This is a genomic window from Humidesulfovibrio sp., from assembly GCF_031082295.1.
Classification (GTDB): Bacteria; Desulfobacterota; Desulfovibrionia; order Desulfovibrionales; family Desulfovibrionaceae; genus Humidesulfovibrio.
Window position 1 is genome coordinate 1 of the sequence record NZ_JAVHLD010000006.1, and the last position, 113667, is coordinate 113667.

101 protein-coding genes and 3 tRNA genes (1 of these 104 only partly in view) are annotated in these 113667 nt (G+C 66.4%); 44 read left to right on the top strand and 60 right to left on the bottom strand.

The window, feature by feature from the left end:
* Positions 1 to 2: 2 nt before the first annotated feature.
* The 7 genes from RDU24_RS05080 to RDU24_RS05110 form a co-directional block, all read right to left on the bottom strand.
* Positions 3 to 1436: a cobyrinate a,c-diamide synthase gene (locus RDU24_RS05080; RefSeq protein WP_308734658.1), complete on the bottom strand. Its 1434-nt coding sequence runs from the start codon at positions 1434 to 1436 to the stop codon at positions 3 to 5.
* A 6-nt stretch (positions 1437 to 1442) separates the two neighbouring features.
* The gene (locus RDU24_RS05085) at positions 1443 to 2198 is read right to left on the bottom strand and encodes a tetratricopeptide repeat protein (RefSeq protein WP_308734659.1); all 756 of its coding nucleotides are present in this window, start codon (positions 2196 to 2198) and stop codon (positions 1443 to 1445) included.
* 52 nt (positions 2199 to 2250) lie between these two features.
* Entirely contained in the window at positions 2251 to 3012 is a 762-nt protein-coding gene (locus tag RDU24_RS05090) for a tetratricopeptide repeat protein (RefSeq protein ID WP_308734660.1), read from the bottom strand.
* Between the two features lie 89 nt (positions 3013 to 3101).
* Positions 3102 to 3362, bottom strand: coding sequence for a hypothetical protein (locus RDU24_RS05095; protein WP_308734661.1), 261 nt, complete (start codon positions 3360 to 3362; stop codon positions 3102 to 3104).
* 89 nt (positions 3363 to 3451) lie between these two features.
* Positions 3452 to 6460, bottom strand: a complete 3009-nt coding sequence (locus RDU24_RS05100; protein WP_308734662.1) for an EAL domain-containing protein — start codon at positions 6458 to 6460, stop codon at positions 3452 to 3454.
* A complete protein-coding gene (locus RDU24_RS05105) occupies positions 6457 to 7776 on the bottom strand; it encodes an ABC transporter substrate-binding protein (protein WP_308734663.1) in 1320 nt (439 codons plus the stop codon). Before RDU24_RS05105 ends, RDU24_RS05100 begins: the two co-directional genes overlap by 4 nt.
* A 62-nt stretch (positions 7777 to 7838) precedes the next feature.
* Positions 7839 to 8648, bottom strand: a complete 810-nt coding sequence (locus RDU24_RS05110; RefSeq protein WP_308734664.1) for an RNA methyltransferase — start codon at positions 8646 to 8648, stop codon at positions 7839 to 7841.
* Positions 8649 to 8774: 126 nt separating this feature from the next.
* Between RDU24_RS05110 and RDU24_RS05115 the strand changes: the two genes are divergently transcribed.
* Both RDU24_RS05115 and RDU24_RS05120 read left to right on the top strand, forming a co-directional pair.
* Positions 8775 to 10091 (top strand): malic enzyme-like NAD(P)-binding protein, encoded by a 1317-nt coding sequence (locus tag RDU24_RS05115; RefSeq protein WP_308734665.1) that lies wholly within the window; start codon positions 8775 to 8777, stop codon positions 10089 to 10091.
* A gap of 76 nt (positions 10092 to 10167) precedes the next feature.
* Positions 10168 to 10671, top strand: a complete 504-nt coding sequence (locus RDU24_RS05120; protein ID WP_308734666.1) for a GNAT family N-acetyltransferase — start codon at positions 10168 to 10170, stop codon at positions 10669 to 10671.
* A 75-nt stretch (positions 10672 to 10746) separates the two neighbouring features.
* On the opposite strand, the gene RDU24_RS05125 is transcribed toward RDU24_RS05120, so the two are convergent.
* From RDU24_RS05125 to RDU24_RS05140, 4 genes are all read right to left on the bottom strand, one after another.
* Positions 10747 to 11616: a prohibitin family protein gene (locus RDU24_RS05125; RefSeq protein WP_308734667.1), complete on the bottom strand. Its 870-nt coding sequence runs from the start codon at positions 11614 to 11616 to the stop codon at positions 10747 to 10749.
* A 376-nt stretch (positions 11617 to 11992) separates the two neighbouring features.
* Complete coding sequence (locus RDU24_RS05130; protein WP_308734668.1) at positions 11993 to 12472, bottom strand: EVE domain-containing protein; 480 nt, start codon at positions 12470 to 12472, stop codon at positions 11993 to 11995.
* A 159-nt stretch (positions 12473 to 12631) separates the two neighbouring features.
* Positions 12632 to 12708 (bottom strand) — tRNA-Pro (locus tag RDU24_RS05135).
* A gap of 42 nt (positions 12709 to 12750) precedes the next feature.
* On the bottom strand, positions 12751 to 12963 hold the full coding sequence (locus tag RDU24_RS05140; RefSeq protein WP_308734669.1) for a Trm112 family protein: 213 nt from the start codon (positions 12961 to 12963) through the stop codon (positions 12751 to 12753).
* Between the two features lie 174 nt (positions 12964 to 13137).
* On the opposite strand from RDU24_RS05140, the gene RDU24_RS05145 reads away from it, so the two are divergent.
* Complete coding sequence (locus RDU24_RS05145) at positions 13138 to 13986, top strand: PHP domain-containing protein (RefSeq protein ID WP_308734670.1); 849 nt, start codon at positions 13138 to 13140, stop codon at positions 13984 to 13986.
* Between the two features lie 79 nt (positions 13987 to 14065).
* Positions 14066 to 14806 carry a flagellar brake protein gene (locus tag RDU24_RS05150; protein WP_308734671.1) on the top strand — a complete coding sequence of 247 codons (741 nt, stop codon included), beginning with the start codon at positions 14066 to 14068 and terminating at the stop codon, positions 14804 to 14806.
* Between the two features lie 76 nt (positions 14807 to 14882).
* Here RDU24_RS05150 and RDU24_RS05155 read toward each other — a convergent pair whose 3' ends face one another.
* Together RDU24_RS05155 and RDU24_RS05160 are read right to left on the bottom strand one after the other, a co-directional pair.
* Positions 14883 to 15407 carry a YeeE/YedE thiosulfate transporter family protein gene (locus tag RDU24_RS05155; protein ID WP_308734672.1) on the bottom strand — a complete coding sequence of 175 codons (525 nt, stop codon included), beginning with the start codon at positions 15405 to 15407 and terminating at the stop codon, positions 14883 to 14885.
* 3 nt (positions 15408 to 15410) lie between these two features.
* The gene (locus RDU24_RS05160; protein ID WP_308734673.1) at positions 15411 to 15950 is read right to left on the bottom strand and encodes a YeeE/YedE thiosulfate transporter family protein; all 540 of its coding nucleotides are present in this window, start codon (positions 15948 to 15950) and stop codon (positions 15411 to 15413) included.
* 207 nt (positions 15951 to 16157) lie between these two features.
* On the opposite strand from RDU24_RS05160, the gene RDU24_RS05165 reads away from it, so the two are divergent.
* Positions 16158 to 18674 (top strand): glycogen/starch/alpha-glucan phosphorylase, encoded by a 2517-nt coding sequence (locus tag RDU24_RS05165; RefSeq protein WP_308734674.1) that lies wholly within the window; start codon positions 16158 to 16160, stop codon positions 18672 to 18674.
* Positions 18675 to 18859: 185 nt separating this feature from the next.
* Positions 18860 to 20875, top strand: coding sequence for a sensor histidine kinase (locus tag RDU24_RS05170; RefSeq protein ID WP_308734675.1), 2016 nt, complete (start codon positions 18860 to 18862; stop codon positions 20873 to 20875).
* A gap of 307 nt (positions 20876 to 21182) precedes the next feature.
* On the opposite strand, the gene RDU24_RS05175 is transcribed toward RDU24_RS05170, so the two are convergent.
* Complete coding sequence (locus RDU24_RS05175; protein ID WP_308734676.1) at positions 21183 to 22376, bottom strand: pyridoxal phosphate-dependent aminotransferase; 1194 nt, start codon at positions 22374 to 22376, stop codon at positions 21183 to 21185.
* Between the two features lie 114 nt (positions 22377 to 22490).
* On the bottom strand, positions 22491 to 22859 hold the full coding sequence (locus RDU24_RS05180; RefSeq protein WP_308734677.1) for a hypothetical protein: 369 nt from the start codon (positions 22857 to 22859) through the stop codon (positions 22491 to 22493).
* Between the two features lie 183 nt (positions 22860 to 23042).
* Here RDU24_RS05180 and RDU24_RS05185 point away from each other — a divergent pair, with 183 nt between their 5' ends.
* Genes RDU24_RS05185 through RDU24_RS05200 form a run of 4 tightly spaced genes read left to right on the top strand, consistent with a single transcriptional unit; the run spans position 23043 to position 27320 of the window.
* Positions 23043 to 24053 (top strand): NAD-dependent 4,6-dehydratase LegB, encoded by a 1011-nt coding sequence (locus RDU24_RS05185; RefSeq protein ID WP_308734678.1) that lies wholly within the window; start codon positions 23043 to 23045, stop codon positions 24051 to 24053.
* A gap of 9 nt (positions 24054 to 24062) precedes the next feature.
* Positions 24063 to 25040: an NAD-dependent epimerase/dehydratase family protein gene (locus RDU24_RS05190; RefSeq protein WP_308734679.1), complete on the top strand. Its 978-nt coding sequence runs from the start codon at positions 24063 to 24065 to the stop codon at positions 25038 to 25040.
* A 1-nt stretch (position 25041) separates the two neighbouring features.
* Positions 25042 to 26232, top strand: a complete 1191-nt coding sequence (gene neuC / locus RDU24_RS05195; RefSeq protein ID WP_308734680.1) for a UDP-N-acetylglucosamine 2-epimerase — start codon at positions 25042 to 25044, stop codon at positions 26230 to 26232.
* Between the two features lie 41 nt (positions 26233 to 26273).
* Complete coding sequence (locus RDU24_RS05200; RefSeq protein ID WP_308734681.1) at positions 26274 to 27320, top strand: nucleotidyltransferase family protein; 1047 nt, start codon at positions 26274 to 26276, stop codon at positions 27318 to 27320.
* A gap of 56 nt (positions 27321 to 27376) precedes the next feature.
* On the opposite strand, the gene RDU24_RS05205 is transcribed toward RDU24_RS05200, so the two are convergent.
* From RDU24_RS05205 to RDU24_RS05245, 9 genes are all read right to left on the bottom strand, one after another.
* Entirely contained in the window at positions 27377 to 28636 is a 1260-nt protein-coding gene (locus RDU24_RS05205) for a hypothetical protein (protein WP_308734682.1), read from the bottom strand.
* A 72-nt stretch (positions 28637 to 28708) separates the two neighbouring features.
* The gene (locus RDU24_RS05210) at positions 28709 to 29821 is read right to left on the bottom strand and encodes an SGNH/GDSL hydrolase family protein (protein ID WP_308734683.1); all 1113 of its coding nucleotides are present in this window, start codon (positions 29819 to 29821) and stop codon (positions 28709 to 28711) included.
* 211 nt (positions 29822 to 30032) lie between these two features.
* Entirely contained in the window at positions 30033 to 31274 is a 1242-nt protein-coding gene (locus RDU24_RS05215) for an alpha/beta hydrolase (RefSeq protein ID WP_308734684.1), read from the bottom strand.
* 86 nt (positions 31275 to 31360) lie between these two features.
* Entirely contained in the window at positions 31361 to 33556 is a 2196-nt protein-coding gene (locus tag RDU24_RS05220; RefSeq protein WP_308734685.1) for a M99 family carboxypeptidase catalytic domain-containing protein, read from the bottom strand.
* Positions 33528 to 34211, bottom strand: a complete 684-nt coding sequence (locus RDU24_RS05225) for a hypothetical protein (protein WP_308734686.1) — start codon at positions 34209 to 34211, stop codon at positions 33528 to 33530. The genes RDU24_RS05220 and RDU24_RS05225 overlap by 29 nt, the downstream gene beginning before the upstream one ends.
* Positions 34208 to 35503 carry a L,D-transpeptidase family protein gene (locus RDU24_RS05230; protein WP_308734687.1) on the bottom strand — a complete coding sequence of 432 codons (1296 nt, stop codon included), beginning with the start codon at positions 35501 to 35503 and terminating at the stop codon, positions 34208 to 34210. Before RDU24_RS05230 ends, RDU24_RS05225 begins: the two co-directional genes overlap by 4 nt.
* A 72-nt stretch (positions 35504 to 35575) precedes the next feature.
* A complete protein-coding gene (gene pyrE / locus RDU24_RS05235) occupies positions 35576 to 36136 on the bottom strand; it encodes an orotate phosphoribosyltransferase (RefSeq protein ID WP_308734688.1) in 561 nt (186 codons plus the stop codon).
* 14 nt (positions 36137 to 36150) lie between these two features.
* Complete coding sequence (purB, locus tag RDU24_RS05240) at positions 36151 to 37443, bottom strand: adenylosuccinate lyase (RefSeq protein ID WP_308734689.1); 1293 nt, start codon at positions 37441 to 37443, stop codon at positions 36151 to 36153.
* 82 nt (positions 37444 to 37525) lie between these two features.
* Entirely contained in the window at positions 37526 to 37834 is a 309-nt protein-coding gene (locus RDU24_RS05245; RefSeq protein ID WP_308734690.1) for an FmdB family zinc ribbon protein, read from the bottom strand.
* A gap of 389 nt (positions 37835 to 38223) precedes the next feature.
* On the opposite strand from RDU24_RS05245, the gene RDU24_RS05250 reads away from it, so the two are divergent.
* Complete coding sequence (locus RDU24_RS05250) at positions 38224 to 38724, top strand: hypothetical protein (RefSeq protein ID WP_308734691.1); 501 nt, start codon at positions 38224 to 38226, stop codon at positions 38722 to 38724.
* A gap of 108 nt (positions 38725 to 38832) precedes the next feature.
* Positions 38833 to 39708, top strand: coding sequence for a hypothetical protein (locus tag RDU24_RS05255; RefSeq protein WP_308734692.1), 876 nt, complete (start codon positions 38833 to 38835; stop codon positions 39706 to 39708).
* Between the two features lie 30 nt (positions 39709 to 39738).
* Here the strand turns inward: RDU24_RS05255 and RDU24_RS05260 are convergent, their stop codons facing one another.
* A complete protein-coding gene (locus RDU24_RS05260) occupies positions 39739 to 40152 on the bottom strand; it encodes a hypothetical protein (RefSeq protein WP_308734693.1) in 414 nt (137 codons plus the stop codon).
* A gap of 136 nt (positions 40153 to 40288) precedes the next feature.
* Between RDU24_RS05260 and purM the strand changes: the two genes are divergently transcribed.
* Positions 40289 to 41350: a phosphoribosylformylglycinamidine cyclo-ligase gene (gene purM / locus RDU24_RS05265; protein ID WP_308734694.1), complete on the top strand. Its 1062-nt coding sequence runs from the start codon at positions 40289 to 40291 to the stop codon at positions 41348 to 41350.
* Positions 41351 to 41424: 74 nt separating this feature from the next.
* Here purM and RDU24_RS05270 read toward each other — a convergent pair whose 3' ends face one another.
* Positions 41425 to 42081, bottom strand: coding sequence for a lactate utilization protein (locus RDU24_RS05270; RefSeq protein WP_308734695.1), 657 nt, complete (start codon positions 42079 to 42081; stop codon positions 41425 to 41427).
* A 165-nt stretch (positions 42082 to 42246) separates the two neighbouring features.
* Positions 42247 to 43509, bottom strand: coding sequence for an ammonium transporter (locus tag RDU24_RS05275; protein ID WP_308734774.1), 1263 nt, complete (start codon positions 43507 to 43509; stop codon positions 42247 to 42249).
* Positions 43510 to 43914: 405 nt separating this feature from the next.
* On the opposite strand from RDU24_RS05275, the gene RDU24_RS05280 reads away from it, so the two are divergent.
* The 6 genes from RDU24_RS05280 (at position 43915) to RDU24_RS05305 (ending at position 49907) form a co-directional block, all read left to right on the top strand.
* Positions 43915 to 45324, top strand: coding sequence for an ATP-binding protein (locus tag RDU24_RS05280; RefSeq protein ID WP_308734696.1), 1410 nt, complete (start codon positions 43915 to 43917; stop codon positions 45322 to 45324).
* Complete coding sequence (gene hisC / locus RDU24_RS05285) at positions 45305 to 46432, top strand: histidinol-phosphate transaminase (RefSeq protein ID WP_308734697.1); 1128 nt, start codon at positions 45305 to 45307, stop codon at positions 46430 to 46432. The genes RDU24_RS05280 and hisC overlap by 20 nt, the downstream gene beginning before the upstream one ends.
* Complete coding sequence (locus RDU24_RS05290; RefSeq protein ID WP_308734698.1) at positions 46429 to 47673, top strand: MFS transporter; 1245 nt, start codon at positions 46429 to 46431, stop codon at positions 47671 to 47673. The genes hisC and RDU24_RS05290 overlap by 4 nt, the downstream gene beginning before the upstream one ends.
* A gap of 66 nt (positions 47674 to 47739) precedes the next feature.
* Positions 47740 to 48597, top strand: coding sequence for an RHS repeat domain-containing protein (locus RDU24_RS05295; RefSeq protein WP_308734699.1), 858 nt, complete (start codon positions 47740 to 47742; stop codon positions 48595 to 48597).
* Between the two features lie 388 nt (positions 48598 to 48985).
* A complete protein-coding gene (locus RDU24_RS05300) occupies positions 48986 to 49384 on the top strand; it encodes a hypothetical protein (RefSeq protein WP_308734700.1) in 399 nt (132 codons plus the stop codon).
* A gap of 367 nt (positions 49385 to 49751) precedes the next feature.
* Positions 49752 to 49907: a hypothetical protein gene (locus tag RDU24_RS05305; protein ID WP_308734701.1), complete on the top strand. Its 156-nt coding sequence runs from the start codon at positions 49752 to 49754 to the stop codon at positions 49905 to 49907.
* A 21-nt stretch (positions 49908 to 49928) separates the two neighbouring features.
* Here RDU24_RS05305 and RDU24_RS05310 read toward each other — a convergent pair whose 3' ends face one another.
* Positions 49929 to 50132 (bottom strand): 4-oxalocrotonate tautomerase family protein, encoded by a 204-nt coding sequence (locus tag RDU24_RS05310; protein WP_308734702.1) that lies wholly within the window; start codon positions 50130 to 50132, stop codon positions 49929 to 49931.
* Between the two features lie 100 nt (positions 50133 to 50232).
* Between RDU24_RS05310 and hisS the strand changes: the two genes are divergently transcribed.
* The 6 genes from hisS to RDU24_RS05340 all read left to right on the top strand — a co-directional run bounded on the left by hisS (position 50233) and on the right by RDU24_RS05340 (position 56304).
* On the top strand, positions 50233 to 51474 hold the full coding sequence (gene hisS / locus RDU24_RS05315; RefSeq protein ID WP_308734703.1) for a histidine--tRNA ligase: 1242 nt from the start codon (positions 50233 to 50235) through the stop codon (positions 51472 to 51474).
* A 54-nt stretch (positions 51475 to 51528) separates the two neighbouring features.
* Positions 51529 to 53397, top strand: a complete 1869-nt coding sequence (gene aspS, locus RDU24_RS05320) for an aspartate--tRNA ligase (RefSeq protein ID WP_308734704.1) — start codon at positions 51529 to 51531, stop codon at positions 53395 to 53397.
* A gap of 5 nt (positions 53398 to 53402) precedes the next feature.
* The gene (gene def, locus RDU24_RS05325) at positions 53403 to 53906 is read left to right on the top strand and encodes a peptide deformylase (RefSeq protein WP_308734705.1); all 504 of its coding nucleotides are present in this window, start codon (positions 53403 to 53405) and stop codon (positions 53904 to 53906) included.
* Positions 53891 to 54907 carry a methionyl-tRNA formyltransferase gene (gene fmt, locus RDU24_RS05330; protein WP_308734706.1) on the top strand — a complete coding sequence of 339 codons (1017 nt, stop codon included), beginning with the start codon at positions 53891 to 53893 and terminating at the stop codon, positions 54905 to 54907. The genes def and fmt overlap by 16 nt, the downstream gene beginning before the upstream one ends.
* A gap of 4 nt (positions 54908 to 54911) precedes the next feature.
* Positions 54912 to 55679, top strand: coding sequence for a DUF116 domain-containing protein (locus RDU24_RS05335; RefSeq protein WP_308734707.1), 768 nt, complete (start codon positions 54912 to 54914; stop codon positions 55677 to 55679).
* 187 nt (positions 55680 to 55866) lie between these two features.
* Positions 55867 to 56304: a PAS domain-containing protein gene (locus RDU24_RS05340; protein WP_308734708.1), complete on the top strand. Its 438-nt coding sequence runs from the start codon at positions 55867 to 55869 to the stop codon at positions 56302 to 56304.
* A gap of 98 nt (positions 56305 to 56402) precedes the next feature.
* On the opposite strand, the gene RDU24_RS05345 is transcribed toward RDU24_RS05340, so the two are convergent.
* The 4 genes from RDU24_RS05345 to RDU24_RS05360 all read right to left on the bottom strand — a co-directional run bounded on the left by RDU24_RS05345 (position 56403) and on the right by RDU24_RS05360 (position 59182).
* Positions 56403 to 56479, bottom strand: a tRNA-Asp gene (locus tag RDU24_RS05345).
* A gap of 17 nt (positions 56480 to 56496) precedes the next feature.
* A tRNA-Val gene (locus RDU24_RS05350) sits at positions 56497 to 56572 on the bottom strand.
* Between the two features lie 143 nt (positions 56573 to 56715).
* Complete coding sequence (locus RDU24_RS05355; protein WP_308734709.1) at positions 56716 to 57984, bottom strand: ABC transporter permease; 1269 nt, start codon at positions 57982 to 57984, stop codon at positions 56716 to 56718.
* A 10-nt stretch (positions 57985 to 57994) separates the two neighbouring features.
* Positions 57995 to 59182, bottom strand: a complete 1188-nt coding sequence (locus tag RDU24_RS05360) for an aminotransferase-like domain-containing protein (protein WP_308734710.1) — start codon at positions 59180 to 59182, stop codon at positions 57995 to 57997.
* A gap of 156 nt (positions 59183 to 59338) precedes the next feature.
* On the opposite strand from RDU24_RS05360, the gene thiM reads away from it, so the two are divergent.
* The 4 genes from thiM (at position 59339) to RDU24_RS05380 (ending at position 63434) form a co-directional block, all read left to right on the top strand.
* A complete protein-coding gene (gene thiM, locus RDU24_RS05365) occupies positions 59339 to 60151 on the top strand; it encodes a hydroxyethylthiazole kinase (protein WP_308734711.1) in 813 nt (270 codons plus the stop codon).
* A gap of 2 nt (positions 60152 to 60153) precedes the next feature.
* Positions 60154 to 60819, top strand: coding sequence for a thiamine phosphate synthase (thiE, locus tag RDU24_RS05370; protein ID WP_308734712.1), 666 nt, complete (start codon positions 60154 to 60156; stop codon positions 60817 to 60819).
* Between the two features lie 31 nt (positions 60820 to 60850).
* Positions 60851 to 62464 carry a hypothetical protein gene (locus RDU24_RS05375; RefSeq protein ID WP_308734713.1) on the top strand — a complete coding sequence of 538 codons (1614 nt, stop codon included), beginning with the start codon at positions 60851 to 60853 and terminating at the stop codon, positions 62462 to 62464.
* A gap of 82 nt (positions 62465 to 62546) precedes the next feature.
* Positions 62547 to 63434, top strand: coding sequence for a GNAT family N-acetyltransferase (locus RDU24_RS05380; RefSeq protein ID WP_308734714.1), 888 nt, complete (start codon positions 62547 to 62549; stop codon positions 63432 to 63434).
* Between the two features lie 85 nt (positions 63435 to 63519).
* On the opposite strand, the gene RDU24_RS05385 is transcribed toward RDU24_RS05380, so the two are convergent.
* The 4 genes from RDU24_RS05385 to RDU24_RS05400 all read right to left on the bottom strand — a co-directional run bounded on the left by RDU24_RS05385 (position 63520) and on the right by RDU24_RS05400 (position 68805).
* Entirely contained in the window at positions 63520 to 64035 is a 516-nt protein-coding gene (locus tag RDU24_RS05385; RefSeq protein WP_308734715.1) for a hypothetical protein, read from the bottom strand.
* 172 nt (positions 64036 to 64207) lie between these two features.
* Positions 64208 to 65539, bottom strand: a complete 1332-nt coding sequence (locus RDU24_RS05390) for a histone deacetylase family protein (protein WP_308734716.1) — start codon at positions 65537 to 65539, stop codon at positions 64208 to 64210.
* Positions 65540 to 65542: 3 nt separating this feature from the next.
* Complete coding sequence (locus RDU24_RS05395; RefSeq protein ID WP_308734717.1) at positions 65543 to 67336, bottom strand: hydantoinase/oxoprolinase family protein; 1794 nt, start codon at positions 67334 to 67336, stop codon at positions 65543 to 65545.
* Positions 67337 to 67560: 224 nt separating this feature from the next.
* The gene (locus RDU24_RS05400) at positions 67561 to 68805 is read right to left on the bottom strand and encodes an EAL domain-containing protein (protein ID WP_308734718.1); all 1245 of its coding nucleotides are present in this window, start codon (positions 68803 to 68805) and stop codon (positions 67561 to 67563) included.
* A 199-nt stretch (positions 68806 to 69004) separates the two neighbouring features.
* Between RDU24_RS05400 and RDU24_RS05405 the strand changes: the two genes are divergently transcribed.
* The 7 genes from RDU24_RS05405 (at position 69005) to RDU24_RS05435 (ending at position 80432) form a co-directional block, all read left to right on the top strand.
* Positions 69005 to 71170 (top strand): two-component system response regulator, encoded by a 2166-nt coding sequence (locus RDU24_RS05405; RefSeq protein ID WP_308734719.1) that lies wholly within the window; start codon positions 69005 to 69007, stop codon positions 71168 to 71170.
* 150 nt (positions 71171 to 71320) lie between these two features.
* A complete protein-coding gene (locus RDU24_RS05410; protein ID WP_308734720.1) occupies positions 71321 to 73666 on the top strand; it encodes an ATP-binding protein in 2346 nt (781 codons plus the stop codon).
* 111 nt (positions 73667 to 73777) lie between these two features.
* A complete protein-coding gene (locus RDU24_RS05415) occupies positions 73778 to 76456 on the top strand; it encodes a hypothetical protein (RefSeq protein ID WP_308734721.1) in 2679 nt (892 codons plus the stop codon).
* 71 nt (positions 76457 to 76527) lie between these two features.
* Positions 76528 to 77190, top strand: coding sequence for a cyclase family protein (locus tag RDU24_RS05420; RefSeq protein WP_308734722.1), 663 nt, complete (start codon positions 76528 to 76530; stop codon positions 77188 to 77190).
* Positions 77187 to 78143: a DMT family transporter gene (locus tag RDU24_RS05425; protein ID WP_308734723.1), complete on the top strand. Its 957-nt coding sequence runs from the start codon at positions 77187 to 77189 to the stop codon at positions 78141 to 78143. Before RDU24_RS05420 ends, RDU24_RS05425 begins: the two co-directional genes overlap by 4 nt.
* A gap of 78 nt (positions 78144 to 78221) precedes the next feature.
* Positions 78222 to 78686, top strand: coding sequence for a DUF3795 domain-containing protein (locus tag RDU24_RS05430; RefSeq protein ID WP_308734724.1), 465 nt, complete (start codon positions 78222 to 78224; stop codon positions 78684 to 78686).
* A gap of 72 nt (positions 78687 to 78758) precedes the next feature.
* Complete coding sequence (locus RDU24_RS05435; protein WP_308734725.1) at positions 78759 to 80432, top strand: caspase family protein; 1674 nt, start codon at positions 78759 to 78761, stop codon at positions 80430 to 80432.
* A 184-nt stretch (positions 80433 to 80616) separates the two neighbouring features.
* Here RDU24_RS05435 and RDU24_RS05440 read toward each other — a convergent pair whose 3' ends face one another.
* On the bottom strand, positions 80617 to 83172 hold the full coding sequence (locus tag RDU24_RS05440; protein ID WP_308734726.1) for a hypothetical protein: 2556 nt from the start codon (positions 83170 to 83172) through the stop codon (positions 80617 to 80619).
* A gap of 289 nt (positions 83173 to 83461) precedes the next feature.
* On the opposite strand from RDU24_RS05440, the gene rfbG reads away from it, so the two are divergent.
* The 3 genes from rfbG to RDU24_RS05455 are packed head-to-tail and all read left to right on the top strand — an operon-like array spanning position 83462 to position 86375.
* The gene (gene rfbG, locus RDU24_RS05445) at positions 83462 to 84568 is read left to right on the top strand and encodes a CDP-glucose 4,6-dehydratase (RefSeq protein WP_308734727.1); all 1107 of its coding nucleotides are present in this window, start codon (positions 83462 to 83464) and stop codon (positions 84566 to 84568) included.
* Positions 84569 to 84577: 9 nt separating this feature from the next.
* A complete protein-coding gene (rfbC, locus tag RDU24_RS05450; protein WP_308734728.1) occupies positions 84578 to 85138 on the top strand; it encodes a dTDP-4-dehydrorhamnose 3,5-epimerase in 561 nt (186 codons plus the stop codon).
* A 10-nt stretch (positions 85139 to 85148) separates the two neighbouring features.
* On the top strand, positions 85149 to 86375 hold the full coding sequence (locus RDU24_RS05455) for a class I SAM-dependent methyltransferase (RefSeq protein ID WP_308734729.1): 1227 nt from the start codon (positions 85149 to 85151) through the stop codon (positions 86373 to 86375).
* Positions 86376 to 86551: 176 nt separating this feature from the next.
* On the opposite strand, the gene RDU24_RS05460 is transcribed toward RDU24_RS05455, so the two are convergent.
* The 4 genes from RDU24_RS05460 to RDU24_RS05475 are packed head-to-tail and all read right to left on the bottom strand — an operon-like array spanning position 86552 to position 91673.
* Positions 86552 to 87715, bottom strand: coding sequence for a lysylphosphatidylglycerol synthase domain-containing protein (locus RDU24_RS05460; RefSeq protein ID WP_308734730.1), 1164 nt, complete (start codon positions 87713 to 87715; stop codon positions 86552 to 86554).
* A 9-nt stretch (positions 87716 to 87724) separates the two neighbouring features.
* Entirely contained in the window at positions 87725 to 88813 is a 1089-nt protein-coding gene (locus RDU24_RS05465; RefSeq protein WP_308734731.1) for a DegT/DnrJ/EryC1/StrS family aminotransferase, read from the bottom strand.
* A gap of 8 nt (positions 88814 to 88821) precedes the next feature.
* Positions 88822 to 90675 (bottom strand): B12-binding domain-containing radical SAM protein, encoded by a 1854-nt coding sequence (locus RDU24_RS05470; protein ID WP_308734732.1) that lies wholly within the window; start codon positions 90673 to 90675, stop codon positions 88822 to 88824.
* 20 nt (positions 90676 to 90695) lie between these two features.
* The gene (locus RDU24_RS05475) at positions 90696 to 91673 is read right to left on the bottom strand and encodes a radical SAM/SPASM domain-containing protein (protein WP_308734733.1); all 978 of its coding nucleotides are present in this window, start codon (positions 91671 to 91673) and stop codon (positions 90696 to 90698) included.
* A 228-nt stretch (positions 91674 to 91901) separates the two neighbouring features.
* On the opposite strand from RDU24_RS05475, the gene RDU24_RS05480 reads away from it, so the two are divergent.
* Positions 91902 to 92441 carry a hypothetical protein gene (locus tag RDU24_RS05480; RefSeq protein WP_308734734.1) on the top strand — a complete coding sequence of 180 codons (540 nt, stop codon included), beginning with the start codon at positions 91902 to 91904 and terminating at the stop codon, positions 92439 to 92441.
* Positions 92438 to 92944, top strand: coding sequence for a hypothetical protein (locus RDU24_RS05485; RefSeq protein ID WP_308734735.1), 507 nt, complete (start codon positions 92438 to 92440; stop codon positions 92942 to 92944). Before RDU24_RS05480 ends, RDU24_RS05485 begins: the two co-directional genes overlap by 4 nt.
* Here RDU24_RS05485 and RDU24_RS05490 read toward each other — a convergent pair.
* The 19 genes from RDU24_RS05490 to RDU24_RS05580 form a co-directional block, all read right to left on the bottom strand.
* Positions 92909 to 93625, bottom strand: coding sequence for a glycosyltransferase family 2 protein (locus RDU24_RS05490; RefSeq protein ID WP_308734736.1), 717 nt, complete (start codon positions 93623 to 93625; stop codon positions 92909 to 92911). The two genes, RDU24_RS05485 and RDU24_RS05490, sit on opposite strands and share 36 nt — an antisense overlap.
* Positions 93622 to 94833, bottom strand: a complete 1212-nt coding sequence (locus tag RDU24_RS05495; RefSeq protein ID WP_308734737.1) for an SAM-dependent methyltransferase — start codon at positions 94831 to 94833, stop codon at positions 93622 to 93624. The genes RDU24_RS05490 and RDU24_RS05495 overlap by 4 nt, the downstream gene beginning before the upstream one ends.
* The gene (locus tag RDU24_RS05500) at positions 94834 to 95370 is read right to left on the bottom strand and encodes a WbuC family cupin fold metalloprotein (RefSeq protein WP_308734738.1); all 537 of its coding nucleotides are present in this window, start codon (positions 95368 to 95370) and stop codon (positions 94834 to 94836) included. It lies immediately after the preceding gene.
* Positions 95371 to 95381: 11 nt separating this feature from the next.
* On the bottom strand, positions 95382 to 96344 hold the full coding sequence (locus RDU24_RS05505; RefSeq protein ID WP_308734739.1) for a hypothetical protein: 963 nt from the start codon (positions 96342 to 96344) through the stop codon (positions 95382 to 95384).
* Between the two features lie 14 nt (positions 96345 to 96358).
* Complete coding sequence (locus RDU24_RS05510) at positions 96359 to 97882, bottom strand: PfkB family carbohydrate kinase (RefSeq protein ID WP_308734740.1); 1524 nt, start codon at positions 97880 to 97882, stop codon at positions 96359 to 96361.
* Between the two features lie 51 nt (positions 97883 to 97933).
* Positions 97934 to 99001 carry a radical SAM protein gene (locus RDU24_RS05515; protein WP_308734741.1) on the bottom strand — a complete coding sequence of 356 codons (1068 nt, stop codon included), beginning with the start codon at positions 98999 to 99001 and terminating at the stop codon, positions 97934 to 97936.
* 11 nt (positions 99002 to 99012) lie between these two features.
* Complete coding sequence (locus tag RDU24_RS05520; protein ID WP_308734742.1) at positions 99013 to 99675, bottom strand: class I SAM-dependent methyltransferase; 663 nt, start codon at positions 99673 to 99675, stop codon at positions 99013 to 99015.
* A gap of 2 nt (positions 99676 to 99677) precedes the next feature.
* Positions 99678 to 100610 carry a transketolase family protein gene (locus RDU24_RS05525; RefSeq protein ID WP_308734743.1) on the bottom strand — a complete coding sequence of 311 codons (933 nt, stop codon included), beginning with the start codon at positions 100608 to 100610 and terminating at the stop codon, positions 99678 to 99680.
* Positions 100611 to 101462 (bottom strand): transketolase, encoded by an 852-nt coding sequence (locus RDU24_RS05530; RefSeq protein ID WP_308734744.1) that lies wholly within the window; start codon positions 101460 to 101462, stop codon positions 100611 to 100613.
* 1 nt (position 101463) lies between these two features.
* The gene (locus tag RDU24_RS05535) at positions 101464 to 102591 is read right to left on the bottom strand and encodes a phosphotransferase (protein WP_308734745.1); all 1128 of its coding nucleotides are present in this window, start codon (positions 102589 to 102591) and stop codon (positions 101464 to 101466) included.
* The gene (locus RDU24_RS05540; RefSeq protein ID WP_308734746.1) at positions 102572 to 103231 is read right to left on the bottom strand and encodes a hypothetical protein; all 660 of its coding nucleotides are present in this window, start codon (positions 103229 to 103231) and stop codon (positions 102572 to 102574) included. Before RDU24_RS05540 ends, RDU24_RS05535 begins: the two co-directional genes overlap by 20 nt.
* A 43-nt stretch (positions 103232 to 103274) precedes the next feature.
* The gene (locus RDU24_RS05545) at positions 103275 to 104339 is read right to left on the bottom strand and encodes a radical SAM protein (protein ID WP_308734747.1); all 1065 of its coding nucleotides are present in this window, start codon (positions 104337 to 104339) and stop codon (positions 103275 to 103277) included.
* Between the two features lie 21 nt (positions 104340 to 104360).
* Positions 104361 to 104942, bottom strand: coding sequence for an SIS domain-containing protein (locus RDU24_RS05550; protein ID WP_308734748.1), 582 nt, complete (start codon positions 104940 to 104942; stop codon positions 104361 to 104363).
* A gap of 13 nt (positions 104943 to 104955) precedes the next feature.
* Positions 104956 to 105675 carry a cephalosporin hydroxylase family protein gene (locus RDU24_RS05555; protein ID WP_308734749.1) on the bottom strand — a complete coding sequence of 240 codons (720 nt, stop codon included), beginning with the start codon at positions 105673 to 105675 and terminating at the stop codon, positions 104956 to 104958.
* A gap of 28 nt (positions 105676 to 105703) precedes the next feature.
* Positions 105704 to 105958, bottom strand: coding sequence for an acyl carrier protein (locus RDU24_RS05560; protein WP_308734750.1), 255 nt, complete (start codon positions 105956 to 105958; stop codon positions 105704 to 105706).
* On the bottom strand, positions 105955 to 106926 hold the full coding sequence (locus tag RDU24_RS05565) for a ketoacyl-ACP synthase III (RefSeq protein ID WP_308734751.1): 972 nt from the start codon (positions 106924 to 106926) through the stop codon (positions 105955 to 105957). The genes RDU24_RS05560 and RDU24_RS05565 overlap by 4 nt, the downstream gene beginning before the upstream one ends.
* 22 nt (positions 106927 to 106948) lie before the next feature.
* Complete coding sequence (locus RDU24_RS05570; RefSeq protein ID WP_308734752.1) at positions 106949 to 107671, bottom strand: GNAT family N-acetyltransferase; 723 nt, start codon at positions 107669 to 107671, stop codon at positions 106949 to 106951.
* Positions 107668 to 108324, bottom strand: a complete 657-nt coding sequence (locus RDU24_RS05575; RefSeq protein WP_308734753.1) for a hypothetical protein — start codon at positions 108322 to 108324, stop codon at positions 107668 to 107670. Before RDU24_RS05575 ends, RDU24_RS05570 begins: the two co-directional genes overlap by 4 nt.
* A 61-nt stretch (positions 108325 to 108385) precedes the next feature.
* Entirely contained in the window at positions 108386 to 109429 is a 1044-nt protein-coding gene (locus tag RDU24_RS05580; RefSeq protein ID WP_308734754.1) for a TIGR00180 family glycosyltransferase, read from the bottom strand.
* Between the two features lie 165 nt (positions 109430 to 109594).
* Between RDU24_RS05580 and RDU24_RS05585 the strand changes: the two genes are divergently transcribed.
* The 3 genes in view from RDU24_RS05585 to rfbF are tightly spaced (at most 35 nt apart) and all read left to right on the top strand, a layout consistent with a single transcriptional unit that may run on beyond the window.
* Positions 109595 to 112186, top strand: a complete 2592-nt coding sequence (locus RDU24_RS05585) for a hypothetical protein (RefSeq protein WP_308734755.1) — start codon at positions 109595 to 109597, stop codon at positions 112184 to 112186.
* A gap of 35 nt (positions 112187 to 112221) precedes the next feature.
* Complete coding sequence (locus tag RDU24_RS05590) at positions 112222 to 113373, top strand: DegT/DnrJ/EryC1/StrS family aminotransferase (RefSeq protein WP_308734756.1); 1152 nt, start codon at positions 112222 to 112224, stop codon at positions 113371 to 113373.
* A gap of 22 nt (positions 113374 to 113395) precedes the next feature.
* Positions 113396 to 113667 carry the 5' portion of a glucose-1-phosphate cytidylyltransferase gene (gene rfbF / locus RDU24_RS05595; protein ID WP_308734757.1) on the top strand. 508 nt of this gene lie beyond the right edge of the window, so the window shows 272 of its 780 coding nt (coding positions 1-272); it begins with the start codon at positions 113396 to 113398; its stop codon lies beyond the right edge, outside the window.

The window sequence follows — 113667 nt, forward strand, 5'->3', positions numbered from 1 at the left end:
CCTCAGGCCCTTTGGCGGGGGTCCAGGGGGCGGCGCCCCCTGGCTCCCGAGGCGCACGCCTCCACGAAGGCCCTTGCAGCGTCGGGGTTGGAGGAGAGGTGCGCGTGGAAGTACCCGCCGATGACGTTGTGCGTGGCCGCGCCGTCGCGGGTGGTGTTGCCGTCGGAGGCCGTGAGCGTGAAGGCGGCGTTGTCGGCGTGGGGTTGTTCCAGTTCGGAGTAGTGGAACTCGTGCCCGCGCAGGGTGGTTCCGGCGGGGCCGAGCGGCCCCGGCGCGAGGGTCTGCGCCTGCCGGTAGCCCAGTGCGGCGCGGCGCGCGCGCATCACGGCCCGGCCGGGGAGCACGCCGCAGAGCGCATGCTCCCTGCCCTCGGCGTCGACGAGCGCGCGCTGGAGGTACATGAACCCGCCGCATTCGGCCCACACGGGCTGGCCGGAGTCGCAGAAGGCGCGCACGGAGGCCAGCATGGTGGTGTTGGCGGCGAGGGCGCTCGCGGCGAGTTCCGGGTAGCCGCCGGGCAGGTACAGCCCGTGGAGGCCGTCCGGCAGGGCGGCGTCGGCCAGGGGCGAGAAGGGCACGATCTCCGCCCCGGCCTGTTCGAGCAGGCGCAGGTTTTCGGCGTAGGTGAAGCAGAAGGCGCGGTCCCGCGCCAGGCCAATGCGCACCGTGCCACATCGCTTGCCGCTGGCGACCTGTTCGGCGGCAGGCGGGGCGAGCCGCGCCGCGTCCAGCTCCGGCAGCGCGGAGAGAAGCGCCGGGACGTCCACGCCCTGCTCCACCCAGTCGGCCAGGGCCTCCAGGCGGGCGTCGAGTTCGGTGATGTCGTCGGCGGTGACGAGCCCCAGGTGCCGCGAGGCCAGCCCCAGGCCCTCGGCCCGGGGCAGGCAGCCCAGCAGCGGAACGTCGGCCAGGGGGGCCAGGGTCGCCAGGGCCTGGCGCAGCAGCGTTTCATGGCGCGGGCTGGCGATGCGGTTCAGCAGCACCCCGGCCAAGGGCAATTGCGGGTCGAAACTGGCGAAGCCCAGGGCCACGGCGGCGGCGGACCGCGCCTGGGACGAGGCGTCCAGCACTAGCGCCACGGGCAAGCCCAGGAGCTTGGCCAGGTGCGCGGTGGAGCCTTCCTCGTCATCCCCGGTGCGGCCGCCCCCCCTGCCATCGAACAGGCCCATGACGCCCTCGACGAGGACCACGTCCGCGCCCGCGGCAGCGCGGGCGAAGCACGAACGCAGGGCGTCCGGCGGCATCATCCAGGTGTCGAGGTTGTGGCTGTCGCGCCCGGCGGCGGCGGCATGCAGGCCGGGGTCGATGAAGTCCGGCCCGGCCTTGAAGGGCTGCACGCGAAGCCCCCGGCGCGCGAGCGCGCGCATGAGCCCCAGCGCCACGGAGGTCTTGCCGCAGCCGCTTCTGGTCCCGGCCAGCACAAGGGCTTTGGGCATGGCGGGCTAGCCTCCGGCCGGTTTTTTACGCTTCAGGAAGTCCTGAAACTGCTTGGCCTCGGCGTGGTCCGGGTTAAGCGTGAGGCAGTAGGCCAGGCGCAGCGAGGCCACCTCGGTGTCGCCCATGGCGTGGGAGGCCCGGGCCATGTTGTAGTGCAGGTTCTCATCATTGGGGCAGAGCTCCACGGCCCTGCCGTAGTAGGCCAGCGCCTCGGCATGCATGCCGCTTCTGCGCAGGGAGATGCCGAACTCGTTGAACAGGTGCTTGTGCTGGGCCTCGAAGGCCGCCTCCAGCCGCAACAGCCGCTCCAGCACCGCGCGGGCCTTGTCCTGCTCGCCTCGGAGGATGTAGCACTGGCCGATGCCGAAGGTGGCCCGGACGCACTCCTCATCCAGGCTCAGGGCCTTGCCGTACTCAAACTCGGCGGAAAAGGTCTTGCCATTCTTCAGGAACTTGTCGCCTCTGGCCACGGCATGCAGGACATCCCTCTGGCGGTCCGCGTCTTCTCTCGCGCGGCGCAGCGACAGTTCGGGCTCCGACTGGTACGTCTTCAGGAACTCGTCGAGACTGACCCTCTCGACCGGGCCAAAAACCACCTCTTCCCCCAGGTGCTGGACATCAATAATGCCGTCCTCATTCTCCCGGGCAAAGAAGTAGAGCACTGTCTCCATCTTCCGCGCCGTGGCCCCGGAGCCGATGACAGTGGTCTTGGTTTGGGAGAAAATGCCGCGGATGGGCGGTCGATTATGCTTGGAGTCCATTGGTTTGGCTGCCTGGAGTCGATTTGTGAGGAGAATAGCGAATTCCGCTGGTTCAGGCGCCCACGACCATCTTCCGCTTCAGAAAGTCCACGAACAGGAGGGCCTCCTCATGCTGTGGGTTTATCCCCAGGCAGGACTTGAGGTAGACCATGGCCATGCCGGGGTCGCCCTTGTCGTAGGAGGCGCGCGCCATGTTGTAGTGCAGGTTCTCGTCTTCCGGGGAGAGGTCGAGCGCCCGGCGGTAGTAGTCCATGGCCTCGGCATGCATGCCGCTCTTGCGCAGGGAGATGCCGAACTCGTTGAACAGGTGCTTGTGCTCGTCCTCGAAGGCGGCGTCGATCTTGACCACGCGCTCGAAGACTTCCTTGGCCTTTTCGCCCTCGCCCCGGGAGATGTAGCACAGGCCGATGCCGAAATTGGCGCGCACGTTGCGCTCGTCCATGGCCAGGGCCTTGTTGTACTCGTACTCGGCGGTGAAGCTCTCGCCGCGCTTGCGGAACTTGTCGCCCCGGGCCACGGCCTTCTGGACCTCCATCTCCTGCGGGGTCATGGCCGCGCGGGATATGGCCAGGGTCTTCTGGGGCTCGGGCAGGTAGTTTTCCAGCAGCTCCTCACGCGTGATCTCGGTCTTGGGGCCGAAGGGTACGTCGCTGGCGGTGAGGGCCTGCACCTCCATGACGCCGTCCTCGCGCTCGCGCACGAAATAATAGGATACGATCTCCGGCCTGCGGGCGGTGGTTCCAGTGCCGATCTTGGCCGTTTTCTTTTGGGAAAAGACGCCGCTTAAGCGCTCAGGAGCGGAATTCTGACTCATTTTCTGGCCTGCCTGGATGTGGGTGCCTGAAACTTCAGGACACCTACATCATTTCCAGGCGGCAGGAAAGGGGGCGGCGGGCGGCGGACCTAGCCGCGCTCCTGCTCGTGGAGCACCAGCAGGCACTCCGCGCACACATAGCCGCCGTATTCCCCGGCCTGGGTGATCATTCCAGCCTTGCTCAGGCACATGCAGCCCTCGACCCCGGTGGTGACCGCCGTGTTGGCCGGCTGGCACAGGGACTTGGGCAGGCAGATGCAGCCCTTGCCAGCGCCTGGCTTGGCCTCGAAAATGTGCGATTCCACCAGCTTGCTGTCCTTCTTGGGCATGCGCAACGTGTAGAGGGGCATGGGCTTGCTTCTCCGAACGGGTTTGGTGCGTCCAGGCGGCGGGAGTGCCGCCCGGAGGGGAAAAGGACACGGGGCAAGAGCCTGGGGCGCTAGCCCTTGCCGCGGCCGGGGAAGTCCGGCCAGGACTCGGCGGCGCCGGATTGGATGAGCCTGAGCGCCTCGGACTCGGGCAGGGCCGGGGCGAAGAGGTAGCCCTGGGCGTAGCGGCAGCCCAAGCTGGAGAGATAATTCAGCTGCTCGACCGTTTCCACGCCCTCCGCCACCACCTTGAGGCGCAGGCCCGAGCCCAGGGTCACCAGGGTGTTGATGATGGCCTCGCTGCCGCCCTCTTCCCCCGCCCGGCCGATGCCGGCCACGAAGTCCCTGTCGATCTTGATGGCGTCCACGCTGAAGCGCTGGATATAGTTGAGCGAGGAATAGCCGGTGCCGAAGTCGTCGATGCACAGGCCCAGGCCCAGCTCGCGGATCTTGGCCGCCACCTCTGTCGCGCTGCCCACGTTGTCCAGCAGCACGCTCTCGGTGATCTCCAGGGCGATGCTTTGCGGCTTGACCCCGCAGTTGCGCACCGTCTGCTCCAGATGGCCCACCAGCATGGGGCTGCGGAAATGCTTGGCCGAGATGTTGATGTTTGTGGCGAAGCCCTGGTGGCCGAAGGGCGAGCGGGCCTCGAGCGCCTTGTCGAACTCGCGGATGGCGCAACAGGCCTGGGCGAAGACCCAGTAGTCCAGCGGGTAGATGATGCCCGTTTCCTCGGCCAGGGGGATGAACTCCCCGGGCAGCATCTCGCGCCCGCCCTCGCGCCGCCAGCGCAGCAGCACCTCGAACCCGGCCAGGCGGCCCTGCTTGATGTCGAGGATGGGCTGGTAGAGCAGGGTCAGCTCGTCCAGCTCGTGGTTCAGGTCGAGCGCCCGGCGCAGGGCGATCTCGGTCTCCATGGTCTCCAGGGCCTTGGTGTGCATCTTCTTGTTGAAGACCTTGAAGCGGCTCTTGCCCATGGCCTTGGCGTGGTACATGGCGGTGTCCGCGTCGCGCAGGAGCGCCTCGGGCCTCTCGTAGGCCTCGGTGCGCAGCACGATGCCCAGGCTGCCGGAGGTGACGACCTCGCGCCCGTCCAGGTCCATGGGCTGGGCGATGTCCTCCAGCACGCGGCGGCAGAAGAGAATGGCGTCGCGGTGGGCGGTGATGTCTTCAAGCAGGATGGCGAACTCGTCGCCGCCGAAGCGGGCCACGGTGTCCGTGCTGCGCGCGCAGGCCATGAGCGCCTGGGCGACGTGGCGCAGCAGCTGGTCGCCGATGTCGTGGCCAAGGCTGTCGTTGATGACCTTGAAGCGGTCCAGGTCCATGTACAGGACGGCGAAGCGGAAGTTCGGGCGGCGGCGCGCGCGCTCCATGGCCATGCGCAGGTGGTCCATGAACAGCAGGCGGTTGGGCAGGCCGGTGAGAGAGTCGTGGAAGGCCTGGTGCATCAGCTTGTTTTCGGCCTGCTTGCGCAGGGTGATGTCGCTGACGAAACCTTCATAGAAAAGGACGCGGCCCGTGTTGTCCACGACCTTGCGCGCATTCTCGGATATCCACAACACCGAGCCGTCGCGCGTGCGCACCTGGGACTCGAAGTTCTGCACCCGGCCCGACTCCTCCATGAGGGCCAGGAACTCCTGGCGCCTGTTGGGCTCCACGTACGGGCTCTTGACCGAGAGCTCGGCGATGAGATCCTCCGGGGTATCGTAGCCGAGGATGTGGGCCATGGCCGGGTTTGCGGAAAGGTAGCGGAACTCCGGCGTGATCTGGAAGATGCCTTCGGCGGCGTTCTCGAAGATGCCGCGGAACTTTGCCTCGGCCCGGCGCAGGGCGTCGCCCACCACCTTGCGCTCGGCCACCTCGATCTTCAGCTGGGTGTTGGTGCGCGAGAGGTCGCGGGTGCGCTCGGCCACCATGCGCTCCAGCAGCACGCGCGACTGCTCGCGCTCCTGCTCGATCTTCTTGGCCACGGAGATGTCTCGCAGGATGCAGACCTGCACCGGGCCGTCGGTGAGCGCCACGCGAGAGACGGTGATCTCCGCCGGGAACTGCGAGCCGTCGGGCCTGGTGGCCAGCACCTCGTGCAGCACCGCCGCGGAGCCCATGGATTCCTCCCGCGAGCGGGTCACCACCTCTCCAGTCTGTGCGCCGAACACCTCCGCACAGTTGCGCCCGGCGATGTCCTGGCCCTCCATGCCGTACATGCGCAACAGCGCCGGGTTGTGCCGCACGATGACCCCGTCTGCGTCCACCACGAGCAGGCCGTCGGCGATGTTGCCAACGATGGCCGAGAGCGCGCCCAGGGCGTCCTGAAGCTCGCAGGTCGCCTCGGCCACGCTGCGCTCAAGCTGGGTCACGTGGCCCGAAATCTGTCCGGCCATGGTGCGCATGGCCTCCGCCAGGGAGCCGATCTCGTCGCCGGAGCGCACGTCGCAGGTGGCGGTGAAGTCGTGGTTGGCCACGCGCTGGGCATAGGCCGCGAGCTGGCGCAACGGGCCGGTGATGCCCCGGATGAAGAAGAAGGCAACGGCCACGAAGGCCAGAAACACGCCCAGGGTCAGCATCTGCTGGCGGAAGATGGCCTTGCGGATGGCCTTGCGGATGGGCTCTTTGTCGAGCCCGATGTGCACGCAGCCGCCCTTGCCGCCCAGGATGGGCTGGGCCACGTGGATGACCTCCACGTCCCCGGGCAGGATCAGGGTGCGGGTCTCGTGCCCGGCGCCGAAGTGGGCCTTGCCCGGAGCCTCCCGCACGATGGCCATGACCTCCTCGGGCACCACCGGGGCGAAGGTGTGCGCCACCACGTCGCCGTGGGGATCCAGCACAAGGATGTAGGACAGCCCGCCCATCTCCTGGTGCAGGTCGATGGCCGCCTGGATGGCCCCGGCGTTCCTGCTGAGCAGGATCTCCGTGTTGCCGTCGGCGATGGAGCGGGCCAGGGCCACTGCCCGGCCCTCGTACTCGCGCACCATGGACTCGTTCAGCTCCCGGCCGGACAAAAGCGACGTGGCCAGGGCCATGACGCCGAAGGCCGCCACCACGAACAGCAGCAGGCGCGCGAACAGTCCCCTGAACCTCATGGCCGCACCCCGTGCCGGGGCTTCAGCGTCTGGAAGCCCCCGTCGCGGTAGACCATGAGATAGGTCTGGTGCAGCCCCTGGTTGTGGTCCGCCTCGAAGTTGATGTTCTCGCCAAGGCCGATGTCCAGGTTCTTCTGGTTCAGCAGCACTCTCGCCAGACCCGCGCGCGTGGGCGCGCCGCCCAGGCGCTTCACGGCCTCGACCAGGACCTGCCCGGCCAGGAAGCCCTCGAAGCTCAGGCGGTTGGGCACGTACTCCTCACGCATCAGGTGGGCGGGCAGGGCCGCGTGCGACTGGGACATGGCCTGGCGGTAGAGCTTCGCAGCGGGCAGGGACGGGTCGTCGTAGCTGGGCACCACCTCGGAAAAGATGAGCTCCGTGGTGTAGTCGCGCCCGGTGACGCGCCCCTGGGCCAGCAGGAACTTCACCAGGTTGTCGGCGTCGGCGAAGGAAAGGGTGGCTATGGGCGCGGCCAAGCCCGCGTTGCGGGCGTCGCGGATGAAGCCCGCGCAGGCCGGGGCCGTGCCCACGGTGACGATGGCGTCGGGCTGGGCCGCCATGAGCAGGCCGACCTCCTGGCGAAAGTCCTGGGTGTAGGGCGCGCCCCGGCGGTAGGTGACGTCGGCGACGATGGACAGGCCGAAGCCCTTGAGCGCCCGGCGCACGCCGTCCCAGCCGTTGCGGCCGTAAATGTCGCCCTGGTGGAACACCGCGATGCGCCGCTTGCCGGAGGCGACCAGGGCCTCCACCACGCCGCGCGTCTCGTCGAAATAGGAGGCCCGCAGGTTGAACACGTAGGAGTTGTAGGGAGGCTCGCGCAGGAGGTCCGCGCCGGTGAAGGGAAAGAGCAGGATCATGCCCTCGGCCTCGTAGTGCTTGAGCAGCGGCAGCACGCGGGCCGTGGTGGGCGTGCCCACGTAGCCGAGAAGCGCGAACACGCGCTCCTGCTCCACGAAGCCGATGGTGTTGGCCAGCGCGGGCAGAGGGTCGTAGCCGTCGTCGCGCAGGGAGAGCACCAGCCGCAAGCCTCCGGCTCCGCCCTGGGCGTTGGCGTGCTCGAAGCTGGCCATGAGGCCCCGGTAGTACTCCATGCCCAGGCCGCGCGCCGGGCCGGTGAAGGCCGCCGACATGCCGAACACCAGCTCACGCTCCGCCGCCCGCGCAGGGCTCAGCCCGGCCAGGACAAGGCACAGCGCCAGACAGAGCACCGGGCGCAACGCCACCCGCCAGGCCGGACGGGATGTCAGGCTCAGGGCCGCTCGACGGGCGCGGCAGGCGGCACTCGCAAGGCTGACCGGTTTGCCGTGACGAAACATGCTTCTCCAGAGCCGCGGGCGTAACAACCCGCAACGGTAACAATCAATTCTAAACTTTCGCCCTATTCGCAAGAAAAATCAACACCCGGCGCAACGCCCTTGCCATGGCACTCCCCGGCCGGGGGCTTGCGCTCCCCGGCTTGCGACGCCACCCAGCGCACCTGCCTGCACACGCCCATGAGCAGGTTGAACTCGTTGCGCCGCAGGCGAAACCGCCCGAAAAAGCGGCGCACCGGGAGCATCCAGTAGTCCTGGTTCTGGTCCTTCAGGTAGCCGATGTCGGAAAGCGCGCCCTGGAGGCTGGTGAAGAGCGCCTCGCGCTCCTCAAAGGAGGCGTCTCGCTCCCCGGGGGGACCCTTGGGCTCGAACGGCGCGTCCAGCGACCTTTGAAAACACTCGTAGAGCAGGATCAGCACCGCCTGGGAGAGATTGAGCGAGGTGCAGTCCGGGTGCGCCGGGATCATCACCAGCCGGTCGCACAGGCTGGTCTCGGCGTTGGTCAGGCCGCGGTCCTCCGGCCCGAAGACCAGGGCCACGCGGCCGCCTTCGGCCAGGCGCGGGAGCACGTCGTCCTGCGCCGCGAGCGCCGGGGTGAGCAGCCCCTTGCGCCAGCCCCCGGTGCGCGCCGTGGTGCCGATGCATAGCGCCGTTCCGGCCAGCGCCTCGCGCAGGGTGGGCAGGACGCGCGCGCCCTCGAGGATGTGCCGGGCGTGGAAGGTGGCCAGGGGCTCGGCCTTGGCCAGGTCGAAGTCCGCGGGATCGACCAGGACAAGGTCCTTCACGCCCATGTTGAGCATGGCCCGGGCCACGGAGCCGATGTTCTCCGGGTACTTGGGCCGAAACAGGACGACGCTTAGGTTGGACAAGGGCATTGCGCTCTCCGGCGGTTCGTTTCCTTCCCGGCGCCGCTCTTGACGGGGGCTTGCGGGCCAACTAATGTTCTGACCCGTGCCGTATGGCGCAACCCCGGAATCCACCCTAAAACAGGAGAACCCCACATGGCGCTGATCACCAAGGAAGAATCCCTCAAGTACCATTCGATGAAGCGCAAGGGCAAGCTTGAGGTCGTGTCCATAAAACCCTGCGAGACGCAGCGGCACCTCTCCATGGCCTACACCCCCGGCGTGGCCGATGCCTGCAGGGCCATCCACGCCGACGTGGAAAAGGTCTATGAATACACCAACAAGGGCAACCTCGTGGCCGTGGTGAGCAACGGCACGGCAGTGCTCGGCCTGGGCAACATCGGGCCTGAGGCCGGCAAGCCGGTCATGGAAGGCAAGGGCGTGCTCTTCAAAATTTTCGCCGACATCGACGTCTACGACCTGAACATCCGCCAGCTCGACCCGGACAAGGTCATCGAGTTCTGCAAGATGCTGGAGCCCACCTTCGGCGGCATCAACCTTGAGGACATCAAGGCCCCGGAATGCTTCAAGATCGAGCAGACGCTCATCAAGGAAATGGGCATCCCCGTCTTCCACGACGACCAGCACGGCACGGCCATCATCTCCGGCGCGGGCCTCATGAACGTGCTTGAGATCAGCGGCAAGAACATCAAGGACCTCAAGGTCGTGGTCTCCGGAGCCGGGGCCGCCGCCATCTCCTGCTCGCGCTTCTACGAGGCCATGGGCATGGACAAGAGCCAGATCCACATGTTCGACTCCAAGGGGCTGCTGCACACCGGCCGCACCGACCTGAACCCCGAGAAGGCCTACTACGCCCAGCCCAAGGCCGGCACCATGGACGACGCCATGAACGGCGCCGACCTGTTCCTCGGCCTCTCCGGCAAGGACGTCATCAACGCCGCCCAGGTCAAGACCATGGCCAAGAACCCGGCCATCTTCGCCTGCGCCAACCCCGACCCGGAGATCGCCTACCCCGTGGCCAAGGAAGCGAGAGCCGACCTCATCATGGCCACCGGCCGCTCGGACTTCCCCAACCAGATCAACAACGTGCTGGGCTTCCCCTACATCTTCCGCGGCGCGCTCGACGTGCGCTCCAAGGTCATCAACGAGGCCATGAAGCTCGCCGCCGCCCAGGCCCTGGCCGCCCTGGCCAAGGAGCCGGTGTCGCCCGAGGTCTGCGCCATCTACGGCGTCAAGGAGCTCAAGTTCGGCATGGATTACATCATCCCCAAGCCGCTGGACCCGCGCGTGCTCGAATGGGTGGCCCCGGCCGTGGCCAAGGCCGCCATGGACTCCGGCGTGGCCACCATCCAGCTCGACATCGACCAGTACAGGAAGGACCTGAACGAGCGCATGACCGCCTCCCAGGCCCGCACCAAGATGATGGTCGACTCCTTCGGCTACGACATGTAGCCCGGACCGCGACATCGCTGAAACACATGGCCCGGGGGAGACTCCGGGCCTTTTTTGTAGACTGGGGGAGGGACGCATGAAGAAGGCCAGCACCATTCCGGCCAAGAGCACCTCGGCGCAGATCATTCCGGCCGATCCGGCCGATGCCCCGGCCATCCTGGCCCTGCAGCGCCTGGCCTATCAGGCCGAGGCCAGACTGTACGACGAATGGAGCATCCCGCCGCTGACCCAGACCCTGGAAGAGCTGCGCGCGGAGTTCGCCACGCTCGCCGTGCTCAAGGCCATGTGCGGCGGGGAGCTTGTGGGCTCTGTGCGGGCAGGCCTGGGCACAGGCCCGGAGGCGGACCTCTGCTTCATCGGGCGGCTCATCGTGCACCCGGAGCGCCAACGCCAGGGCATAGGCACGGCCCTTCTGCGCGCTGCCGAGGCCTCCTGCCCGTCCGCCAGGCGCTTCCAGCTCTTCACAGGGCACAGGAGCGCGGGCCCCCTGCGCCTCTATGAACGCATGGGGTACAGGCCCGTGCGCGACGAGGCAGTAAGCCCGAGGCTGACCCTCGTCTTCCTGGAGCGCGCGGCCTGACCCACCGCACAAGATAAGGCCGGAAGGGGAAACCCTCCCGGCCTTTTTCTTTGCGCAGCCGGCGGGGGCCGCAGGCTAATTGGCAGAGGCGGGACGCTGCAGGTTGCCCAGGCCGATGAGCGGCATGGCCCCCGAGCCCGTCACCTGGGGCATCACGCCGTCCCACTTGTCGATGGCCTTCATGTTGGCCTCGATGCGCCGCAGCTCCAGCAGGTCCGGGGAGATGTTGGCCTTCTGCAAACGCAGGGACTCGGCCTCGGCCTTGGCCGCGGTGATCTTCTGCTCGGCCTCGATCTTGATGCGGTCAAGGTCGCGCCTTGCCTTCAGGGCCAGCTGCTCCGCCGTCTGCTTGGCCTCGATGGCCTCGGTGAAGACCTTGGAGAAGCTGAAGATCACGATGGAGAAGGCGTCCACGGCGATGTTGTTGTGTCCCAGGCGCTCCATCAGGGTCACGCGCATGGCCTCGCTCACCGCCGGGCGCTTGGTGATGAGCTCCTCCGCCGTGTACTTGGCCGTGACGGCCTTGACGACCTCCAGGATGGCCGGGTCGATGATGCGCTCCCGGAAGTTGATGCCGATCTTCTGGAAGACCACGTTGGCCTTGTCGGGAATGATGTGGTAGTTCAGGGCCACGCGCGAGCTGACGTCCTGCAGGTCGGCCGAGGCCGCGGCCGCGTCGGTTTCGACCTTCTGGACCTTCACGTCCATGAGCACGATCTCCTGCATGATCGGAATGCGCGGGTGCAGGCCTTCGTCCAGCACCTTGTCCTGCACGGCGCCGAAGTTCAGCACGATGCCCCTCTGCCCCGCCCCCACCTGCACCCACGGGGTGAAGAACACAAGCAGGATCACGGCCCCCACGACCAGCGCGATGACGCCGGAGGGCACCTTCCTCAGTAGGGAGTCGAAAAATTCCTTGGGCCTTTCCTGGTACACTTCGTTCATGTGCTGCTCCTTCTGGTTCAGGGCGCCCGCGCAAGTCAGGCGACCAATGTTTGTGGAGGAAACTGAGGGACGCGGCTGTCCTTCGTCCGCAGGCTGAAGGGGGCGACTTGCTTGTGTCTCGGCTTGGCCGCGGGCCGGAGCGAAGCCGGTGCGCTCGTGCCGTTTTCGGGGGGAAAGCCAGGACGGGTCGCCATGCCCGGAGGCCTGGACGACGTGCAGCCGGACGCCTTGGACGCCTGGCCTGACCGCAGCAAATCGATCAGGCCAAGTCTCACCATCGCCTATGCGGAGCAAAGTGTCCAGCCGTAGCGCCGGATTCGCCGTTTCCGGCGCGAAATCGTGCTCAGCCGCCCCAGGGGGCGGAAAAGGCAGGGGGCTAGCCGGGGGTCTCGGCCTCGCCCATGGCGCAGAGGGTGTCGAACTCGCCCTTGGTGATGGGCAGCACCGAGAGCCGGGAGCCCTTGCGCAAGAGCTCCATGCCCGACAGCGACGGGACCACGCGCATGGCCGCCAGCGGCACCGGGGTGGCGAACTTGCGCTTGAGGCGGACATCCACCGCGAACCAGAGGGGCGCCTCGGGCGTGGAGCGGGGGTCGAAATGGCTGTCGTCCGGGTCGAAGGCGGTTTCGTCGGCATGGCCCGCCCGCACCACGCGCATGACGCCCACGGCCGAGGGGGCGGTCACGCTGTGGTAGAAGATGGCGAGGTCGCCCACGGACATCTGGTCGCGCAGGAAGTTCCGGGCCTGGAAGTTCCGCACGCCGGTCCAACTGGTGGTCTGGTCCGGCTCGCCCGCCAGGTCGTCGATGGAGTAGCAGCCCGGCTCCGACTTGAGCAGCCAATAGTTCGTTCCCATGTGCGCCCCCTGATGCGGCGTGGTTGTGGCCCGGCAGCCCGGCCGCGGCCTTTCCCGACTACCAGGATGCGCGGCGCATTGGAAGCCGTGGGCCGTGTCCTGGCGCGGCCGCGCAAAAGAAAAGGGCCGGAGAGAATACTCTCCAGCCCTGCTGTTTTCTGGTCGGGGCGACATGATTTGAACATGCGACATCCTGCTCCCAAAGCAGGCGCGCTACCGAGCTGCGCTACGCCCCGATTGTCTTGAGCGCTCTTCCCTACGGGAATTCCCCGCCACTATCAAGGCTGAAGCGTCGAGGCGGGCGGCTGGCTGCCGGTCCACTTTCCGAGCTCGCAGGCCTCGTCCACCAGCATCACCGGGATGCCCCCGCGCACGGCGTAGACCACCGCGCAGGCCGCGCAGTAAAGTCCGTCCTGCGCGGGCAGCACAACCAGCCCGCCCAGGCACTTGGGGCAGGCCAAAAGCTGCGCCAGTTCCGTGTTCAATGTCATGGCATCCTCCCGCTAAGTTGACGCACAGCATACCCGAGGCCCGCCCCGGGCACAAGTTCGGAAATCCCCCCGCAGAGCGGCCTTGACGCGCCGACGGGAAAAGTGTCTATCCTGGGGGCGTTGGCCTCCTGCGCCAGCGAGCCACGTAACGACAAGCAACCGGAGCAAGCTCTAGTGCAGCCGCGCATCGACCTCCACACCCACTCCACCGCCTCGGACGGGACGCTCCCGCCCGCGGAGCTCATGCGCGCAGCCAAGGAGGCCGGCCTCTCCGCCATCGCCCTCACCGACCACGACACGCTGGAGGGCCTGCCCGAAGCCCGCGCCGAGGCCGAGAGGCTCGGCCTGGAGCTGGTGCCCGGCTGCGAGCTGTCGCTGGATTACGCCGGGCTGCCCACGCACATGCTGGCCCTGTTCGTGGACTCGCCCGCCGGGGCCGTGGCCGGGGAGCTTGCCCGCGTCAAGCAGGCGCGCGTCAGCCGCAACGAGCAAATGGTCGAGAAGCTACGCACGGTGGGCGTGCACCTGGACATGGACGACGTGGTCCGCCGCGCCGGCGGGGTGGTGGGCCGCCCGCACATTGCCCAGGCCATGCTGGCGGCGGGCGTGGTGAGGTCCTTCGACGAGGCCTTCGGGCGCTTCCTGGGCACGGGCGGCCTGGCGCACATCCCCAAGGAGAAGCTCACGCCCAGGCAGGCCATCGACGCCGTGCACGCCGACGGCGGCCTGGCCATCCTGGCCCATCCCTGCCTCATGTCCATGCACGCGCGCCACCTGGAGACCATCCTGACGGACCTGAAGAGCCAGGGGCTGGACGGGGTCGAGGTCTACTACACCGAGCATTCCGAGCGCTTCACCGTGGAGGTGGCGCGCCTGGCCGACGCCCTGGGGCTGCTCAAGAGCGGCGGCTCGGACTTCCACGGGGCCGTGAAGCCCGGCGTGCGCCTGGGCCGCGGCCGGGGCGGCCTCTTTGTACCGGGCGGCGTGCTGGACGCCATGAAGACGGCCCTCGACAGGGCATAAGCCCGGCCCGGCTTGCCAGCAAAGCGCGCCGGGTGGTATCCACACGGCATACCCCACACCCAAAACCGGGACGCGACGCATGACAGATCAGCCAGACGCACCAGCCAACGCGGCAGAAACCCGACCGGCCATGGACATTCCCGCGCCGGAACCCCCGCGCGAGGAGCCCCGCCGCGTGGAGCGCCTGCCCGGCGTCCACCTGGACGTGAAGGTCGGCGGCTCTATCGTCGTGCACTTCCCCATGCTCGGCAAAAAGTACGAGGGCAAGGTGGTGGGCTTCGAGCCCTTCTCCTTCCTCATCGTGCTGGCCAGGCTGCCGCAGGACGTGCTGGCCCAGGCCTCCTCCGGCACCAGCATGGTGGCCCAGCACCACTCGGGCGGCGTGGTCTTCGGCTTCCGCACCGAGCTGCTGAAGCACATCACCAGCCCCGCCGCGCTCCTGTTCCTGGGCTTCCCGGACAGCGTGGACCGCATCGTGCTGCGCAAGGACGAACGCGTGAGCGTCAACCTGCCCGGCACGCTGAGCGGCAAGTACGGCGACCAGAAGGTCATGGTGCAGGACCTGACCCCCACGGGCTGCCAGCTCACGGCCAAGATCGACCTCAAGAACCCGCTGCGCGAGGCCCAGAACGGCGACCGGCTCGTGCTGAACCTGGAGATGGCCTGCCAGTTGCCCATCGTCTCCCCCATCGAGCTGCGCCGCGTGGTGGCCGAAAAAGGGCTGCTGCAAATGGGCGCGCAGTTCGTGGAGATGTCTCCCGAGACGAGGGAACAGCTGCACAGCTACATCGGCGGCCTGCTGGAGTTCATGGACCACTAGCCCGCGCGCCGACAAGATGAAACGCCGCCAGAGGCTTCCCCTCCGGCGGCGTTTTCTCGTTAAGCCGGGCGGTCCGTCACAGCCCGCGCTTGTGCAGCCAGCGCAACAGCGCGTAGCCCAGCAGGCAGAACCAGGGAATGAGCACCCAGTGGTGCCGGTCCATGAGCTGGGGCAGCGTCACCTTGCCGTAAACGCCCCAGGTCAGCACCGAAGTCTTGAGCATGGGATAGGCCTCGGCGAACAGGCCCGCGCCCACCAGCATCCCGGCGATGCCCGCCAGGGCGTCCAGGCGTCCCTCGCCCAGCGCCCCGCCGGAGGTGCCCGGACAGTATCCCAGAAGCCCCCAGCCCGCGCCGAAGAGCAGCCCGCCAAGCACAGTGCCGCCCAGTATCAGCGGCTTGATGGACAGCTTGGCCAGCCCCAGGTCCACCAGGATATGCACACCCACCATGCCCACCAGCACTGTGGTCAACATGAACTTGACGATGGTCATGTCCTTGAGAAGCAGCGCGCCCAGCTGGCGGTCATAGCGGATGACCTCCGAGCGCTGCAGGAGCACGCCGAAAAGCACGCCGGTGACGATTCCGTAGATGAGGTCCATGCGCTACCTCCCTTCCGTCTTGCCGACGGCCTTGCCATAAAGCAGCCGGGCCACCACGACCCCGCCGATGAAGAAACACACCAATGCCACATACCCGCTCGCAGCCAGCTGAAGCGACCCGCTCAGCCCATGACCGCTGGGTCAGCCATCCGCCAGGCGCGCGCCGAACATGGCCACCACGCCGCCCACGAAGGCCACGCCGAAGCGCCTGCCGACGCCCGGACCGAAGCGCGCGGCGAAACGGTCCGGCACGGCCTGGACCTTGAAGGTGCCGCTCAAGAGCGACGCCGCGCACGAGCCGAGCACGATGCCGACCACGAACATCCACTGCCAGTCGACCTTGGGCGTCTCCTTCATGAAGTAGGGCATGGTCGCCACGCGCTCCGCGGCGACGGTCTGCTCCACCATGCCCGCGGCGCGCACGAAGGTTGTCGAGGCGCCGAAATACTTGCCGGCGACCCACACGGACAGCACCAGCAGAAGTCCGGCCAGCGCCCCCGCGATGTATGGGTTCCAGGGTTTTCCACGTGTGCCTTCGCTCATGGGCAATCCTCCTGTTGTTAACAATTCATGCGGAAAGGGGGTATATCCATAGAACGCAAATCCGCCCAAGCGTCAAGCGTGGCAGCCGCTCAAAGCGGCACAGCGTGTTCTTCAGAAATGTGCGCCCTGCCCGCTTGCATTTTGATGAGAACACGGGCAAAAAAATAAGTATCTTTTGCAAAACCTTTCACATGCTCCGAGGATCCCATGTCCGCCAAGAAAGCCGCCGCCGCCACCAAGGCCAAAACAGCGCCAAAGAGCGCTTCGAGCAGCACGCCCGTCGCGCCCGAGTCGCACTGCAACCCAGTGGAAACCTTGAAAGAGGACATCCGCAAGCACATGTTCGCCTTCCTCGGCAAGGACATTACCCGGGCGGGCCTGCACGACTACTTCAAGGCCGTGGCCTACACCATGCGCGAGCGCATGGCCGAGCACTGGATAAAAACCCAGCGCTCCTACTACGACAAAAGCTCCAAGCGTGTTTACTACTTGTCCCTGGAGTTCCTGGTGGGCCGCTCGCTCAAGAACAACGTGCTCTGCCTCGGCATCGAGGACCAGGTGCGCGAGGCCCTGGCAAGCCTGGGGCAGGACTACGAGGAGATCACCGAGGTCGAGTGGGACGCGGGCCTGGGCAACGGCGGCCTGGGGCGCCTGGCCTCCTGCTACCTCGACTCCATGGCCACGCTGAACATCCCCGGCTACGGCTACGGCATCCGCTACGAGTACGGCATCTTCCACCAGAGCATCCAGGACGGCTGGCAGGTGGAGCGCCCGGACAACTGGCTGCGCTTCGGCAATCCCTGGGAATACGACCGCTCCGGCTACCTCTTCCCGGTGCAGTTCGGCGGGCAGGTCAAGTCCTACACCGACGACCACGGCCGCCTGCGCCACGTCTGGGAGGGCGGCACCAAGGTCATGGCCATGGCCTACGACATGATGGTGCCCGGCTTCGAGAACGGCAACGTCATCAACATGCGCCTGTGGAGCGCCAAGTCGAGCCGCGACTTCGACCTGGAGTTCTTCAACTCCGGCGCGTACCTGAAGGCCATCGAGGACAAGGCCAAGAGCGAGAACATCTCCAAGGTGCTCTACCCGCAGGACTCCTTCGTGGAGGGCCAGGAGCTGCGCCTCAAGCAGCAGTATTTCTTCGTGGCAGCCACCTTCCACGACATCACCCGCCGCCACATGAAGCACCACCAGGGCTTCGACGAGCTGCCGGACCTGGTGGCCGTGCAGCTGAACGACACCCACCCGGCCATCGCCATCGCCGAGCTCATGCGCATCCTCGTGGACGACCACCTGCTGCCCTGGGAAAAGGCCTGGAAGATCTGCGTGGGCACCTTTGCCTACACCAACCACACCGTCATGCCCGAGGCCCTGGAGACTTGGCCCGTGGACCTCATGGCGCGAGTGCTTCCCCGGCACATGGAGATCATCTACGAGATCAACCGCCGCTTCATGGACGAGGTTCGCCTGCGCTACCCCGGCGACGACGGCAAGCTCTCACGGCTCTCGCTCATCGGCGAGGACTACGGCAAGCGCGTGCGCATGGCCAACCTGGCGGTGCTCGGCTCACACTCGATCAACGGTGTCTCGGCCCTGCATTCCGACATCGTTAAAAACTCCATCTTCCGCGACTTCAGCGAGCTGTTCCCCGAACGCTTCAACAACAAGACCAACGGCGTCACGCCCCGGCGCTGGCTCAGGCAGTGCAACCCGGACCTCTCCGCGCTCATCACCGAGGCCATCGGCGAGGGCTGGATCAACAACCTGAAGCGCCTGGAAGAGCTTAAGCCCTTTGCCGAGGACAGCGGCTTCCGCGCCCGCTGGGCCAAGATCAAGCAGCAGAACAAGAAGCGCCTGGCCGACTACGCGCACCACAAGGTGGGCAAGGAGCTCGACCCGGAGAGCATGTTCGATGTGCAGGTGAAGCGCATCCACGAATACAAGCGCCAGCTCTTGAACGTGCTGCACGTCATCAGCCTGTACGAGGACCTGCGCTCCGGCCAGGCCGGGCCGCACTTGGCGCCGCGCACGGTCATCTTCGGCGGCAAGGCCGCGCCCGGCTACCGCATGGCCAAGCTCATCATCCGGCTCATCCACGCCGTGGCCGAGACCGTGCACCGCGAACCCAAGTGCAAGGGCATGCTGAACGTGGCCTTCATCCCCAACTACTGCGTCTCAAACGCCGAGAAGATCATCCCCGGCACCGACCTCTCCGAGCAGATCTCGCTGGCGGGAACCGAGGCCAGCGGCACCGGCAACATGAAGTTCGCCCTGAACGGCGCGCTGACCATCGGCACGCTGGACGGCGCAAACGTGGAGATGCGCGAGCGCATCGGGCCCGAAAACTTCTTCGTCTTCGGCCTGACCACGCCCGAGGTCAACGCGCTCAAAGCGCGCGGCTACAACCCCTGGGATTACTACCAGAAAGACGAGACCCTGCACCGGGTCATCGACCTCATGGCCTCCGGGCACTTCTCGCCGCTCACGCCCGACCTGTTCCGGCCCATCGCCGACGCCCTGCTGAAGGACGGCGACCGCTGGATGCTCTTGTCCGACTTCCGCTCCTACATCGACACCCAGAAGCAGGTGGGCACGCTCTACCGCGAGCACGACCTGTGGACCAGGAGGTCCATCCTGAACACCGCGGGCATGGGCTACTTCTCCTCCGACCGCGCCATCGGCGAATACGCGCGCGACATCTGGGGCGTGAAGTTCTAGCCGCCGCGCGTCCTGTCCCGGCACAACGCAAAGGCCGCCTTCGGACAACCGGGGCGGCCTTTTTGCTGGCGTGCTCCCCGAGCCAAGCCATTCCTTGACGTCACCGGCCGCAGGGCGTTACAGCGAGAATGAAGGCACCCCCCGAAGGCCTGGCTGGTTCTCGGACATGAGCGGCGGTGAGCCCGATGACCGTATCCATCCGAACCCGACTGATCTCCCTTGTGTTCGCGGCGGCCCTGCCCGCCGTGGTCATCATGGTTGTCACCGGCCGCGAGCTCGAGGAGAACGCGGTCAGCGCCGCCGAGCAGAACGCCCTGCGGCAGGTGCAGCACATGGCCACCAACCACGAGCGCATCGTGGACAACGCGCGGCTCCTCTTGGCCACCCTGGCCAAGTCCTCCGAGGTCCGCGGCCTCGACCGCCCCGCCTGCCAGGAACTGCTGCGCGACATCCAGCAGCGCAACCCCGTCTACGTGACCCTGGCCCTGGCCGATGCCTCGGGCGTGGTCGTGGCCCGCGCCCCGGACACGGCCTCAACCGGTCTGGCCGAGTCCCTGGCCGAGGCCTCCTACTTCAAGGACGCCATGGCCCGTGGCGACTTCGTCACCGGCGACTACGTCTACCTGCGCGACGCCAGGCACGTGATCCTCAACTTCGCCCAGCCCGTGGCCGACGCGCCGGGCAGGGTCCGGGGCGTGCTGGTGGCGGCCTTTGACCTGAACCACTTCGGCAGCCTGTTCGCCGAGGCCAGGCTGCCCGCGGGCTCGGTCTTCACCCTCACCGACGCGAAGGGCATGCGCCTGACGCGCTTCCCGGAAACCGAGAAGTACACCTGGGTCAGCGATCTGCCGCGGATGATCGAGAGGATGTCCGGCGCCAAGGACGAGGGCACCTTCCGCGAGGTCGGCGTGGACGGAGTGCTGCGACTCTACGCCTTCAAGCGCCTGCACTTCGAGGGGGCGCCGTTCCCGCACCTGATGATCCGCGTCGGCATGCCCGCTGGCGAGGCCTTGGCCAGCGCGCGCGGCGTGGTTCTGCGCAACCTGGCCCTGCTGCTTGTGGTCGCCCTGCTGGCCACGGGCTCTGCCTGGGCCCTGGGCGAGGTGGCCGTGGTGCGCAAGCTCAAGGGGCTCCTCGCCGCCGCCGCGCGCCTGGGGGCTGGAGAGCTCGGCGCGCGCAGCGGCCTGGAAGGCGGCAGCGACGAGATCGGCCAGCTGGGGCAGGCCTTCGACGCCATGGCCCAGGCGCTGCAAGAGCGCGAGCAGGAACGCCAGGCCTTTGAGAACGAGGTCTGCAACCTGAACGAGTTTTTGGAGGAGCGCGTGGAAAGCCGCACCAAGGAGCTGGCCGCGGCCAACAAGGAGCTCACCGAGGCCATGGAGCGCTTGTCCCAGGCCCAGAAGCAGCTCATCCAGTCCGAGAAGATGGCCTCGCTCGGCGCTTTGGTGGCGGGCGTGGCGCACGAGATCAACACCCCGGTGGGCATCGGCGTCACCGCTGCCTCGCACCTGGAGGACAAGACCAAGGCCATGCTGGAGGAGTTCCAGGCCGGGCAGCTCAAGCGCACCAGCCTGGAGCAGTTCCTCGGCACCTGCGACGACTCCACGCGCATGATCCTGACCAACCTGCGCCGCGCCTCGGACCTCATCCGCAGCTTCAAGCAGGTGGCCGTGGACCGCTCCACCGAGGAACGCCGCGTGTTCCGCCTGCGCGAATACCTGGAGCAGGTGCTGCTCTCGCTGCGGCCCTACCTCAAGAAGACCAGCATCGCCGTGGAGCTCGACTGCGACCCAGCGCTCGAGCTCGATTCCTACCCCGGCGTGTTCTCCCAGATCCTGACGAACCTGGTGCTGAACTCCCTGCAGCACGCCTACGACCCCGGCCAGGCCGGGCGCATCGGCATCTCCCTGGCCCGGGAGCAGGACCGCCTGCGCCTCACCTTCAGCGACGACGGCAAGGGCATCGCCCCGGAGCACCTGGGTATGATTTTCGAGCCGTTCTTCACCACCTACCGGCAGAAGGGCGGCAGCGGGCTCGGCCTGTCCATCGTCTACAACCTCGTCTCGCGCACCCTGGGCGGCACCATCCTGGTGGCCAGCGCGCCCGGCCAGGGCACGACCTTCAACATCTCCGTGCCGCTGGACAGGCCGGGCCTGCAGACCGGGGAGACCGGGACTGCCTCCGGCGGCCAAGGGGCCTGAGGCCCCCTGGACCCCCCATCGGCCTGGGCCGGGGTGGCTGGGGCGGAGGCCTCGGTTGGGCTGGCCTTGGCAATGTGCGCGGGTTTTTTGTCGAAGACGACAAAAAGCCCCGCGCACGGTTGGCCGCCCTTCGGGCGTTTCAAGGGTGTCGCGCCCGCGCCCAACCTGCGCATCACGGCTGCTGCCGCCTGCTTCATGACTCTCCCCTGCCCCACACAAGCCGAAAGGGCTGCTTCAGGTTCCTCCTGAAACAGCCCTTTCGGCGCCATGGGGGGGTCTGGGGGGCCTCAGGCCCCCCGGTCGCATCTTATTTCTTCGCCTTCTCGATGGCCCTTTTGAACCCGTCCGCGGCGCGGCGGATGACGTTCTCGCCCACGCAGAAGGCCAGGCGGAAGTGCCCCGGGCAGCCGAAGCCCTTGCCGGGCACGGCCAGGATGCGCTCCTCCAGCAGCAGTTGGACAAAGGCCACGTCGTCGCCCCCGGGGGCCTCGGGGAAGAAGTAGAACGCCCCGCGCGGCAGGGGGTAGGTGTAGCCCGCGGCGTCGAGGACCTGCTTCATGGCGTCGCGGCGGCCGGCGTAGATCTGCGCGTCCACCTGGGAGCCGAGGGTCTTGGCGAGCAGCTTCTGGGCCAGCGCGGGCGCATTGACGAAGCCCAGGATGCGGTTGGCCAGAATGATGCCGCCCACGAGCTCCGCCTTGCCCGGCATCTGCGGGTTGACCAGGGCGTAGCCCACCCGCGCGCCCGCCAGCGACAGGTTCTTGGAGAAGGAGCTGACCACCACCGTGTGGTCGTACATGGGCAGCAGCGAGGGCACCTCCGCGCCGTCAAAGGCCAGGAAGCGGTAGGGCTCGTCGGCCAGGAGGAAGATGGGGCGCTTGCGGCCCTCGCTCTTGCGCTTCAGCATCTCGCACAGGGCCACGAGGCTGGCGCGCGGGTACACCACGCCGGTGGGGTTGTTGGGCGAGTTGATGAGCACCACGGCGGTCTTGTCGGTGATGGCGGCCTCAAGGGCGTCCACGTCGAGGTCGAAGGTGCCGGGCTTGGCCGGAGCGGTCTTGAGCACGCCGCTGTGGTTCTCCACGTAGAAGCCGTACTCCACGAAATAGGGCGAGGGGCAGAGGACCTCGTCCCCGGGTTCGAGCACAGCGCGGTAGAAGGCGTTGATGGCCCCGGCCGCGCCGCAGGTGATGACCAGGTCCGTGGGCTCCACGGTCATGCCCTGCTCGACGCTCACGACCTTGGCCAGCGCCTCGCGCACGAAGGGGTAGCCGAAGTTGGGCATGTAGCCGAAGGCGAAGGGGGCGTCGGCCTCGTCCGCGATCTCGTGCAGGCCCTGGCAGACGCAGGCCGGGGGCGGCAGGTCGGGGTTGCCCAGGCTGAAATCGCAGACCTGGTCCTCACCAAACTGCTTCTTGAGCTCGATGCCCGCCTCGAACATGCGGCGAATCCACGACGAGCGCTCCATGTAGCTTGAGACCTGGGCGGAAAGTAGGGTCATGTGGTTGCTCCTTCAAGCGTGGCCCTGGGGCCGATGTGTGGGCGCGAGAGTAGCCAAACCGGCGGCGAAAGCCAAGGGGGGGGCACCCGCCCGCGCTTCCTGGCGTCCCCGCCCCTACTTCTCCACGCGCTCGGCCTCCCAGACCAGCATGAATACGCTCTTCTGGTCGCAGTTCTTCTGGAGGTAGCCGCGTATCTCCCGTGCGACGTTTTTCGGCGCGGAGACGATGTAGCTCAGGTTCTCCGGGCTGTAGTCACGGCCCAGGCTGTCCATGGCACCGCCCGTGCTGCGCGAGGCCGTGAAGCCCCCGGCGGTGGTGATGAGGAAATCGTTGAGCTTGTTCAACTGCTCGGCGGGGATGCTGGCCGGGATGACGAAAAAGTGCACCGTGGCCTTGCGCGCGTGCGCGGCGGGCGCGAGCAGCAGCACGAGGCCCAAGGCGAGCGACAGAAGCAGGAGTTTGCGGGGTGTGGTGTAGGACATGGGGCGCTCCTTTGCGAAAATGTTTGGCGCGAGAGTAGCCGCAGCCGGGCCGCTTGCCAAGGGGGGGGGCCAGCGCCAGCGGGCCGCGCCTTGCAATTCCGGCCCGCATTCTCTATTGATCGTGCCACCGCTGGATGAATTCATCGCCTGTCAGGGCATACTGCATGGCGGGAGGAGCAGGACATGGAGCTTCTGGGCAAAAAGATTCTGGTCACCGGCGCGGGCGGGTTCATCGGCTCGCACCTCGTGGAGCGGCTGCTTCGTCAGGGGCATGACGTCCGCGCCTTTGTGCACTACAACGCTTTCTCCTCGTGGGGCTGGCTGGACAGCTTCGAGCCCGAGCTGAAGAAGAGCCTGGACGTGTTCCAGGGGGACATCCGGGACGGCAACGGCGTACGCACGGCCATGCGCGGCTGTGACGTCGTGCTGCACCTGGCCGCCCTCATCGCCATACCGTATTCCTACCACTCGCCCGACACCTACGTGCAGACCAACGTCACTGGCACGCTGAACATCGTTCAGGCGGCGCGCGACCTGGACGTGGAGCGGGTGGTGCACACCTCGACGAGCGAGGTTTACGGCACAGCACGCTTCGTGCCCATCACCGAGGAGCACCCGCTCCAGGGCCAGTCTCCCTACTCGGCGACCAAGATCGGGGCGGACCAGCTCGCCCTGTCCTTCCACGCAGCCTTCGGCACGCCAGTCGCCGTCATCCGGCCCTTCAACACCTACGGCCCCCGGCAGAGCGCCCGCGCCGTCATCCCGACCATCATCACGCAGATCGCCGCTGGCAAGCGCTGCATCAAGCTTGGCGCGCTCTCCCCCACGCGCGACTTCAACTTCGTCAGCGACACCGTCGGCGGGTTCATCGCCGTTGCCCAGGCCGACGCGGCCCTGGGCGAGGTCATCAACGTGGGCAGCGGGTTCGAGGTCAGCATCGGCGACACGGCAAAGCGCATCGCCCACGTCATGGGCGCCGAGATCGAGATCGAATGCGACCGGGAGCGCCTGCGCCCCGAGAAAAGCGAAGTGGAACGCTTGTTCGCAGGCAACGCCAAGGCGGCGGACCTCTGCGGCTGGCGCCCGACTTACGGCGGGCTGGAAGGCTTTGACCGGGGGCTCCACGAAACCGCGCAGTGGTTCGCCGATCCGGAGAACCGCAAGGCCTACAAGGCCGACCAGTACAACATCTAGGTGTCGGCCTTGCCCGTCGATCAATCACCCCAGCCCGCCCCCCGCTATGCCCGCGCCGTGGTCTTCGGTGCCTGCGGGTTCCTTGGGCGGGAGGTTGTGAGGCTGTTGCTGGCCTCCGGGGCGAGCGTGCTCGGCATCGACACCAAGCCCTGGCCCGGCGCGCAGCCGAGAGAGTACCGTCACAGCGCAGAAGGGGCTGGCGCCCTTGCCGAGGCCGCGGAATTTCTTCGCCAAACCGACGAGCCCGCGGGCTTCTTCCACTTGGCGGGGCTGGCAGACGCGCAGGTTTGCCAGCGCGAACCGGCCCTGGCCCAGCGGCTGAACGTGGACCTGGTGGCCGAGACCCTGGCCCGGCTTGCCGACGTGCCTTGCGCCTTTGTTTTCCCGTCCACTGGCATCGTCTATGGCGATGGCCTGGACCGCCCGGCGCTTGAGGATGACCCGCTCCTGCCCGCGGCGGAGTACGCGCGCGGAAAAATCGAGGCCGAGGGGCTGGTCCGGGCGGCCTGCCAACCCGGCGGCGGCGTCCTGCGGGGGGCCGTGGCGCGCCTGTCCAATATTTACGGCTACGGCGGTGGAGAAAACACCGTGCTTGGGCGCATTCTTGCGCAGGCGAAGTCAGGCGGCCCCATCCAGGTCTGGGACGAGAGCCCGGTGCGGGACTTCCTGTTCGTCGGCGATGCCGCAGAAGGCCTGCTGAAGCTCGGGCTTGCCGCGCTCTCCCTGCCGGAGAAGCCCGGGAACTTCCTCATCGCCAACCTGTCCACGGGCTTGGGCACATCCGTGGGGGCGCTCGTTGACCTTTGCGCCGAACTTTTCCATACTTCCCGTCTCCCGCAGGAGCGGGTTCCCGGTCCGGACGGCCGACTGTCGAGCCTAGTGCTCGACAACAGTCGCCTGACGACCCTCACCGGCTGGCGGCCGGAAACGGATCTCCGGACAGGCCTCACCTTAAGCATCCGCGGCGAGGGCGCCGCACAGGAATAGCATGACCCAGAAGCGCAAAATCGCCATCTTCACCGGCAACCGGGCAGAGTACGGCCTGCAGTTCCCCATCATCAAGGCCATCAACGCGCACCCGGCTCTTGAAGGGTATCTCTTCGTGGGCGGCGCGCATCTGGACGAGGACTTTGGCGCCACCAAGAGCGAAATCGAACGCGACGGCTTCGCCATCCACGCTGAAGTGAAGATGACCATGCACCACGACACCCTCGCGGCCACCGCCCAGGCCATCGGCACGGGCATCGTCAGCCTGTCCGAGAGCCTGGACCGGCTGCGGCCCGACTTTTTCGTGGTCTACGCCGACCGCTTCGAGGGCCTTGCCGCCGTTGTTGCGGGCACGCAAATGGGCATCCCCACCGCGCACATCGAGGGTGGCGACATCACCGAGGGCGGCGCCCTGGACGATTCCGTCCGCCACGCCATGACCAAGCTTTCGCACCTGCACTTCACCACCAACGAGGAAGCCGCCGAGCGCGTGCGCAAGCTTGGCGAGGAGCCCTGGCGCGTGCATAACGTTGGCTTCCCTGCGCTCGACCTGATCGCGGCGGGAAATTTCGCCAGCCCCGAGGAGTTGCGAGAGCGCTACGGCCTTGACCCGGCGAAACCCGTGGTCATCTTCACCCAGCACAGCGTGACCACGGAGTTCGAGGACGCCGGCGCACAGGTGCGCCCGGCGCTGGCGGCCATGCGCCGCCTGGCCGCCGAGGGCGTGCAGATCATCCTCACCTACCCCAACAACGACGCGGGCGGAAAAGCCATCATCGGCGAACTGGAAAAGGTTGCCGCCGAGAACCTGCCCAACATCCAGGTCCACAAGAGCCTTGGGCGGCGCAACTATCACGGCGTCCTGCACCTCTGCGGCAAGGCTGGCCGCGGGGTCTACGCGGGCAATTCCTCCAGCGGCATCAAGGAAACGGCCATCTTCGGCTGCCCAGTGGTGAACATCGGGTCGCGCCAGCAGGGGCGCCTGCGCGCTGACAACGTGGTGGACACCGGTTACGACGAGCAGGCCATTTACGATGCCTGCGCGCGCGGCATTTTCGACGACGCCTGGCGGGCCAAATGCGCCAGCGTCACCAACCCATACGGTTCTGGCAACGCCGGGCCGCGCATCGCCGACATCCTGGCGACCATTGCCCTTGGCCCCGCCCTGGTGCAGAAGAAGATGACCTTCTAGCCGTGACGAATCGGCCGCACACCCAAAGGGAGCTACCCGCCATGGAAAAGTGGAAATCCGTTCTGGTCACGCCAGACACCCCTTCCCTGGAGGTCCTTCGCGTCATTGATTCCACGCGCCTTCAGATCGCCTTGGTCGTGGACGAGAACAGGCGGCTGCTCGGCACCGTCACCGATGGCGACGTGCGCCGGGTGCTTCTGGCAGGCAAGTCGCTGGCCTGCCCTGTGTCAGAGTTCATGAACTGCAAGCCCACCACGGCGCCGCTTGAGGCCGACCCCGCGACCCTGATGGGCCTGATGCAGGCCAAGACGCTCCGGCAGATTCCCATCGTCGATGCCGAAGGCCGCGTCATGGGGCTGGAGACCATGATGAGCCTCATGGCCCGCGCAGAGTTGGAAAACCCCGTCGTGCTCATGGCCGGTGGCCGGGGCGAGCGATTGCGCCCTCTCACGGACACCTGCCCGAAGCCGCTGCTCCGCGTGGGGGGCAAGCCGATTCTGGAACGCATTCTGGAAACCTTTCTGGCCCAGGGCTTCCGCAATTTTTATATTTCCGTGAACTACAAGGCGGAGATGGTGGAGTCGCATTTTGGCGACGGATCAAAATTCGGCGCGTGCATTACCTACCTGCGCGAAGACAAGCCCCTGGGCACGGCCGGGGCGCTTGCCCTGTTGCCGCAGTTCGAGCTGCCTTTCCTGGTGATGAACGGTGACCTGCTCACCAACGTGAATTTCGCCCACCTGCTGGAGTTCCATGCGGAACAGGAGGCCGTGGGCACCATGTGCGTGCGCGACTACACCACGCAGATTCCCTTTGGCGTGGTGCGGACGGAGGGACACCGCCTCCTGTGCATCGACGAGAAGCCCAGCCGGACCGTCTTCGTCAACGCGGGCATCTACGCCCTGTCGCCGCAGGTGCCGCAGTTGCTCCCCTCCGGCGAGGCCTACGACATGCCACGGCTGTTCGAAGCCATCGTCGCCAGCAATCAGAAGGCCGCGGTATTCCCCGTGCGCGACGCTTGGCTGGACATCGGCCGCATGGACGACTTCGAGCGCGCGCAGCAGGACTGCCTGTCTTCGGACTCCTGACACACCCACCGGCCTGAGGGCCTGTCCCCCCCCTGGCGCCGCGGCGTGCCCGCCAGTCAGCACAGACCGCGCAACAAGCGGCCGACAGAGTAGCGCAGCCGACGAACGGGCCTGAGGGAACGTTTGAGCTCCGGCGTCACGTGGGGATCGTAGAGCTTGCGCAGCCCCGCCTGCGAGCCCTGAACCCCAGCGGCTCGCCCCTCCAGAATGCCTGCCAGCGCCGTGGTCGTCAGCGCGTAGGCGTCGCTCCCCGGATCAAGGCGCACCTGGGCGCGCGCGGCGGCATAGGCCGCCGGAGCATAGGCTGGCAAAGGCTTGCCGAGAAACGCCGGCAGCTCATCAGGACCCGAGAGCGGCGTTGAGCAGCTGCGGACCATACTCGCCTGGGCCACGAAAAGCCCCGGCTTGTTCGCCGAGGGCAGGGTCACAGAGGGCTTGTCCCAGAAGGGCAGCTCCAGGCTCATGGCCGAGGCGCGCAGGATGGCTGCGTCGCAGAAGAGGTAGGCCCAGGTGGTGTCGGCCTCGTCCACGGCGGTGACACCCCAGAGCGCGTCCGAGGAGTCCTCAAGACCCCAGGGGTGCGGCGGGCCGTGCTTCTTGAAGGCGTACTCCCAGGGGTGCAGCTTCACCGCCAGGTTGTGCCCGGCGTTGCGCACCGCCCGAACCACCTGGCCGTAGCTTTCGTCGCGCACGTCCGGCGCGCTGGGCAGCCACAGGCACAGCGGCCGCTTGGGGTCAAAGCCGTACTTCCCGAAAAAATCCTCCCGGGTGGCATACCCGCCGTGCAGCCGGTTGAGCGTGGGCTCAAAAAAGATGTTCCCGGTGAAGGTGATGCTCGCCGCCTCGAAAAACCGGCGCGACTCCGCCGTGCGGTTGAACTCCAGCTCGAAGAACAGGGTCAGCGGATGCTGCAGGAGCAGGTGTTCGGCCCCGTGGCAGGTGAAGTCGCCCAGGAGGGTGGCCATTTGGGCGGTTGCGACGCCGCGCGCCCGGACCTTGGCGATGAGTCCCGGCAGGTCGGGGTCGTGGTGCGCGTCGACGAGCAGCAGCCGCGCCTTTGAACTTTCGGCCCGGCGCAGCACTTCCTGGCGCGGCAGCAGGAACACCCCCCGCCGCTCCAGGTCCGCAATGGCGTCTGTTGGAACATCCGAGCCTGGCCCGGCACCGGCCTTGAGCCCGTGCGGCGGGCTGGTGGAAAAGAGCAGCTCGCTGCTGATCCCGCTGGCGCTCAAAACGTCACGCAGGTGGATGAGCTTGTGGAACGCTCCCCCGTGGACGTTGAGCCAAGCGATGCAGATGTCTGGCGTGCTTCTCAAGAACTTTCCTCGTGACGTGCGCATGAGCTTGATGCGCGTTCGCTCCGTAGGCGGATTGCGCGCCCCGGCGGCCTAGCGCTTGCCCGGCAGCTTTGCGGCAAGGATGCCCGGCAGCTTCGCCGCCACAATGTCTGCCACAAGGCTCGATCCCTTGGGGTTCAGGTGCACCACATCGTACATGTATTCCTTGGTCTTGGGCACCAGGGCGTCCAGGTCGATGAACGCCACCTTCTGCTCCGCGGCCACCTTGCGCATGGTGTCCTGCAAGGTCATGTAGGCAGAGCGGTAGCTCGCGAAATCAATGCCCCAGTCGGCGATGGCTTTCATCTGCCGGAGCAGATTCTCTTCCGGGTGCTCGGTAAAGCGGTTGAACTGGGTCATGAGCACAGGGGTGATGCCCTGCTGGCGGCAGACAAAGACGAACAGTTCCAGGTTCTTGCGGTAGGCCTGTGCCAAGGCGGCCATATCTGCCGCACTCTTATTCCCGCGCTGAGCCACGAATTCGTCCTCGACTGTACTCTCAATCACTTCGCGTTGCATGAAATGCTTGATGAGAAAGGACTTGACCAGGCCGTATTGCTTGTCGAAGACGATGCCCCGGGAAGGGTGGTTGGCCCAGTAATCGCCCACCAGCATCAAGTAGTTCACATCGTTGATGCACTCCATGAGCACCACGGCCTGGGGCTTTCGCGGAACCACCTTGCCCTGGAGGGCCAGCACGCAGTGCAGGGTGTTGTTGCCAGCGGTGCCGCCATTGAGGGTATTCACCTTGAGGCCCAGGGCCTTCTCCATCTCGCGGCCCACCAGGTAGGGGAAGCGCTCCTCCTCCTGCATGTACATGCACTCCGTGGTGGAGCCGCCCAGGAAGACCACGGTCACGTCCGGCTTGTCGTGCACGGCCGAGGGCATGAGGTAGCCGTCGGCATCCACGCGGAAAGGGTACGCCTTGTTCTCAACGCCGTCGGCCACGGCCACCAGGTCCGCGGCGGGCCGCTGCGGGATATCCGAGGAGGGCCTGCGCTCGCGCAGGACGATGTAGCGCTCGACTCCACGCTTAACCTCGTCGCGCAGGGCCTTGCCGATGAAGAACACGCCCAGGCACACGGCCAGGGCCATAATCCCCCACAGCACGGCCAGCACCTTGCGGGGGGCCTTCTCGAATCTGTTCTCGCGGCGTTCGGACAATTTCGGGCTCCTAGGGAGGAATGTGCGCGGCCCGGGCCAGACCTGCCTCAGCGTGCCGCATTCAACAGCGTGCATAGTCGGGCGGGCAAGGTCGTGTCAATGCGCGGCGGAGTTCGGCTGCCCTCTCCAACGGGCCGGGCAGGCGTTTCGCCCGGAGCAGGTGGCCGCTCAGGAGGGGCTTGCGGCGCTCATTGCCCGCTGACGGCCCGACCTACCAGGGCAGCGACAGCTTGTAGCCGCCCAACGTGGGGCCGCCTGCTCCGTCGTTCACGTTGAGCCGCCAGAAGCTCTTGCCGCTGGTGGCGCGGTCCTGGCTGCCCGGCGCGGCGAGGAAGTAGCGGGCGCTGTCCGGGCAGATGTACTCCTGCAGGATCTTGCCCGCGTAACGGTCGCAACCCTCGGTGAGCACGCAGCGCAGGTCGGTCAGCACGGAGCGGCTGTCGGCGATCCACGAATGCCCGAGCAGGTCTGTCTTCACGTCGGAGACGTCGGTGACGGACAGTCCGGGGATGCAGACCACGTTCTTGCCCAGGCGCTCGTAATCGCCGCCCTGGACCAGGGCCGAGGCCGCCAGCGCCATGTCCGAACGCGAGGCGTAGAGCACGATGCGCGCGCCCTGGCTCATGAGCTTCAGCGCGTGCTGGTCGAGGAAGATCTCGCGGTCCACGTCCGGCGCGGCCAGCACGATGTTCCGAAGCTTCTTCAAGTCGCCCCTGCCCGCCCGGGCGCACTCGTCGGCCAGCTCGGCGTAGGCGCGGATGAACACCTCGTTGCCCATGCTGTGCACCACCACGCTCACCCGGTCGATCCACTGGTCGGACAAGACGTCGGACAGAAGCTGCTTCAGGTAGTGCACGGCCCAATAGGCGTTGTTGCGGTCGGTGAGGTAGCCGGTGGGGCTGGCGGCCGAGGGCCAGCTGTACATGAGCGCCGCGCCCTGGAAGCCCACCCCGTGGCTGATGCGCGTGGCGGTCTTGGCCGCGTCCTCGAAGCTGTTGTCGAAGCCGTGGACGAAGAGCAGCACCTCGCGCCGAGGGGTGCGGGCGGCGGCGCGTTCCAGTTCGGACAGGAAACGGGCGCGGGTCATGCGGCTGGTGGACTCCAGGCCGACCTTAACGTCCATGCGGTCCGCCGCGCCGGCGCCCGTGCCGGACAGGCTCATGCGGTTCTCGCCGTAGGATGTCTCGCGCGAGCGCGTGCCGCCGTAGCGTGCGCTTTTGGTCTTGGAGCCCGCGTCGAGCACGTTGCGGCTGGTGGCGTAGAAGATGGTCGGGCGAAACCAGTTCTGGGGCTCTGCGGGCTGCGGGGGCTGCGGCAGGGTGGGCGCGAGCACGCCGACGCCCTGCGAAGGCGGCGGCAGGGTTTTGTCGGCGCAGGCCGGGAGCAGCGCCATGAGCGCCAACAGCACGACAAGGGGCAAGGGCAGGCGGCGGGTTCGGACGAAGATGCTCATGGGCTGGGGAGATACACCCGCCTGAAGCGGTCCGCAAGGGGTCGGGCGGGGGGATATTGCGTGCCCCGGCGGCCCGGGCGCGGCGACTAGAAATGGTCGGGGCGGTCGGGATTGGCTGAGAGGCGCTTGGCGGTGGCCAGGGGCTTGGCGGCGAGCTTGGCGTCGGGCTTGGCGTCGGCTTTCGCGTCGCTGGACTTGTGGTCGGCCTTGGCAAGAGGCTTGGCCGCGGGCTTGAGGTTGTCCTTGGCCTTGGCCACGGGCTTGGCCTTGGCTTTGGCGTCGGACTTGCTGTCGGGCTTGGCGTCGGCCTTGGCAAGGGGCTTGGCCGCGGGTTTGGCTTGGGGCTTGGCCTTGGCCGCGGTCTTCACGACGGGCTTGGCCTTGGACTTGGCGACGGACTTGGCGACGGACTTTGCATCGGACTTGGCGTCGGGCTTGGCGTCGGGCTTGGCGTCGGCTTTCACCTCGGCCCTGAACTCGGACTTGCCCTCGGGCTTGGCAGTCGGCCTGGCAGTGGACCGGTCGTGGTCCTTCTCGGCGCTGCCGTGCGCCCCGGCAGTCACCAGGGTCATGGCGCCCAGCCCGGCGAAAGTTGTGGCCTGGCGCAGGGTCAGCATCTGGGGCTTGCCGGACTCCACGCGGAACTTCTCCCCGGTCTTGAGCGGCCGGTTGCCGAGCACGGGCAGGAGCCTGTTCACCGGTCCGTTGCTCAGCACGTCGATCACGGAATATTCGCCAGGGGCGAGCGCCACCTCGCCGCCGGAGCCCCAGCGCACGTTCACGTGCTGGCCCTTGGCGTCCACCAGCTTGAGCCCCTGGACGTGGCGCGGTTCGACATCCACGAAGAAGCTGGCCGGGCGCGCGCCCGCGGTCTCACGCGTCACCTGGTAGCGCGCCGTGTCCTTGTCCGGTCCGGGCAGGCGGTACCTGTCGATGAAGCTCTCGGGGTCGAGGATGATCTCGTAGCCCATGTCCTGGCCGTCGTTGGACCAGGGCCGCGCGGCGTAGCCCTTGAAATTCAGCACTTCCTTCCACTTGCTGCCAAGCACCCCGTCAATGAGCAGCTGGTCGCCCACGACGGCCTTGAGCACGCCGCCGTGCTTCACCTGCACCGCCTTGCCGTTGAGCCAGCAGACGAACACCGGCGGGCCGTCGGGCAGGGGCGGCGGCATCTCTCCGGCGAAGCGCACGGTGGTGGTGGAGACCTTGCGGCCGTCCACGCGGGTTTCCAGCTCCTGGAAACGCTCCAGGGCCATGCGCGGGGTGTCCACGAGGTTCACGCCCTGGCGGTCGGAGGCGAACACCGCCACCACCTGGCCGTGGGCGTCCTTGCCCGCGCTGCCGGGGTCGACCTTGAGGGTGCCGCCTGGGGGCACGGCCAGGGCCTGGCCGTCCAGGGGCTTGCCGTTGATCTTCACGCGGTGGTCGCGCTCGTGCAGGCGCTGGATCTCGCTGGCGTCCACGTGCGGCGGAACGATCTCCACGCCGCAGTGCTTGAGCAGCACGCTGGTGGCGTAGACCTGATGCTTCACCTTCCAGCCCAGCTCGCCGATGTTCTTGCTGACCTCCACGGCCATGGCCGGGATGTTCAGGTTGGCCAGGGCGTAGAAGGTCAGCGACTTGCGCATCTCCTTGGCGTACTGGCTGTCGGGCTCGAAGGTGCGGGTGTTGAAGAGCTTGAACTTCAGGTCCTGCTCCTTCACCCCGCCGTTGATCTCCACCAGGGCCGAGTTGACCAGCCGGGCCAGGTCCAGGCGCTCGTGGGTGTTGGCGTCGATGATGATGGACTGGCCCCAGCGCGAGGGGTTGCGCAGGGGGCTCACGTACTCGGGGTCGTAGAAGCCGCTGCCCTCGTGCAGGTGGATGAAGGCGCTGGACTGCGACAGGAGGAAGCGCACCACGCGGGCCAGGCGGTCCTCGTAGAACTGGTTGTAGTCGCGGTCGAAGCGGCGGTTCATGTCCACGTTGACGGAGCGCTGGTGAGCATGGATGGAAGGCACGTTGGCCCGGGGCACCACGATGAGGTTGCCCTTGAGCACGCGGCTCTCGGCCAGGATCTGCGCGGAGAGGAAGCCGGTGGGCTCGTCGCCCTGGATGCCGCCCTGGATCATGACCGTCGGGCCGGGGGCCTCGCCCTGGATGAAGACCACGCCAAGCGGATACTGCGTGCCCTCGAAGAACACGAAGCCGCTTCTCGCGGAGGCCAGGCACCGCCCCGCGGGCAGAAGAATTATGGCCGCGAAGAGGAGGAGGCTAGTTGCCCAGTGCGTAAGTCTCGCCAAAGATGAGCTCCCCTTCGGAGGTCTTGATCTCGATGCGCAGACCCAGAGCCTCCCGGCGGGTCAGGCCTTCGGGGACAGGGGCGCTGGTGGAGATGCGTTTGAAGCGCTGGATCTGGTAGGTCAGGTCCTGGGCAGGAACGTCCAGCGGGGTGAGGCTGCCGTCGTTGCGCAGGAGCAGCAGGCGTATCTCGCCGGAGAGCGCTCCGCTGGCGCGGTTGTTCAGGTCGAAGGTGACGCTCACGGACTGCGAGCCCACCTGGCCGCGGAAGTTCTCCACGGTCATGGCCCCGGTGTTGACCTGGGCGAAGGCGCGCTGGGCGGAGGCGGGCTGGGCGGAGGCGGGCGAGGACTTTTCCGCGGCCTGGCCCTTGCCGGAGTCCTTGCCCTGGGCCTTCTGAATCTTGTCGAGGTTGCCCAGGCGCTCCAGGTTGACCTGGGCCTCCGCCAGGCTGGACTCCAGGCTGCGGCGCTCGTTCAGCAACAGGCGGTAGCCCACGAAGGAGCGCAGGCCCACGGCCAGGGCGATGGTCACCAGCAGGCCCAAGATTCCGGCTATCCAAAGCAGCAGTTTCAAACGCCTGGGGCTGACCCGGAAGGATTTCACATCCGAGCCATCGCGCATGAACAGGACGCTGAAGTTGCTGTCCTTGGTCACATCTTGCTCCAGGTTTCGCTGAGGATGACGTAGGAGTCGCCCTTGGGCGCGATGACGAGGGTCTTCAGGCCCTTGTCCGACTGCCCGGCGGAGTCTTCATAGGTCTGCACGAAGCTGACCTTGAAGCCCTTCTGGTGCATGGCCACCTCGACCTTGTCGGCGGCGATGCGCGTGGGGGTCTTGGCTGTCCACAGCGCGGCCTTGTAGTCGCGCATGGCCTTGGCGTTGCTCTGTTTGCCGTTGCTGGCGTCCTCGGCGTAATAGGCGATGTACTTGTCCACGTCCGCCGCCAGCCAGGCTTCGAGCCAGCCTTTCAGCAGGCGCTCCACGTCGGCGCGCTTGGTGGAGAGGTAGCGCGCCTCCAGCCCGGGCGAGGCCTCGGTGTACTCTCCGCCCACGATGCGCCAGGCGCCGTCCTTGTCCTTCTGCCAGTAGAAGCGCTTGCCCACGGCCGAGATCAGGTCCTGGGTGCGGTAGTACTGCTCGAAGGTGGTGACCCAGTAGTCCGGCCCCTGGATGACGCGCACGTTGTCCACCATGACATGGATCCACGGCTGGCGGCTGAAGATGCCCAGCTTGTTGTTCTTGAAGGCGGAGAAGCTCACGCCCTCGGTCTGGGCGAACTTCTCGGGCTGGAAATAGTCGAAGAAATGGTCGCTCTTCTTCTGCCAGTCGCTGGCCCAATGGCGCACGCGCTCGGCCAGCAAATGCGCGGTCTGCTCGCTTGAGCCCGCGTCCTTGGTCCAGGAGAGCTTCTTGGCTATGACCACCGGCGTGCCGAAGGGGATGTGGCCGTTCAGGGCGGAGATGTCCTGGGCAGTCAGGGCCACGCAGCCGCGCGTGTCGTTGGACACGAACTGCTTGCCCCGGCCGTGGATCCAGATGCCGTGGCCGGTCTTGCCCTTCAGGCGGTCGATGGGGTTCGGGTAGTTCAGGCTGAAGGCGTGGTCGCCGTAGAGGCCGAAGTCCAGCTTGCCCGGGACCTTCTCCTCCACGAAGTAGACGCCCTCGGGGGTGCGCATGTCGCCCTCGCGCATCTTGTCGCCCGGGGCGGAGCCGGTGGTGCAGGGCAGCTTGCGCGACACCTCGAGCGGACTCTTCTTGGTGAACATGAAGAAGGTCTGGGAGTCCTTGTCGATGGCGATCATGAGCTCCGGCACCGCCGTGTGCGAGGAGATCTGCGTGACCCAGCCGGGAGCGCCCGACGCCGCGGACGAGCCGGAAGCGGCCAGGCCGAGGCTGGGCAGAAGCGCCAGTGAGGCGAGGAGTGTTGCGATGCGTACGACTTTCAAGGCTCTTCCACGTGGTTTCGGCGTCCCGTCATATTGGTCCCGCGCGAGCGGGGACGCCCGTTTGGTTGGAAGCTAGCCCCTGGCTGCGGCCAAAAGCTCGTTGCGCGTAAAGATGGACTGCAATGTCAGACCGGCCTTGGCCAGGCGTTCCGGCCCGCCCTCCTCCCGGTTCAACACGCAGAGCACCGCCCCGACCTTGAAACCGGCGGAGCGCAAGCGCTCGGCCGAGGTGATGAGCGTGCCGCCGGTGGTGACGACATCCTCCAGCAAGGCGACGGTATCGCCCACCTGAAAATTCTTCAGACCCTCGAGGTACTGGTCCGTCCCGTGGCCCTTGGACGCCTTGCGGATGATCATGGCCGGAAGCGGACAGCCCTCCAGGTGCGAGAGCAGGCTCACCGCGGCCACCAGCGGGTCGGCGCCCAGGGTCATGCCCGCCACGCCGCGCGCGTCGGTTCCCTTGAGCATTTCAAGGAACAGCTTGCCGATGAGGTAGCCGCCCTCCGGGTGGAGCGCGGTCTGCTTGCAATCGAAATAATAATCGCTCTTACGGCCCGAGGTGAGGGTCACCTCGCCCTGAACGTAGGACAGCGCCATCAGATGACGCGCCAGCTTCGCCTTTAGATCATTCACCATTCTCTCCTGGCCTAGCCGAAGACCCGCGCCATTACAGTAGACACGTGCCGCAGGTAATAGCAGGGGTCAAACAATCTTTCAAGAGTTTCTAGACTTAAGTTTTGGCGAATCTCGGGGTCGTTCAGCACCTCGTCCCTGAACGGGCGGCGCTGGTCCCAGGAGCGCATGGCCGCGGCCTGGACCATCTCGTAGGCCTTCTGCCGGGGCAGGCCCAGGTCCAGCAGGCCCACCAGCACGCGCTGGGAGTAGAACAGGCCGAAGGAGCTGTCGAGGTTGCGCGCCATGTTCTCGGGAATCACGCGCAGGTTCTTCAGGAGCCCGGCCAGGCGGTTCAGGATGTAGTCCGCCAGGATGGTGGAGTCGGGCATGATGACGCGCTCCACGCTGGAATGGCTGATGTCGCGCTCGTGCCAGAGCGGCATGTTCTCCATGCTGGCGATGGCGTTGGTGCGCAGCAGGCGAGAGAGCCCGCAGAGGTTCTCGGCGCTGATGGGGTTCTTCTTGTGCGGCATGGCGGATGAGCCCTTCTGGCCCTTGGCGAAGCCCTCCTCCACCTCCAGCACCTCGGTGCGCTGCAGGTGCCGAAGCTCCGTGCACAGGCGCTCCACCCCGCCGCCCAGAAGCGCCAGGCTGGTGAAGTAGTGGGCGTGGCGGTCGCGCTGGACGATCTGCGTGCTCACCGGGTCGACGGCCAGGCCGAGGATCTCGCAGGCCATGGCCTCCAGCTCGGGCGAGAGGTGGGCGTAGGTGCCCACCGCGCCGGAAATCTTGCCCACGCGGATGTTCTCCACGGCGCTCGCGAAGCGCTCCTTGTGGCGGGCGAACTCCGCGTAGAAGCCGGTCATCTTGAGGCCGAAGCTGGTGGGCTCGGCGTGGATGCCGTGGGTGCGGCCCATGCACAGAAGGTCCTTGTGGGCCAGCGCCATGTCCTTCAGCACAGAGAGCACCTTGTCGATGTCGGCCAGGATCATCTTGCCCGCGCGCACCAGGAGCAGGGCGTTGGCGGTGTCGACGATGTCCGAGCTGGTGCAGCCCAGGTGGATGAACCGGGCGGCCGGGCCGACCTTCTCCTCCACCGCGGTCAGGAAGGCGATGACGTCGTGGCGGGTCTTCTCCTCGATCTCGAGGATGCGGTCCACGTCGAAGGCGGCCTTGGCGCGTATCTCGGCCAGCTCCGGCTGGGGGATGACGCCAAGCTTGGCCCAGGCCTCGCACACGGCCAGCTCCACTTCGAGCCAGGAGCCGAAACGGGCCTCCATGGTCCACAGGGCTGCCATTTCAGGGCGGGAGTAACGTTCGATCATCGGTCTCTTCCTGTTGGGTGCTTATGTTCGCGCCTGCGCGCACATGAAAAAGGCAGCCGGGGGGCTGCCTTTTTTCTCTGGTCTAGCTCGCCACCGTCGCGGGTGCCGGGGGCGCTTTCTCGGCAGGCTCGGCCTTGCCGGGACAGGCGCACGCGGCCTTGGGGGCCGGAGCGCCGCCCGCAGCCGCCGAGGCGGTCTCCGGGGGGGCGGGCCTGTCGGTGTAGCCGCTGGCATACCAGCCGCCGCCCTTGAGCACGAAGTTCGTGCTCGAGATGAGCCTGCTGGCCTGGCCGTTGCAAACCGGGCAAGGGATGTCCCGCTCCTCGTAGTCCTTCTGCCAGTCCTCGAAGATCTGCTTGCAGTCCTGGCAGCTGTACTCGTAGATGGGCATGTTTCTTCCTCCAGAGGGGGTCTGCCCGCCTGCGCGGGCCCTGAAAGGATGAGGCGGCCCGAGAGCCGCCCGCCAAACTTTGCCTATTTGCCCTTGGCCGCAGCCTTGGCCTCGCGGATGCGCTCCTTGAGACGCTCTTCGCGACGCTTGCGGCGACGATCGATTTCCTTCATGCGTTCAACTTTCTTGTGCTTGCCCATGTTTCCTCCTGGGAAATGCGCGTCTGGCGCGCCTTGGATGCGAGGGTTCCTAGCGCACATCGCGGCCCTTGTAAAGCGCCTGCGCACTCCCGCAGGCCGCCGGGTTCCACTTGACGGGCGCGGATTTGATGCCCATTATCAAGGCAGCGGCCAAGTCCGCGACAATCAATCCACTTTGAGGAGAACTTCATGGCAGGCGACCAATACGCCTCGGCGGTGGCAGACATCGCCCAGGTGTTCATGTTTGAGCAGTGGCTGCGGCATTATTTCGTTGTCGAGAAAGACGGCAAGCTGTTCATCGAGATCCCCCAGGACGACCTGACGGAGATCCACGGCAAGCTGGAGGGCCTTGGCGGCCTGGCCGACATGTTCAACAACAGCGAAATCACCTACGAGAAGTGCCAGGCCATGGTCTGCGCCTACGTCGGCGCGCGCTTCGACGGCTCCAAGTACGGCCCAGACGTTGTTGCCCGCACCCTGGACAGCAAGGCCTTCAAGATCGAGATGTACGTCTTCGGCGTGTGGCTCAAGGGGCACGAGTCCTTCCTCGATGCCGAGAAGCTGCCCTTCACCGAATGGATGGAGATGTACGAGGGCTGGAAGACCATGGACCAGGTCAAGGAATACCGCCGCAAGCTGGAGGCCGGCGGGGCCGACCCCAACACTTCTCCCAGCTCCTGCGTGCACTAAAAACACTTGCCACTGGCCCGGGGCTTGCATAAAGTACAAAATTGACAAGGACCTGTTTCGACAGGTCCTGACCTTTCATTTCACTCCAACCCGGCGAGGATGTCTGCTGTGTGTGCACTATGGGCCAAGGCTGACGACGATTCCGCGCGCAAGCGCAAGCTCGTCATGGACTTGCTGGAGGACATCCGCGACCAGCGCGCCAAGCTCAAGCTCGACTTCGAGGACAGGATCACCAGCATCAAGGACATCACGGCCACCCTGCTCGACTACGACGCCACGGGCATGACGCTTGAGGTGTCCGCCCTGAAGGGCGCCTCCGGCACCTGGATCGGCTCGGAGGTCTCCTGCTTCTTCCGCATCCGCGACCGGGAGACCAAGGGCCGCGAGCAGTTCCTGACCTTCGACGCGCGCATAAACGGCGTGGAGAAGCGTCCAAGCGGCATGGTCCACTTCATCCTGGCCCTGCCGGAAACGGTCAAGAGCGCCCAGCTTCGCCGCAGCGTGCGCGTCAGCGTGGATCAGCGCAAGGTGCCCACGCTCAAGTTCTGGCGCGAGCTGCCCTCAGGCATCATGGTTTCCGACGCCAAGCCCCTCATGGACAGCGCGACCGACGCCGCGCGCGGGCTCAAGGTGGACAATTTTTCCGCCAACGGCATGCGCCTGCTGGTGTCGAACTCCCTGATGAACTCGGTTTTGCCGGAGCAGCGCAAGGGCGAGCACTTCTCCTTCCACTTCGAGGCCGTGGCCGAGCCCGGCAGCCCGGCGGCGTCCTTCTGGGTCAACGCCGTGCTGCGCAACGTCTTCATGGACTCGCAAAAGGGCGAGACGGCGCTCGGCTTCGAGTTCATCTCCGAGGGCTTCATCGACGAATCCAGGCGTCTCGTCTGGCGGCCGCTCAAGTTCGACGAAGTCAGCGGCCTGGGCAAGTTCGTCTTCAAGTGGAATCTCGACCTGTACCGCGAGAAGGGCATCGGCGGGGCCTAGGCTCCCCGGCGCACGCGCCCCAATAGCCCCCTAGAACCCACGGATGATCGGCCTGACCTCGATGGGCGTATTGGCGTAGGGATCCGCCTGGGGCTTCTTCTTGCGCGGGGTGGTGCCCATGATGGTGTCGCCCGTCTCCTCGTCTCGGCCCAGGCGAATGCCGTCGGCATTGGGCGTGCTGATCTCGTAGTCGCGCCGGTTCTTGGCCGTGTCGATGTTCGGGAACTTCGACGGCCTGGGCTCCTCCGCCTGGGTCGTGTTGCCCGGCTGGGGCGCTGGCTGGGCCTTGGGCTTGAACTCCATGCGCACGGGCGGCGGCCCCGGCTCTGGCTCCTGGGGGGGGCTCACCGGGGCGCGCACCGCATTGGCCTGGGCCAGCGCCAGGACCGGAACGAGCAGGACAAAAGCCGCCGCCAACACGAGCCTGCCGGTTTTCTGACGCATGGTGCCTCCAGGGCTTCCGGGCCGCCAGGCCCGGGAATTAGGATTTGAATTGCGCGACGATTCAGTATATGCTTTATGCTCACAGTAACGCAACGGCCCAGGCCCGGGCCGGGCACCAAACAAAGGATCACGGAGCATGTCCACCAACCGCGCCGATGCCTACAAGGCCGCCGGGGTCAACATCGACGAGGCCAACCAGTTCGTGGAGCGCATCAAGGCCCTGGCCCAGAGCACGCACGGCAAGGGAGTGCTCTCCGGAATCGGCGGCTTCGGCGGCCTGTTCAAGCCTGACCTCAGCAACATTCATGCCCCGGTGCTCGTTTCCGGCACGGACGGCGTGGGCACCAAGCTCAAGCTGGCCTTCGCCTTCGCCGGGCACGACACCATCGGCATAGACCTGGTGGCCATGAGCGTCAACGATGTGCTGGTACAGGGCGCAAAGCCCCTGTTCTTCCTCGACTATTTCGCCACCGGCAAGCTCGACTCCGATGTCGCGGTGCGCGTTGTGGCGGGCATCGTGGAGGGCTGCAACCAGTCCAAGTGCGCGCTCCTGGGCGGAGAAACCGCCGAGATGCCCGGCTTCTACGCCGACGGCGAGTACGACCTCTCCGGCTTCTGCGTGGGCCTGGTGGACATGGACCGCATCGTGGACGGCTCCCAGGTCGGCCACGGCGACGTGATCATCGGCCTGGCCTCCACCGGCCCGCACGCCAACGGCTACTCGCTCATCCGCAAAATTTACAACGCCTCCGGCCTCAAGGGCGACGACCCGCTGCCCGGCGGCGACGGCGCCACCGTGGCCCAGGCCCTCATGGCGCCCACGCGCATCTACGTGCAGCCGGTGCTGAACGTCCTGCGCGACCTGCCTGTGAAGGGCATGTGCCACATCACCGGCGGCGGCTTCTACGACAACCTGCCGCGCGTGCTGCCCAGCAGCGTGAGCGCGCACGTGCGCTTCGGCTCCTGGCCGGTTCCGCCCGTGTTCAACTGGCTGAAGGACCAGGGCAAGCTGTCCTGGCCGGAGATGCTGCAGATCTTCAACACCGGCATCGGCTACGCGCTCATCGTCAAGAAGGACGCCGTGGACGACGTCATGGACCGCCTCCAGGCAATGGACACGCCCGCCTTCGTCATCGGCGAGATCGCGCCGCGCGTGGGCGACGAGGAACAGGTGCAGGTGATTTTCCCGGAAGCCTAGGCCGCCCGCCTGACCCCCCGCACGCCAAAAGGCCCCGGTTGCCCGGGGCCTTTTTTGTTGCGGTGAAGGGAGTCTTAAAACCCCAAATCCTCGCCCACCAGCACCACGTGGATGCGGTCCTTCACGCTGGAGCCCTCGATGACCGACCAGATGTTGCAGATCTTGGTCTCGCTCATGCACTGGTGGCAGCGGCCGTCCTCCAGGCAGGGGTTCTTCAGGCCGTAGGCCTCGGCCAGGCGGATGTTGTTGGCCGGGGCGGCCACCGTGCGCACGCGGGCGTACGCTGCCTCCAGGTCCCAGGCCACCTTGTTCATGCCCACCACCAGGATGACCTTGGCCGGGCCGAAGGTCATGGCCGCCACGCGGTTGCCCGTGCCGTCCAGGTTCACCAGCCGCCCGTCCAGGGTGATGGCGTTGGTGCTGGCCACCATGACATCGGCCAGGAGCCCCTTGCGGCGCACATCCATGGCCGCCTCCTTGCCCAGGCCCGGGGCATAGGGGTCCATGAGGGTCACGCCGGGCTTCGCCGCGATGGCGGCCCACAGGCCCAGGCCGCCCACGGACTCCGAGCCGCAGCGGATGACGCTGGCCGGGCTGGGGATGAGGGAAAGCACCTCGGCCTTCGCCTCCTCCGCCGTGGCCACATAGCTGCCCGCCATCTTGCGGCGGTTCAGGTTCTTGATGAGCTTGTCGGCCTGCTTGGCGCGGTGCGCCAGTAGGTTCCTGTCCATGCGCTTCCTCCTCAAGGTGTGCGGAATACTTGCTGAGGCGACTGTGCAGCCTGTCCCTCGCCGCGTCAACGCCGGGGCCACGCACACGGCTGACCGTCACGCAAGCAAAAGCCCCCGGCGCAAACTCTCGTCCGCGCCGGGGGCTGATTTTCGCAGGAGCCGCAGCTACATGCGCGAGCCCGCGTTGAGGCTGTCGGAGTAGGCCGTCTCGGTGTGCTCGGCCTGGTCCATGCCGGTGTTCTCGGCCTCGGCGCTGAGGCGCAGGCCCATGGTGGCGTTGATCGCCTTGAGCAGCACCCAGCTGACCACCAGGGCGTACGCGCCCACGGCCAGCACGCCGATGGCCTGCGTGGTGAACTGGGCGGCGTTGCCGTAGAACAGGCCGTCCACGCCGTTGGGGTTCACGGCCTTGGTGGCCAGCAGGCCGGCCAGCAGCGTGCCGATGAGCCCGCCCAGGCCGTGGATGCCGATGACGTCCAGGGAGTCGTCGTAGCCCAGGCGCGCCTTGGCCATGACGCCCAGGTAGCAGGCGCCTCCCGCGATGAGCCCGATGACGATGGCCGAGGGCGCGGTGACGAACCCGGCCGCCGGGGTGATGGTGGCCAGGCCCGCCACGGCGCCGGAGGCCGCGCCAAGCGTCGTGGGCTTGCCCCGGTGCCACCACTCCACGATGATCCACATGGCCATGCCGGCCATGCCGCCCATGTGCGTGGCCACAAAGGCCGTGGCCGCGACGCCGTCGGCCGCGAGCGCGCTGCCGCCGTTGAAGCCGAACCAGCCGAACCACAAGAGCCCGGTGCCGAGCAGGGTCATGGGCAGGTTGTGCGGAAAGAACTGGCGCCTGCCGTACTCGCGGCGGGGGCCGATGACGAACACCGCGGCCAGGGCCGCCACGCCGCAGGTCAGGTGCACCACCAGCCCGCCCGCGAAGTCCACCACGCCCATGAGCTTGAGCCAGCCGCCCGCGCCCCAGACCCAGTGACAGACCGGGTTGTAGACCAGCACGGCCCAGAGCAGGCTGAACACCAGAAACGGCGCGAAGCGCACGCGCTCTGCAAAGGCGCCGGTGATGAGCGCCGGGGTGATGACCGCGAACATGCACTGGTAGATCATGAACACCGAGTGCGGGATGGTGGCGGCGTAGTCGGCGTTGGGGGCGGCGCCCACGCCCGTGACCCAGGCCCAGGCCAGGTTGCCGGTGAGGCCCGCCACGTCCGGCCCGAAGCTCATGGAGTAGCCCAGGGCCACCCACTCCATGCTGATGAGGGCGATGAGGAAAAAGCTCTGCATGATGGTGCCGAGCACGTTCTTGCCGCGCACCATGCCGCCATAAAACAGGGCCAGGCCCGGCGTCATGAGCAGCACCAGCGCGGCGCTGATGAGGATGAATGCGGTGTCACCCGCCTGGACCGTGGGCGCCTGGATCATGAGGGAGTCTCCCATTGCGTGGGGCACGGTGAACAGCTCCCGGCGCAAACGCCGCCGGAAATGGAGGGATGCCGCCTGCCCCTCGTGGCGGCGGAATCTTCTTTAGCCACAATTTTGGCCCCTGAAAAGCTAAAATTAGCACTAATTCTGACAATTTTGTATTAACATCCGGACAATCACGGAAATGACACGAAATTTTCTTGTCGAAATTGACACAGGTGGAACAACAGGCCGCTGACATTTGCTCGTTTCTTGCCAATTACGGCACCTCGGCGCCAGCGCCGACAACCCGGTTGCCCGGGGAGCGCGGGTCTGGTATCTCTCGACATCGGCCGGGTTCGCCTGCCTGCCGCTCCATCACCCAAAGAGGTTCGCCAGAACGCTCCAAAGCCAAGCGAGGACGCCTTGCCCGCAACCGCCCAGTCCGCCAACGCCCCTTCGGCTCAAGGCCTGCGCCAGCTTGTGCTGGAACTGCCTCCTGAAACGTCCTTTCTGCCCGCCGCCGCAGCCGCAGCCGAAAACGCCGCCCAGGCCTTCGGCCTCGACCAGCGCGGCGCGTTGCGCCTGTCCCTGGCCGTGGAGGAGTTCTTCGCCTACCTCTGCAGGCACGGCGGGCACGACGAGCCCATCCGCCTTACCCTGTCCGACGGCGGCACCTTCACCCGCGCCGACTTCCGCTTCCTGGCCGGGGAGGTCAGCCTGCGCGCGCTCAACTTCGCCGCCAGCGTGGACCTGGAGTCGGACTCCGGCGACGACGCCGAGCTGGGCCTGCTCGTGGCAGCCCGCACAACCGACCGCTGCAGCCTCTCGCGCTCCGGCCCGGACGTGTTCCACCTCTACGCCGAAGTCGACCGCGCCTATTCCGAGGCCGAGGGCATCGCCACGCCCCAGCGCCTGACCCCGCCCCTGCGCCTGGAGCCGGCCCCCAGCTCCGGGGCGCTCCAGCACGCCGCGCTGCTGGCCGCCGGGCGCTATCCCGCGCGCCTGCGCCCCCATAGCTTCACCCGGCCCGAGCGCTTCGCGGACATGGTGGACTCCCACCAGTACCAGGCGCTGCTGGCCCTGGACGCCGCCGACCATCCCGCCGGGCTCATCTGCTGGCGCGCCTCCGGCCGCCGCGCCGTGGTGTTCTCCGGCCCCTACGTTTTTTCCCAGGGCGCCTCCCAGAACGTCTCCGACAACCTGGGCGCGGACATCGCGAAGCTGCTCACCGAGGGCTTCCTGGCCCGGGTGGCCCGCACCGAGACCTTGTGCGCCTTCAGCGAGCGGCCCACCGCCGACCTGCCGCGCGGCTGGTTCGAGGCCCTGGGCAGCCTGACCCTGCACGGCCCGGATCCCGATGGCGACGGCAAGACCGGCGTCGAGCAGCCAGCCTTCTACCGCCACCTGCGCGAGGACGCGGGCGCGGCGGTCTGGGCCCACGCCGAGCTGGTGCCTTTCCTTGAACGCGAGTACGACCGCCTGGCCTTTTCCCGCGACTTCCTGTCCGCCAAGCCCGCGGACCCCGCGCGCCTGCCCGCGCACTCGCTCTTGGCGACCAACCTCGACCGCCAGCGCTCCATGGCCCTGCTGCGGCCGCTGCTGGACGGCCGCGACTTCGAGGCCAACCTGCGGGCGCACGTGGAGGCCATCCGCGAGCAAGGCGCCGAGGAGCAGGGCGGCGTCGACATCCTGCTGCACCTGGACCTCTCCGAACCCTGGCAGGGGGCGCTGGCTCCCATCCTGACCGCCTGCGGCTTCGCGCCCAGGCTCGTGCTGCCCAACGCGGGCGCCTCCGACATCCTGGTGTGCCAACATGTCCCCGGCAATAGCTGAGCTCGTCCCGGAGTACATCCGGGCCTTTGAGGCATACACCCCGAGCCGCCCGGACCCGGTGCTCATGCGCCAGTACGGCGTGGACCACCTGCACCGGCTGAACAACAACGAGAACGCGCTCGGACCGCCGCCCGCCGCCCGCAAGGTCATCGAGGCTTTCCAGTGCGACCGCTCGGCCATCTACCCCAGCGGCGACTGCTACGCCCTGCGCCTGGCCCTGGCAGAACGCTTCGGCAAGGACCCGGAGCGCTTCCTGGTGGGCAACGGCTCCTGCGAGGTCATCGCCAGCGTCATCAAGGCCTTCTGCGAGAAGGGCGACAACATCATCACCGCGGACAAGACCTTCGCGGTGTACGAATGGGTGGCCGAGTTCTCCGGCTTCGAGGCCCGGCTCATCCCGCTCAAGGACTGGGGCTTCGACCCCGACGCCATGCTCGCGGCCATGGACTCGCGCACCAAGATCCTCTTCGTGTGCAACCCCAACAACCCCACAGGCACCTGGTGGGACCGCGACACCATGGAACGCTTCCTGCGGGGCGTGGCCGGCCGCGCCCTCGTGGTCATCGACGAGGCCTACTGCGAATACGTGGAGGACGACCGCTTCCCCGACGCCATGGAGCTCATGGAGCGCCACCCCAACGTGGTGGCCTTCCGCACCTTCTCCAAGATGTACGCCCTGGCCGGGCTGCGCGTGGGCTACGTCTGCGGCCAGCGGGAGGCCATCGACTACATCCGGCGCACGCACATCGTCTATTCCGTCAACTCCATGGGCCAGCCCGCCGCCGCGGCCGCCCTCTCCGACGACGCCGAGCACATCCTGGCCACCCGGCGCATGGTGGCCGACGCCAAGGCCCTGCTGCTGCCCGCCTTCGACGAACTGGGCCTGCACTACGTCTCAAACGAGGGCAACTTCATCATGGTCGAGACCCCGGCCTCGGACTCGCTCATATACCGCCAGCTCATGCGGCGCGGAATCATGGTGCGCACCATGACCGGCTTCCGCTTCCCCAACTGGATCCGCGTGAGCCTGGTGCAGGAGCCCGTCATGCGCGACTTCCTCACCGCCTTCCGCGACGTCATCGCCGTGGTCGCGGGCGGAGCGTCATGAATCACGACAACGCCCCGGCGGACGCCCCAGACAGCCCCTCCGCAGGCAGGCACCCCAACGGCAACGAGCGGGGAATCTGGAGCTTCGAGTTCTTGTCCCTGTGCGGCATCAGCGTGCTGGCCTTCTGCAACATCGCCATCTTCTACAGCTTTTACGCCTACCTGACGGAACTGGGCATCGACCCGGCCTGGCGCGGCCCCCTGCTCTCCCTGGAGCCCCTCACCGCGCTGCTCGTGCGGCCGTTCCTGGGCCGGTTCCTGACCCTCGGCAACAGCGTGCGGTTCATGCGCGCGGGCCTCTGCCTGGCCGTGCTGGCCCTGGTCTGCTACCCCTTCACCACCGCCATCCCCGCCCTGGCCGTGGTGCGCGTCATGCACGGCCTGGGCTTCGTCACCCTCGTCGGCGGCGTCATGGGCGTGCTCACCAACGTGCTCCCGCGCGAGAAAAGCGCCCAGGGCTTCGGCCTGTTCTCCGTCAGCGTGCTCATTCCCTACGCCATCATGCCGCCCTTCGTGGAAATGGTGCTGCCGCACCTGCCGGGACACGGCTACGCCTACGCCCTGGCCGCGCCGCTCATGCTCCCCGCCTTCCTTCTGATGCGGCCCCTGAGCCGACGCACCAGCGCCCTGGCCAAGAACCTGCACCCCGCGCACCTGATCAAGCCCACCTGGGCCGAGGTGCACGCCGGACTGCGCCACCCCGGCGTGCTGCGCCTGCTCCTGGGGAACCTCTTCCTCGTGGCCGCGCACTCCATCGTCTTCTTCTTCATGCGCGACTTCGCCGTCATCCTCGGCGCGGGCAACCCCGGCATGTTCTTCACCTGCGCCAACGCCGCCACCATCACCGTGCGCGTCGCAGGCGGACACCTGCTCGACAAGATCGACAAGGGCCGCATGCTCACCTACGCCTTCGCCGGACTCGCGATCCTCCTGCCGCTCTTCGGCCACGCGCCCAATGTCGCCCTGCTCCTGAGCATGGCCGCCCTCTACGGCACCGGCATGGCCCTCACCATGCCCCTGCTCAACGCGGGCATGCTCATCGTCTCGCCACCAAAGCTGCGCGCCTTCAACGCCAACCTCATGATGGTCGCCGTCGACGCCGGCTTCTTCGCCGGACCCTTCCTCGGCGGCGCGCTGCTGGCCGCAGGCTGGACACACCCCGCGCTCTTCACCCTCGGCGGCGGCGTCATGCTCCTCGCCGGGCTCTGCGTCCTGCCCGTGGGCAAGCTCCTGCGGCGATAAGCCGGAACCAGGGGCAAAAGCATCCAGTACCTCTACGACGCCAACGGCCTGCGTCTGGAAAAGCGCGTGACTGTCAATGGCGTCGGGCGGCTGGCCGAGGCCTTCCGCTGGCTCGACCCGTTGCGCCTGGAGGAATTCCACGACGGGCGGCAGTGGTGGATGTTCGCCTATCTGGAAGGGCGGACGCCCATCGGCCTGACCAACGGCCAGGACATGTACTTCATCCTCGCGGACCAGCTGGGCACGCCGGTTGCGCTTGCCACCACAGACGGCCATGTTGTACAGACAATGCAATACGACAGTTTTGGAAACCTGTTGCAGGTGCGGGGCGATGTTGTGCGCCTGCCCATCGGCTTCGCGGGCGGGCTGTTCGACGCCGACACCGGCCTGACCCGTTTCGTCTGGCGCGACTACGACGCCGACACCGGGCGCTTCACGGCGCTGGACCCGCTGGGAAAGAAAGGCGGCGACAGCGACTGGTACGGATACTGCGTCGATGACCCGGTGAACCGGGTGGACGTGCGGGGGCTGGCAAACTCGTTTTGGGACGGGCTGCAGAAAATCGGTGACGGCTTTGGCCAGCTCTTTGACAAGGCCCCCGATGGAATCGGCCAGGCGGTGTCCGAGGGGACCAAGGGCGCGGGAGAGGCGCTGGGCAAGACGGCGGAGGCATACGCCACAAACGAGGACTTGCAGAAATACACTGGGCTTGCCCTCGGCGCAGGAGCCGTGCCCATCGTCGCCGCAGCGGGAGCGGAGGCAGCGCCAGCGATCATCGCCACCGCGATGAGGAATCCGGACAAGATCGAGAAGGCCTATGATTTCCTGTCAGGCGCTTTTGTGCCGGGGCCGCCGACCATGACAGGAGCAGGTGGGGCTGGATATATTGGAAACTGGGCATATGACAAATGGAGTGGAAGATGAGAGTGAGATTGGGTGAAATCTATTGGGGGCAGGCTCTCGTTTTCATGGGAGCATTACAACTTGGCGAGGGCAAAGCGTATGTGCGAGGTTATCCAGTCCCAGTGTGGACCTCATACGTCCTTATCGCCGCCGGAGTGGCCATCCCCTTACTTGCATGGTATCTGAGAAGGCCCCAACAATAGGTTGAATACTTAAACACTAACAACAGGGCGACCTTGATACTCGCGAGGTCGCCCTGTTTCGTTCGGAAACGCGTATTCCCTTCGCCGACACCGGGCGCTTCACGGCACTCGACCCGCTGGGCAAGAAAGGCGGGGACAGCGACTGGTACGGCTACTGCGTCGATGATCCGGTCAATCGGGTGGACGTGCGGGGGCTGGAATATTCGTTGTCGGACGTGTTCCAGAAAATCGGCGACGGCCTGGGCCAGCTCTTTGACAAGGCCCCCGATGGAATCGGCCAGGCCGTGTCCGAAGGAGCCCAGGGTGCGGGCGAAGCGCTGGGAAAAACCGCAGAGGCTTACGCCACAAACGAGGACCTGCAGAAGTACACCGGCATTGCCCTCGGCGCGGGAGCCGTGCCCATAGTAGCAGCAGCGGAAGCGGAGGCAGCGCCAGCGATCATCGCCACCGCGATGAGGAATCCGGACAAGATCGAGAAGGCCTATGACTTCCTGTCCGGCGCTTTTGTGCCTGGCCCGCCGAACATGACACCGGCGGGAAGGCTTGGAGGCGCCTTAACATATGGATATGATAGCATTATGGAAATGATGAGGACGAAGCGATGAAGGAACATACTGTTTGGGAAATTGCAACGGGAGTAGCACTCGCCTTCTTGGGATGGATTGGCGTTCATAGCGGCGTGATGTATAATTGGGGCGTCCCCATCATGTACCCCAGGATATTTGGGTGGGTCCTCATTGTGATTGGCGTCGGCATACCCGTTGAGGGGTATATTAGGCGTTCTCGCCAAGGTAATGACAAATAGCTAACGCTGCCAGTTGATAACCAGCCCCGGCCCGGCCTTCTCCCGGGTCGGGGCGTTTCAATCTGACGCCGACACCGGGCGCTTCACGGCACTCGACCCTCTCGGCAGGAAGGGCGGCGGCGACTGTCCACAACATCAACCACGCGCCTCGGCCTTTGGAGGAAGCCATGTGGAGCCATGTGCACGCCAGGGACATCCCCGCAGCCGCCATTCTGCTGGCGGTGCTGACCATTTCGTTCGACCTGACAATGGCCATCGTCCTCGTGGCTGCGTTGGCCGTCGGCGTCGCCGCCGCGCGCAGAAACGCCGGAACGAGGCTCTAGCCGCCTCCCCGCGCCTTCCCTTTACTTTCCGCTTTGGCGCCGCACGGTCACGGTCTCCCCGCCGATGCCCCAGTTGTCCGTGTCCACCTCGTCGATGACCACCACCGTGGTGGCCGGATTCTTGCCAAGGGTGTCGCGCAAAAGCTCCGTAACGCCCTTGATGAGCGCGGCTTTCTGTTCGGCGGTGGCGCCGTCGCGGGTGATCCTGATGTTCACGTAGGGCATGCGTTCCTCCAAGGGATTCGGGTGGATGCGCTGTTTTGACAATGCTGTTGCCGGAAGGTATATTCCCCGCCTTTCCGAACCTCAACATGAATTGGAATACATGAGCGCCATCCAGAAAATCAAAGGTTTTGCCGACCTGTTCCCCGAGGACGCGAGAAGCTTCACCCACATGGAGGCGCAGGCCCGCGAGGTCTTCGGCCGGTTCGGCTTCGGCGAGCTGCGCACGCCCGTGCTGGAGCGCACGGAGCTGTTCGCCAAGGGCATCGGCGAGGACACCGACGTGGTGGGCAAGGAGATGTACACCTTCACCGACCGCGGCGACCGCTCCCTGACCCTGCGCCCCGAGGCCACGGCCGGAGTGCTGCGCGCCGCCATCGAGGCCGGGAGCATAGAGCCGGGCCGCGCCACCAGGCTGTACACCTTCGGCCCCATGTTCCGCTACGAGCGCCCGCAAAAGGGCCGCATGCGCCAGTTCCACCAGATCAACGCCGAGCTCCTCGGCTCGCCCGAGCCCCAGGCCGACGTGGAGGTCATCCTCATGCTGGAGGACTTCCTGAAAAGCCTCGGCATCGCGGAGCTCTCGTTCGAGCTGAACTCGCTGGGCTGCCGCGAGTGCCGCCCCGACTACCGCGCGGCCCTGACCAAGTATTTCGAGGCCCTCGACCACGAGAAGCTCTGCGAGGACTGCCGCCGCCGCATGCACACCAACCCCCTGCGCGTGCTGGACTGCAAGGTCCCGGCGTGCAAGGCCCTGGTGGCCGACGCGCCCGAGATCGGGCAGCACACCTGCGCGGGCTGCCGCGACCACTTCGCCGCGGTGCTGGCCCTGGTGGACAAGGCGGGCCTGAAGTACACGCTGAACCCGCGCCTGGTGCGCGGGCTGGACTACTACCAGCGCACCACCTTCGAGGTGACAAGCGGCGCCATCGGCTCGCAGACGGCGGTGGCCGGAGGCGGGCGCTACGACGGCCTGGTGAAGCTCCTGGGCGGCCCGGACGCCCCCGGCGTGGGCTTTGCCTGCGGCATGGAGCGCCTGGCCATGCTCATGGAAAAGCCCGAGGCCCCGCGCCCGGACTTCTTCCTGGCCGTGACCGATACGCGCGAGGGGACAGATGCCGTCAACACAGCCATCCTGCTGGCGCACAAGCTGCGGCAGCGCGGCATGACGGGCGAGTGCGACTACGCCCCCGGCAGCATGAAGAGCCGCCTGCGCCACGCGGGCCGCATCAAGGCCAAGAAGTGCTACATCATCGGGGCCGACGAGCTTGACTCCGGCCAGGTGACGGTGAAGGACATGGAGGACGGCGAGCAGCTTAAGCTCGACATCGCCGCTTTCGACTAACGACACGGCATATTCCGCCACTTTCGGCGAGTTTGTTTTTGAAAAGGAACGACAATGACTGACCAGAGCATCACCCCGGCAGGCGAAGAGCGCGACTACGACGAGTACCGGGTCATCCAGGACCTGGGCGGCTGGAAGCGCAGCCACCATTGCAACCAGCTCACCAGCGCCAACCTGGGCGAGGAAGTCACCCTCATGGGCTGGGTGCAGTTTAGGCGTGACCACGGCGGGCTCATCTTCATCGATCTGCGCGACCGCGAGGGCCTGACCCAGACCGTGTTCAGCCCCGAGGTGGCGCCAGAGGCCCACGAGCGCGCCCACGCCATCCGCATCGAGTACGTCTGCGCCCTGCGCGGCATCGTGCGCGCCCGCCCGGAGGGCATGGCCAACCCGAACATGAATACCGGCGAGATCGAGGTCTACGTCACCGACTGGAAGCTCTTGAACACCAGCGACACCCCGCCGTTCCCCATCGAGGACCGCGTGGACGCCGCCGAGATGCTGCGCCTGAAGTACCGCTACCTGGACCTGCGCCGCCCTCGCCTGGCGAAGAACTTCATCCTGCGCAACAAGGCCGCCCAGAGCGTGCGCCGCTACCTGGACTCCTTGGGCTTCCTGGAGATCGAGACCCCGGTGCTGACCAAGAGCACCCCGGAGGGCGCGCGCGACTTCCTGGTGCCCAGCCGCATGAGCCAGGGCATGTTCTACGCCCTGCCGCAGTCGCCGCAGATCTTCAAGCAGCTCTTGATGGTGGCCGGCCTGGACCGCTACTTCCAGATCGTCAAATGCTTCCGCGACGAGGATCTGCGCGCCGACCGCCAGCCCGAGTTCACCCAGATCGACATCGAGATGAGCTTCCCCGACGAGGAGCAGGTCATGGGCATGGCCGAGGGCCTGGTGCGCACGCTCTTCGCCGAGACCATCGACGCCAGACTGCCCGAGGCCTTCCCGCGCATGACCTACAAGCAGGCCATGGACGAGTACGGCGTGGACAAGCCGGACGTGCGCTTCGAGCTGCGCCTCTCCGACGTGAAGGACATCTTCGCGGGCGGCGGGTTCAAGGTCTTCGCCAACGCGCCGTGCCTGAAGGCCATGCGCGTGCCCGGGGGCCTTGAGCTCTCGCGCAAGGAAATTGACGATTATACCGAGTTCGTGAAGATTTACGGCGCCCAGGGCCTAGCCTGGATCAAGGTGAAAGAGGACGGCGAGTGGCAGTCGCCCATCGTCAAGTTCTTCTCCGACGACGAAAAGGCCAAGCTGGCCGAGCGCCTGGGCATGGTCCCCGGCGACATCGTGTTCTTCCAGGCCGCGCCGGAGGACGTCACCAACGCCTCCCTGGGCAACCTGCGCCTCAAGCTGGGCGAGCGCTTCGGCCTCATCGACGAGAAGGCCTTCGCGCCCTTGTGGGTCACGGACTTCCCGCTGCTCGAATACGACCCGGAGGACAAGCGCTGGGTGGCCAAGCACCACCCCTTCACCTCGCCCCAGCCCGGCCAGATGGACACCATCGCCTCTGATCCCGCCGGGGCCCTGGCCCGCGCCTACGACCTGGTGCTGAACGGAAGCGAGATCGGCGGCGGCAGCATCCGCATCCACACGCCCGCGGCCCAGAAGGCCATGTTCCAGGCGCTGGGCATCGACGAAGCCGAGGCCGAGGAGAAGTTCGGGTTCCTCATCGAGGCGCTGAAATTCGGCGCGCCGCCCCACGGCGGCATTGCCTTCGGCCTGGACCGCATTATCATGATCCTGACGGGCGCCAAGTCCATCCGCGACGTCATCGCCTTCCCCAAGACCCAGAAGGCCACCTGCCTCATGACCGACGCGCCCAACATCGTCGGCAGGAAGCAGCTGCGCGAGCTCGGCATCCAGCTGCGCGAGAAGGCCCAGGACACCGCCGCCGACGGCAAGAAGAACGAGGCCTAGAGCACATGACGAAACTCCGCATCCTGACCTACCCGGACCCGGTGCTGGCCAAGAAGGCCGAGCCCGTGGCCGAGATCACGCCCGAGATAAAGCAGCTCATCGACGACATGGTGCAGACCATGTACGAGAGCGACGGCGTGGGCCTTGCCGCGCCCCAGGTGGGCCACAGCATCCGGCTCATCACCCTGGACGACACCGGTCCCAAGGAACGCAAGAACCCCATGGTCATCCTGAACCCGGTGTTCTCCGACTGCACGGGAAAGAAGGAGTCCGAGGAGTCCTGCCTCTCGCTCCCCACCTTCACGTGCAAGGTCAACCGCTTCGACAGCGTCACGGTGAAGGGCATGAACGAGAAGGGCGAGGACATCGAGGTCAAGGCCGAGGGGCTGCTCGCCATCATCCTGCAGCACGAGTGCGACCACCTGGAGGGCAAGACCCTGGTGGACCACGCCAGCCGCCTCAAGCGCACCATGTACGACACCAAGGTCAAGAAATGGCAGAAGGACTAGAGATCAAGGATCTGCGTCTCGGCGCCCCGCCAGACCCCCCGCTGCGCGTGGTGTTCATGGGCACGCCGGACTTCGCGGCGGTGAGCCTGCGCGCGCTGCTCGGCTGGCCCGGCGCCAAGGTGCTGGCCGCCTACACCCAGCCAGACCGCCCCTGCGGCCGCGGCCGGGAGTGCAAGCCCTCGCCGGTGAAGGTCGCCGCGCTCGAGGCCGGCATCGAGGTCCGCCAGCCGCTCAACTTCAAGGACCCCGCCGACGTGGACGCCCTGCGCGCGTTGGAGGCCGACGTGCTGGTCGTGGCGGCCTACGGGCTCATCCTGCCCCAGGGCGTGCTCGACGCCTGCAGGCTCATGCCCATCAACGTGCACGCCTCGCTGCTGCCGCGCTGGCGCGGGGCCGCGCCCATCCAGCGGGCCATCGAGGCCGGAGACTCCGCCACCGGCATCACCATCATGCGCATGGTGCTGGGCCTGGACGCCGGACCCATCCTGCTCCAGCGCGCGCTGCGCATCGCCGACACCGACCACGCCGGGACCCTGCACGACGAGCTGGCCGAGATGGGCGCGGACGCGCTGCTTGAGGCCCTCACCCGTTTGCCCCAGGGCCGCCTGCTGAACATGGCCCAGGACGAGTCCCGCGTGACCTACGCCCCAAAGCTCCTGAAGGACGAGGGCCGCATCGACTGGAATGCGGAGGCGCAGACCCTGCACAACCGCATCCGGGCCATGCACCCCTGGCCGGGCGCATATTTTGACTGGACTCCAACATACCGCAACAGCTCCCTTGTCCTGACCATCGAGCCGGGCAGGGTGGGCGAGGAGCTGCCGCCGGGCACCGCGCCGGGCACTATCCTGGGCGTTGTGGAGGCCGAGGGCGGCAAATATCTCGCCATCGCCTGCGCGGACAAGGCCTACCTGACCCCCCGCGTGACGCCCCAGGGCAAGAAGCCCCAGGACGCCGCCGCCTTTGCCTGCGGCTACCTTAAAAACACCAGCCAGGCCTAGCCCCATGACCGAAGCCTTGCAGGGCACCGTGCGCAAGCGCCTGTTCATCGGCCTTATCGCCGGGACGTGCCTGCTCGTCTGCGCCCTGCTGGCGATGCTCTGGGTGGTGCCCTACGTGGGTCTGCGGAACATCCACCCTTCCGCGCCGTGGGTGCTGGGCGTCATTCTGGGCGCGTTGCTGCTGCTGGTGCTCTGGGCCAGCGCGGGCCTGCTGCTGAGCGTCGTCCTGCCCTGGCCCCTGCCCCTGGCGCGGCGCGTGCGCGGGGTCACGGTGAAGCTGCTGGTGCCCATGATGAGCCTCTTGGGCCGCACGCTCGGCTTCTCCAAGGAGGACATCCACACCTCTTTCATCAAGGTCAACAACGAGATGGTGCTGCGCGAGCTGGGGCGCTACGAGCCCTCGCGCATCCTGCTGCTCGTGCCGCACTGCCTGCAGAACAGCCGCTGCGAGATGCGCCTGACCCACGACGTGGACAACTGCAAGCGCTGCGGCCTGTGTCCCATTTTCGGCCTGCTGGAGCTGCGAGACCGCTACGGGGTGCACCTGGCCGTGGCCACGGGCGGCACCATCGCCCGGCGCATCGTTGTGGAGAAGCGGCCCAAGGTCATCATCGCCGTGGCCTGCTACCGCGACCTGTCGAGCGGCATCCAGGACGCCTACCCCTTGCCCGTCTTCGGCGTGTTGAACGAGCGCCCCTTCGGCCCCTGCCTGGACACCACAGTGCCGCTGGACAACCTTGAGGCAGCGCTGTTGCGGTTTCTCAAGGCCTGAGCCTTTCTCTCCCGCCACCTGTTTTGCCGGATGGCCAACGCGGCGCCTGGTCTGGCCAAGTCGCTCCCAGTGGCGAACGCGCTCCTTTCAGGAATGATTCTTTTCACCTTGACCCGCCATGGGGCGTGGCCTATTGGCTACGTAGTTGCCATGCAGCTTTACCAGGACAGCCCGAACGAGGTTTGGAATGCTGAATGATATTGATGAAATAAACAGCATATTGGATGAGCACGCGGCTGCCGAGGCGCTCCGCAGAAGCGAGGAGCTGCTGCGGGCGGTGTTCAACACAAGCCCAGAGCTCACCTGCGTGACCAACATCTTCGGGGATTTCGTCGAGGTCAATGATGCCTTCTGTTCGGCCTGCGGCCTCACTCGGGAGGAGATCATCGGCAAGCCGGGCAACGCCATCAACCTTTGGGCGAACCTGGACCGCCGCCACGTATTTCTGACGCTGCTGGGCAAGCACGCCCGCGTGAGCTGCTTCGAGGCGGAGATGCGCCACCACAGCGGCGAGGTGCGCGCCTGCCTGCTCTCCGCGCGGGTCATCAAGGCCGGGGGAACTGCGCTGGTGGTCACCACGGCCAAGGACATCTCCGACGCCTGCCCGGTCACGGCGTATTTGTAGCTGGCGCTGGTGGGGCTAGGCCTCCTGCGGTTCGCCTTTACGAAAACCCATCAATGAAAAAGGGCCGAACCCTTTCGGATTCGACCCTTGTTGCGTGCTGGCGGAGTGGACGGGACTTGAACCCGCGGCCTCCGACGTGACAGGCCGGCGTTATAACCAACTTAACTACCACTCCGCACTATATGAGAACCGTGGTAGGCGGAACAGGGCTCGAACCTGTGACCTCCGGCTTGTAAGGCCGATGCTCTTCCAGCTGAGCTATCCGCCCGGAGGGATCTGAGCGCCTTTTCCAGCAGCGTTTCGGGGTCTGGCCCGGTGCGCTTCTGGTGGCTGCCCGCCACGGAGAGAATGCATTGCCATGAGAGGGGCCGACTGTCAAACGGTTTTTGCAGAAATTTTTCGCCCGGGCATTTAGCCCCCGCCGCGCAGGGCCGCGATGGGGTCCAACTGGGCCGCCTGGCGCGCGGGCTTCAGGCCGAACACCACCCCGATGCCCACGGCGCTAGCCAGCGAGAGGAAGAAGACCTTCCACGAGAACAGGATCTGCAGCATGCCCAGCCGCGTGAGCAGCTGGCCCAGGCCCAGGCCCAGCCCCAGTCCCACCAGCCCGCCCAAAGCGGTCAGCATCGCCGCCTCCATGAGAAATTGCAGCAGGATGGCGTTGTTGGTGGCGCCAACGGCCTTCTTGAGCCCGATCTCGCGGCTTCTCTCGCTCACGCTGATGGAGAACAGGTTGGCCAGCACGAAGCCGCCCACGGTCATGGCGCTAGCCGCCGTGACGCCCAGGAAGGCCATGAGCCCGCCCTTGAAGGCCGACAAGAACTTCAGCACCTCGTCGGCGGTGATGATGCTGAAGTCGTCGTCCTGGCCGGCCGTCAGCCCATGGGACATGCGCAGGTAGGAGCGCAGGTTCTCCACGTGGGCGGCCATGCGCTCCGGCTCCAGGAACTTGATGCGCATGGCGCGGTAGTAGCGCCGGTCCATGTTGAAGCGCGCGGTGAGCGTGGTGATGGGTATGATGATGCGGTCGTCGATGTCGCCGCCGCCGCCGGAGGCCCCCCGGTACTTGAGCCGCCCGATGACCTGCACCTGGAACTTGTCGACCATGAAGGTGCGCCCGATGGGCGAGCCTTCGCCAAAGAGCTCGCGCGCGGGCTTGTCGCCCAGGATGGCCACGCGCGCGCCCAGGCGGACATCCTCCTCGGAGAGGTCGCGGCCCTCAACCAGGGGCCAGTTCCAGGCCCCGGCGTAGCCCTCGGTGGCGCCGATGACCAGCGTGCCCGGCGCGGAGGAGTCCTGGTACTTGAGCGGCACGTCGGGCTTGGCGCGCATGGGCACCACCAGGTACGCCCCCGGCAGCGACTGCCGGATGCCCCGGATGTCGTCCTGGGTGAGGGTGTTGGTGCGGGCGCCCACGGCCTGCTTCTTGATGTTCCCGCCGAACACCAGGGCCGCGTCCGGCCCGAACCAGTCCACGATCTCCACGGCCTTGCGCTCGGTGCCGTCCACGGCGGTGACGATGAGCGTGAGCGAGGCCACGCCGAAGCCCACGCCCAGGATGACGAAGAAGGAGCGCACCTTGTACGCCCAAATCGCGGCCAGGGCCATGTGCCGCAGGTGCGAGAGCTGGCGCAGCAAGGGCGCCAGTCCCGTGCGTTGTTCGGCGCGTCGTCCTGTCATGGGCCTCCTGTCAGCTCTTGCGCCCGCGCGCCAGCTCGGCCTGCATGCACTCCGCCAGCCGGCGGATGCCCTCGTCGATGGTGGCTGCGTCGGCGTTGGAGTAGTTGAGCCTGAGCGTGTTGTCGCCGGTGCCGTCCACAAAGAACGCCGCGCCGGGCACGAAGGCCACCTTCCGCTCCACGGCCAGCTTCAGGAGTTCCAGCGAGGACAGCCCCTCGGGCAGGGTGGCCCAGAGGAACATGCCGCCCTCGGGCTCGGTCACGGCCACGTCCTTGGGGAAATGCCGCGCGATGGCCTCCTGCATGGCCCGGCACTGGTCTCCGTAGAGCTTGCGGATGCGCAGCACGTGCGCCTCGAAGTCGTTGTCCTTCAGGAAGCGGTGCACCACCATCTGGTCCAGCGAGCCGGTGTGCAGGTCCGCGGCCTGCTTGGCGATGACCAGGCGCTCCATGACCTCGCCCTTGGCCACGATCCAGCCCAGGCGGAAGCCCGGCGCCGCGATCTTGGAGAAGGTGCCGAGCAGCAGCGAGTGCTCGGGGCGCTCTTTGTACACCGGGGGCAGGTCGCGCCCGGCGAAGCGCAGCTCGCCGTAGGGGTCGTCCTCCAGGAAGAAGCTGTCGTGGCGGCGCAGGAGTTCCGCCACCTGGGCGCGCTTTTCCTCGGAGTACGACAGGCCCGAGGGGTTCTGGAAGCTCGTGACCGCGTAGAACAGCTTGGCCCCGGCCAAGGCCTTGTCCAGCGCCTCCAGGTCCGGGCCGTCCTCATGCAGGGGCACGCTGCGCCAGTGGGGCCGGAAGATGGACAGGGCCTGAATGGCGCCCAGGTAGCCGGGCTTCTCGATGACCACGGGGTCCCCCGCGTTGACGAGCACCTTGGCGGCCAGGTCCAGCGCCTGCTGGGAGCCGGTGGTGATGAGGATGTCGGCGGGGTCCACCTCCATGCCCTTCTTGGCGCGGTAGCGCTCGGCGATCCATTGGCGCAGGGGCAGGTAGCCCTCGGTGGGCGAGTATTGCAGCGCGCTCGCGCCGGACTCGGCCAGCACGGCCTGGGCCGCGGCGGCGACCTCGGTCACCGGGAAGGAGGCCGGGTTGGGCAGGCCCCCGGCAAAAGAGATGACGGACGGGTCGGCGGTGATTTTCAGGATCTCGCGGATGAACGAGCGCTGTGCGCCCTGCATGCGCTCGGCGAACTGTGGCATGGCAAAGGTCTCCTTGGCGTGGTTTGAGCGCGCAGTCTAGGCCCGGGCCTCTCCGAGATCAAGTCCGGCGGGGTGTGAAATGGCAGACGGCCTTGACATTCCGTGTCTTGGAAGCGAACTTGCGAGCAATCACTTTCCCAAGGAGCCTCCATCGCCATGACCGCAGCCCATTCCCTCGCAGAGAGCGTCCTGCGCGACCTCACGGCCATCCGCGCCAAGAACCCGGTGGTGACCTCCATCACCAACTACGTCGTCACCAACACCACGGCCAACGCGCTGCTGGCCATCGGGGCCTCGCCCATCATGAGCCACGCCGCTGAGGAGATGGCCGAGCTGATGGTTTTCAGCGGGGCGCTGGTCATCAACCTGGGCACCGTGGCCCCGGAATACATCGCGGCCATGGACCCGGCCTGGGCCGCGGCCGACAAGGCGGGCGTGCCGGTGATCCTCGACCCCGTCGGGGCTGGTGCGAGCAAGCTGCGCACCGAGACGCCGCTGGCGCTCCTGGCCAGGCACAAGGCCTTCATCGTCCGGGGCAACGCCTCGGAGATCATGACCCTGGCGGGGCAGAGCGGAGAGACCAAGGGCGTGGACAGCACCGCCAAGTCCGACGACGCGGCGGGCTTCGCCCAGACCCTGGCCAAGCGCCTGGAGTGCGCCGTCGTCGTGAGCGGCGAGGCGGACCAGGTCTGCACCGGCCAGGCATCCGCGCGGGTGCTGGGAGGCAGCGCGCTGATGCCGCGCGTCACCGGCCTGGGCTGCACGGCCACGGCCATCTGCGGCGCCTTCGCGGCGGTGAACAAAAACCCCTTCGAGGCGGCGCTCCATGCCTGCGCGGCCATGAAGGTGGCCGGCGAGATGGCGGCCGAGAAGGCCTCCGGCCCCGGCACCCTGCAGCTCTATTTCTACGACGCGCTCTACGCCATGGGCGAAGAAGACATCCGCCAGCGCCTCAAGGTGGAACTCTAGCCATGCCGCCGCGCCCTGTGTCCCGCCCGGACTTCAATCCCTCGCTGTACCTGGTCACGGACCAGCGCCTGTGCGGCGAGAGGAGCATCTTCGACGTGGTGGGCTTGGCCGTGCGCGGGGGCGTGACCATGGTCCAGCTGCGCGAGAAGCGCATGAACATGCGCTCCCTTGTGGACCTGGCCCGGGCCCTCAAGGGCCTGCTCACGCCCTTCGGGGTGCCGCTCATCATCAACGACCGGGTGGACGCGGCCCTGGCCGTGGGCGCGGATGGCGTGCACCTGGGGCAAAGCGACATGCCCGCGGAGCTGGCCCGGCACCTGCTGGGGCCGGACGCGATCCTCGGGCTGTCCGTGGAGCGGCTGGAGCACCTGCGCGAGGCCGAGCGCCTGGACGTGGACTACTTTGGGGTGAGCCCCATCTTTCCCACGGACACCAAGCCCGAGCTGGACAACGCCTGGGGGCTGAGCGGACTTGAAGCCGTGCGCAGGATAGCCACGAAACCGCTGGTGGCCATCGGCGGCATCAACGCCGAAAACGCCGAGGCCGTGGTGCGCGCCGGGGCGGACGGGCTGGCCGTGGTGTCGGCCATCTGCGCCGCCTCCGATCCGTTGCGCGCCGCGGAGGAGCTGACAACGGCCCTGCGCCGGGCCCGCAACATTCTTCAATAGACCACAACAACAGCACTACCGGAGGGCGTCCATGCCTGCCACACGCCGCCGCATACCGCCGCGCTCCCCCATCGCTTCCTGGCGGTTCTTCTGCCTTGCCTTGGGGCTCGCGTCGGTCCTGGCAATGGTCGGCGCGGCCCCTGCCCGCGCGGCCCTGTCCGCCACCTCCGAGGCCTGCCTGCGGCGTTGCCTGTCCAGCTGCGCGGACAAGGGCCGGGCTGAAGACGAGGCCTGCCTGCGCCCATGCCTCAAGGAATGCCCCGTGCATTGCGGCACCGTGGACACGGACTGCGCCCTGGCCTACCTGAAGAAGAATCCCCCCGGCCCTGAAGCCAAGACGCCCGAACCCCTCGGCGATCCCTGGGAGGCCAGCAGCCGGCGCAGCCCCCTGGCGGAGCGCGTGGGGCTGTGCGCCGAGGCCTGCCTGGTCAAGCCGGTCTGCCTGCCCTCGGCCTACGACCAAGGCCCGCCCGAACTCACTTCCTCGCCCAAGAAGCCCCAGCCGCCCGCGCCCGCGCAGCAGAAGCGCTACGAGCCCAAGGGCCGGTATTTCAGCCTCGACCTGCCCCAGGGCTGGACGGTGCAGGAGCAGGACACCCTCGCCAAGGGCGGGGACTTTGAGCTGACGCTCCTGGCCAAGGGCCAGGCTTTCCTCGACTACTCGCAGATGCGCGTGCGCTACGTGCCCGGTCCCCACCGCACCGCCGCGCGCTTCCGTTTCGACCTGGAGCACCCGGCCCACGGCCCGGCCAACGCGACAGCCCCGGTCATGACCCGGGCGGACGTGGGCGGGGAGCCGGGCTGGAGCGCCGAAACCCGCGGCGAGCGCAGCCTCCTCGGCCAGGAGGACAGCGTGCCCCTGCGCACGCGCACCCTGCTGCTGCCCCGGGACTCCGGCTACTTCGTGCTCAGCCTGGACACGCCCGAGGCCGCCGCCGAGGCCAACGCGGAGATCTTCGAGCGCATGATCGGGAGCTTTCGCCCCCAGGCGAAGGCCGGCCCGCGCGCGCCGGAACTCTCGGCGCACGAGCGCGCCGTGTGGGCGGGATTCTTCGGCTCCGGCGGCAAGCTGGAGCAGGCATCCGCGCCGGACGCCCCGCCCTTCGACCCCGGCTTGAGCCAGCAGCGGCAATACCTCACGGACACGGCCAGGACTCGGCTGGTGGCGGGCCGGACCCTCGCCGCTCCGGGCATCCACAAGGACGCGCTTGCGGAGCTGCTGCGCGGCTGCGGGGCGCAGGACACGGACAAGGCCGTCGCCGACCTCACCAAGGGCTGGGACGCCGTGCGCGGGCAGCAGGTGCTGGTCACGGACGAGATCCTCCTGCCCGGCGCTGGTCAATACGGCCTGAGGGTGTTAGAGGACACCAAGCCCGAAAGCCCGGGCGAGGCCCAGCCGGAACTCATGGGCGGGCCGGGCCGCCAGGGCAGGCTGACCAGGCCAAGCGGCCCGGAGGCACTCGCCCTGCGCTCCAGCCTGGCCCTGCTCTCGCGGGTGGCCCTAAGCCCCGGCGGAGACCTGGCCCTGGCCTACGTGGCCCACCGCCAGAGCAGCCCCGGCACCAGCCATTTCGTGCTGCTGCGGCGCGTGGACGCGGGCTGGGTGCTTTGCGGCGCGGCCCAGAAGGACATGATCATCTATTAGCCGAGCGCTAACCGGCGATACCCGCGCGACAACCGTTCGACAGTCGCGGGTGATGTCGACGAAAGCGGGGGGAGGGACAGGCATGGCGGACGCAGTGGGCGGATACGTTATCCGGCGCATGGAGCGCGACGAGCTGGACTACGCCGTGAGCCAGGCGGCGGGCGAGGGCTGGAACCCCGGCCTGAACGACGCCGAGGCCTTCTGGCAGGCCGATCCGCAAGGCTATTTCCTGGGACTGCTCGACGACCGGCCCGTGGCCACCATCTCCGCCGTGGGCTACGGCAACGAGGGCAGCGGCCCCGGCTACGGTTTCGTCGGCCTCTACATCGTGGCGCGGGAACAGCGCGGACTCGGCCTGGGCTACCGCCTGTGGGACGCGGCGCTCAGCACCCTCACCGCGCCGACCATCGGCCTGGACGCGGTCCTGGCCCAGCAGGACACCTACCGCAAGAGCGGCTTTGAACTGGCCATGCGCAACTGCCGCTACGAGGGCAGCTCAAAAGGCAAGGCCCTGAGCCCCATGTCGGCGGGCCTGTCGCCCCTGGCGGAGTTTTCCCTGGACGAGGTGCTGGCCTATGACCGGCGCTGCTTCCCTGCCCGGCGCGAGGCCTTCCTGCGGCCCTGGCTGAGCCTGCCGGGCCACGTGGCCCTGGGACTGCGGCGCGGCGGCGCCCTTGCCGGGTACGGCGTGATCCGGCCCTGCGGGCAGGGCAGCAAGATCGGGCCTCTTTTCGCCGATGACGACGCGGCCGCCCACGCCCTTTTCCACGGCCTGTGCGCCAGCTCGCCGCTGGCCGCCAAGGGCGCGCCGGTGTACCTGGACGTGCCCATGCCGCACGCCGGGGCCGTGCGCCTGGCCGAGTCCCACAACATGCGCCCGGTGTTCGAGACAGCGCGCATGTATCGCGGCCCGGCACCGGACGTGGACCTGGGCCGCACCTTCGGCATCACCAGCTTCGAGCTGGGCTAGCGCCCACGCGCAAAGGCCGCCTGACGAAGAAGACCGGAGCCCCCTTTCGGAAGCCCCGGCCCGTGGTGGTCGTTCTGTGTGACGGCTAGTCGCGGTCGCCGTGGCCGTACTTCTTGGCCTGGCCCGGAGGCATGCCGTTCTTCCAGCCCTTGTGCTTGCCCTTGTTCTTGTGCCACTTTTCGAAGCGCTCGTCGTCGTCGTGGTCATGCCCGCGGCGGTAGTCGCGCTCGCCATAGTGGCCGGTGGCCACGCCGACCACGAAGGGGTTTACGTGCAGCTCATGGGCGATGCGGCCCCAGCTGATGCCCCGGGCGCGCATGCCCTCAACGACCTTGCGCGAGACGTTGGCGGCCTCGCTCATGGCGCGGACGCGCTCGCGCTCAAGCTCCGCTTCCTTGCGCAGCAGCCGCTCTTTCGCGCTGTCGATCTCATTCGGCCTGTCCTTCATGATGCGCTGGATCTGCTCCACGTCGTCGAGCACGCGCTCGATGCGGTCCAGGGCCACGTCGGTGCTGGTGCTGGCCTGGGCCGGGGCGGCCAGAAGCAGTCCGGTCAGGCCCACGGCGACCATCAGGGTGACGAAAATCTGTGCACGTTTCATCCAGTTGCTCCATTTTTTGCCTGTTTTGGCGCCAGCTCGCGCAAATAATTGCGCAGTAGCCGTGGCGGGCGCCCTGTGCGGAACCTAAAAGCAACAACAGTGCCAAGCCGTCCGAGTTGGGGGGAGCCCCCGGTCATCCCTGCCGCACCCGGCGCAGACGCCTTTCCTTTTCTCAGAACCCGTGGCGCTGGTATTCCTTGTCGCGGCGGTTGATGAACTGGGCGAAGCGGTAGCCCTCCTTGACCTGGGCCTCCTCGTAGATGCTGTAGCCCAGGCTGCGGCAGGCGTCGCAGGCGCCGATGGGCACCTCGATGCCCAGGCAGGCCGGGTTCTTGGTGGTGCGGCTGACGATCTTCAACAAGCCGCGGCAGGAGCCGCACAGGAACAGCTCCTCGGTTTGGGCCTCGGTGATGTCGTCGGTGTCGTAGTAGATGTTCTTGTGGCGCACGAACCACTCGCCGGTCTCCTGGCGGGTGACGAAGCCGTCCTTGTGCTCGGTGGGCGGGTGGAAGTAGACATTTGGGATGGTGTCGCACAGCCGGTCGATGTAGTCGGCCAGGTCCGGGCGCTGGCGGTGCTTCACGGCATCAAAGGCGGGCTCGCGCACGCCGGTGTAGTCCAGCCCGGCCAGCGACAGGGCGATGCCCAGGTTCACGTAGGGCAGCGCGCCCTGGATAGCGTAGCCGCCTTCCAGCACGGCGATGTCCGGCTTCAGGAGCTCGGTCATGCGGGCGTAGCCCTGGGCCGTCAGGTTCATGTTGGTTATGGGGTCGGTGAAGTGGTTGTCCTGCCCGGCGGAGTTGACCACGATCTCGGGCGCGAAGTCCTTGAGGATGGGCAGCACGATGCGCTCCATGACCGCGAGGTAGCCCTCGTCGCCGGTGCCGGGGGGCAGGGGAATGTTCACCGTGCGGCCCAGCGCGCCCGGCCCGCCGCACTCCGTGGGAAAGCCGGAGCCGGGGTACAGCGTGCGGCCGTCCTGGTGCAGCGAGATGAACAAAACGTCCGGGTCGTGCCAGTAGATGTCCTGCGTGCCGTCGCCGTGGTGGCAGTCGGTGTCGACCACGGCGATCCTCTTCACGCCGTATTTCTCGCGCAGGTGCTCGATCATCACCGCCTCGGTGTTGATGTTGCAGAACCCGCGCGAGCCCTGCACCACCTTCATGGCGTGGTGTCCGGGCGGGCGCACCAGGGCAAACGCGCGCTTGTGCCGGCCGGTCATCACAAGGTCCGCGGCGGTGATGGTGCCCCCCGCGGCCACCAGGTGCGAGCGCGTGGCCACGGATTCCACCTCTGGGAAGCAGAAATGCGCGCGCTCCACGTCCTCGCGCCCGGCCACGCCGGGCTTGTGCTCGTCCACGCCCTCGATGTCGAACAGGCCTTCTTCCTTGAGCTGGTCCTGGGTGTAGAGCAGGCGCTCCTCGCGCTCCGGGTGGGTGGGGGAGATGCTCCAGTCGAACGCGGGAAAAAGGATGATCCCCAGGCTGTGCTTGGCTCCGTGCATGGCTTATCCCCTCTCCCCGGCTTTGTCCGCCAGTTGGCCGGTGGCCAGTTTGAGCGAATGCCCCGCGACCCGGCCGCCGGGAGGCACCGCTGGCTGGCCGTTCAGGGTGAAGGCCACGCCGGGCTTGATCTGGCATTTGACGCGGATGTTCTTGCCCGTGGTGCGGCCCTCGTCCACCATGTTGAAGCTGGAGGCGTGGGTCACCTGGGCGTTGTCGCGGTCGGCGAAGACGCCCATCTCCGAGAGGTGCGCCAGCATGTGGTTCATGGCGTCGCGCTCGGCGTCCTTGAGGCTGTAGGTGCGCGGCACGTTCTCGCGGTGGCGCAGCGCCGGGATGAACATGACGCCCTTCTCGGTGTCGGCGAAGAGTTCCAGGCTGGCGGTGTTGCGCGTCAGCGCCGCGCCGATGGCGTTGGCCACGCCGAAGTGTTCCGGCACCACGGTGAACAGCTCGAAGCGCTGGCGCACGGCCTCCTTCATGGCGGCCGCCGGACCGCCCATGAGGTACACCCGGCCCGGGGCCACGCGGCGACCTTCCAGCAGCTCGTGGATGGTGTACACGGGCTTGTCGTTGATCTCGGCAAGGAGCTCCTGGGTGGAGGCGTAGATGGCTTCCGCCGCCGCCGCCACGGCCTGTCCGGCCAGCATGTCGGGCTTGATGGAGTGCCGCGCCGCGAACTCGGCCAGGCCCGCGCGGGAGGCCTCGACGTTGCCGTGGGCGCAGGCCCCGGTGACGTTCAGCGCGTCGATGAGCGTGGGCCGCGCGCCTGCCGGCAGGGCCGCGCCAGCGGGCACGGAGTCGGCCAGGGACGGCCCCAGGCGGTTGGGGCCAACGCGCACGGCCTCGCCCAGCACGTTGATGGCCGAGTCGCCGCCGATGCCGATGGAGCGGACCTTGAGGGCGCGCACCAGGGTGGGGTGGGAGCCGATGTTGATGCCGTCGTTCTCCACCAGGGGCTGGCCGTCCACGAACACGGCGATGTCCGTGGTGGTGCCGCCGATGTCCAGGATCACGGAGTCGCGCGTGATGTCGCACAGGGCGATGATGCCCATGACGCTGGCCGCCGGGCCGGAGAAGATGCTCTGCACGGGCATGCGCCGCGCCTGGGAGAGCGGAAAGGTGCCGCCGTCGGCCTTCAGGGTGTTCACGCGCACGTGGCCCAGGCCCAGCTCGGCCAGGCTTTTCTCCACGGCGTCGGCAAAGGCGTTGAACACCCGCCAGACCGCGCAGTTGAAATAGGCCGTGGCCAGCCGCCTGGGAAAGTTGAGCCGCCCGCCCAGCTCGTGGCCCAGGGTCACGTAGTCCGGGCCCTGCCCGCCAGAGGGGCCGAGGGACTGTCGCAGGGTGTTCTCGTGCAGGGGGTTTCTCGTGCTGAACTTGCCCACGCAGCCGAACACGCGCACGCCCGAAGCGCGGCAGGCGTCGATGGCGGCGCGGGCCTTGGCCTCGTCCAGGCGGTCGGTTTCGGTGCCGCGATGGTCGATGGCCCCGGGCAGCACGTGGTAGTCGCGGCAGAGCATGAACTCGTGCGCGCTGATGCCCGGGCCGGGGATGACCAGCATGCCCACGTCCTCGGTGGTGCCCTGGACGATGGCGTTGGTGGAGAGCGTGGTGGACAGGTTCAGCTGGAGCACGCCGTCCGGCTTCACGGTCCGCAGGATCTCCCGCAGCGCCTGGTTCACCGAGGCCAGCAGGTCCGACTGGTCCGTCTTGACCTTCACCTGGGCCTTGATTCCCGTCTCGTCCAGCGCCACGGCGTCCGTGTGCGTCCCGCCAACATCAATGCCGAGATACATGGGCAGCGCCCCCCCCTTGATTGTCGTCCCCGGTCGACGGCTGTCGACCTCAGTGGCCCCCCACCGGACCTTCTGCGGTCCGAATCAAGACTGGTAGCACCGCCTGGCGGCGGGCGTAAAGGGTCGGGGCGGCGGCACTTCGGCGGGCGGTTGCCAGGGCTCGGTGGATGGTAGGAGGGTGGCCCGGTGCGCGGTCCGGCTTGGAGTCCGGCGCGGGCGTGCGGCTATGGCGTCAGGAACTCCAGGCAGAGGATGAGCTGGATGTTTTCGCGGTTGTAGAACCGCGCGGAGATGGTGCAGGCGGGCACGCGCGCGTGGACGGAGATGAACGGCTGGGACACGAACTTGTCGAAGCCGCTTTTCAGGTGCACCATGTCCTCGCGGATGCCCATGTCCTCGCCCTTGCCGCGCTCCGGTCCGAGCAGCGGGCACTCGGCCACGAGGCTTTTCTTGAAGGCGCGCGGGGTGATCTGCACGCCGTTTTCGTCCAGCACGTAAACGCAGAGCAGGCTCTCCTCGCTGTTGGCGAAGCGCTCGGCCACGGCGGGCAGGTCGTGGATGATGGTTTCGCCCATCTTGCTCCCCACCTTGCGCAGAACCTTGTGGAAGTCCTCGAACCGCTTGCGCTTTTGCACCACCTCGGCCTGGGCGCGCTCGCGGTACCTGCGGTTGATGTCCTCGACCTTGATGAGGAAGGCGCGGATGGGGTCCTTTTCCTGGCAGTCCTTGTCCTTGGTGTAGCAGTAGCCCTGCTGGATGTTCACGCCCCATTCCAGCAGGCGCGCGGCCTCCTCCTCGCTCTCCACGTTCTTGGCCACCACCACGCTGCCCAGGCGGTCCGCCAGGCTGCACAGGCCGGAAACCATGTCGCGCTTGAACTCCTTGCCCTCCACGTCGGTGTACGAGGCGCGGTCGATTTTGATGTAGTCCGGCTTGAGGGTGTAGAGCTCCTCCGTGGGCGCCGAGAGGCCGTCCATGGCGTCGATGGAGAGCTTGAAGCCGCGCTCGCGGTAGAAGTGCACGAAGCGGTAGATTTCCTGGCTGTTCAGGCCGGGGCGCTCCATCTCGATGATGACGCGGTTGCCGGCCAGGCCCATGGCCTCGCAGATGGCGGCGAGGTGGCCGGGTTTTTCGGCCGCGGCCACGCCCACGGCGTCGACGTTCAGGAAGATCTTCATGTGCTGGTGGCGCTCGGCGATGGGTCGGAAGGCCTCCAGGGCCTTGCGGCGGCACAGGCGGCACAGGCGCAGGCGCACGGCCGCGTCCCAGGGCTGGGCGAAGAGGTCGTGGGCGTCCAGGCGCGCGCCCTCGCCGCCGATGCTGCGCGAGAAGGCCTCGAAACCGAGGATGGCCTTGCCGCGCACGCTGACAACGGGCTGAAAGAAGACGGCTATCTTTTCGTCGGCCAGCAGCTTTTCGATGTTGGCGCCGGCCGGGCCGGACAGGGGGGCCGAAGAATGATTTGGCATGAGAGAAGTTCCTCCGCGGGGAGTGAGTGAATCCCCGCGGAAATACGTATATCGAAAGACCTCGCGCCCGACAACGGGAAACTGGATGCGTGGGTGCCAATGGAGCGAAAGGTGCTGTACAATGCGTTAATCATGATATAGCAGGATGAAGTGAGCGTTCTCCCTGAGACGAATATGCTGGCATTCCAGGAGCGCGGTAGTGAGCAAGGCTGAGAGTGTAGTGGAGACGGTCGACGTTCTGGCCGTGGACGACGAGCAGGTGAACCTCCTGCTCCTGTCGGGACTGCTGCGGCGCCAGGGCGTCAACGTGGTCACCGCCCGCAGCGGCTTCGACGCCCTGAAGCTCACGCAGAAGCACGACTTCGCGCTCATCCTCATGGACGTGATGATGCCCGGCATGGACGGCTTCACCACCGCCGAGCGCATTCGCGCGGACGAAACCACGCGCCACATCCCCATCATCTTCGTCACCGCCATCAGCAAAGAGCAGCGCCACGTCTTCAAAGGGTACGAAACCGGCGCCGTCGACTACCTCATCAAGCCTTTCGAGCACGACATCCTGAAAAGCAAGGTCCAGGTCTTCGTGGAGATGCACCGCCAGCGCATGGCGCTGAAGCAGGCCGGGGCGGCGCTGGAGCGCACCGTGGCCGAGCTGCGGGCCTCGGCCATCGCGCTGGGCGACAGCCGCGCCCGGTTTCAGAGCCTGTTCACCTCCATGTTCAACGGCTTCATGCTGCTTGCCTGCGAGGGCTGCGAGCCCCAGCGCCTGGCGACCTGGCGCCTGTCGGAGCTCAACGCGGCCATGGAGCAGATTTTCGAGCTCCCGCGCGAGACCCTGCTGGACAAGACACTGGGCGAGGCGCTGCCCAACCTGGAAGGCTACTGGAACGATTTTCTGCTGCAGGTGGCGCGCTCCGGGCAGCCCGCCCAGTTCGAAGGCTATATGGGCCAGCTCAAGAGCTGGCTGCGCGTCTCGGCCTATGTGCCCGGGCCGGACCTGCTGGCTCTGGTGGCTGAGGACATCACCGCCCGGCGCCAGGCCGAGGAGACCCTCCACGAGCGCACGTTCCAGGACCCGCTCACGGGGCTGGCCAACCGCGCCCTGTTCCTGAACCGCCTGGACCAGGCCATGGAGCGTTCGCGGCGCAGGCTCAACTACCAGTACGCCGTGCTTTTCCTCGACCTGGACAGCTTCAAGCCCATCAACAGCAGCCTGGGCTACGCCGCGGGCGACCAGGTGCTGCGCACCGTGGCCGAGCGCATCCAGTCCATCGCGCGGGGGCTGGACACGGTGGCGCGCTGCGGCCCGGACGAGTTCGGCGTGATCCTGGAGGAGTTGAAGACTTCGGGCGAGGCCCTGCGCGTGGCCCGGCGCATCGGCCAGGAGCTGAGCAGGACCCTGGAGATGGACGGGCACCAGCTGCACTTCACGGCCAGCATGGGCGTGGTGCTCGGCCCTTCGGAGTACGCCCAGCCCGAAGAACTGTTGCAGGACGCCGCCCTGGCCATGGAGCACGCCCGGGCGCTGGGCGGCGGCAAGATCAAGGTCTTCAAGTGGGCCATGCGCAAGCGCGCCCAGTATACCCTCACCGTGCACCAGAGCCTGCACAACGCCTTGGAGCGCGAGGAATTCCGCCTGCACTACCAGCCCATCTTCAACCTCGCCAGCAACACCCTGGCCGGGTTCGAGGCGCTCATCCGCTGGCAGGTGGGAGACCGCCTGGTGCCGCCCAATGACTTCATCCCCCACGCCGAGCAGACCGGGCTCATCGTGCCCATCGGCGCCTGGGCTCTCGTCGAGGCCTGCCGCGAGGCCGCCCGGTGGGAGCAGAACTACAGCCTGCCCAAGAATTTCAGCATCGCCGTGAACCTCTCGGCCCGGCAGTTCGCCCAGCCGGACCTCCTGCGCTACCTTGCGCGCGCGCTGGACGAGACGGGCCTCGATCCAGGCCGACTCAAAGTCGAGATTACCGAGACCCTGGTGATGCAGAACCCCGAGAGCATGGTGCACAAGCTGCGCGGCCTGCGCGAGATGGGCACCAAGGTCAGCATCGACGACTTCGGCACCGGCTACTCGTCCCTGGCCTACCTGCAACGTTTCCCCATCAACACGCTCAAGATCGACCGCAGCTTCGTTTCGGACATGGACGCCTTCGAGAACCTCGTCATCGTGCGCACCATCGTCAGCCTGGCCCACAACCTGGGCCTGGACGTGGTGGCGGAGGGCATCGAGACCCAGCGCCAGCGCGATTTCCTGGCGGACCTCTCGTGCGAGTTCGGGCAGGGGTATTTGTTCTCAAAGCCTCTGCCCCAGGACCGCGCGCTGGAAATGCTCAGCGCCTGCTGCCCCAGGCAGGGCGGTTAAGGAGGAGGGGCTAGTGAGGCCGACACCCCATGCCGATCGTTCCTGCCACACGGGAAGAGGCTGCGCGGAGGGTGTCGTGAGCGCTCACATGCCGCGCCTGGCGTCACGTTCCTGCCCGGGAAACGCCCACAGACGGAAAGGGGTGTCCTCGTGAGTCCCGACGCCGCGAAACCGACTCCTTCCGGGGGCAGGTCCGTCCAGCCAAACGAGATGGCCAAGCCCCCCCGCAGCCTGCCGTACAGCCTCCACACCATGCTCATGGCCCTGGTGGCCGTGGCCCTGGTGCCCGTGCTCGGGCTGTCGCTCTGGAGCCACATGGCCGAGCGCGACCACGAACAGGGCATGGCGGTGGAGCGCGCGGCCCACACCGCGAGCATGATCGCCGACGACCTGGAACAGCAGACGCGCAACACCCGTCTGTCCCTGGAGCTCATGGCCGCCAACTCCCGGCTCTGGAGCTGTCCCGGCGGGCAGCAAAACGGCGTCTGCGCCAAGGAGCTGGAGCACTTCGCGAGCCTGGCCCCGGAGTATCTGAACCTGCTCCTGGTGCGCCAGGGCGGGGTTGTTCTCGCCTCCGCGCGCCCGGTGTCGGACAAGGCCATAGCCAGGAACACGCAAGCCATCGTGGACGCCTTGCACGGGCGGCCTTTCGCGGTCAGCGTGAACAGGCAAAAGGTGGCCGGGGGCGCCCAGGCCGACGCCGTGGTGGTGACCTACGCTGCGCCCGTGCGCGAGGCCAAGGACGGCGCGCCACTCGTGCTGGCCGCGCAGGTGGCCTTGACCCAGGCCTCGCAGAACGCAAGCACCGCCGGGTTGCCGCCCGGAACCAGCATCATCCTGGCGGATCTGGACGGCCGCGTCCTGTACCGCGTGCCGGACCGCCCGAGCGTCCTCGGGGCCAGCCTGCCCAGTGACCACGCCGAGCACATCCGCGAGCGGGCCTCCGGCGTCTCGGGCTGGTCCATCGGCCTGGATGGGCTTGAACGCTATTACGTCCTGCGGCGGCTCGACATCGGAGGCGAGGCGGTCTGCTACGTGCGCGTAGGCATCCCCAAGAGCGCCGTCTACGCCGAGAGCACCGCCAAGCTCACGCGGCAGACCGTGGTGCTGGTGTTCATCACCCTGCTGGCGCTGTTGCTGACGCGGCTCTGGGCCGGGCGCTTCCTGCTCGATCCGGTCCGGCGGCTCATGGGGGCGGTGCGCGCCCTTGGCGCGGGCGATTTCTCTGCGCGCACGGGCATGGGGCCGGGCACTCCCGGCGCCTCCGGCGAGCTGGGCGAGCTGGCCAGCACCTTCGACCACATGGCCGAGGACCTGGAGCAGGCCCAGGCCGCGCAGGAGGCCGTCCGCAAGGCCCTGCACGAGAGCGAGGAGCGCTTGCGGGCCGTGTTCAACGCCTCGTCCGATGGCCTGCTGCTGCTCGTGCCCGACGGCCGCGTGCTGTCCATGAACGAAAGCGCCGCCAGGCGGCGCAACGCCACCGCGCAAGAGCTGGTGGGCAGGAACATCCTGGACATCATCCCCGACTACGTGCGCAACGGCCGTCGCGAGCGCTTCGAGGAGGTGGTCCGCACCCGCGCCCCGCTGCGCTTCGAGGAGGAGCGCGAGGGCCGCACCTACGCCATCCGCCTGTACCCCATCTTTGCCGAGGACGGCGAGGTGCGCCAGATCGCCAGCTTCTCCCGCGACATCACCGAGCGCAGGCTCTCCGAGCGCGCGCTGGTGGACGCCAAGAGCGCCTCCGAGGCCGCCAACCGGGCCAAGGACGCCTTCATGACCAACATGAGCCATGAATTGCGCACGCCCCTCAACGGGCTGGCGGGCATGCTCAAGCTGCTGGAGGGCGCTGACCTGCCGCCGGAGCACCGCGAGTATCTGGACTACGCGCTGCAGACCTCAAGGCACCTCACGGAGCTCATCGGCGACATTCTGGACTACGCCGCCCTGGGCTCGGGGCAGATGATCCTGGAGCACAAGCCGTTCACCCTGGCCAAGGTGCTCGACCCGCTGGAGCAGGAGCTCAGGCCCGTGGCCGCGGGCAAGGGGCTTGCCTTCACCGTCAACGGGCATCCAGGCGCGCTGGAGCAGGAGCTGCTGGGCGACCCTCTGCGCCTGGGCCAGGCCCTGCGCCATCTGTTGGAAAACGCGCTGAAGTTCACCCACGAAGGCGGCGTGACGCTCGACGCGGTGCTCTCCTGCCGGGCCGAGGGCGACTGCACCCTGCGCCTCCAGGTGGCCGACACCGGCATCGGCATCTCCCCGGAGCACATGCAGAAGCTGTACGAGCCCTTCGTGCAGGCCGAGGACCCTCTGACCAAGCAGTACCCCGGCACCGGCCTGGGGCTGGCCATCGTGCACGAGCTGGTGGCCAAGATGGGAGGCCATGTGGAGGCCCGGAGCACTCTCGGCGTCGGCAGCGTCTTCAGCCTGAGCCTGAGCTTCCATACCCCGGCGCGCAACGAAGATCCCAAGAGCGGGCCAGGCGAAACGGTCTAGCCCCCGCGACGCAACCCGCCCTTGTGAGCGCGGACCGGATGGGGTAGGACGAGCCAAAGTCTCTGCGCCGCCGCGACAAGACCGGAAAGCGGAATCGCGGCCTGGGGGTCCATGCGCTACGTCGGCATCTTCCTGGTCTGCCTCTCCTCCATCGCGTTTGAGATCTTCCTCGTGCGCCACTTCGCCATCACCAACTGGTCGGAGTACGGCTACTGGGTCATCTCCATGGCCATGGCCGGGTACTCCGTCAGCGGCGTGGTGCTGTGCCTCTTCGGGTCGGCCTTTCTGCGCCGGGCCGAGGCGCTGTTCTTCGCCCTCCCGGTGGCCATGCTGCTGCTTCTTTCCGGCGGGTACGCCGCCCTGGGCCTCATTCCCTTCAATCCGCTGGAGCTCCAGAACGAGGTGCTCTGGGCCGGGCAGCTGGTGAACATCGGCAAGTACTACCTGGCCCTGTTCCCCTTCTTCTTCGCCTCCGGGCTCTATGTGGGCCTGTCGTTTCTGGCGGGGCAGGAGAACATCCCCAAGGTCTACATGGCCGACCTGGTGGGCGCGGGCCTGGGCGCCGCGGCGCTTCTGTTCTGCATGTCCCTGGCGCATCCCTTCCATGTGCCGCTGTTCCTGTTGCCGCCGCTGGTGCTGGCCGCGCTGACGAGCCTGCCCCCTGCACGGCTCGCCGCCCGCGCCGGGCTGGCCGGGCTGGCCCTGCTGGTCGCGGCCGGGGCGGGCCTCGTGGTGCTTGAGCGCAACAACGCCGCCTTCAGCCAGTACAAGCCGGTGTCCGTGGCCATGAACGTGGAGGACAACCGCGTCCTCAAGGAGGTGCGCTCCGCGCGCGGCTATTACCAGCTGTTGTCGAGCTACCTGGAGCGCCACGACCCGGATCTGTCCAACAACTACGAGCTGCTCGGCGCGGGCGGCCCGCCCCCGGCGCTGGGCCTGTACCGCGACGGCGAGCGGCTGGTGTCGCTGCCGCGCCAGGGCGCGTACGACACCGGCTACCTGAACGCCGCCCTGGACTCCCTGCCCTACGTGCTGCGGCCCCAGGCCCGCGTGCTGCTGGCCGGTGGACGCGGCGGATTCCGCCCGCGCGAGGCGCTGGAGCTGGGCGCGCAGCACGTGGACACGGTGGAGAGCGACCCGGTGCTGCTGTCGATCGTGCTGGCCCACGGCCCCGCCAAGCCGCCCACCAGCTACGCTCTGCGCCTGCCCCTGGCCGACGCGGTGGGCGACGAGGGGGCTGACGCAGGGGCCGCAGCCCTCGACCCGGCCCTCGACCCAACCGCCAACCCGGCCGCCGACCCGGCCTCAGGCGTGGCCGCCAGCGCGCTGAAATACCCGCCGCCGCCGCGCAGGCTGCTGGCCCCGGCCGCGGCCTTTGCGCCCGGGCGCGATGCCCCGACAGGCACGGCCACGCCGCCGCGCCTGGGCTCGCCGCTGGTGCTGGCAGCCGGGGCGGAGGCCCCGTACAGCCTGGTGGACGTGTCGCCGGAGTTTCTGGACCAGGGCCAGGCCAACAAATACCTGCTCACCAGCGAGGGCATAGCCAGGCTCTTCGCCGCGCTCTCGGAAGACGGCCTCCTCTCGCTGCCCATGGGCATCAGCGAGCTGCCGGTCTACGCGCTCAAGGCCGCGGCCACCGTGCGCGAGGGCTTGAGGCTCGCGGGCGTGGCCGATCCCTCGGCGCATCTGCTGGTGGTGCGCAGCTCCTTCACGGCGCGCATCCTGGCCTCGCGCCGGGCCTTTGACGCGGCCGACATAGCCAAGGCCCGCGCCTTCGCCGCGGAGCGCAGCTTCGACACGCCCTATTTCCCCGGCATGGACCCGGCCGGGGTGGAGATCTACAACGACCTGCCGCCGGTGTCCTTCGAGTCCGGCAGCGCGGACGCGCCCGCCCGCACCCCGGCGAACGGGGACGGCCCGCCCGCCGCGCGCGACGCCCTCATGGACGACCTCTCGGCCTCTCTGCAACGCGGCCAGACCGACTCCTCCAGCTTCCGCTTCTTCAACCTCGCGCCCAGCACCCAGGACCGGCCCTTCTTCCACGAGATCATCCCCCTCTCGCGCATTCCGCAGGCGCTCTCCCGGCTGGAGCTGCTGCCGCGCCAGGAGATCGGCTACCTGGTGAACGTGGCCGTGCTGGCCCAGGCGGCGGTGTTCGCGCTGGTCGTGTTCCTGCTGCCGCTGTCGCGCCGGCGCGGCATGGGCGACCTGGGGCACGGCGAGCTGCTGGCCGGGTTCGGCTATTTCCTCTGCCTGGGCCTGGGCTTTCTGTTCGTGGAGATCGTGCTCATCGAGCGCTTCACCTTCTTCCTCAACGACCCGTCCCTGGCGTTCGCGCTGGTGCTTTCGGCCATGCTCATCGCCTCGGGCGCGGGCAGCGCCTTTTCCGGGCGCTTCGTGCCCCGGCCGCGCGCGGGCATTCGCCTGGCCTGCGGGGTGGCGGCGACCCTGGCCGCGTTCTCCGGCCTGCTGCTGCCGCGCCTGCTGGACCTGGCGCTGGCCTGGCCCGACCCGGCCAAGGTGGCGCTGGCCGTGGCGGTGGCCGCGCCGCTGGGGTTCTTCATGGGCATGCCCTTCCCGCTGGCCCTGTCCACCTACCGCGGGGCCAGGAGCCCGTTCATCCCCTGGGCCTGGAGCGTCAACGGCGCGCTCTCGGTGGTGGCCACGCCGCTGGCCAACATCCTGGCCGTGAGCTACGGCTACTCGCTGGTGTTCTTCGCCTCGCTCGGCCTGTACGCCCTGGCCGGGCTGCTGGCGCCCACGCGGCCGGGCACGCCACCGGCGCCATAGCCCCTGGCCTCCTGGCGCGGGCGGTTGCCCCGGTCTTGCCAGTGCGGATGAAGGCGGGTATTTCGTGGCGCATGAGCGAACGCAGACAAATGCTTGATCTTTCGTGGCCGCTTGAGCCGGGCATGCCGGTCTTTCCGGGCGATCCCCCGATGTCGTTGTCGCCCATGGGCGAGCTGGCGACGGAAGGGTACGTGTCGCACTTGGCGAGCCTGCCTGTGCACAGTGGCACGCACGTCGACGCCCCGGCCCACGTGTTGGAGGATGGCGAGGCCTTGGCGGACCTGCCGTTGTGGCGTTTCGCCGGTCCCGGCGTGGTGCTCGACGTGCGCGTGCGCACAGCCCTGGCGGTGACGGCGGCGGACATCGAGCCGCATCTGGTCTGGCTGCGCGCCCAGGAGCCAGCCTTCGTGCTGCTGCTGACGGGCGACGCGTCGCGCTGGGGCGAGGCGGAGTATTACACGCGGGGGGCGCACCTGACGCCGGAGGCCGCGCTGCTGCTGGCGGGGCTTGGCTTGTCCGGCGTGGGGCTTGATGCGGCCAGCGCGGATGCGTTCGGTTTGCGATGGCTGCCCGCGCACCGGGCGCTGCTGGGCGCCGGGCTCATCATCGTGGAGAACCTGCGCGACCTGGAGCGGCTGCCCGCTTCGGGCTTCGAGTTCCTGTGCCTGCCGGTGCTGGGGCTGGACGGCTCGCCCGTGCGTGCGGCGGCGGCGCTGCCGGTGGGCGCGCCGTGAGCTCGGCCGAGGCGGGCGTGAAGGGTCGCGCGGCGCTGGTGGTCTACGTCAAGCTGACGGCCTGCATGGCCCTCTGGGGCGCGACCTGGGTCAGCGGGCGCTATGTGGCGCAGGGCATGGGGCCGTTTCCGGCCGCGTTCCTGCGTTTTTTTTCGGCCTCGATCTTCCTGTACCTGCTCTCCTGCCGGGCCGGACACGGCTGGCCCAAGCCGCCGCACGGAGCCTGGGGCGGGGTGGTGTTCCTGGGGCTCACGGGCGTGTTCTTGTACAACGCCATGTTCTTCTCCGGGCTGGCGCTGATCCCCGCGGCGCGGGCGGCCATGATCGTGGCCTGCGTGCCCTCTGCCGTGGCGCTGTATTCGGCGCTGGTGCTGCGCGCGCCCACCACGGCGCTGAAGGCGCTGGGCATCGCGCTGTCGCTGTTCGGCGTCGCGGTGATCCTCTCCGGCGGTGATCCGCGCACCCTGTTCACCCACGGCCCGTCCACGGGCGATCTGTACATCCTGGGCTGCGTGGTGGCCTGGGCTGCCTATTCCATCGGCGGCGGGCGCGTGGTGCAGAAGATGCCGCCGCTGTCAGCGGTCATGTGGTCGTGCGTGGTGGGCAACGCCATGCTGCTGCCGCCCGCCCTCCTGACCGGGCTGGTGCCGCAGGCGCTGGCCGCCAGCGCCACGGTCTGGGCCAACCTGCTGTTCCTGGGCGTGGGCGCCACGGGCCTGGCCTTCCTCTGGTACCACGACGGCATCCGCGCCCTGGGCGCCCCGCGGGCCAGCATCTTCATCAACCTGGTGCCGGTGTTCGCCACGCTGCTGTCCACGGCGCTCCTGGGCGAGAGCGTGGGGCTGCCGCTGGTGGCGGGCGGGGCGATGGTCCTGGCGGGCGTGGTGCTGGCCAACCGGCCCGTCCAAAGGCAGGGCGGCCCGGCGGTGGACGCGAACGCTTCCCGCACCTGAAGGCCTGCCCCCCCCCCTTGGCGCACGCCAGGAAAAGCGTTAAAGCAGACGCAAAAGCTCCACCCCCAGGAGGCCCAGATGCCCAGCTGCTCCCCTTCCGAGCGTGAGACGATGCGGCTTGTAGCGCCCTGCGGGCTCTATTGCGGCGGCTGCCTGGCCTTTGTCGGGGGCGCCATCCGCAGCCACGCCCGAGCCCTGTGCGATCTCCTCGGCCCGAACTTCGGCGCCTACGCGGAGCGCCTTTCGGCCATGAATCCGGCCCTGGCCAGCTACCCGCAGGCCGCCTCGCTGCTGGAGTTTCTGGCCCAGGGCTCGTGCCAGGGCTGTCGCGAGGGCGGCTGCCTGCTGGGCAATTGCGGCGTGCGCGCCTGCGCCATTGAGCGAGAGGTGAGCTTCTGCGGGCTGTGCCCGGATTTCCCCTGCGAGAGTCCCGGCCTGCCCGAAGGGCTGCTGGAGCGCTGGCGCAAGAACGGGGAGCGCATCCGCCGCGATGGCCCGGCGGCTTTTCTGGAGATGGTGCGCATCAAGCCGCGCTATCCGTAACGAAGGGGCCAAACCAGACGGCCCCGCCCGGACGCGGCTGAAAGCGCCCGGGATGATGGAAGGAGTTCAGTCATGCGCCGCACCGCATATATGCTTGCCTTGCTGGCCTGTGCGCTTCTGCTCGCCGCGCCCGCTTTCGCCTCTCCCTCCCAGGAGCGCCGGGTGGCGCTGATCATCGGCAACGGGGCCTACAAGGCCGGGCCGCTCAAGAATCCCCCCAACGACGCCCGCGACATGGCCTCCGCGCTCAAGAGCGTCGGGTTCGAGGTCATCCTGCGCGAGAACGCCAGCCTGCGGCAGATGAACGAGGCCATCGACCTGTTCTGGAACAACCTGAAAAAGGGCGGCGTGGGCCTGTTCTTCTTCGCCGGGCATGGCGTGCAGGTGTCCGGGGAGAACTATCTCGTGCCCGTGGACGCGCGGATAGCCCTGGAAAAGGACGTGCAGTACGAGTGCGTCAACGCCGGGAAAGTGCTCGGCCGCATGGAGGACGCGGGCAACGGCCTGAACATCGTCATCCTCGACGCCTGCCGCAACAACCCCTTCGCGCGCAGCTTCCGCAGCGAGTCGCGCGGGTTGGCCAAGATGGACGCGCCCACCGGCTCCCTGGTGGCCTTCGCCACCGCGCCGGGCGACATCGCCGCCGACGGCTCCGGGAAGAACGGCCTGTACACCAGCCACCTGCTCCGGCACCTGCGCACCCCGGGCCTGACCATCGAGCGCGTGCTCAAGCAGACCCGCATCGGCGTGGCCGAGGAGTCCGCCAAGATGGGCAAGCGCCAGACCCCGTGGGAATCCTCCAGCCTCATGGGCGACTTCTACTTCAACCCCCAGGCAGGTCAGGCGGCCAGCCCGCCCGCGGCCCAGGCTGTGGCCACTGCTCCTGTCCCGTCGCCAGCCCCGGTCTCGGCCCCTGTCCCGGTTCCCGTGCCGCCCGCTGCGCAACAGGTGCAGAAGTTTTTCGAGCCCCCCGCCGCGAGCCCCGCGCCCGCCGCCGCCGTGGCCTCCGGACGCATCCGCCCGAACCCGGCGCAGGCGGCCGAGGCCATAGCCCTGGCCTCCCTGCCCGCCACCAGCGCCTCCAACCGGTTCGACGCCCGCAGAAACAACCTGGCCCAGGCCCAGGCCATCGCGGACGCGCGCAACAACAAGGCGCGCGCCTGGCTGGGCGTCGAACTCGCGGACGTCACCGACGACACGGCCAAGAGCAAGGGGCTGAGCCAGACCACCGGCGCGCTGGTGCGCGGCACCCTGCCCGGCTCGCCCGCCGAGGCCGCCGGACTCAAGCCCGGCGACGTCATCCTCGCCGTCAACGGACAAGGCATCGACAAGCCCGCCACTATGGTCGGCTTCATCGGCAACCTCAAGCCTGGGGAAACCGCCCAGATCGACATCTGGCGGGACAACCAGAAAATGCGCGCCGTGGCCGAGCTCACCGCGCCGCCGCCGCAGGCCAGCCCCCTGGCCGGGCTCAAGGTGCGCCTCATCTACACCGATGACCGCCTGGCCGATGCCCAAAACGTCCAGCGCACCCTCCAGGGCCAAGGCATGACCGTCGAGATGTTCCACTTCACCAAGAACGATTCCTACCGCGGACACATCGGCAAGCTCTACGCCGTCGAAGGATACGCCCAGCTGGCCCCGCGCATCGCAGAGCTCCTCCAGCCCGTGGAGAACCTCAGCATCTTCCCCAACCCCGTCAAATCCACCAACGGGCAGCAGTTCAACCTCTGGATCGCCCGCTGACGCACATTGCCCAGGGACTCTTGAGGCTCTGAGGCGACCGCAGCCACACGACTCTCTTCCTCGGTGAAGCACAAGCAAAAGGCTGGGCAACAATGTCCAGCCTATTTGCGCTTCAGCCGCTGCCGACCGGAAGTATCGACAAACGGTATGGCGGCTGTGGGCCGCCCCTGGTCGGGGCCTTCGGCTACAGTCGCCGCAGCAGGGCGCGCGTCCACAGGGCGACGGCTACGCCGATGAGCGGGATGGTGTAGAGGGCGTAGTGCAGGGACTCGTACTGGGGGTTGGCGGGCTGGTAGCGGCGCAGGATGAACAGGGCGAAGCCCAGCGCCCAGATGCCCGCGGTGGCCAGCCCGGTGAGGGCCAGACGCCAGTCAGGGCAGAGGACGGCGGCGTTGCGGGGCAGCTCCGGGGCCTCGGGCAGGGGCAGCAGGTCCTGGCGCCTGTTTGCCAGCACTCCGCTGAACATGAGCGCCACGCCAAGGCCGGAGAGGATGTGCAGTTGCCAGATGAGGGCGGAGCTGAAGGTCAGCTCCGCGCGGAAGGGTCCGGGCTTGTCGACCAGCACGGCCTGGAAGGCGTGGTCCGCGCGCAGCAGCGGGGCCTTGGCGCCGTTGACGGTGGCGGTCCAGCGCGGGTCGAAGTTGTTGGCCACCAGGAGCAGCGCGGGGCCGTTCGCCTGGCCGGAGAACACCAGCCTGTCCGGCGACCAGTATTCCAGGCGCGGCGGGCTCGCGGCAGCGGCTGCGGGCATGTGCTCCAGCAGGGGGAGGAGTTCGGCGGGAACGTCGGAGCGTTGCAGGAAGACCTTCTGCAGCACGCCCTCGGCGGGTTCCTGGCTGAGCAGGCGCAGCACGTCCTCGGCACTGTCCGCAAGCACGGCGCTCCCGGCGAGCAGCCCCAGGCCGGGCGCGTCGCTCAGGGCGTAGTCGTAAAGCGGCATGCTGTAGAGCCCGCGCAGCACTCCCAGGCCGAGGAGCCCGCCGGTGCGGCCCGGGTCGATGGCCGGGGCCGCGGCGAAGGCTTCCATGCCCGCCAAGGGCGTCGTCGAGATCAGGTGCGTGACGCCCATGAGGCGCAAGAGGCCGAAGTTGTAGTCTGCCGCGCTGCGGGGCCGGTCCGGCTTCAGGGCCAGGGGCCGTTCGTCGTGGTCCCCCTGGTTGCGGGACAGGTAGTTCTGCCGCCACTCGCGGGCAAAGTTGGCCGCGAGGGCCGGGTTCTTGAATTGCGGCCGGATGGCCTCTGTGACGACCCGTTTGTAGTGCTTGTCGAAGAGCGCGTTCTTGCCGCCGAGTGTGTCGAGGCCGTAGGCCTGCAACAGGGCCGGGTGCACGTCCACGGCGGCCACGCGGAAGGGCTGGCGCGTCGACTCGAGCCCCAGGCGGGCCAGGCTGGGATGGGCCTCATAGCCCCGCGCATAGGGCACGAAGACTCCGGCTGCCATGCTCTGCTGGCGTGTGAACATGCCGAGGCTCGCCAGGCCCGCGGCCAGGAGCAGCGGAGCCAGGCGCAACAGCCGCCCAGAGTCCCCGGGGCGACGGCGCAGCAGTAGCAGCAGGCCCAGGCAGGCCGCCAGCAGGAACTGGTTGCGCAGCACAACGTTCGAGGAGCCGAACAGCGTCAGGGCCACGGCGCAGGCCCCGAAAAACTTCCAGGGCAAAGGGTGCTCGGACTGACGGTGGTGCTCCAGCACCACGGCGGCAAGGGCGCAGGACAGCGCGCCCGAGGCCGAAACGAAGAGGAAGAGGTCCATTTTTGCCAGGAGGGTGTTGGCGAACAGCCCCTTCATGTCGCTGGAGAAAAGCCCGGAGATGAGCAACGTGGCCGCGAACATGGCCAGCATGGCCTTGACCTTGCGCTGTCGCAGAAGCCCCAGGCTCAGCAGGAGCAGCGGCAGCATGGTCTGGTCTGTGAGCCGTCCGTGAAGGAACCGGGCCAGGTCCTTCAGGGCGGCGGCCAGGCCAGGGTAGTGGAAGGCCCAGTCGCGCTGGGCGAAGGGTATGTACAGAAACAGGCTGACGATGGACGGCGCGAAAAGCAGCACGTAGCCGGTCCAGACCGCGAAGACCATGGCCACCTGCCGCCGGAAGTGGGGCAGGTTCTGCCCCAGGAAGAGCACAAAGGCCAGGTGGAGCACGGGGAAATGGGGCAGCGTCAGCACCGGGTAGGAGAACAGCGAAACGAGTAAAATGCCCAGGGCGGCGACGATCCGTTTTCTGCGCGGCAGGTCGGGCCGGGCCAGGTCCGAGGTCCAGGCGAAGACGGCCGGAAAGGCGTAACTGAACACGAAGTGCACGTTGCCGCTGACCCAGGCAAGGGAGAAGACCACGGCGCAGAACAGGCGCACCGGCCGGGAGGGATTGATCAGCAGGCGCAGCAGGCGCAGCATGCCGTACCCGGCCAGGATCATTTGCCCCATGTTCCACGCGAGCGACAAGAGCCAGATGGGCATGAGCCCGGACAGGAACACGGCGGGGTTGTAGGGCGGGTGCTGTCCCACAAAGGCAGGCGCGCCAGCGGCGTGGAAGGGGTACCAGCTGAAGAGCCCGAACTCGCGCCAGAGCCGGAACATGTTCTGGAAATGCGCGAAGTGGACCTCCATGGTGTCGTAGAAGTCCACGAAGGCGTAGGGGCCGAGCAGGATCTTGTCGAGGTAGCAGAGCGCCACCAGGGCCAGCAGCAACCACACCTCGCGGGCGTCGGCGCGAGTGTCGTGGAGTGAAGGCTCATGGCCGTGGCTCATGGATGGTCCTTATGGGGAAAGTGTTTTTGGTAATGCGCAAGGCGTTCAAGAGCAGATAGGATAGTCTGCATTCCGGCAGACGGCAAGGGCAGCAATACGCTAGAATGCCAACGCTTGGGAATGTGCGATTGACAGTCCCACATGGCGTTCGGTAAGAAAATGCGGTACATTGTCGGGGTGGCCGTGACGAGAGGCGCAATCTCGCAGTGCCTCATCCATCGCCGAGGAAGCTGCCGCAGGGGCTCTGTCCGCTTGGCGAGGCATGACGAAAGCATTGCCCGGAGGGCGCATGCAGGACGAATTCTTTCAGGGCCGCAAGGTCCTGATCACCGGCCATACCGGGTTCAAGGGCGCGTGGCTTTGCCACCTGCTGGGGCAGCTTGGCGCGCATGTTCTGGGCTATTCCCTGGACCCGCCGAGCCATCCCAGCCTGTTCGGGCTCTCCGGGCTCGACGCCGACCCGCCCAAGACCCAGGCAAACCTGCACGCCGACGTCCTCGACCTGCCCCGGCTGGCCAAGGCCGTGGCCGAGTTCTCGCCCGAGATAGTCATCCACATGGCCGCGCAGTCCCTGGTGCGGCCCTCCTACGCCGACCCCGCAGGCACCTTCGCCGTCAACGTGCAGGGCACTGTGAACGTGCTGGAGGCCTGCCGCCTAGCCCCCGCGCCAGAGGGAAAGAATCGCGCCATCGTGGTTGTCACCAGCGACAAATGCTACGAGAACCGCGAGTGGGTGCACGGCTACCGCGAGACCGACCCCATGGGCGGGCACGACCCGTATTCCGCCAGCAAGGGCTGCGCCGAGCTCGCCAGCACGGCCTTCGCCCGGTCCTTTTTTCCGGCGCAAGCGCATTCCGCGCACCGCACAGCGCTGGCCACCGCCCGCGCGGGCAACGTCATCGGCGGAGGCGACTTCGCCACCGACCGCCTGGTGCCGGACATGGTCCGCGCCTTCGCCAAGGCCGAGCCAGTGCGCATCCGCCGGCCCGAAGCCGTGCGCCCCTGGCAGCACGTGTTGGAGCCGCTCTCCGGCTACCTGCTCCTGGCGCGCAGGCTCATCGAATCCGGCCCGGCCTTTGCCGGGGGCTGGAACTTCGGGCCAAGCCCGGACGACATCCGCAGCGTGGGCCAGGTGGCCGAGCGCTTCGCCAGGCTCTGGGGCGACGACGCCCGCCTGGACCTGGATAAGGGCGAACACCCTCACGAGGCCGGGCTGCTGGTGCTCGACTGCGCCAAGGCCCGCACCCTGCTCGGCTGGCAGCCGCGCCTGGGGCTGGACGAAGCCCTGCTCTGGACCTGCGGCTGGTACCACGCCTGGGCCAGCGGCGACCACGACCTGCGAGAGCTGGTGCGCGCCCGGGTGCGCGAGTTCCTGGCCAAGCCCAGGGGACTGTAGGCGGCGGGCGTGGGCAAGCTGACCCTGACCCCCCTGCCGTTGCCGGGGCTGAAGCTTATCGACACGGCGGCCTTTGAGGACCACCGGGGCGCCTTCGCCCGGCTGTTCTGCGCCGCCGAGCTGACCCCCCTGGGCATGGGCGCCATCGTCCAGGTCAACCACTCCCTCACCCGTTCTCCCGGTGCGCTGCGCGGGCTGCATTTCCAGCGTCCGCCCAAGGCCGAGGCCAAGCTGGTGCGCTGCCTCCGGGGCCGCGTGCTCGATGTGGCTGTGGACCTGCGCGCGGGCTCGCCCACGTACCTCAAGTGGCACGCGGTGGAGCTCTCCGCCGCAAACCGCCGGGCCCTGTTCCTGCCGCGCGGCTTCGCCCACGGCTTCCAGACCCTGGAGGCCGACTGCGAGCTTCTGTACCTGCACGACGAATTCTACTGCCCCGAACACGAGGGCGGCCTGCGCCACGACGACCCGGCGCTCGGCATCGCCTGGCCCCTGCCCGCCGCCGACCTCTCGGCCCGCGACGCCGCGCACCCGCTGCTGACATCCGACTTCGCCCCCTTGGCGACAGACTGAAGGAAATCCCATGAACTGCCGTTTTTGCGCCACCCCGCTCTCCCAGGTCTTCCTCGACCTGGGCGCAGCACCGCCCTCCAACTCGTTCCTCGCGCCGGAGGAGCTGAACGGCCCCGAGGTCTACTACCCGCTGAAGCTCTTCGTCTGCCCCGACTGCCGCCTCGTGCAGGTGGACGAGTACAAGCGCTCCACCGAGATCTTCAGCTCCGGCTACGTGTACTTTTCGTCCTACTCCAGGACCTGGCTGGCCCACGCCAAGGCCTATGTGGAGGCCACCCTCCCGCGCCTGGGCCTCGGCCCGCGGTCCCTGGTCATGGAAATCGCCTCAAACGACGGCTACCTGCTCCAGTACGTCAAGGAACGCGGCGTGCCCGCCCTGGGCGTCGAGCCCTCCGGCTCCACGGCCAAGGTCGCGCGCGCCAAAGGCATCGAGACCGTCGAGGACTTCTTCGGCGTGCGCCTGGCCACCGCCCTGGCCGCCCAGAAGCGCCAGGCCGACCTCATCATCGGCAACAACGTGCTGGCCCATGTGCCCGACCTGAACGACTTCGTGGGCGGCCTGGCCCTGGCGCTCAAGCCGGGCGGGCTCGTCAACATGGAGTTCCCGCACCTGTACCGCCTCGTGGAGTCCGCCCAGTTCGACACCGTCTACCACGAGCATTTCTCCTACCTGTCCCTGCTTACCGTGCGCCGCCTCTTCGCCACACACGGCCTCGTCGTGTTCGACGTCGAGAAACTGCCCACCCACGGAGGCTCCCTGCGCATCCACGCCAGGCACGCGGCAGACCCCCTGGCCGCCGAGACACAGCGCCTGCAGGACCTGCTGGCCCTGGAAACCGGCGCTGGCCTCCTCACCGACGCCTACTACCAGGGCTTCCAGCCGCGCGCCGAACGCATCAAGGCCGAACTGCTCGGCTTCCTGGCCGAACAAAAGCTCGCCGGACGCACCGTGGCCGCCTACGGCGCAGCCGCAAAGGGCAATACCCTGCTCAACTTCTGCGGCGTCAAGCCAGACCTCGTCAGCTTTGTCTGCGACTTAAGCCCACACAAGCAAGGCCTGTTCCTGCCTGGCAGCCGCATCCCCGTGCTGCCGCCCACGGCCATCGCTGAACGAAAGCCCGACTTCGTCCTCGTCCTGCCCTGGAACATCAAGGACGAAATCATCACCCAGCTCGACGTCATCCGAACCTGGGGCGGGCGCTTCGTCATCCCCATCCCCACGCCAGAAGTCGTGTAGCGTCGAAGCTGTCGGCAGCCGCAAGATGCACGGCGACCATGCATCGTTGCGAGTGACGCCAGGCCCCTCAAAGGGGCGGAACAGTGGGATGGTCGGGGCGAGTGCTTTGGCGGGTACGAGTGCTGGTGAGCGTCCTAACGGCCAGAAGGCTTGTGGTCATATGCTTTATGTGGGGCTCAATCCGTAGCCATCTCGCGAAGCTCTGATGACTTGGGCGTGTCGCGCAAATACCAGGGCAGGCCAACGAGACCCAGGATGACTCCCAGGACGCGCCAGGACAAGAAGATCTCGGCTCCGCCAAGCACCGGCATGGAGTTGGCGGTGCAACTCCGCAGCGCCTGGTCAAAGGCGAACTCTCCGACACCCAGTCCGCCGCCCGGCAGGGGGAGGCTGGACGTCAAAAAGGCCAGAGGCGCGGCAAAAAATATGTGCACGAACTCCGGCGGGTTGACCAAGGGTATGGCTTGGGCCAACCAGTAGAGCGAAAGCAGAATGAGTAGCTGCAGGAAAAGCGAAAAGACGAACATGGCTCCGACGGCCATGAGGTGGTCACGGTAAAGCAGGACGCTGTCGACCAGGGCCATGAGCTTGTCGCCCTGGGGCAGCCGGGAAGCCAGGCGGTGCAGCGTGCGTCCGGGCAACAGGCTGGGGGCTGCCAAGGCTGCGCACAGGGCTAGACTGAGGGCCCCGACGACCAAGTCCAGCAGGAGCTCTGAGTCTGCTCCTGGCGCCTGCCACACAACGCCTAGGGCTGCGGCGGAAAGCGCCACCCAGGCGACCAAGCCGTGTTTCCGGGTTCGCGTAAGGGCCACCAGCCCCACTATGCAGCACAGCACAAAGCCGCCAAAAATGCCCAGAACCAGCAGGGACATGTTTCTTAGCCCAGGCGCGGCCAGCACCTGTTCCGCGTTGATCAGCAGCGCCGCACAGCTGAGGGCCAAGAGAGCCACAAGACCCACCAGCCGGTCCACTAGCACGCAGGCAAGGGAGTCTGCTTTTCCGCCCCCAGCGCGTACCACGTAGATGACCTTCACCAGATCGCCGCCCAGCCCGCCAAAGAATACGGAATTGAAAAAGTCAGCGATCATGCCGATCCGGAAGACTTCGGCAAAGGGCATGCGGATCACCGCCGCGCGCAGAAGTACGCCGTAGCGGAAGATGGAAAGCAAATACTGCATCACAAGAGCCAGGCAGGCCCACATGAGAGGGACGAGTCCGCCCTCGCGTAGGCGGAAGTGCGCGAGGTCAAGCCGCCCGGACCAGAACAAATAGCCCAGGGCCGCCGTAACAACCCCATATTTGGCGAGGTTGATCAACGTGCTGCGGGCTCGGTCGGTCATGCGCGCGGCTTAGCTCCCGTAGAATGAACGGATGGATTGGGCCACGTACTCTACCTGCTCACGACGGACCTTCTCATTGGCCGGAATGCAAAGGATGCGTGCCTGCACGCGACGCGCGTTGTCCGTCTCTGCGCGGCAGCTTTTGTAAGGCGGCTGGTCGGGCATGAGGATGGGGTGCTGGATCTTGCACTCCACGCCGCGTTCTTCAAGGTATGCCTTGAGTTCGTCGCGGCGATCGGCCTGGATGGTATACGTGTAGTAGGAGTGGAAGAGCCCTGGCGTGGCGGGTGGCGTGTCGACTACGTCGGCAAGGAGGGCGTCGTACCAGGCCGCGCGCTCCTGGCGTGCCTGGATGATGGCTGGCACCAGAGGCAGGCGCTCCAGCAGTATGGCCGCCTGCATGGTCTCCATGCGGCCGTTGAGGCTCGGCTCGATACAGGTTTCGCGGTTGACTGTGCCGTTGTAGCGCAAGGACACCAAGCGTTCGCGCATGGCTGCGTCGTCGGTCAGGATCATTCCGGCTTCGCCGCAAGAGGCGAAGACCTTCATTGAGTTCATGCTGAAACAGGCGACGGTGCCGAAATTTCCTGCCGGACGGTCATTCAGGCGGCTGCCAAAGGATTGCGCGGCGTCTTCCACGAGCAGCAGCTTGTGTTCACTGCACAGCGCCTCGAAGGCCTCCATGCGGCAGATGCGGCCGGTGTAATGCACTGGCACGATGGCTTTGGTGCGGCTGGTGACAAGCCGGGTGGCACTGTCGGGGTCGATGTTCAGATCATCGCCGATGTCCGCGAAGACTGGAGTGGCGCCCAGGAGGCCGATGGCGTTGGCCGTGGCGATCCAGGACAGCGAGGTGGTGATGACTTCGTCGCCGGGGCCGATTCCCAGGCCCTTCAGAGCCAGATACAGGGCCACGGTGCCGGAGCCCACCCCCACAGCGAAGCGGCGCCCGCAAGACTCGGCGACCTTGGTTTCCAGGGTCTCCATCTCCGGGCCGTTGATGAGTCGACCATGGTCGAGCACGCGCTCAACAGCAGAAAGAAGAGCGGCCTTTTCGGCCGGGTCGGTGACTCGAAGGTCAAGAAAGGGGACATGCATGGGTGAACTCACTCCGGTTGGGTGGGGTTGAGGGAGAAGGGCAGTCGCTTGGCCACATGGGCGCACAGCTTTGCCAGTGCATCGTGCACGGCCTCTGGGCTGGAAGGGAAATCACGCAGAAGGAAGTCTAGGCCGAAGGCCTCGAAACGCTCTTTCCAGTAGTCGGAACATACGTTAAGCTTAGTGTTCTGCAGCTGTTCAGTGACGCGGGTGGTGTTGCCGAGAAGCACATGTCCCAGCGCGGCGAAAAGACTCATGTAGGGGTTCTTGGGATAGGCCATCTGAGCCATTTCCACCCAGGAGACGAATTTTTCCGGCCGCCCGCCGGGGGCCAGATTTTTGTTGAAGATATAGTTGCCCACCATGTTGTAGGTGAACCAGATCTCTTTGATTTGACGCTCGTCGGGTACGCTCGCGGGGTCAAGGTCGAAAATGTCCAAGCCGTGCCTATGTGTAGTGTCTTCAGTGAGAGTCCCATCCTTGGACTCACGGGTAGGGATAAAGTTCTTCACGTTTTCCCCGCCGGTCTGTATCTGGGTCTTGAAATAGTCCTCGAAGTCCGCAAAGGCCGAGGCTCCGCGTATGACTTGGCAGATAGTGAAGGCGTTCCAGTCCAGACGGATGTCCATGGCGAAGGACAAGGTGTCGAGCATCTCGGCAAAGTTTTCCTGTGGGAAGCCGACGATGAAGTTACCGCCCACAAATATTTCTGGGAAATTTTCTAGGCGGCGGGCCAGGTTGCGGAAGGTGGCCAAGGTGCCGGGCTTGCGGATGCGTTTGAGCATGGCCGCGTTGCCGGTCTCAATGCCGATTTTGAAACCGATACAGCCGGAGTCGCGCATTAGCTCCAGCAACTCGTCGTCGATAGACGCTGCCACCATGCCGTTGTTGGCCGACCAGTGAATTTTGAGCCCGCGCTCAATGATACCGCGCAATAGATCCTTGAAAACATCTTTGTGGAAGAGCAAATCATCGTCTAGCCATTCAAAATGGTAAATGTCTTTTTCACGAGCCAGATATTCCATTTCGCGCAGAACATCTTCCATCGGCCGGTGGCGTACGCCCCGGCCCATGATCTCGCGCACGGAGCAGAAGGTGCAGTTGCCCCGGCAGCCCCGGCTCAACTGAACCGGAGCAAAGCCAGTGTGGCTGTGGGCAGACATACGCGAATAGGGGTTGAGCGAGCCGTAGCGCCAATAGTCCTCGATGGGCACGGCCCGGTAGCTGTCGATGAGGTCGCCGTTCAGTTCCGGCAGGGTCCCGTCTCCCTCGGTTTGAAAAAAATCGCCCTGGAACGAGAAGTACACCCCAGGCGCAGGCGCTGTACCCGTGTCCTCTCCGGTAAGGTGATCAAGCAGGAAATTGAGTTTCTGCTCCCCCTCCTTGGCCGTGACGAAGTCCGAGAGATTCTGCTCCAGCAGATCTTTCCAAGCGAATGAGGGAATGATGCCTCCCGTGAGCAGCACGGCGCCGGGAGCAAACTTTCGAACGAAGCGCAACACTTCAAGAAACGGCGCAAGGCTCGCGTCGAAGTTGCAGGTCACGCCCACGAACTGCGGCCGCCAGGATTCAAGGCTCTCTTGCAGGCTCTCCAGCCAGCGCGTGTGCTCAAACTCCGAATCCTCGGCCGTGCGTTTCAGGAGTTCATAATTCATGTCCAGGATGCGTGTCTCGACATCGCGGTGCTTTACCGCCTCGAAAAGAAACTGCAGTCCGGTGGGTGGGAAGATATAGTAACCGCGCTTGACGGCGATGTCGCGCGAGAAGTGCTTGAGCAAAACCAGGGGGGGCTGCACCAGCAACAGGCGGGGACGGGCTTGCGAGATCGCAAGCTCCGCGCAACGGGCGGCAAAAGCTGTCATGGGAACGCTTCTCATGGTTCTCAGCCTTTGGCTGGCGACGGGGTCTGGGGCAGGTCGCGCTTCACCTCACGCCATAGAGTGCAGCCATCGCACAAAGGGATGTCAGCGCGGGTCCCGCTTGTGTGTTTTTGGCGGATGGCCTCAAGCCTTTGCCCGGTCCAGATGTCGCGGATGCTTTCCTCGGCAACGTTGCCCAAGGGTACGCGGGTGTCCGTGTCCATGCAGCACAAAGGCGCGGTTCCGTCCACATGAACCACAAAGGTGCCCCAGAGGGCGATGCACGGCACGTTGTTGATGAACGGGTCTTCCGCTTCGTTGCGGCCCTTGACCTTGGAAGCCCAGTTGTGGGCCTTCTGGATGGCGATCTGGTCGATGTCCGAGAGCTTGCTTTTCCAGAACGCTGTGAAAGCCTCGGGTTCGTCTTGATTGGCTGCCTGCTGAATCATCTGCACGCGGACGCGCAAGGCTGGATTCAGCCTGTCGCGCAGGGTGATGAACCCGAGCACGTTCTTCATGACGGTCTCGAACTTGAGCCCCCGGCGGATGGACTCATAAATGTCTTTATTCAATGATTCAACGGTGATGTAAACTTCGTCCAGGCCAGCTTTGATGAGTTCCTCGGCGCGGTCGGCGTCGAGCAGGCTGGCGTTGGTGGCGATGTTGGCGATCTTGATACCTTGGGCCTTGGTCAAGCGGATACGCTCGGCCAGCTTGGCGTCCAGCAAGGGCTCCCCATCAAGATAGAGCATGACCTTCTCCACGTGATCGCGGTACAGCCCGATCTCGGTGATGATTCTCTCAAAGAGAGCATCGTCCATGGGGCGGCGCTTCTTCTTGGAGAAGTCGATGCCGCACATGATGCAGTTGGCGTTGCAACCGCAGAAGGTTTCCAGCAGGAAATACTTGGGAAAGGTGAGCAAGGTCTGTAAGTCAAAGTTGAGGCGGCCTTCCAGGTATGAGGCGGCCTGTTCCCCGACCAGGGGTGCGGTTTGAATCATCTGTAATGGCCCTGCCTGTGTTGCGGTTGCCCCGGCACAAGCGGGCTGGCCGTCTGCGTCGGTTCGAGTTTGATCCTATCAGAAACGCCTGGGGCCAGCAATCCATAATACCCAGGCCAGGCGCGAACCAACTCTAAGCGGTTGCCTCTGGGGGAAAGTCGGCTTATGTTGAGCCCGCTTGAGTCTGGGCAGGATCCTCTGCCGGACGCGCTGAGAGGATTGCTGCACATGGATTATTGGCCTTCGCCACTCATATGGTCAGCCCTGGTCTCGGCCCTGGCCATCCCGCTTGGACTGCTACTGCTCTCGTTGGCCGGGCGCATCGCCAATTGCGGCACACGCTATCTGGTCGCTGTGGCCGTGGCCTGCACGCTGTTCGCCATCGGCGCGGGCTGGTCCTGGCAAATTTCCCCTTTTCCGGAAACCTATTTCCTCGACCTCGTCCCAGCCTTGTGCATCCTGGCCACAGCGATAATGCTCTTCGAGACCTTCTGGTCGCTTCTGGCCTTCGGGTTCACCATGAACATCCTGCTTTGCCTGCATGGCAGGCCTGAAGGTCTGGTCCTGGGCGAACTGAAGGCCCTGTTGGGAGCCGGGCAGGGTGTGGACGCCGTCATGGCCAACCGCCTCCTCATGCTCAAAAAAGCCGCCTTGGTGCGCGAAACCCCGGCCGGGCTCGTGCTTTTCGGTGCTCAGGGCCGCCTCATGGCTTTGGTGGGGCGACTCATGTACGCGGTGTTCAATATCCAGGCCGGGGTCAAGTCATGAACGCGATTTTGACCGGCCTGGGGGCCTTTGCCGTGTTTGCGCTACTGCATATGGCACTGTTGCGCCGTGGCGACGCCTTGCGCAGCGTCTCGGCCATTTTCGCCTTAAGTATGTGCGTGCATGTGCTGGCTGTCGCTGCAGAAGCGCTCCTGGCCGTTCGTCCCAACTACTGGTCCTCTGCCGGGGTGTATTGGTTTCTGCTCATGTTCTGGGTTTATTGCTACGGCACGGCCTACAAGTCCTTGTCAGTGCGCATGCTGGTGCGCGTGTCGCAGGAGCAGCCCGTGGCGGCCCAGACCCTGGTGGCGGACACGGCCGAAGGCGACTTCGCCGAGCGCATGAACACCCTGCGTGAAATGGGACTTGCGGAGGAGTCGGGAAGCAGGTGGCGCCTCACTGAGGCCGGTGCAGCCTCGGCCCAGCGTCTCAAGGTTGTGCAGCGTGCGCTTGGCGTTTGCGGCAGTTCCCTATACGGATGGGAAGAGACGAAGGGTCCAGAATAACCGCGCCAAGGTGCGGGAAACATCCCACAGCGTTCGTAGTCGTAGGGCTTTGCTCTTGGCCGCATCATCGGGGCGCAGGCTAACCGGCACCTGTACTTTGTCTCGACGGCGCATGAGTAAATGCGCTAGAATTTCCATCTGGTAAGAATACCCGGCATAATTGAGGGGCAGGCGCCGGACCTCGGACACGGGCACAGCTATTGGCCCGTGTACATCCTTGACCTGCAGGCCCAAGAGCATGTTCAGGCAGGCTGTAAACAACCAGGAAAGAACGGCACGCAACGGTGTACGCATCGCAGCTTGATTTTGGCGAAAACCGATAACTATGGCGCTCTCTTTGGTCGCTCCCCAAAAGGCGGCCATGCTGCCGATGTCGAAGGAGTCGTCTCCCGGGAGGTCGGTGATGGTGTCAAAGCGTGCGCTTGCGAGTGCCTTGCGGTAGCCCTCACCTAGACCAAGGTTGCGTTCGTTGTGGATAACCACTAACTCTGGATGTCGTGAAGCCAGTTCGTTCATGATCCGCCCGGTGCCGTCAGTGCTGCCGTCGTTGATCATGATGACCTCGAAGTGTTCCACGTTGGCCCGAAGACCTTCCACCAGGGCCTCAATCATGGGGCCGATGCATTTTTCTTCGTTTAAGGCCGGCACAAAAACCGTGAGGCCCGGGGCCCGTTCGCTCATGATGTGCTATCGCCCAGCTTGTGGAAAATGGAGAAATGCGAAGGCATGCCCCAGGTCTCTATAAAAGCGTTGTCCGAAGCGCAGAAGGAGATAGCCTCTGTGGCCTTGCTCGCCATCAGAAGCTCCATGATCTTGATCAGGCTGGCAACGGCCTTGACTGCGCGCCGAGTGTCCGCCGCACTGGCAAGCATGGTGCGCTCAGGCATGAAGCCCTTGAGCCACTGGAGTAGATCCTGGCATTCCTGCGCGAGCGCCATGTCAAAGGTCGAGATGAGGCCATCTGAAACGCGCAAAAGCCTTGTGAGCTTGCGCTCCACCTCTGGGTCTTGGGCTACTAGGGCGTGGGTGCGGCCGAAGAGATGCGTCAGCCGATTACGGCGGATGGTGTCCACCTGGTGTTCCAACTCCTCCTGCATGCTCATGGGTTGCTTGAACCAGCAGACATGGGACTTGTCGTCGTAGTTTGGCCAGGCGGAGTAGAGACGAAAACCGTGCTTCTGCATGGCCCGACACAGCCATACGGGATCGTAAAAGAATCCATTGCGTACAAAGGGATTTTCAAGCACGTCAAAGACCCAGGCCTCAAGGGCTCGGGTGTGTGGGATGGAGTCCCATTTGTTTTGAAAGATGGCTCGGGCCGCCTCGAAAGAAGTCATGCCAGTGAGTGCCATGATGCGTTGGTGAATGACCTTGTAGAACAACTCGATAAAGCCGCCGAACTTCTCGCAGTAGAACAGGATCAGCAGACCGTCTTTCTTGAGTATTCGCGCAAACAGATCCATCCACATTCGCCCGGGGCGTACGGTGTAGATGAAGCCTTCGGCCACCACGGCGTCAAACCGATCGGTATCCAGGCCGCTCTCCGCGTACTGCTTTAAGTCCAGGGCGTTGAGACTTTTCAAGCGTTCCCCAAGACCGAACTGCTTGAAATAGTTGTTCAGCACCGGATGTGCCTTGCGGTTGGGTTCCACCACATGGCAGTTTGCCCCCCACTGGGCATAGACCAGGGTTTTCTCTCCCGTGTCCGGTCCAATCTCCAACACATCCGCCCCGGCGAAAAAGCGAGGATGCAAGGACAGTTTGTTTAAAAAAAGGTCCTTGCGGTGTCTTTCATAGTCCAACAGGTCTTGGCGTGAGGTAAAGTTTCCGTGAGTGGGTAATATCTCCGCGCCCTCATAGTATTCGTAAAGAGCTTCGTACTCCATCATTCAGTCCTTTTTCCTGCCGTGCTCTGCCAATGCCATGGCAAGGCTGCTTAAATGCGCCGCAACGGCTTCGGCGTCAGTCTCCGCTGGGGCCCAGGGTGCCTGTTCGTTGTCTTCTCGCCGGAATGGCCCGGAGGTGGTCTCGTGGAACACGAAAAAATCTGTGCGAGGCACCATGCAGTGGTATGCACAGGAGTTTATGCGGAGGTAGAATAAGCCGTCTGCGCCAGGCGCGGCCACGCGAATGACGTCGGTCAGCACACCCTGTTCGTCAAAAAAAACCACATCGCATTCGCCCTCAATGACGTGCAGGGACTCGGACTTACCGTGGTGGCGGTGGGGGGGAACATACACCCCGCGCGCGTGGCAGATGAGCATCTCATGCACTCGGTCCTCGGGGTCCGGGTGGGCGCAGATGCGTGCCCGACGGCGCTGTGAAGCTGCGGCCATGGCCTTCACGGCGTCAAAATCGGCCGCGCGTACGCCCACGAGCGGCCCGGTGGCGAAGAGCACTTCGTCGTTGATCCTGTTGAACTGCATAGGCCGTTCCCTTACGCCCCGCTGAGGGCGGTCCACAGCGCCGGGAAGGTCTCCCGGTGCGGACCCTGCACATAATGACTTTTGCCGCCGTCCGCAACCGTGCGCACGAGCATGGTCTTCCAGGGCCGGAAGTAGTACCCGGCGCTGCCGCGTGGTGCTTCGGCCCGGAAGTCTTCGGGCAGGTCGTGGAGGTCGCACACGAGCGTGGTGAAGCGTTTGACCTCGCGTCCCTCCTGGCGGGCCATATTGCGCACCATGGCCAGGGCCTTCAGGTAGACCTCCGGCGCGGTGACCGCTGAGCCGAAATTCATGACCACCCCGCCTTCCAGGCGCTCCATCACCGCGGCCAGCGTCAGGAAATCCCCGTGGCTCGCCGCGCCCCAGGCCGCGCCGTCGCAATTCGGGTGCTCGTGCACAATATCGAGCCCCAGGCCCACGTGCACGCAGGCCGGGATGCCAAGCCGCCAGGCCGCGGCGAACACGCTCGCCTCGCGGTGCGGGAGGCCGCCTTCCCAGATGGCCCGGCCAACGGCTTCGCCCAGGCCCAGGCCTTCGGCCGCAGCCGTTTTGGCGATCTCGTTCAGCCTGCCGGTCTCGTTCCACAGGCCGAACTGGCCATTCTGGATGTACCTGGCAACGCTTTCGGTGGTGGCGCCGATGAGTGCGAACTCAAAGTCGTGGATGGCGCAGGCTCCGTTCATGGACAAGCAGTCGATGAGTCCGCGTTCCATGAGGTCGATGAGATGGCGCTGCACACCGCTTCGGAGCAGATGTGCGCCCATCATCAGGATGCGTGCCGCCCCCGAGTTGCGTGCGGTCCTCAGATCGTTAGCTGTATCGGCCAGGGCCGGAGGTACGAAAAGCACTGGTGTGAGCGGGACCAGGATTTGGGTCAGGTCCAAGTCATGCGCGCGTTCGGCCAGGGGCAAGAGGCGCAAACGCGCGGTGTCGAAGCGGCGGTGGCGCGTGGGCATGATTCCCCCCGGCACTATTTCAGCAAAGAGGTGATGAACTTCTGCACAGCGGATTTCTCGATGGATTTCTGGTTGCCGATGACGCCGACGGCCAGGCCGCCCACGATGTTGCCCAGAAAGGCCACCAACTCGCCAGGCACGCCGAGGCAGGCGGCCAGGGAGGCCACGGACAAGAAGGCATCTCCCGAACCCACGCGGTCCACCACGCGGGTGGCGAAGGCCGGCACTTCCACGAAATCCTCGGGCTCGTGCATGATGGAGCCCTTCTTGCCGGTGGTGACGGCGAACTTCTTGGAGCCGATGCGCAGGGCCGCCCGCTCAATGAGCGGTCGCAGCGGGCTTGTGAGGTCGCGGCAGTCCAGGCGTATCTCCGGTTCCGCCAGGCTCACGAAGTCCGCGCGGCGGTAGCGCGAGATGGTGTGGAAGCCGCGGTTGCCCGCGTTGGCCTGGGTGTTAACGGCCAAAAACGGAGCCTTGTCCTCCATCAGCCTGCGCATGCGCTCGCTGATGGCTCCATGGCCGAAGTCCGCGGCCAGCACCAGGTCGCAACGAGCCAGCTCACGCTCAAGGGCGGCCAGCATGCGCTCCTCCACCTCGCCGCGCACCCCGGTGTCGTCCATGTGGTAGACCTCGAAGAGCTTGTTGAAGGAGTATCCTTCCACAAAGCGCTGCTTGCGGATGGTGGGTGCGCCCGGCAGCATCTCAAACTGGGCATGGACGCTTGGGTGCAGCTTCTCGCGGATGAAGTCCTCGCGGCTGTCGGCCTCGCCCAACACGGAGAGCAGGCGCACCTCGCCGGCGTAGTGCTGCAGATGGTTGGCGATGGCCAGCGCCCCCCCGGCGAAGAGATCGAAGGATTCGTGACGCAGGGTCAGGACCGGGTCCTTGGACGAGGTGCCGATGACGTTGGCATAAACGTATTCGTCGAGGATGGTGTCGCCCACCACGAGCACCCGGAGCTTGCCCATGCGCTCCAACGGCTCCAGCAGGTCCTTTTCCTTATAGCGCTTGCGGAAGAGCGAAAGGTAGGCCTGCACCTCCTCCGGGAAGGTGGACAGGAAACGGTTGATGAGGTTCGAGGAGCTGAAGACCACGTCCTCGGTGAAGCGCATCTGGCCGCCCACGGCCTTGATGGCCTCCTCCTCCTGGGCCAGCTTGCCCGTGGGGTCGCTGGCGGAGTCCTTGAAGTCCGAACCCTTGACGTAGATGTCAGGGCGCAGCAGGCGGATGGTCTCCACAGCCGTGGGCCATTCGTTGATGGCCACCAGGGCCACGTTGTCCAGGGCGGCCAGGGCCTCGCAGCGCAGGTGCTCGCCGAAGGCCGGGCGGTTAGGGCCTTTGTCCACGTAGCGGTCCGGGGAGATGGTCACCAGGAGCACGTCGCCCATGGCCCGGGCCTGGTCCAAGTAGCGGATGTGGCCGATGTGCAGGAGATCGAAGCATCCGTGGCAGAGGACGATCTTCCGGCCTTCTGCGCGGTGCTGGGCTGCCAGTTCGGCCATTTTGGCCAGGGTCACGATTTTTTTCTTTTTGTTCATGGGCATATCCCCGGAAGGGTTTGATGTCTGGCCTGCGACTGGTTCGCGACCTTAGACAAAGGCCTGGTGGCGCGGATCTGCGGAGAGATACTCGAGCACCAGTTGGTTCTTGGCGTTGGCCACGCAGTGGTGGTTGCAATGCTTCGATGGATCGATGGTGAAGAATTTGTCCTTGCCGTTCATCCAGAACTCTCGGAAGCTCTGTTCCCTGATCTCGCCCAGCACGCCGCTGTCCAGGTTGTAGGCCTTGTCTTGGCAGGAATAGACCCGTTGGTCCGCGCCGATGACCGGCAGCATCTGCAGATACGGGCACCACGTGTAGTCCTTGGCGAACTTGCCGTCGAGCTCGTGGTAGGTGTCGTAGATCTCCAGGCGCGCGCCGAAGTCGGCCTTGGCCCGGGCGGCCTGCTCCTTTACCAAGTTGAACACGGGGCGGTGGTATTCGTTGTTGGCCGCGGCATCATTGGCGGTGATGCAGGGCGAGAGCTTCACCGAGTCCACGCCGACGTCGGCCAGCCGACCGATCTGCTCGTACACGTGGCTGGCGTTGTCCTGGCCGATGATCAGGCTGACTCCCAGGTAGCAGCCTCCGCCCAGAGCCTTGAAGTCTTCCATGTTGGTCATGATGCGCCGGTATTCGCCCGCGGGGGCGCCGCGAAAGCGCGTGTAGCTCTCGTCGTCCCAGCCGTCCATGGACACGCGCACCCAGACCCCGTGCTTGGCAAAGATCTTCGCCGTCGGGCCGGACAGGAGCGCGCCGTTGGTCAGGGTGGCGAAGGCCACGGGCGAGTCCGCCAGGCGCTCCAGGGTCTCGACCATGTGCGGGTAGCACAGGGGCTCGCCGCCGCCGCTGAAGGTAACGGCCTTGACACCCATGCCGATGATGTCGTCCACGATCTGGAGCATCTTGGCCTGCGGAATCTTGTCGCGCAGGTCCATGTCCTGGCCCAGCTGCAGCTCCGGGGCGCGATAGGCGCAGTAGGAGCAACGGTGGTTGCAGACGTTCGTCGGCTTGATGCGGATGTGCACCGGCGGACGGATCTCATCCTTCTCGCGGGGCAGCGAGTCGAGCTTGTCCTGGTAGTGGAAGACCTTGAGCCGGGTGTAGAGATTGCCCATGCGTTTCGCCCCTATTCGAAGAAGATGAATTCGTAGTCGCCGGTGTAGCCGAAATGTTTGAAGAGCCAGATCCACTCGCGCTCGGAGAAGAACGACTCGCAGGTCAGCGCCCAGCACTGCAGGTTGAAGAGCTCCCGATTGTTTCTGTAGCTCTCGACCATGACGTAGGCGCTTCTGCCCACCCGCTCGATCTCGCCCAGGGCCTTGGCCAGGTCGTCGATCTCCAGGTTGAACACGCAGCCAAGCGAAAGCACAAGGTCGAAGTGCTTGTCGGCGAAGGGCAGCTCGTCCTGGGCGCGGCCCTGGCGCAGGAACGGCCGGATGGCCTCGGGCGCGGTGGCTAGGCCATGGGTTGAAATATCCAGGCCGAGGACCTCGGCTCCGGGCAGTAGCAGCTTCAGTTCATGCAGCAGGTGCGCCTTGCCGCAGCCCAGGTCAAGAATGCGCGAGGCGTCCGTCAGGCGGTAATGCTCGATGATGCGCTCGGCCACGGGCTTCCAGCGGCCGTCGTAGCGGTAGCCGCCATAACCGAAGCGCCGGTCGCCGTCCCAGTAGTCGGCCTCGTACTCCTTGGCCTTGCCCATGCACAGCACCTTGTCGTCTACCATGCGCGCGAGGTAGTCGCGCTTGGTGCTGGTGTGCAGCGGGGTCACGAGGTTCAGCTTCTCGCCCACTCCTATGCCCCCTTGCCCAAGAGCGCCAGCGTCTGCGTCGCGATGGCCGAGGCGTCCATGCCGTAGCGGGCCATGAGACCGGCCTGGGACCCATACTGATCCGGGAACACGTCCGGGATGCCCAGGCGCTTTAGGCGCGGATGGTTCGGCAGCCCGGCCTCGGCCAGGACTTCGGCCACGGCTCCGCCCAGGCCGCCGAGGATGGTGTTCTCCTCGATGCTCACCACGGCGCGGACCCTGGCCGCCTCGCGCAGCACGGCCGCGGCGTCAAAGGGCTTGACCGTGTGCAGGTGCAGGATGGTGGCGGAAACGCCCTGGCCGGAAAGCTCGTCGGCAGCCAGCAGCGCCTGCTGGAGCGTCACCCCCGTGGTGACGAACAAAACGTCATCCCCCTGGCGCGCCAGCACGGCCTGGCCGATGACCGGCAGGGGGTGGCCTTCGGTCACCACCGGGTCGTAGCCTTTCCCCAGGCGGATGTAGACCGGGCCGGGGTGGTCCACGGTGAGCGGCATGAGCCGGGCCATCTCCACGGCGTCGGCCGGGGCCAGGATGGTCAGGTTGGGGATGCTGCGCAGGGCCGAGAGGTCCTCCACGGCCATGTGCGTGGGGCCGAGCGGAGCGTAGACCATGCCGCCGCCGTTGGCGATGAGCCTGACCTTGACGTCGTGCAGGCAGAGGTCCAGAACGATCTGCTCAAAGGCCCGGCGCGCCAGGAAAGTGGCGATGGTGTTGACGTAGACGATGCGGCCCTCAAGAGCGAGGCCCGCAGCCATGCCGAGGATGCTTTGTTCGCAGATGCCTTCCATGAAGAAGCGCTCGGGCATGTCGGCCTTGAAGCCCTTCAGCGTGCCCACGCCCAAATCAGAGCCCATGAACACGATGCGCTGGTCATCCTTGGCCAGGGCATGCACGCAGTCCAGACTGGTCTTGCGCATTTACACGCCCTCCAATTCAGCCAGCAGCTTTTCGTATTCCTCGTCCGAAAGCTTGGTTTTGTGGTGCCAGGCCAGGTTGCGCTCCACGCTCTTGAAGCCCCGGCCCTTCACTGTGTGGCAGATGATGGCCGTAGGCCGTTCGTCCTGAAGCGGCAGGCGGGCGAAGACGGCCTTGAGCGCCTCCACGTCGTGGCCGTCCACCTCGATGGCCGAGAAGCCGAAGGTCTCCCACTTGGCAGCGAAAGGCTCAAGGTCCAGCACCTCTGCGGTCGTGGCGTATGATTGCTGCTTGTTGTAGTCCACGATGGCCGTGAGGCTGGAAAGTTTGTGTTTGCCGGCGGCCATGGCGGCCTCCCACACGGAGCCTTCGTTGCATTCGCCGTCGCCCATGATCACGAAGGTGCGCCAGGGCGCGCCGTTGAGCCGGGCCGCCAAGGCGCGGCCCACACCGATAGGCAGGCCGTGTCCCAGGCTGCCGGTGGAAGCCTCGACCCCAGGCACCTTGCAGTGCTCCGGGTGCCCGCCGAGCATGGCCGTGGGCTTGCAGAAGCAGTCCAGCTCGCTGGCCGGGAAGAACCCCTTGTCGGCCAGGAGGGCATACAGCGCCAGGCAACCGTGGCCTTTGGACAGGATGGAGCGGTCGCGCTCGGCCCAGTCCGGCCTGGCCGGGTCGAAGCGCAGCACGTGGTCGTAGAGCACGCGCATGATCTCCACCAGGGAGAGCGCCGGGGCCAGGTGTCCTCGCCCGGCTTTCTTGAGCGTGAGCAGTATCTCGCGCCGAAGTTGGCGCGAGCGGTCATCCAGGGGGACGGAGGCCTGGGGTGTCGTTGTCGGCATATCGAAGGTCGGCATGTCAGAACTCGTAGGGGAACGACTCGTGTTCGAGGTTGAGGCGCGCAAGCAGCGCCCGGGCCTTGGACAATTGCCCCGCGCGCGCGGCCCTGGCCACCTGGGCTCCGGCAAAGCGGCGGCGCTCCCTGGCGGCCGGGAGAAATTCATTCAACAGGATCAGGCACCAGTTAATTCCGAAGAGGGGATACAGGCAGCGGACGCGTTTGTCGAGGGCCGGGTCGGCCTGAAACAGTTGCCCCAGCCCCTGCACGAAACGCTGGCCTTGCTTGGAGCCGAGCCCTGTTCCTGGATGCAGGAGCGCGTCCGAGAGCATTTTGGCCGGGTCGTCCCAGCCGAAATATTCGAAGTCCAGAAACACCAGCCCGCGCTCCGGCGTGCGCAGGGCGTTGTGCAGGCCGAAGTCCGAGGGGCTCAAGGTGCAGCGCTCGCGCGGCAAGGGGGTCTGCGGATCGACGCCGATGCGGGCCAGGCCGTTCATCCCGTGATCCCGGAATCGTGCCAGGGCCGGGCGCAGCTCCCGGTCCAGGAAAAGGCGCAGCTCAGCCAGCAGCGACTGGTCGTCCGGCCCTTCGCCGGTCCAGACGCTTTCCTGGTCAAAGGCATCCAGGCGGCGAAGGATCTCCCCGTCCAGCAGCGCCGCCGGAGCCAGGCAGGCCGCCGAGGCCAAGGGCAGCGCCTCTGCCTCGGGCTGTCTGCGCAGTTCCCACAGGCGCAGGGCGAAAGCGGCCATGGCCGCGGCGTCGTCCACGCTGCCAGCGCCCGGCGCGGTGTGATCACCGCCAATGAACTCGTAGGCCGCCACCCCGGCATGTGCGTCCGCGGCGACAGGCTGCGGCACGCAGGAGACCCCTGCCTTTGCCAGAAAGGTCAGCGTGCCGAACTCCACGCTCAGGCGGTCTCGCGGATCCCCAGGCGCGTGGTGGTAGCATTTCCCGGCCAGGGTCCGGCCATCGGTCAGGGTCAGGCGGTAGGCGCGGCTGTTGCGGCCAGCCAGGATGGGCCAGGCATCTGCCACGGCACAACCGAGCAGGGCCGCGAACGCGGCCACGTCGCCAGCCAGGTGCTGGGCCGGGTCGGTGGTCGGCTGGGCAGGCGCGGGCCTAGTTGGATCAAGGGTGTGGGAAGACATGGCCGAAGACATAGCCCATGATGCCCCGCCAGTCCACAAAACGACGGACAAGGGCGTCGCCGGTGGCCTCGAGGGTTGGCGGCAGCGGCGCAAGGAGCAGCCGCTCCACGTCCGGGGGGAAATCCTCGTGGGCAAAGACTTCCGGCAGGTCGTCGATGAAATGGGTGCAGCCAAGCTCGCGGATGCGCGCCACCTTTTCGCGCCGGGTGGGCTCGAAGAACACCTGCTCCTCGGCAAGCCCCAGGCCAGCCTTGGACATGTCGAAGAACTTGTGCTGGCGCAGAAAGGCGAGGGCGCACCTGCGCAGGTCAGTGACGCCGTCGCCGCCGCGCGCGAACTGCGTCTTGTGGCTCACCACCACCACCGGCAGGTCCGCATCGCGGCAGCGCCGGAAGAACGCGGCCACGCCGGGCAGGAGCTCGGCTCCGCTGATGCGCGGGCCATAGGCCAAGGCCTGCAGGCGCTGCCAGTGGTTCTCGCCATCGGGTAGCAGGCGCACGGCGTCGCGTACGGCGGTCTTGCCCCGGATAGCGCCGGTGGCCAGCGCGCAGGGCGCAAGCAGTCCGGACTCGGAGGCCAGGGCTTCGAAGAGCCGATCGTACCCGGCGATGGTGTTGTCGAAGTCCACCCCTATGCGCATGGCTGCCCTGTTCTCTGTCGCCGTGGGGTTCGCGGTCACAGGCTTAGATGAAGTTCACATGCCCGCCGGGGTGCTTGAGCTCCCAGAGGTAGCGGTTGATCTCGTCCATGCGGCAGTTGACGCGGCAGTCGGCCGGGTTGAGCGCGGCCGTGAGGCGCAGGGACTCGGCGCGTCGGGGGCCTTCCCAGATGGCCTGGAACGTCTCGTCGTTGATGTTTCCGTAGAGGAAACGCTCGTCCTCCAGGTACACGCTGCAGCCCCACACTCCGCCCCCGGCGTCGATGTAGGACCAGAATGGCAGGGCCTGGCAGCGTTTGTAGCCGCGTTCCTTGGCGTCCCACTTGCGCATGGCGTTCAGCCGGAAGATCACGGAGAAGTCCTTGGTGGACAGGGCGTTGACCTTCTCCGCCAGGGACTCGTATCCGGAGTAGGTGATGTTCTCGTGGGAGTGGGTGTTGCTCTGGGGATGCTGGGAATAGGGCTTGACCACCAGGTAGTCCAGGCCCAGGTCGCGGCAAGTCAGGGCCAGGGTCTCGATTTCGTCCTGGTTCTCCGGCAACAGCAGGGTCTGCAGGCCGAGGGTGCAGCCCGCGCCGGAGGCCTTGCGCAGACGCACAGCCTGGCGCAGGTTGTCCATGACCTTATCAAAGTCCTTGGGGTCGGTGCCGTGAATGCGGCCGTAGGTTTCGGCCGTGCCGGCGTTGCAGCTCACCTTGACCCAGGAGGTAACGGGCATGACAGCCTCGGCCACCTCGGGCTTGAAGAGCACGGCGTTTGTGGTGAAGGCCACGTCGATGCCCGAGGCCTTGGTGTGGCGGGCGATCTCCACCATGTCCTTGTGCAGGAAGGGCTCGCCTTCGCCAGCGAACATGATGCTCTTGAGCCCCAGGCCGCCCATTTCGGTCAGGCGTTCCTTGAACAGCGCGGTGTCGAGCCTGCGCGGCTTGTAGCCCATGAAGTCCAGCCCGCAGAACACGCAGCGGTGGTTGCAGGCCCCGATGGGACTGACCTCCATGTACAGCGGGTACACGGTTTTGCCCTCCAGCCAGTCGGCCACGCGGCGGGGATGGAACAGAAGCTTGTGGGAGTCGATGCGGTAGTCGCTCATGTAGGGGCTCCGGCGGCGCTATTAGGGGTGCCGCACCATGCTGTCGGTCCAGTGGTGCAGAATGGCTGCGTGGGCGGTCTCCGCCAAGCCGTAGGTTGCGGCCGGAACGTAGAAGTTGAGGTCGCCCAGGCTGCGCAGGGCGTTGTCCGGCCCCATGGCCGAGAGGGTCACCACGGCTCCGCCCTGCCTGCGCGCGGCGCTGGCCGCGGCCACGACATTGGGCGAATTGCCCGAGCTGCTGATGAGCACCAGCATGTCCTGCTCGGCCATGTACCAGCCCACCGGCTCGGAGAACACGTCGGGGTAGGACATGTCGTTGCCCAGCGCGGTCAGAAGGGCGGGGTCGGTGAAGACCATGGTGCGCAGGCCCGCGTTCTTGGCCAAGTCCGCGGAGAAGTGGCTGGCCATGGAGGCGCTGGCCCCGTTGCCCGCGAGGTAGCAGAAGCCCTTGGCCTGGCGCACCCGGCAGGTCAGTTCGGCCAGTGCGGAAAAGCCCTCAGGTCCGAGTTCACGGCCTTCAAGGTCGCGCACGGAAAGGGCCTGCATGGAGGCGTGAAGCGCGTCAAGATACTGCGGCCAACTTCGGTCTGTGTGGGCGGTCATAACGGTCCTTTGCCTAGTCGGCGATGCAGCGCAAATAGCCCTCGGGTGCGGCGCTGACCACCAACCGGTCCTCGATGTCGCGGTCGACCTCAAAGCGCTTGTTGGTTTTCAGGAATTCCCGCACGGCGGTTTTGGGGTTGTTTCCCTTGCCCCAGGGGCGGTCCGGGAAGGCGTCTTCCGGGCAGTCCTCTATGGCGGTGTCGAAGACAAGCAGATAGGACCCCTTCTTCACCAGGGGCGAGTAGAGTTCCAGCTCGCGCAGGACATGCTCGTGGGTGTGGTTGGAGTCCAGCACCACGATGACGCGCTCCGCGTCCTTGGCCTGTGCATACACGGCGTCTGCGGTTGCTTGGTCGATGGACGAACCCTGGATGAGGCTGATTCTGTGGGCCAGCTTGTGCGCTTCGATTGCAGCCCGGTTGTGTGGGCGGATATCGATATCCACGCCAAGCACTCGCCCATGACCGATGAGCTCCAGCATGGAGGCCGAGAGGACGAGCGAACCGCCGTGCGCCACACCGGTTTCGACCACGAGGTCGGGCCGCACGCGCCAGAGGATCTCCTGCCAAGCCATGACGTCCTGCGGGTGCTGGATGACTGGGATGCCAAGCCAGGTGAATCCGTAGGTGTAGCGATAGGGCCGGGTGGCATCCTTCCAGCGGCGGGTCAGGTCGGTAAGCGTGGAATCCTCGGCCATGCGGCGGGCCAACTCACGCTGGGTGCTGTCGTTCATCTGTGTTCCTGCGGTTTGCGGCGTCGGCCTAGCCGAGCTTCCCGGTGATGTAGGTAGCCAGCGGACCGAACACGCTGGCGTGTCCCTTAAGGTCCTCCTCGGGGATGTTCACCCCGAACTCCTCTTCGATTCGGAAGAGCGCGCTGATAAGATCCAGGGAGTCCATCCCCAGGTCTTTGGTCAAAACGGCAGTCTCCAACTGCTCCTGGGGGTAGTCTTTGGCCTTGCGGCAGGACTCGCACAGGATGGCGAAGAGTTTCTCGGATACTTCTGATCTGGTCATGTGTTCTCCGTGGCGAAGAGGATGGTGCTGCACCAGGAAAGGCCAACGCCGAACCCGGTGATGACGACGCTTGCAGGACGTGAGGCAAGCGGTAGGACGCGGCGCATGAGGGCCATGGGAATGGACGAGGACACGGTGTTGCCCACGTCCTCGATGTCGACGACCAGTCGGCCTTCAGGCACGCCGAGTCGGCGGGCGAGCATTTCCAGCATGTAGCTGCTGGCCTGGTGCGGTACGCAAAGGCTAACGTTGTCCATGGTCAATTCATTGGCAGCAAGGCAGCGTGCCACACTTGGCGGAATCTCCTGCATCATGAAATTGAAGATGCTCCGACCATCCATGAACAGCAGGCCGTCGCCGTCCTTGCGCGTGCCGCTGCCCCGCGCGATGAGCGCGTCTGAGCGGCTGCCGTCGGTGCCGAACACAAAACGACCTGCCACGAAGATGGGGCTATCTGTGAGCAGGGTGGCGCAGGCTCCGTCACCGAAGAGCGGGGCCGTACTGCGGTCCGCCGGGTCGATGATTTTACCGTAGGCCTCGGTGGTGATGAGGAGTCCGCACGTGAGGCCGTGAGTCTGCATGAAGGCCGTGGCCGTGGCCAAGCCATAGACAAAGCCGGAGCAGCCCAGGCCGATGTCCAGTGCTGCCACACTGGTAGGCAGGCCGAGAGCGTGCTGGACCAGGGCCGAGACCTGGGGGAGGCAGTAGTCCGGGGTTTGGGTGACCACTGCCAGGAATTGTACCTCCGCCGGATCAAGCCCGCTTTGCTCCAGCACGGCGCGTCCTGCGGCTGCGGCCATGTGGCTTACGTGCTCGTCTGCGGCGGCGCGGTGGCGGGAGCGAATCCCGAGTTTCTGGTCCAGAAAATCAGGGTCGAACCCATGCTGGGCCACAAGCTCATGGTTCTCCAGGTTGGCCTGGGGCAGATACGCGGCGATGGCGCGAATGCCGATCTTCGTTGGACTCACGAGATATCCTTCACTCCGGCCTCTAAGCTAGGCGGACCTTTTTCATATGTCGGACGTTGGCCCGGCGAATGGCTGTATCCACGGCGTCCACGACGGACTCCTTTGGAAGGTCGCGCATGAGCGCGAGCAGGGCCTTTTTGCCGGGCCAGTAGGCCCCGTTACGCAGAGCCTTGATGCGCTGGTATTCCTCCACTAGGCAGGAGGTGCTGACGGTGTCGGAACGCTTCTGTCCCTTGCGGAACGCACCCCTGTGAATCCCCTCAGGCAGGAAGCCGAACAGAACCTGGTAGCGCTGCCAGGCCTCCAACTCCACGCACTGCTCACCCCAGACGCGCTCCAGGCCAAGGGTGTCAAAGGCGTGCTGGACCATGAGCGCCTTGGTTTCCAGCCCCTCGAAGACAGCATTGCCAGAACGTTCGCGCGACCCCATGATGAGCCCGAAGTGGGCCTGCCGGGTGATGAAGTCGATGTCCTTCAGGTGCGCCACGCCGATCACTCCCGCGCCGCCCTTGGGCAGCACCAGGAGCACCAGGGCGTTTTGGCCAGGCTGGCGCAGGTTGGCCAGTTTTTCCCGCTGCTGAGCGCGCGAGTTGGGGAACAGACCCATGTTCACCAAGTGACGTGTCACATCAGGATCGTTAAACCATGCATGCCAGCCGTCAGCCTCCACGGCCCGCTCATCAGGTGCGATGAGATCCACGGTTTCCCCGGCCAGGAATACGTCGCGCGCGCCGTCTGTGCTCATGGTGCCTCCTGCTGCAAAAAGTTGAAGCAGATGACGGCTGGCGGGCCGTCTTGTCCCGGCCAGGTGACCTGGCTCAGGGTGTAGTCCACACCACCGATGCGGCGTAAGCTGCGGTTGCGGAACAGCAGCAGCGGCCTGTCGCCCTCACCGCACGGCGACGTGAGGGGGCAGCGTTCCAGGTACACTAGGCGGATTTCCGGCGTTAAAAGCCCCTGGCTGGCCAGAGTGGCCTGATGCAGGGCCTTGTTGGCCTCAACAACGCCGTTGATGAAACCGTACGCCGAGAGCCCCGGCACAAGTTCGGCCTCCCCGGAAAAATCCGCGCCAGGATACACCGCAGTCACCGGCGGCGGTGGCGCATCGATTCGCCCGGTTACAAATGGGCCGTTGGCCAGGAAACGAGCCTGTTGCGGCTGCCCCTGCGAATCCAGAAAGTCCAGCGTGGCAGAAGCGCTACCTTCCTCATCCGGTCCCAGAAGCCAACATCCTTGCCGGGTCACCGGACGCTGCATCTTGAACGACGCGACGAACGTCGGCACCAAGTCCGGCTTGGCCTGGGCTATTGCCCGGAGGAACACTTCCAGCAGCTCCGCGCCCCGGATATGGCTGCGCGAGCCGAGAAAATTCAGGGGGAGCATCGGAAGTGCTGTCATGTAAGCCAGGCTGGTTTGAACGTTTCGAGGCAATTGTCACTAGCATAGGCGGCATTGGAGATCAAGCCGGGTCAGGTGGGTGCTCGCGCATGTGCGCGGCCAGGCGGTCCAGCTCCTGGCGTTCCTCCGGACCGAGGGTGGGCGGGTGATCAAGGTGCGCGGCCAGGCGTGCAGCGCGCTCGGCGTCGGTCTGGTCTTGCTGCTGCCGCCTTATTCCGGGCGAAAGGGCCAAGGCCATGCGCCGGGCGTACTTGGGCAGCTTGCGCCAGAAGGGCTTGCGTTGCCTGGCCGGGCATTCACGCTCCAGGTATAGAGCCAGGGCGGCATCCACCGCTCCACGGGCCTCTGGCGCCGGGAGTCCGGTCCTTTTTGCCAGGTGTTCGGACACATGGGCGACGAAGCGCTCCAGGCGCTGCGGCCCGTCCGGCAGCATTGGCAGTTTTTCAATGCTGTCGCGGGAACGCTTTTGAACGCTCGGAACGTCCTCGCGCAGCACGTATGTAACAGGCAAAACCGCGCGCTTGCCGTTAATGGCAGTGACCATTGCCGAAAGCAGTTCGCGGCAGGCGTAGAAGGCCAAGCCGTCCAGGGCGGGGTCGAAGACCGGTTGCCACGCCTCCAAGCGCTGCACGCTGTAGTAAGTGGGGCTGTAGGTCGTGAATAATTCCAGGAGCCGTTCGGCTGGAAGATCGGCCTCGACGCGCGTTTGGAAATCGCGCTCGTAGGAGGCATCGAGCAGGAGTTCATCTCCCCGGCGCACTGCCTGGAACTGGCGCCCGTGGGCCGTGGCGTAGTCCGGGTTGGCATCCAGGAATGCCGCGCACGCCAAAAGCCCCGAGTGCGACAGGAGCATGTCGTCGGCGGCAAAGGCCACATAGGGGGTGTGCACGTGCTCCAAGGCCTGACGCACCTTGCGGGCGTAGACTGTGGCCGGGGTGTGCAGATAGACTGTATGGGCGGGGGCGGCCTGCGGGGGCAAGGGGCTGGGAGTTGAGTCGGCCACCACCAGCGGCAGGGCGAAGTCGGCGTAATGGGCCAAGGCGCGGCAGAGCAGCGTGGGCCTGCCGTGAGAGGGGATGAGTATGGTTACGTTTGGCTGGGACATGCGGGCATCGCTCCGGACGCCGCATAAGGCGACGTTCGCGCCCTGATACAGGCGGGCTGGCTAAATGGCAAGCCAGGCGCACGGCGGCTATTTGCCTTGGCTAAGGAATTTGGGTATTGGCACCAAATTTCACCCACCTGAACTCAGCGATTCGAAGGATGCCCCATGAGCCATTTCGAAGCCTCCTGTCCGCGCCCAAATCCCCTGACAGAGCCACATCGCCCCGCCCTGCTCTTTCTGGCGCTGGCGCTCGTCTTGTGCGTGGATCAGATCCTCGGGCCCTACGCCCTGGTGCGCTTCCACGATTGGTTTGACGACGGAGTCTTTAGCGAGCGCATGCTTGCGTTGGATTTTTTTCGTCATGGCCTTACGGGCTGGCGACCCAGCCTGGGCGGCCTCCCGACCTTCGTTGGACAAAAGCCGCCCTATGACCCCCTGGCTCTGGCTTTTGCCCTCATCCCGCCCTGGCTGGTAGACGCGGCTCTGAACCTGGGCGTTCTTTTTTTGGCTGGCTGGGGCATGGAGGGGATGCTGCGGAAGTTCTTCGGCGTCTCACGGCGCATTGCCTGTTTCGGTGCTGTGCTTTTCCTGTTTTCCAGCATGATGCGCGTTCGTTGCCTGTTCGTGTTTGTCTTCCCGACGTTCTTCCTGCTGTCGCTTGACCTCTTCGATGGCGGGCTCCGCCTGCCTCAGCGGTTGTTGAGGCTGGCTGGGCTTCTGGGCCTGACGCTTTTTTCCTTCCCGGTCATCACTTTGCCAGAGTTCTCCACGCTGCACTTCGTGTTGTTGCTGCTTTTCAGCCGCCGGGACCAGCTGGCTCGCCGCCTGGGCGGGGTGGTGCTGCTCTGGACGGCTTATGCCCTGATCTATTTGCCGCTATTCCAGCAGCTCCTTGACTATCTGCCGAACATTAACCGAGTCTATGCGGAGAAGGTCTACGATGGATTGCTGCCAGCCCTCAAGTCAATAGGCCTGGCGTTAAAGGATCAGCCCAATGACTCCATCGGCCTGGGCCTGCTGCTGCTCGGCCTGCCCGTGGCCGCGCGCTCCCGACAGGCTCGTCGAGGGCTGTTCATAGCACTGATTTTTCATGGAATTTACCTCTTCGCGCTGTCGCCTTTCAGCTCCATGTTCCACGGCACGTTCCTGGAAAAGGTTGACCTCTATAATTTCCGTCAGGTCGTTTCTTTCAGCTTCCCTCTTTTCGTGGCCCTGGCTCTGGAGCACATGCGCTCCGAGGGCCGGATGCCCCCGCTTTGGATGGTCCTGTTGGCCTTTGGGATTACCCTGCCCTGGGCCGGTGCGGACACGGGCTTGCGCACAGCATTCATGATGGCCGCGGGGCTTGGAACTCTGGCACTGTGCCTGGGAGGAGGCTTCCCGCGCCGGAAGAGCACGATGGCCGTAGCCATGGCCATTTCGATGACGGGCTTGGTTGGTGCGGGCATGATGACCATGGCACAACTCCTGGTGGACTACAGCCATGTGCCGTACGTGCGTGCCTTCGGGAACGTGCCTGAGCTTTCTGCTCTCGCCACCGGGCAGAGCGCTCCCTCCCGCGTTGGCTGCCTGGACCTGGCGCCTGCCGTGGCAATGAGCAACGGACTTGTAACCGTTGGCGAAAAGAAGGTTCTGTTTAACAAGGATTATAAACGCTATGTGCTGGCTGTGAACCAGCCGCAGTGGGCAAATAATCCGCAGGAGCGATTCCAGCAGGAGGCCCGACACATTGAACTCTATCTCTCGCGGCCCAGGGATTCCATGACCGTTCGGCGCGACGTGGTCACCAACGCTGGCCGCCCCCTGGCCGCCACGGAATGGAACATGCCGCTGCTACTCGCAATGAACGTCACGCACCTTATCTCCAGCAAACCAGTGGCCGGACTTGAGGCGTATGGCCCGCCGCCGCAGGTCGTTGTCGGCGGCGGGCTGCCGGATTTTGTTCCAGAGGCATTCCGAGGCGGAGCGCTGGAGCGGTTCTACTCCTTGCCTCTGTGGATTTACCACCTCGACGGAGCCTTGCCGCGCGCCTATTTCACCTCCGAGGCGGTAGTGCTGGACTCCCAGGACGCAGTCGAGCACGCTCTGTTGGCGCAGGATATGGATGGCCTGCGCCGTCGAGCGTTTTTTGCCGCCGCAGACGTTCCCGGCGCCAACCTTTTCAGTCCTCCCTCCAGCCTGAACGGCGGTGAAGCCAAAGTGCTCGCCAGCACGCCGGACGAACTGGTGGTGCAGGTGCGAGCTGAGAACGCAGGGCATCTGCTTGTAAGCAACTGCTGGGACAAGGGCTGGTTCGCTCGCGTTGATGGGGCCGCAACGCCCGTGCTGCGGGCAAACATGGCCTTCCAGGCCGTGGCAATACCTGGTCCGGGCGAGCACCGCGTGGAACTGGCCTACCGTAATCCCATGGTGGGTTGGATGCATCTTGCGAGCTTGACCGGGCTTCTGCTCATGCTTGGGCTGGCGCTCTCGCCGCGTCTGGCCGCGTCCCAGCACCAGCTCAAGACCGACAGTCCGCCTGCTTCCGCTGTTGCTGAACAACCCGCTCCAGCCCGAGTAGCCCTCCTGTCCGGCGGCGTCCTGGTGACCCTGTGGTCAGTGGTCTTTTTCCTGTCGCGTGTGCTCCGGGAACCTATTGCCAGCCACCGTCCCATGACCTACGCCCTGCTGAAGGGCTTGGCTGTGGGCGTGCTGCTGTGCGTCTGGTGGCTGTGGGCGGCAAGGTCCTCGATTGACAGGGGCGGGTGCGACAACTAGGTTATACGCGCTTGACGCAGGGAGGAACTCCGCTCATGAGCGCCGATAAGAGCGAACGCATTTATGTCTCCGGACCTTCGGTGACAGACCTTGAGATACAATACGTGGCCGAGGCCGCCCGCACCGCCTGGTTCGACAAGGCCGGGGTGTTCAACTCCCGTTTTGAGAAGGCCTTTGCCGACTACGTGGGCGTGCCCTTTGCCGCCAGCCTGCCCTCCTGCACGTCCGGGCTGCATCTGTCCCTGGCGGCCCTCGGCGTGGGCCCTGGTGATGAAGTCATCGTGCCGGACTTGACCTGGATCGCCTCTGCCGCCCCCATCAGCTACGTAGGTGCCACTCCGGTTTTCGCAGACGTGGACCCGGACACATGGTGTCTCAGCGCGGAATCCTTCGCCTCCTGCATCACGCCGCGCACAAAAGCGGTTATCCCGGTCGACCTGTACGGTGGCCTGCCCGACTACGATGCCATCCTGGCGGTTGCAGAAGCTTTTGGGATTCCCGTCATCGAGGACGCCGCCGAGGCGCTGGGCAGCCAATGGCGGGGTCTCAAAGCCGGCAGCCTGGGGCGCACCGGAGTGTTCAGCTTCCACGGTTCCAAGACCATGACCACCGGCGAGGGCGGCATGCTCGTCACCGGGGACGAGAAGCTCTTTGCGCGCGTTCAATTTTTGCGGGACCATGGCCGCATTCCCGGCGATGTGTCCTTTGTCAATGCAGAGGTGGCCTTCAAGTACAAGATGAGCGCGCTCCAGGCGGCCTTCGGCCTGGGCCAGATCGAGCGCATTGAGGAGCTCATCGCCAAAAAACGCAAGATCTTCTCCTGGTATTCGAAGCGACTGGGCGGCGTGCCGGGGCTTACGCTCAACGCCGAGCCCGAAGGTGTGCTCAATTCATACTGGATGGTCACCGTGGTCCTGGATGCGAGCCTGGGCCTGCCCAAGGCGGAGCTGATGCGCCTGTTCAAGGAGCGCAACATCGACACGCGGCCTTTCTTCAGCCCGCTCTCTTCCATCCCGGCCTATGCCGAGACGGAGCAGGGCCGCCTGGCAGCCAAGCGCAACACGGAGTCTTATGCACTCGCTCCTTGGGGTCTGAACCTGCCCTGCGGCCTGGACATGACCGAAGCCAAGGCAGAGCGCGTCTGCACGACACTCTTTGACATTCTCCACGCCCGCACCGGGCGCTGATAGGAACCGGAAGGAGCAGCACATGGAAGTCGTCATCCTCTGCGGGGGCCTGGGCACCCGCCTGCGCGAAGAAACCGAGTTCCGCCCGAAGCCCATGGTCGGCATAGGCACTCGGCCCATTCTTTGGCACATCATGAAAACGTTTGCGTCCCAGGGGCATAGTAATTTTGTTTTGGCCCTCGGCTATAAGGGCGAAATGATCAAGGACTACTTCCTCAATTACGAGGCGATGAACAACGACATCACCATCGAGCTGGGCAAGCCGCTCAATGCCCAACTGCACTCCTGTCACGA

What these genes read in the sequence shown, in the direction of transcription:
- RDU24_RS05080 (WP_308734658.1), bottom strand. Translation starts at nt 1,436, where the DNA reads ATGCCCAAAGCCCTTGTGCTGGCCGGGACCAGAAGCGGCTGCGGCAAG.
- RDU24_RS05085 (WP_308734659.1), bottom strand. Translation starts at nt 2,198, where the DNA reads ATGGACTCCAAGCATAATCGACCGCCCATCCGCGGCATTTTCTCCCAA.
- RDU24_RS05090 (WP_308734660.1), bottom strand. Translation starts at nt 3,012, where the DNA reads ATGAGTCAGAATTCCGCTCCTGAGCGCTTAAGCGGCGTCTTTTCCCAA.
- RDU24_RS05095 (WP_308734661.1), bottom strand. Translation starts at nt 3,362, where the DNA reads ATGCCCCTCTACACGTTGCGCATGCCCAAGAAGGACAGCAAGCTGGTG.
- RDU24_RS05100 (WP_308734662.1), bottom strand. Translation starts at nt 6,460, where the DNA reads ATGAGGTTCAGGGGACTGTTCGCGCGCCTGCTGCTGTTCGTGGTGGCG.
- RDU24_RS05105 (WP_308734663.1), bottom strand. Translation starts at nt 7,776, where the DNA reads ATGTTTCGTCACGGCAAACCGGTCAGCCTTGCGAGTGCCGCCTGCCGC.
- RDU24_RS05110 (WP_308734664.1), bottom strand. Translation starts at nt 8,648, where the DNA reads ATGCCCTTGTCCAACCTAAGCGTCGTCCTGTTTCGGCCCAAGTACCCG.
- RDU24_RS05115 (WP_308734665.1), top strand. Translation starts at nt 8,775, where the DNA reads ATGGCGCTGATCACCAAGGAAGAATCCCTCAAGTACCATTCGATGAAG.
- RDU24_RS05120 (WP_308734666.1), top strand. Translation starts at nt 10,168, where the DNA reads ATGAAGAAGGCCAGCACCATTCCGGCCAAGAGCACCTCGGCGCAGATC.
- RDU24_RS05125 (WP_308734667.1), bottom strand. Translation starts at nt 11,616, where the DNA reads ATGAACGAAGTGTACCAGGAAAGGCCCAAGGAATTTTTCGACTCCCTA.
- RDU24_RS05130 (WP_308734668.1), bottom strand. Translation starts at nt 12,472, where the DNA reads ATGGGAACGAACTATTGGCTGCTCAAGTCGGAGCCGGGCTGCTACTCC.
- RDU24_RS05140 (WP_308734669.1), bottom strand. Translation starts at nt 12,963, where the DNA reads ATGACATTGAACACGGAACTGGCGCAGCTTTTGGCCTGCCCCAAGTGC.
- RDU24_RS05150 (WP_308734671.1), top strand. Translation starts at nt 14,066, where the DNA reads ATGACAGATCAGCCAGACGCACCAGCCAACGCGGCAGAAACCCGACCG.
- RDU24_RS05155 (WP_308734672.1), bottom strand. Translation starts at nt 15,407, where the DNA reads ATGGACCTCATCTACGGAATCGTCACCGGCGTGCTTTTCGGCGTGCTC.
- RDU24_RS05165 (WP_308734674.1), top strand. Translation starts at nt 16,158, where the DNA reads ATGTCCGCCAAGAAAGCCGCCGCCGCCACCAAGGCCAAAACAGCGCCA.
- RDU24_RS05170 (WP_308734675.1), top strand. Translation starts at nt 18,860, where the DNA reads ATGACCGTATCCATCCGAACCCGACTGATCTCCCTTGTGTTCGCGGCG.
- RDU24_RS05175 (WP_308734676.1), bottom strand. Translation starts at nt 22,376, where the DNA reads ATGACCCTACTTTCCGCCCAGGTCTCAAGCTACATGGAGCGCTCGTCG.
- RDU24_RS05180 (WP_308734677.1), bottom strand. Translation starts at nt 22,859, where the DNA reads ATGTCCTACACCACACCCCGCAAACTCCTGCTTCTGTCGCTCGCCTTG.
- RDU24_RS05185 (WP_308734678.1), top strand. Translation starts at nt 23,043, where the DNA reads ATGGAGCTTCTGGGCAAAAAGATTCTGGTCACCGGCGCGGGCGGGTTC.
- neuC (WP_308734680.1), top strand. Translation starts at nt 25,042, where the DNA reads ATGACCCAGAAGCGCAAAATCGCCATCTTCACCGGCAACCGGGCAGAG.
- RDU24_RS05200 (WP_308734681.1), top strand. Translation starts at nt 26,274, where the DNA reads ATGGAAAAGTGGAAATCCGTTCTGGTCACGCCAGACACCCCTTCCCTG.
- RDU24_RS05215 (WP_308734684.1), bottom strand. Translation starts at nt 31,274, where the DNA reads ATGAGCATCTTCGTCCGAACCCGCCGCCTGCCCTTGCCCCTTGTCGTG.
- purB (WP_308734689.1), bottom strand. Translation starts at nt 37,443, where the DNA reads ATGATCGAACGTTACTCCCGCCCTGAAATGGCAGCCCTGTGGACCATG.
- RDU24_RS05245 (WP_308734690.1), bottom strand. Translation starts at nt 37,834, where the DNA reads ATGCCCATCTACGAGTACAGCTGCCAGGACTGCAAGCAGATCTTCGAG.
- RDU24_RS05250 (WP_308734691.1), top strand. Translation starts at nt 38,224, where the DNA reads ATGGCAGGCGACCAATACGCCTCGGCGGTGGCAGACATCGCCCAGGTG.
- RDU24_RS05260 (WP_308734693.1), bottom strand. Translation starts at nt 40,152, where the DNA reads ATGCGTCAGAAAACCGGCAGGCTCGTGTTGGCGGCGGCTTTTGTCCTG.
- purM (WP_308734694.1), top strand. Translation starts at nt 40,289, where the DNA reads ATGTCCACCAACCGCGCCGATGCCTACAAGGCCGCCGGGGTCAACATC.
- RDU24_RS05270 (WP_308734695.1), bottom strand. Translation starts at nt 42,081, where the DNA reads ATGGACAGGAACCTACTGGCGCACCGCGCCAAGCAGGCCGACAAGCTC.
- RDU24_RS05275 (WP_308734774.1), bottom strand. Translation starts at nt 43,509, where the DNA reads ATGATCCAGGCGCCCACGGTCCAGGCGGGTGACACCGCATTCATCCTC.
- hisC (WP_308734697.1), top strand. Translation starts at nt 45,305, where the DNA reads ATGTCCCCGGCAATAGCTGAGCTCGTCCCGGAGTACATCCGGGCCTTT.
- RDU24_RS05290 (WP_308734698.1), top strand. Translation starts at nt 46,429, where the DNA reads ATGAATCACGACAACGCCCCGGCGGACGCCCCAGACAGCCCCTCCGCA.
- RDU24_RS05305 (WP_308734701.1), top strand. Translation starts at nt 49,752, where the DNA reads ATGTGGAGCCATGTGCACGCCAGGGACATCCCCGCAGCCGCCATTCTG.
- RDU24_RS05310 (WP_308734702.1), bottom strand. Translation starts at nt 50,132, where the DNA reads ATGCCCTACGTGAACATCAGGATCACCCGCGACGGCGCCACCGCCGAA.
- hisS (WP_308734703.1), top strand. Translation starts at nt 50,233, where the DNA reads ATGAGCGCCATCCAGAAAATCAAAGGTTTTGCCGACCTGTTCCCCGAG.
- aspS (WP_308734704.1), top strand. Translation starts at nt 51,529, where the DNA reads ATGACTGACCAGAGCATCACCCCGGCAGGCGAAGAGCGCGACTACGAC.
- def (WP_308734705.1), top strand. Translation starts at nt 53,403, where the DNA reads ATGACGAAACTCCGCATCCTGACCTACCCGGACCCGGTGCTGGCCAAG.
- fmt (WP_308734706.1), top strand. Translation starts at nt 53,891, where the DNA reads ATGGCAGAAGGACTAGAGATCAAGGATCTGCGTCTCGGCGCCCCGCCA.
- RDU24_RS05335 (WP_308734707.1), top strand. Translation starts at nt 54,912, where the DNA reads ATGACCGAAGCCTTGCAGGGCACCGTGCGCAAGCGCCTGTTCATCGGC.
- RDU24_RS05340 (WP_308734708.1), top strand. Translation starts at nt 55,867, where the DNA reads ATGCTGAATGATATTGATGAAATAAACAGCATATTGGATGAGCACGCG.
- RDU24_RS05355 (WP_308734709.1), bottom strand. Translation starts at nt 57,984, where the DNA reads ATGACAGGACGACGCGCCGAACAACGCACGGGACTGGCGCCCTTGCTG.
- RDU24_RS05360 (WP_308734710.1), bottom strand. Translation starts at nt 59,182, where the DNA reads ATGCCACAGTTCGCCGAGCGCATGCAGGGCGCACAGCGCTCGTTCATC.
- thiM (WP_308734711.1), top strand. Translation starts at nt 59,339, where the DNA reads ATGACCGCAGCCCATTCCCTCGCAGAGAGCGTCCTGCGCGACCTCACG.
- thiE (WP_308734712.1), top strand. Translation starts at nt 60,154, where the DNA reads ATGCCGCCGCGCCCTGTGTCCCGCCCGGACTTCAATCCCTCGCTGTAC.
- RDU24_RS05375 (WP_308734713.1), top strand. Translation starts at nt 60,851, where the DNA reads ATGCCTGCCACACGCCGCCGCATACCGCCGCGCTCCCCCATCGCTTCC.
- RDU24_RS05380 (WP_308734714.1), top strand. Translation starts at nt 62,547, where the DNA reads ATGGCGGACGCAGTGGGCGGATACGTTATCCGGCGCATGGAGCGCGAC.
- RDU24_RS05385 (WP_308734715.1), bottom strand. Translation starts at nt 64,035, where the DNA reads ATGAAACGTGCACAGATTTTCGTCACCCTGATGGTCGCCGTGGGCCTG.
- RDU24_RS05390 (WP_308734716.1), bottom strand. Translation starts at nt 65,539, where the DNA reads ATGCACGGAGCCAAGCACAGCCTGGGGATCATCCTTTTTCCCGCGTTC.
- RDU24_RS05395 (WP_308734717.1), bottom strand. Translation starts at nt 67,336, where the DNA reads ATGTATCTCGGCATTGATGTTGGCGGGACGCACACGGACGCCGTGGCG.
- RDU24_RS05400 (WP_308734718.1), bottom strand. Translation starts at nt 68,805, where the DNA reads ATGCCAAATCATTCTTCGGCCCCCCTGTCCGGCCCGGCCGGCGCCAAC.
- RDU24_RS05415 (WP_308734721.1), top strand. Translation starts at nt 73,778, where the DNA reads ATGCGCTACGTCGGCATCTTCCTGGTCTGCCTCTCCTCCATCGCGTTT.
- RDU24_RS05420 (WP_308734722.1), top strand. Translation starts at nt 76,528, where the DNA reads ATGAGCGAACGCAGACAAATGCTTGATCTTTCGTGGCCGCTTGAGCCG.
- RDU24_RS05430 (WP_308734724.1), top strand. Translation starts at nt 78,222, where the DNA reads ATGCCCAGCTGCTCCCCTTCCGAGCGTGAGACGATGCGGCTTGTAGCG.
- RDU24_RS05435 (WP_308734725.1), top strand. Translation starts at nt 78,759, where the DNA reads ATGCGCCGCACCGCATATATGCTTGCCTTGCTGGCCTGTGCGCTTCTG.
- RDU24_RS05440 (WP_308734726.1), bottom strand. Translation starts at nt 83,172, where the DNA reads ATGAGCCACGGCCATGAGCCTTCACTCCACGACACTCGCGCCGACGCC.
- rfbG (WP_308734727.1), top strand. Translation starts at nt 83,462, where the DNA reads ATGCAGGACGAATTCTTTCAGGGCCGCAAGGTCCTGATCACCGGCCAT.
- RDU24_RS05455 (WP_308734729.1), top strand. Translation starts at nt 85,149, where the DNA reads ATGAACTGCCGTTTTTGCGCCACCCCGCTCTCCCAGGTCTTCCTCGAC.
- RDU24_RS05460 (WP_308734730.1), bottom strand. Translation starts at nt 87,715, where the DNA reads ATGACCGACCGAGCCCGCAGCACGTTGATCAACCTCGCCAAATATGGG.
- RDU24_RS05465 (WP_308734731.1), bottom strand. Translation starts at nt 88,813, where the DNA reads ATGCATGTCCCCTTTCTTGACCTTCGAGTCACCGACCCGGCCGAAAAG.
- RDU24_RS05470 (WP_308734732.1), bottom strand. Translation starts at nt 90,675, where the DNA reads ATGACAGCTTTTGCCGCCCGTTGCGCGGAGCTTGCGATCTCGCAAGCC.
- RDU24_RS05475 (WP_308734733.1), bottom strand. Translation starts at nt 91,673, where the DNA reads ATGATTCAAACCGCACCCCTGGTCGGGGAACAGGCCGCCTCATACCTG.
- RDU24_RS05480 (WP_308734734.1), top strand. Translation starts at nt 91,902, where the DNA reads ATGGATTATTGGCCTTCGCCACTCATATGGTCAGCCCTGGTCTCGGCC.
- RDU24_RS05485 (WP_308734735.1), top strand. Translation starts at nt 92,438, where the DNA reads ATGAACGCGATTTTGACCGGCCTGGGGGCCTTTGCCGTGTTTGCGCTA.
- RDU24_RS05490 (WP_308734736.1), bottom strand. Translation starts at nt 93,625, where the DNA reads ATGAGCGAACGGGCCCCGGGCCTCACGGTTTTTGTGCCGGCCTTAAAC.
- RDU24_RS05495 (WP_308734737.1), bottom strand. Translation starts at nt 94,833, where the DNA reads ATGATGGAGTACGAAGCTCTTTACGAATACTATGAGGGCGCGGAGATA.
- RDU24_RS05500 (WP_308734738.1), bottom strand. Translation starts at nt 95,370, where the DNA reads ATGCAGTTCAACAGGATCAACGACGAAGTGCTCTTCGCCACCGGGCCG.
- RDU24_RS05505 (WP_308734739.1), bottom strand. Translation starts at nt 96,344, where the DNA reads ATGCCCACGCGCCACCGCCGCTTCGACACCGCGCGTTTGCGCCTCTTG.
- RDU24_RS05510 (WP_308734740.1), bottom strand. Translation starts at nt 97,882, where the DNA reads ATGAACAAAAAGAAAAAAATCGTGACCCTGGCCAAAATGGCCGAACTG.
- RDU24_RS05515 (WP_308734741.1), bottom strand. Translation starts at nt 99,001, where the DNA reads ATGGGCAATCTCTACACCCGGCTCAAGGTCTTCCACTACCAGGACAAG.
- RDU24_RS05525 (WP_308734743.1), bottom strand. Translation starts at nt 100,610, where the DNA reads ATGCGCAAGACCAGTCTGGACTGCGTGCATGCCCTGGCCAAGGATGAC.
- RDU24_RS05530 (WP_308734744.1), bottom strand. Translation starts at nt 101,462, where the DNA reads ATGCCGACCTTCGATATGCCGACAACGACACCCCAGGCCTCCGTCCCC.
- RDU24_RS05535 (WP_308734745.1), bottom strand. Translation starts at nt 102,591, where the DNA reads ATGTCTTCCCACACCCTTGATCCAACTAGGCCCGCGCCTGCCCAGCCG.
- RDU24_RS05540 (WP_308734746.1), bottom strand. Translation starts at nt 103,231, where the DNA reads ATGCGCATAGGGGTGGACTTCGACAACACCATCGCCGGGTACGATCGG.
- RDU24_RS05545 (WP_308734747.1), bottom strand. Translation starts at nt 104,339, where the DNA reads ATGAGCGACTACCGCATCGACTCCCACAAGCTTCTGTTCCATCCCCGC.
- RDU24_RS05550 (WP_308734748.1), bottom strand. Translation starts at nt 104,942, where the DNA reads ATGACCGCCCACACAGACCGAAGTTGGCCGCAGTATCTTGACGCGCTT.
- RDU24_RS05555 (WP_308734749.1), bottom strand. Translation starts at nt 105,675, where the DNA reads ATGAACGACAGCACCCAGCGTGAGTTGGCCCGCCGCATGGCCGAGGAT.
- RDU24_RS05560 (WP_308734750.1), bottom strand. Translation starts at nt 105,958, where the DNA reads ATGACCAGATCAGAAGTATCCGAGAAACTCTTCGCCATCCTGTGCGAG.
- RDU24_RS05570 (WP_308734752.1), bottom strand. Translation starts at nt 107,671, where the DNA reads ATGAGCACAGACGGCGCGCGCGACGTATTCCTGGCCGGGGAAACCGTG.
- RDU24_RS05575 (WP_308734753.1), bottom strand. Translation starts at nt 108,324, where the DNA reads ATGACAGCACTTCCGATGCTCCCCCTGAATTTTCTCGGCTCGCGCAGC.
- RDU24_RS05580 (WP_308734754.1), bottom strand. Translation starts at nt 109,429, where the DNA reads ATGTCCCAGCCAAACGTAACCATACTCATCCCCTCTCACGGCAGGCCC.
- RDU24_RS05585 (WP_308734755.1), top strand. Translation starts at nt 109,595, where the DNA reads ATGAGCCATTTCGAAGCCTCCTGTCCGCGCCCAAATCCCCTGACAGAG.
- RDU24_RS05590 (WP_308734756.1), top strand. Translation starts at nt 112,222, where the DNA reads ATGAGCGCCGATAAGAGCGAACGCATTTATGTCTCCGGACCTTCGGTG.